We start from the raw sequence: 115,343 nt of genomic DNA, 5'->3' as shown, positions 1-115,343 counted from the left end.
CGACCAATGAAGTCCCCGGCGCCGGTAACGCCCGGCAAGGTGAAGAAGTAACCGCCGCCGGTAGGCTTGAGGTACTCCTCCAGAGGCTCGCCGTTGAGGCGGGTCTGGACCGCGATAAAGCCTTTTTCCAGGTCCGCCTGGTAGCAGATGAACAGCAGGCCCATGTCCAGCTGGCCGTTCTTGTTGACCCCGTTGGAGTAGTTGAACGGCCGGCGCAGGATCAGGTTCTGCCGGGTCTGTGGGGTGCGCGGGTTGGCCAGGCGGATGTGGGCATCAAGCTTGGTCAGCTTGCCGTGGGGGTCACGGGCGTAGTCGGGCACCTGGGTTTCCTTCTGGCCATCCATGGGCGCGCCCGTGGTCTTGATTCGGCCGATGATGCTTTCCTGCTCCTGCAGCGGGGTGCGGTCCCAGCGCTCGACAAAATTGCGGATGATCCGCACCGCCTGATAGCTGCCATGGGCCGCCCAGGCCGGTTCGTCGCTGCCGGGCTGGACCCAGACGATCTGCTGCATGGCCTGCTGGTCATTGGAATCGGGGTTGGCCGAGCCATCGCGAAAGCCCAGGAAGTTGCGCGCGCTTTGTGCCGGCTGCCCGGGCTTGGCCGGGGCCTGGGGCGGCACGCTGCCTTCCTGCTTCCAGCGCACCAGCAGCAGGTCGGGGAGGTTCTTCACGATGTCGCGCAGGGCGTGGATATTGGTGTCGGCGGTGTTGGAGCAGAACTGCAGGCTCAGGTCGCCATGGCAGCAGGCCGGCTCCAGGGCATCGTTGGGAAAACCCACCATGCGCATCAGGCGCTTGGGTTTGGCGGCTTCCAGGCCAAAGCGTTCGTCGAACAGCGATTCGCCCACCGACACGGTGATGGTCAGGTTGTCCGGGGTGACCACCGGGCCGAGGATGCCGGAATCCAGGGGCGGCAGTTTAGGGTCGACCTGGGCCACCGGGCCGCCGCTCATGAGAAAGGCGATGCGTTCGTTGAGGGTGCGGAACAGTCGCTCCAGGTCGTCGCGGTCGCTGGCCAGCACATCGAAGGACACCAGCATGCCCGAGGCCGGGCGCGGGGTGACGATGCCGCTCTGGTGCTGGCCATGGAAGTCATGGCGGTCCTGGGTCTTGTCGCTGCTGGGGGCCTCGGTGACCTGGGCCGCGGCGCCGGCGGCCATGGCCGGGCCACTCAGGCTGCTGCCGGCCAGGGCCACCCCGGCGGCGCCCATGCCCAGCAGCACGCGCCGGCGCTGGGCGGAAAAGGACGGGTTGGACTGATCTGAATCGTTCATTGGAAACTCGTCTGGTTACAGGCCGGAAAGGCCGAGTGCGGGATCGATGGCGTCGAGGGCGTCGGCCAGGGCCTTGGCCTTGTCGGCGATCTCTTTGCGTTGTTCGGCACTGACCTTGTCGTAGTCCAGGTAACCGAAGCCGTCGCGCAGGCTGGCGAGACGGGTGTCCAGGGCATTCGCGGCGTTGTCGACCTGGGGCAGCAACTGGGCGGCGGACTTGGCCAGCAAGGGGCGCAGCAGGTCGATGACCTTGCGAGTGGTCGCCAGGTTGGCGGCAAAACCGTTGAGGTCGCTGTGGCTGTAGCGTTCTTCCTCGCCGCTGCTGGCCCGCAGGTCGGCAAGGCTGCGGATGGAGCGTGCGACCACGCTGACCAGTTGTTCCGGCGGCAGGGTTTGGGCCAGCAACTGCTCCTTGAGGCGCGAGACGTCGCTGGACAGGCGCTGGGCTACCGGAGCCAGGCCGGCCAGGTCGCGTTTCTGGAACAGGCCGTATTCCAGGCGATGGAAGCCGCTGAAGCCCGGGTCCTGTTCCCGCTGTTCGAAATAGTCGGCGCGGGCGTTGATGGCGTTGTCCAGCTCGGCCAGGCGCTGGGCGGCCGGGGCCAGCTGCTGGTAGGCGGCGCGGGCCGGCAGGTACAGGGCCTGGGCCTGTTTCAGGTCACCGGCATCGATGGCCTGTTGCAGGGCGCTCACCGCCTTGATCAGGGCACTGCCCTGGGTGCTCAGGTAGACCCGGAACTCCGACAGCGGGCCGATGAAGGCCACCATCGACGGCCGCGCCTTGGCCTGGGCGTCGGACTCGGCGGTGGGGTTCACGTGCAGGGTGCCGCGAGGGTTGCTCAGCAGGCCGCAGGTGATGGCGTAGTCCCCGGGCGCCAGGTTGGCATTGATCACCTGGCTCAGGCCGGGGGCAATGTTCTCCCGTTCCTCGACCACCAGCACGCCATCGAGGATTTCCCATTCCACGGCGCGGTCCGAGCGGTTGACGATGCGAAAGCTGGCGTGGCCTGCCGGCACCGTCAGCGCGTTGGGCTCACAGCTGTGGGGATGGATGGTCACGGTGATTTCGCCCTGGTGGGCCTGGTGCTTGCTGGCGGCCAGTTGCGAGGCGTAATAGAACAGCCCGCCGGCGGCGATCATGACGATCACCGAGCCGGCAACCGCCCAGCGCAAGGCGCGGGGAGGCGAGGCCTGAGGAGAGGCTTGCTGGGTCATTGGGGAGCCTTACTGACTGGAAACGGAAGACGCTGAGCCGGGCGCCTTGGCCGGGGCGCCGCCGGGCAGGAAGAACAGCGCCAGGGTCACGGCCAGGTACAGCACATAGGCGCCGAGGGTGCTGAGGGTGGGTGCGTCCTGGTAACCGAACATGCCAGCCAGCACCGAGCCCAGTGGGCCATCCATGGGCAGGCTGGCGCTGAAGTCGAAGAGCACGGTCTGCAGATGGTTCCAGACCCCGGCTTCATGCAGGGCCTGCACCGAATTGGCGAGGATGCCGGCGGCCACCACCAGGATGAACAGCCCGGTCCAGCGAAAGAACGCGCCGAGGTTCAGGCGCATGCTGCCGGTATAGATCAGGAAACCGACGATGATCGCCACGATCAGCCCCAGCAGGGCGCCAATCGGCGCGCCGGGACCTTCGCTCTGCTGGAACACCGCCAGCAGGAAGAACACGGTTTCCAGGCCTTCCCGGGCCACGGCGAAGAACACCATGGCGATCAGCGCCGTGACCTGATGCCGGGAGCCGGCCAGGGCCTGGTCCAGGGACGCTTGCAGGGAGTGCTTGATCGAGCGCGCGACCTTGCGCATCCAGAACACCATGGAACTGAGAATGCCTACGGCCACCAGGCCGACGATGCCCTCGAAGAGTTCCTGCTGCTTTTGCGGGAATTCGGCGCTCATCAGTTCCAGGCCGCCGCCCACCAGCAGGGCCAGGGCCGCGGCGAGAAACACCCCGATCCACACCGCAGGCATCCACTGGCCACGGCCGGTCTGCTTCAGGTAGCTGGCAATGATGCCAACGATAAGCGCGGCTTCAATCCCTTCGCGCAGCATGATCAGAAATGGAACGAGCATTCAGCACCGGCGGGCAAATGAGACAAGGAATCAATTTGTAACATAATGATACTCATTGCCAAATGAAGATTATTGACAACTGCTGAACGTAAGCTGAACGAGATTTGTTTACCAATGTTCGCGCTATGTAGGAGCCGGCTTGCCGGCGAAGAGGCCCGCGAGCCCTGCCCAGGGCATTGGAACGCCTTCGCTGGCAAGCCAGCTCCTACGGGGCGGGGCGATCAGCCCAGGTTCTGTTCGGTCAGGCGTTGCACCGCCAGGCGGCGGTAGTGGGAAGGGGTCATGCCTTTGAGTTGCTGGAAGCGTCGATTGAAGTTGGAGATGTTGTTGAATCCCGACTCGAAGCACACGTCGGTCACCGGTTTGTCGCCATCGGCCAGCAGTTCGCAGGATTTGCTGATCCGCAGGCGATTGACGAACTCGATGAAGCAGCGCCCCGTGGCCTGTTTGAACACCCGGGAGAAGTAGGTGGGCTTCATCCCCAGGTACTCGGCCACTTCCTCCAGGGGCAGCTCTCGGGCGTAGTGGGCAAAGATGTAGTCCACGGCACGGTTGGTGCGGTCGACACTGTGTTCATCCGCCAGTTGCGCGCGGGTGGCGCCGGACAACAGTTGGTAGTCGTCGCAGGCCGCCAGCAGTTCCATGAGGATGAAAAAGTGGCCGAGGCGGGTGATGCCGCTGGAATCGGCAATGCGCTGCATCAAGGGCAGCGCCTGGGCGATGGTGTGCTTGCAGCGGAACTCGATGCCGTATTGCGCCCGCTCCAGCAGCGGGGCGAGGTTCTTCAACTCGGTGAACACCTGGCTGCCGCTGTCGAACAGTTCGTCGGTGAAGTTCACCAGCATGTCGCGCTTGGCCACGACCTCGTCCTCGGCCACCTGGCTGATCCAGTTGTGGGGCAGGTTGGGGCCGGTCAGGAACAGCGTCTGCGGATAGAAGTTGCCAATGTAGTCGCCGATGAACACCTTGCCGGAGCTGGCGACGATCAGGTGCAGTTCGTATTCCTTGTGGAAGTGCCAGCGCACCAGGGGGCAGGGGAAGCCGTGCTGGCGATAGATGATCGACAGACCGTTGTGGTCGTCCATCAACTCGTAGGAGGGGTCAGTGATCTTGCCGGTTCGACTCATGGCGCGGGTCTGTTCTTGTTGTTGGCCCCGCTGATAATGCCTCGTGCCCTGCTAACGCACCAGTAGGAGCTGGCTTGCCAGCGAAGGTGTCCTTGAGGGCGATGCAGGGCTTGTGGGTCTCTTCGCCGGCAAGCCGGCTCCTACATGGAATTCGTCTGTCTGCCTCGTAGGAGCTGGCTTGCCAGCGAAGGTGTCCTCGAGGGCGATGCAGGGCTTGTGGGCCTCTTCGCCGGCAAGCCGGCTCCTACATGGAATTCGTCTGTCTGCCCCGTTGGGGCGGGGGATTATGGGGCGGGGCGGTTTTTCGCTTCGATCCATTGCGCCATGTATTGGGTGCTCTTGTGATGGTGGTGTCGCAGCATGGCGCCAGTGAAGTTGTCCCGGCGCAACTGTTCCAGGTGCTGGCGGCAGTCTTGCAGGCGCTGGATCAGCGCCGGGCCGTGGACTTGCTGGCGGTAGCGCGCCTCAAGCAACCGCCGGCCATCCGTCTGGGCCTGTTCCCACAACTGTTGGTCCTGATACAGGCGCACTGCCGCGGCCGCCAGGTCGCCGGCCGACTCGGCCACCGCGCCCGGCCAGGGCAGCCCATCCTGGGACATGGATTCGCTGCCGATCGGCGTGGTGACGCTGGGCGTGCCGCAGAGCATGGCGTCCAGCAGCTTGCCCTTGATCCCGGCACCAAAACGCAGCGGCGCCAGGCAGAGGCGTGCGGCGCTCATCACCTGCAGCGCGTCTTCAGCCCAGTTCATGATGTGGAAACCCTGGGCCGGGTTGTGCAGCGCTGCCGCCTTGGGCGGGGTGTAGGCGCCATACAGGTGCAACTGGGCGCCGGGCAGTTGCTGGCGGATCAGCGGCCACACGCGGTTCTTCATCCAGAGCACCGCGTCCCAGTTCGGCGCGTGGCGGAAATTGCCGATGCTGAGAAAGTGCGCCCGCTGTTCGAAGGGCACGAAGTCCTGTGGCAGTTGTTCCAGCATCAGGGGGCACCAGTGCAGCAGGGCCGGGGGCAGGCGGAACTGCTGCACCAGCAGCTCGATCTCCACCTGGGAGATCATCAGGCTCAGGTCGCAGCGGTAGATGGCGGCGATCTCGCGCTTGGCCAGATCGGTGTCGGCCATGTGCTGGAACTCTTGCGCCGCGGCCTGGGTGAACAGGGCGCTGAAGTCATCTTCGTCGGCGCAGGCCTTGAGGTGGTCCTTGAGGCGCTGGTGGCGGGCATGGCGCAGGCATTGCAAGTCCGAGGTTTCCAGGACACGCAGGGCATTCGGGCAGTGTTGTTCGACCCGCCAGCCGAACTGTTCCTCCATCATGAACTGGTCGAACAGCACGATGTCCGGTGCCAGCTCGGCGACAAAGCGGTCAAAACTGCTGTTGTTGAGCTCGATCGGGCATTCGCGGATGCCCAGGGCCGCCAGGTCTTCCTTGTGTTCACCCTCGTTGGCCGGGCTGCTGAAGGTCAGCTCCCAGCCCTGGTCGAGGAAACTCTGGAGGATCTGCATCATGTGCCCGCCGGCGGCGGACGAACGGGGTTCGGGCCAGACGTAACCAATGATCAGGACTTTGGTTGCGGCGGTGGGACTCATGAGGGGTGGTTCCTGGCAGGCAAGGGCAAAAAAAGGCCGCCATTAAACCACAGCGCGCAAGCGGCGGATCAGGCCGCCGCCGGGCTCAACCGAGGATGCTGCGTACCTTGTCCCGCAACTGGTCGATGGAGAACGGCTTGCCGATCACTGACATGCCGGCGGGCACGTCGATGGACTCGGCATAACCACTGGCAAACAGCACCGGCAGTTGCGGGCGCAGTTGCCGCGCACGCTCCGCCAGTTCACGGCCGTTCATGCCGGGCAGGCCGACATCGGTCATCAACAGGTCGATGGTCTGTCCCGGGTTTTCCAGCAGGCTCAGCGCGGCGTCACTGCCATCAGCCTCCAGGACGCTGAATTCGAGCTCTTCGAGAACATCGACAATCAGCATGCGCACGATGGCATCGTCTTCGACGACTAGGATGGTGGAGGCGCTGGCGGGCATAGGGTCTCTCTCAAGAAATGGATAGTACGGGGCGCTGCGACAGGCGGCCCTGTGCATCAGTAAGTGGCGCCTGGCCACAAGTTCCCGAAGCTGTACAGAAAAATGCTGTTGTACAAGCGCCGGCAAGAATAACCGCTTCCTTTGTCCCAGGGCAGGTCAAATCGCAGTTGTGAACCCATGGGTTATAAAAAATAGCTGCGATGGCCGAATGTGGGGCAAACTTCGTTTTTTTTACCAGCGCCTAGGTCCATCAAATGATCCGTCCGTCCTCGGTTGATGAACAGAGTTTTCGCAAGCTGCTGACCCGCAACATCAGCCTGCCCCTTGGTGTAGGCGTGCTCAGCGCCGTTTTTTTCGTGTCCCTGATCACCTACTTGCTCTCGGTCATCCAGTGGGTGCAGCACACTGACCGGGTGATCAACAATCTCAACGAGGCAGCGCGCCTGACCATCGACCTGGAAACCGGCATGCGCGGCTTCCTGATCACCGGCGATGAGCATTTCCTCGACCCTTATGAGGTGGCCAAGCCACGCATCCTCAGCGAGCTCAATGGTTTGCGCGATCTGGTCGCCGACAACCCGCAGCAGGTGGACCGCCTCAAGCGCCTGGAAGCCCTGCAGGTGGAGTGGAACAACTTCGCCCAGAGCATGATCGAGCTGCGCCGGCAGAACGGCGACTACCGGGGTGCGGTGCAGGCCGGGCGGGGCAAGCGCCTGACCGACGAGATCCGCAAGGAGTACGAGGATGCGGTGGTCATGGAGCAGCAGTTGCGCCTGGAGCGTAATGAAAGCGTCAGCCGCACCACGATTTTCAGCGTGGCCCTGTATCTGCTGTTCGTGGTGGGCATCAGCGCGTTGCTGGCCTATGTCGGGCGTCGGGATCTGCTGGCACTGTCCAAAAGCTACAGCGACAACCTCGAGGCCCAGGAAAAAAGCGCCCGGCGCCTGGAGCAGCAGGCCTGGCTGCGCAACGGCCAGACTGAACTGGCCGAACAGATGCTCGGCCAACTGACCCTGAACCTGCTGGGGCGCAATATCCTCCAGTTCTGCGCCCACTACCTGGGGACGCCGGTGGCGGCCTTGTATGTCCGCGAAGACCACGGCGGCCTCAAGCGTGTGGCCTCTTATGGTTTTTCCCGGGAGCAGGAACAGCAAGAACAGGCGCTGTACGGCGATGAGGGCCTGGTGGGCCAGGCCGCGCAGCACAAGCGCCTGATCCGCCTGGACGATGTGCCGGCGGATTACTTCAAGGTCAGCTCCGGCCTGGGCGAAGGCGCGCCTCGCAGTGTGCTGGTGGTGCCGACCCGCGATGACGACCGGGTCAATGGCGTGATCGAACTGGGCTTCCTGCGGGCCTTGAGCGACCGCGATGTGGAGTTGCTGGAACTGATTGCCGGCAATATCGGTACGTCCATCGAAGCCGCGCGCTATCGCCAGCGCCTCCAGGAAGTGCTGGCCGAAACCCAGCAACTCAACGAAGAGTTGCAGGTGCAGCAGGAAGAACTGAAAACCGCCAACGAAGAGTTGGAGGAGCAGTCGCGGATTCTCAAGGAGTCCCAGGTGCACCTGGAGGCACAGCAGGTCGAACTGGAGCAGACCAACGAACAGTTGGCCGAGCAGGCGCAGATCCTGGCCGAGCAGCGCGACGCCATGGACCGCAAGAACAACGAGCTGAACGAGGCGCAGACCCAGCTCGAAGAGCGTGCCGAAGAACTGCAGCGCTCGAGCAAGTACAAGTCCGAATTCCTCGCCAACATGTCCCACGAACTGCGCACGCCGCTCAACAGTTCGTTGATCCTGGCCAAGTTGCTGGCGGAAAACCCCCAGGAGAACCTCAGTGCCGAGCAGGTCAAGTTCGCCGAGTCGATCTACTCCGCCGGCAACGACCTGCTGAACCTGATCAACGACATCCTGGATATCTCCAAGGTCGAGGCGGGCAAGCTCGAAGTGCGCCCGGAAAATGCCAGCGTGCCGCGTCTGGTGGACGGCCTGCGCAGCCTGTTCCAGCCGTTGACCACGGACAAGGGCCTGGAATTCAAGGTGGAGCTGCAGCCGGGGGCGCCACAGAGGCTGTTCACGGATCGCCAACGGGTCGAACAGATACTCAAGAACCTGCTGTCCAACGCGGTCAAGTTCACCGAAAAGGGCCAGGTCAGCCTGACCGTTTCCGCTCAGCCGGGGGCCGGTATCGCCTTCGCCGTGCAGGATTCGGGGATTGGCATCGCCCAGGACCAGCAGGACAGCATTTTCGAAGCCTTCCGCCAGGCCGACGGCACCACCAACCGGCGTTATGGCGGTACCGGCCTGGGGCTGTCGATTTCCCGGGATCTGGCGACCTTGCTGGGAGGCTCCATCAGCGTCAGCAGCGAACCGGGACGGGGCAGCATTTTCACCCTGGTGCTACCGGAGCAGTACAGCGAAGCGGCCCAGCCAGTGCTGGCGCCAGTGCCGGCGGTGATGCCAGTGGCGGCACCCCCTGCGCCCAGTGCACCGCTGCCGGTGGCCGAGGTGCCAGGCGTTGAGATCCCGCGCTTCGCCGATGACCGGGACAAGGCCCCGTTCAGCAGCCGCTGCATCCTGGTGGTGGAAGATGAGGCTAACTTTGCGCATATCCTCTTCGATCTGGCCCACGAACTGGGTTACCACTGCCTGGTAGCCCATGGCGCCGACGAGGGTTACAGCCTGGCCGCCCAGTACATGCCGGACGCCATCCTGCTGGACATGCGCCTGCCCGATCATTCCGGCCTGACCGTGCTGCAGCGCCTCAAGGAAAATGCCCAGACCCGGCACATCCCGGTGCACGTGATCTCGGTGGAAGACCGGGTGGAAGCGGCCATGCATATGGGCGCCGTGGGCTACGCGGTCAAACCCACCACCCGCGAGGAACTCAAGGACGTCTTCGCCCGCCTGGAAGCCAAGCTGACGCAGAAGGTCAAGCGCGTGCTGCTGGTGGAGGACGATGACCTGCAACGCGACAGCATTGCCCGGCTGATCGGCGACGACGATATCGAGATCACGGCCGTGGGCCTGGCCCAGGATGCCCTGGACCTGCTGCGCGAGAATGTCTACGACTGCATGGTCATCGACCTCAAGTTGCCGGACATGCTGGGCAACGACCTGCTCAAGCGCATGTCCACCGAAGACATCTGCTCCTTCCCGCCGGTGATCGTCTATACCGGGCGCAACCTGACCCGGGATGAAGAGGCCGAGCTGCGCAAGTATTCCCGCTCGATCATCATCAAGGGCGCCCGCTCGCCGGAGCGCCTGCTGGATGAAGTGACGCTTTTTCTGCACAAAGTCGAATCCCAGTTGTCCCATGAGCGGCAGAAGATGCTCAAGACCGCCCGCAGCCGCGACAAGGTCTTCGAGGGGCGCAAGATCCTCCTGGTGGATGATGACGTGCGCAACATCTTTGCCCTGACCAGTGCCCTGGAACACAAGGGTGCGGTGGTGGTGATCGGCCGTAACGGCCATGAGGCCATCGCCAGACTCAATGAAGTCGAGGATATCGACCTGGTGCTGATGGACGTGATGATGCCGGAGATGGACGGTTTCGAAGCCACGGTGCAGATCCGCAAGGACCCGCGCTGGCGCAAGCTGCCCATCATCGCCGTAACCGCCAAGGCCATGAAGGATGACCAGGAGCGCTGCCTCCAGGCCGGCTCCAATGACTACCTGGCCAAGCCCATTGACCTCGACCGCCTGTTTTCGCTTATCCGCGTGTGGCTACCCAAGATGGAAAGAATTTAGTGGAGCGTAATACCGAGATCGAACTGCGTTTGCTGATCGAAGCTATTTACCTCAAATACAGCTACGACTTCCGCGACTACTCCGGTGCTTCGATCAAGCGTCGGGTCAACCATGCCTTGCGTCAGTTCGAGTGCAAGACCATTTCCGCGCTGCAGGAGCGGGTGCTGCACGACCCGACGGCGTTCATGCAGTTGCTGCAGTTCCTGACCATTCCGGTGAGCGAGATGTTTCGCGATCCGTCGCACTTCCTGGCGATCCGCCAGGAAGTGGTGCCGTTGCTCAAGACCTACCCGTCGATCAAGATCTGGATCGCCGGCTGCAGCACCGGGGAAGAGGTCTATTCCATGGCCATCCTGTTGCGCGAAGAGGGGCTGCTGGAGCGCACCATCATCTATGCCACGGACATCAACCCCAGCTCCCTGGAGAAGGCCAAACAAGGCATCTTCTCCCTGGAGAACGTGCGGGCCTACACCCACAACTACCAGCAGGCCGGCGGCCAGCGTTCCTTTGCCGACTACTACACTGCGGCCTACGACTACGCGATTTTCGACAAGAGCCTGCGGGAGAACGTGACCTTCGCCGATCACAGCCTGGCGACCGACAGCGTATTCTCAGAAACTCAATTAATTTCATGTCGTAACGTATTGATTTATTTCAATAAAAAATTGCAGGATCGAGCCTTCGGACTGTTCCACGAGTCGCTTTGCCATCGGGGCTTCCTGGTGCTGGGCAGTAAGGAGACCCTGGATTTTTCCGCCTATGGCAAACACTTCGAACCCTTGGTCAAACAAGAACGGATCTACCGCAAGACATGAATCAGCAGATTGCCGGGCACAACCTCTGGCCACGGGTCGAGGCCGTTGTGGTGGGCGCATCCGCCGGTGGCGTGGAGGCCCTGTTGAGTCTGTTCAGTGACTTTCCCCAGGACTTTCGCCTGCCGGTGATCGTGGTCCTGCACCTGCCGGACGAACGCCGCAGCCAGTTGGCGGAGGTCTTCGACAGGCGCCTGGCGCTGCCGGTGAAGGAGGCTGACGACAAGGAGCAGATCGTCCCTGGCACCTTGTATTTCGCTGCCCCCGGTTATCACTTGTCGGTGGAGCAGGACCGTAGCCTGTCCCTGAGCCAGGAGGAGCGGCTGCACCATTCTCGGCCCGCCATCGACTACCTGTTCGAATCCGCAGCCGATGCCTACGGCGAGAACCTGGCCGCAGTGCTCCTGACCGGTGCCAATCGGGACGGCGCCCAGGGGTTGGCGGAGGTCAAGCGCCAGGGCGGCCTGACCATTGTCCAGGACCCCCGTGAAGCCCATGTCGCGACCATGCCGGAAGCGGCCCTGGCCCTGCAGCAACCGGATTACATTCTCACCTTGCGCGGCATCAGCCGTCTGCTTGCCGAGCTGGAACGACCCCCATGTTAAGTACTATTCAAGCCAAGCTGCTGATCGTCGACGATCTGCCGGAGAACCTGCTGGCCCTGGAAGCGCTGATCAAGCGCGAGGACCGCATGGTGTACAAGGCACTGTCGGCCGATGAAGCCTTGTCGCTGCTGCTCCAGCATGAGTTCGCCATGGCCATCCTTGATGTACAGATGCCGGGCATGAACGGCTTCGAGCTGGCCGAGCTGATGCGCGGCACCGAGAAGACCAAGAACATCCCCATCGTTTTCGTCAGTGCCGCCGGGCGCGAGCTCAACTACGCCTTCAAGGGCTACGAGAGCGGGGCGGTGGACTTCCTGCACAAGCCCCTGGACATCCACGCGGTGAAGAGCAAGGTCAATGTGTTCGTTGACCTGTATCGCCAGAGCAAGGCCATGAAACAGCAGGTCGAGGCCCTGGAGCAGAGCCGGCGTGAGCAGGAGGCGTTGCTCAATAAGCTTCAGGCCACCCAGAACGAGCTGGAGCAAGCGGTGCGCATGCGCGATGACTTCATGTCCATCGTCGCCCATGAAGTGCGCACGCCGCTCAATGGCCTGATCCTGGAAACCCAACTGCGCAAGATGCACCTGGCCCGGGAGAACGCCGCGGCCTTCAGCCTGGACAAGATGCACGCCATGGTCGATCGCGACGAGCGCCAGATCAAAAGCCTGATCCGCCTGATCGAGGACATGCTGGACATCTCGCGGATTCGCACCGGCAAGCTGTCGATCCGCCCGTCACAGTTTGACCTGGCGCAACTGGTACGCGGGTTGGTGGAGAACTTCGCGCCCCAGGTGGAAGCCGCGCAATCATCCCTGAGCCTGGAGGTCGAGCAGCCGTTGCAAGGCCACTGGGATGAATTCCGCATCGAACAGGTGATTTCCAACCTGCTGACCAATGCCTTGCGCTACGGCGCCAAGAGCCCCATCGAAGTCCGGGTCTATGCCCAGGACGGCGAGGCGCGGGTCGAGGTGCGGGATCACGGGATCGGCATCAGCGAAGACAACCAGAAGCGGATTTTCCAGCAGTTCGAGCGGGTCAGCGCCAGTCACGTAGCAGCGGGCCTCGGGCTTGGGCTGTTCATTTCCGAGCAGATCGTCACTGCCCACGGCGGCACCATCAGTGTCGAAAGTCGCATTGGCGAAGGCGCATTGTTTCGCGTCAGCCTGCCCCTGGCCTGACTGTAGGAGCCGGTTTGCCGGCGAATCGCGAAAAGCGTCACGCAGACGCAACCTCTGCGTGACCCAATGGTCGTAACAGCAGAAATTGATCGAGCAAAGGTTTTCCATGAGTGAAGATGCACAAGACGTCGTACTGATCGTCGAAGATGAACCCGTCATCCTGATGCTGCTGGCCGACTACCTGTCGGGCCTGGGCTACCGGGTACTCCAGGCCGAAAATGGCGAGCAGGCGTTCGAGATCCTGGCCAGCAAGCCGCACCTGGATGTGATGATCACCGACTACCGGCTGCCTGGCGGCATTACCGGGGTGATGATCGCCGAACCGGCCGTAAAGCTGCGCCCGGACCTCAAGGTGATTTTCATCAGCGGCTACCCCAACGAAATCCTCGAATGCGGCAGCCCCATCACCCGCAAGGCACCGATCCTGGCCAAGCCCTTCGACCTCAACAGCCTGCAGGAGCAGATCCAGCAACTGCTGGCCTGAGCCGGGCCTCAGTCGCGGATCATCTCCCGCACCTTGGCCGTCAGCAGGTCGAAGGTGAAGGGCTTGGTGATCAGTTGCATGCCGGGCTCGAGGAAGCCGCCACGGGCGGCGGCGTGCTCGGCGTAGCCGGTGATGAACAGGACTTTCAATTGCGGGCGGATCTGCCGCCCGATTTCCGCCAGTTGCCGGCCGTTCATGCCCGGCAACCCCACATCGCTGATCAATAGATCGATGCGTTGCCCCGAATCGAGGATCGGCATGGCGCTACGGGCGTCGCCGGCTTCAACAAAGGCATAGCCCAGCTCGCCGAGTACCGCGCTGACCAGCACCCGTACCGCGGGATCATCCTCGACGATCAGCACCGTCTCGCCGTTCTGCGCGGTTTCCGACTGTTGCTCCAGCGGCTGTTCATCCTGCTCCGCACTGCCCCGAAAGCGCGGCAGGTACAGGCTGACCTCGGTGCCCCGGCCCAGGGTGCTGTTGAGGGACACGTGGCCGTGGGACTGCTTGCTGAAGCCATAGATCATCGACAGACCGAGCCCGGTGCCCTGGCCGATGGGCTTGGTGGTGAAGAAGGGGTCGAACACCCGATGGATGATGGCGTCGGGCATGCCGCAACCATTGTCGCTGACTCGCAGCTGCACGTAGTCGCCGGGTTCGAGGTTGTCGTGGGCCTGGGTGAAGTCCGGGCCCAGGTGCTGATTGAGGGTTTCCACCAGCAGCCGGCCGCCATTGGGCATGGCGTCCCGGGCGTTGAGGACCAGATTGAGCAGGGCACTTTCCAGCTGGTTGGGGTCGGCCTCGGCGACCCACAGTTGCGGGCACAGGTGCATGTCCAGCTGGATGCTTTCGCTGAGGCTGCGTTGCAGCAGTTCGCCCATGGACGTCACCAGGGCATTCATTTCCACTGGCTTGGAGTCCAGCGACTGGCGTCGCGAGAAGGCCAGCAGGCGATGGGTCAGGCCGGCGGCGCGATTGGCCGAGGTGACCCCCAGATCGATCAGTCGGTCCAGGTCCTCGGTGCGACCCCGGGCCAGGCGCCGGCGCAGCAGCTCCAGGCTGCCGATGATGCCGGTGAGCATGTTGTTGAAGTCATGGGCGATGCCCCCGGTGAGCTGGCCCACGGCTTCCATCTTTTGCGACTGGCGCAGGGCTTCCTCGTTGTGTCGCAGTTGCGCGGTGCGTTCTTGCACCTGCTGCTCCAGGGTTTCCAGGGTGCGTTGCAGGCGCAGCTCGCTCTGGCTCAGGTCGATCAACCGGTCCCGGGCTTCGTATTGCCGGCGTCGGCCACGCAGGGCGGCGCTCACCAGGCTGATCAGGGTGGCCGGATGGAAAGGGCGTTCAAGGAAGCTGACGTTGCCCAGGGGGGCGCTGAAGCGTGAGGCCGGATTCTGCTCCGGACCGCCGTGCTGGGTCAGCAGCACGATGGGCAGGTCGGACCAGGCCGGTTGCTGCTCCAGATGACGCAACAGGGGTTCCAGGTCGGCCCCGCGCAAAGCCTCGGCGGCGATGATCACCAGCCCGGCGCCGTGCTCCAGCTCTGCGCACAGGGCCGGCAGGTGAGGGCTGATCAGGCTGCTGAATCCCGCCTCGTTGAGCATCATCTGCGCCAGCTGGCTGTCACGGCCGTGGGGCGTGAGCACCAGGGCGCGCTCGGAAAATGCCAGGCCCTGGGTCATCGTCCCTCTTCCCGAAGCAGCGGTGTGCTTTCGCCCAGGTAGGTGGGCACGCCCCGCAGTACGCCCTGGAAGGCTTCCAGGGGTTCGCCGATGGTCAAGCCGCGCGCGCTAATGCGGTACTCACGGATGGTGGATTCGTGGCTGCCGGTGCGTTTCTTGATGATGGAGATGGCTCGGCGCACCTTGCCCAGGGCCTCGAAGTAGCGCAGCAGGACCACGGTGTCCGCCAGATAGGTGATGTCCACCGGGGCCTGCATGTCGCCCACCAGGCCATGCTGGGCCACGGTCATGAAGGTCGCGGCGCCCTGGCGATTGAGGTACAGCAGCAGCTCGTGCATGTGCAGCACCAGGGCATTTTCCTCGGGCATGGCCGCCTGGTAGCCGTTGATGCTGTCGATCACCACGGTCTTGATCCGTTGCTGGTCGACACAGCGCCGGACCCGGTAGGACAGCTCCCCCGGGGACAGTTCTGCAGCGTCCACTTGTTCGATCACCAGGTTGCCGGTGGCTTGCAGGGCCTCCAGGTCGATACCCATGTTGCGCATGCGTTCCAACAGCAGCCCCAGTTCTTCGTCGAAGATGAACAGCGCGGCCTTCTCGCCCCGGGCCACGGCGGCCGCGGCGAAGATCATCGAAATAAGCGACTTGCCGGTACCGGCGGGGCCGAGGATCAGGGTGCTGGAGCCGCTTTCGATGCCGCCTCCCAGGAGCGCGTCCATCTCCTTGATGCCGCAGGTCAAGGTCAGGCGCTCGTAGCGGCCTCGGTGTTCGGCAGCCACCAGCCTGGGGAATACATGGACGCCGTCGCCCATGATGGTGAAGTCATGAAAGCCGCCGCGGTACTTCTGGCCCCGGTATTTCACCACCCGGATGCGCCGGCGTTCGGCGCCGTAGCTGGGGGTCAGCTCCTCCAGACGAATCACCCCATGGGCCACGCTGTGCACGGTCTTGTCCAGGGATTCGGTGGTCAGGTCGTCCAGTAACAGCACGGTGGCGTCATAACGCACGAAGTAGTGCTTGATCGCCAGGATCTGCCGCCGGTAGCGCAGGGAGCTCTGGGCCAGCAGGCGGATTTCCGAGAGGCTGTCGAGCACCACCCGCGTCGGCTTGAAGCGTTCCACCACTTCGAAGATCTGCCGGGTGGCTTCCCCCAGCTCCAGGTCCGAGGAATACAGCAGGCTTTGCTGGTGCTCGGCATTGAGCAGGCTTTCCGGCGGGGTCAGCTCGAAGATGTGGATGTTGTCGTCGAGCGTCCAGCCATGGGAGGTTGCGCCCTGACGCAGTTCGCGCTCGGTTTCCGAGAGCGTGATGTACAGGCAGCGCTCGCCGGCCAGGGCGCCGGCACGCAGGAAATGCAAGGCCACGGTGGTCTTGCCGGTTCCGGGTTCACCTTCCAGCAGGAACACATGGCTGCGTGACAATCCTCCGGAGAGGATGTTGTCCAGGCCTTCGATTCCGGTGGCGGCTTTTTCGTTGAGCAACGCAGTTGAGGTCGACAAACAATGCCCTCGCACAATGGGTCCAGGTAGCCGGCGATGGCGCGAACGCCTTGATATCGCAGCTTATTGTCTTGACCGTTCGGTGCGGGCGCGGTTCAACCTTTTGTCGCCAGGGGGATGGGGTGGGGGCCTTACAGGCCCTGCTGCAATGCCGGATCGTCGGGGTTCTGCTGTTCCAGCTGGGCCAGCAACACCTGGACGTTCTGCAACTGGCCGCTCTCTTTCCAGTAGTTGATCAGGAGCACCCGCGCCTTGCGGTTGTAGGGCTGGCGCTGGACGATTTCCTCCAGCTGCTTCTGCGCCGCTTCCTGCTCCTGTTCGCTGTGCAGGGTGGTGGCCAGGTCGTAGCGGTAGGCGGCGTTGTTGGGTTCCAGCTCCACGGCCCGGGACAGGCCGAGCAGGGCGAATTCGCCCTGGCCGTGGTGCAGCAGCCAGAGCCCCAGGGCATGTTGCAGGTAGGCGGAGTCTTGCTGGGCCTGCAGTTGCTTGGCCAGTAACTGGCGGGCGGCGTCGCTCTGGCCTTGCTTGTCCAGCACTTCGATCTGCAGCACCACCGCTTGCAGGTTGTCCGGTGCCAGGCGCAGGGCCTGCTCCAGGGTCTGCTGGGCCTTGCTCAGGTCGGCGTTGTGCAGGTACAGGCGGGCCAGCTGGTACTGGGCCTCGACGTCGTCACCCCGGGTCTTGAGCACCTGGGTGTATTCGTCGATCACCTGTTGCAGCGGGCCGAAGTACAGCCCCTGGTCATCCGGGCTCAGGCCCAGCAGGGCATCTACCGCGGCAAAGCGCACGCTTTGCTCGTGATCGTCGAGCAAGGGACCGAGCAGCAGGCTGCGCTGGCCACTGGGAACCAGGCCCAGCACGCTCTTGATCGCCGCTTTGCGCACCTCGGCCGAGGGGTGATAGAGGTCGGCATCCGCCAGCTTCAGGGCCTGGGGGCTGGGGTAGTTGGGCAACACTGCCAGCAGGCGGGTGCGCCGCTGATCATTGAGGTCGGGGCGCGCCAGTTGCTGGTACAGCACCCGTGCCGCGCCCGGCTGGCCGTTGCGGGCCTTCTCCAGGGCCTGGCCGTAGCCATGCTTGATCGCCTCCGGAACCGCTGGCGGGCTGCTGCGCAGAAAGGTCCAGGCCAGGGCCAGGGCGATAACGAGCAACAGGCTGATCAGCAGGTAGCGACGGGGCAGGGGCATGCAGGAATCCGGAAGCTGGCGACTTTTGGAAGGCGCAAGCTTCGGTCAGGAACCGGCCCGAGTCAAACCCGGGATCAGGTCAGTACGTATTCCTGGGGTTCCAGTGGCGGCGGCAGGTCCCGTTGCCCCAGCGCTGCCAGGACTTCACGCTCCAGGCCGCGCAACAGAGCGTTGCAGGGCAGATCGTTGTCGTCGTAGCCAAAGGGGTCTTCGAGGTCATTGCCGATCTCGTCGAGGCCCAGGAAGGTGTAGCTGACGATGGCGGTGAAGATCGGCGTCAGCCAGCCCAGGGGCTCGGCCATGGCAAACGGCAGGAGGATGCAGAACAGGTAGATGGTGCGGTGCAGCAGCAAGGTGTAGGGGAAGGGCAGCGGGGTGTTCTGGATGCGTTCGCAGGCGGCCTGGACCAGGCTCAGGCTGACCAGGCGGGTTTCCATCTGGGTGTAGCGCCACTCACTGACCAGCCCCTGTTGCGCCCACTGCGAGCAGCGGTGGCCGATGCGTTGCAGCTGGGCATCGGTGAGGTTGGGGTGTTGTGGGTCGATGTCGGCCTGGGCCCAAGGTTGCAGGGCGCAGGCTTCGTCCTCGTGGCGCAGGCGGGCAATCAGGCTGTGGGCGAAGCCGCAGAGATCGCGCAGCAGGCCCTCGCGTTCGGGGTGCGGGTCGATGATCAGGCTTTCGCGGATCAGCGAGCGGACCTCGATGATCAACTGCCCCAATTGTTTGCGGCCTTCCCACCAGCGGTCGTAGCAGGCGTTGTTGCGAAAGCTCATGAAGATCGACAGCGACAGGCCCAGCAGGGTGAAGGGCGTGGCGTTGACCTTGGAGAAATAGGTCGGTTGCAGGGTTTCCACCAGCACGATGACCGACGCCAGCAGGGTGATCAGCACGCAGCGCAAGGCAATGCGCTTGGCGATCGAGCCCTTGAGGGCAAAGAGGATGCTGATCAGGTTGGGCTTGGGGCGGACAATCATGTGCAAGCAGGCCAGGGCGATTACGCGGCGAGTGAAGATTAGGAGCGCGCCGGCGGGCTGTCCAATCGCAATGGCCAACCGCATGATCGACGCCCTCTATCATCGCGTCACCTTGTAGGAGCCGGCTGCCGGCGAATAGGGCCTTGGGCCGTGTAGCGTTCTGGCGGGCGCCTTCGCTGGCAAGCCAGCTCCTACGGTTGGCAGGGAATGCGTGGATATTTGCCGGCGAAGGCGTCCCTGAGACGAGCATAAAAAAAGCCCCGCGACCGAATGATCCACGGGGCCAAACATTGGTTGGTTGCGGCCAACCAAAGGAGCTCGTTGCAAATCCTTACTGGCTGGCGACCGTCTCTGGTTGCCAGCCACCACCCAGGGCCTTGTAGATGGCGACGATGCCACGGTACAGGTCGACTTCGGCCTGGGCCTGGGAATCTTCGGCCGCCAGGCGTTCACGCTGGGCGTCCAGCAGCACCAGGAAGTCCACGGTGCCTTCGCGGTAGCGGATCTCGGCCAGGTCCGCCGCGGCACGGCTGGACTCGCTCTGGCGGATCAGCGAGATCAGCCGTTGCTGGCGCTTGCCGTAGTCGCTGAAGGCATTTTCCGATTCCTCCAGGGCCAGCAGCACTTGCTGCTCGTAGCTGGCCAGGGCGCCATCGGCATTGGCGTCGGCACCCCGCAGGCGAGCCCGTACGCTGCCCAGATCAAAGGCCGCCCAGGTGATGCTCGGGCCCAGGGCCCAGGCACTGGCTGCCGATGAGCCGATCTGCGAACCGCGTCCGGCGGTGAAGCCGAGGAAGCCGCTGAGGCTGACCCGCGGGAACAGGTCGGCCTTGGCCACGCCAATCCGTGCGGTGGCCGCCGCCAGCTTGCGTTCGGCGCTGAGGATGTCGGGACGGCGCTGCAGCAGCTCGCCCGGATCACCAATCGGCAGGGCCTTGGCAATCGCCGGCAACTGCGCCGGCGACAGGTCGACGCTGAGTTTGTCCGGCCGTTCACCCAGCAGGGTGGCGATACGGTTGCGCTGGCGGGTCTGCTCCGCCTGCAGTTGCGGCACGCTGGCTTCCACCGAAGCCAGGCGGGCGTCGGCGCGGACCACGTCGAGCTGGTCGCCAACCCCGGCATCACGCAGGCTTTCGGTGATCTTGCGCGAGGCCTGCTGGTTGTTCAGGTTGGCCAGGGCGATCTTTTCCCGCAGTTGTGCGCCGCGCAGTTGGCCGTAGGCGTCCACCAGCTCGGCGATCATGGTCACCTGCAGCTGGTACAGGTCGGCCTCGGCCGCTTGCTGGTCGGCGTCGGTGGCTTCCAGGTTGCGCTGGATGCGGCCGAACAGGTCCAGCTCCCAGGCCATGTCCAGACCCAGGTCGTAGCGCTCGCTGTTGACCCGCTTGGTGGTCTGGCCCGGGATCTGCCCCTTGGCCAGGTCGCTGCTGGCGCGGCTGGTGATGGTGGGCATGGCGTCATTGCTGGCGTCATCACGAATCGCCCGGGCGGCCCGCAGGCGGGCGAAGGCCACCCGCAGTTCACGGTTGCCCTGCAACGACTGGCTCACCAGCTGGTTGAGGGTCGGGTCATCGAACTGCTGCCACCAGATGCCTTCGAAGCGTGCGCGGTCGAAGTTCTTCTGGCCCGCAGCGCCATCGGTGGCGGCGCTGATGTGCGCCGCCTCGGTGGTTGGCGTCTGGTAGTCCGGGCCGACGGCGCAGGCACTCAGGGCCAGCACCAGCAGGCTCGGCAGGAAGACTTTGGCACTCATTGTTGCGTCTCCAGTTGCAGGGCGCGGGCGGCCTTGCGGGCCTCGCTGCGCTCCACGTAATTGCGGATCAGGACATAGAACACTGGGGTCAGCAGCAAGCCGAAGAAGGTCACCCCGAGCATCCCGGCGAACACCGCGACCCCCATGGCATGACGCATTTCCGCACCGGCGCCGCTGGAGATCACCAGGGGGACCACGCCCATGATGAAGGCGAAGGAGGTCATCAGGATCGGCCGCAGACGCAGGCGGCAGGCTTCCAGTACCGCAGCCAGCGGATCGAGGCCTTCCTCTTGCTTGTCCTTGGCGAACTCGACGATCAGGATCGCGTTCTTGCAGGCCAGGCCCACCAGTACGATCAGGCCGATCTGGGTGAAGATGTTGTTGTCGCCACCGGAGATGATCACCCCGGTAATCGCCGACAGCAGGGTCATCGGCACGATCAGGATCACCGCCAGGGGCAGGCTCCAGCTCTCGTATTGCGCGGCCAGTACCAGGAAGGCCAGCAGTACGCAGAGCGGGAAGACGAACAGCGCAGTGTTACCGGCGAGGATCTGCTGGTAGGTCAGCTCGGTCCATTCGTAGGTCATGCCGTTGGGCAGTTCTTCCTTGAGCAGTTTCTCGATCGCCGCTTCCGCCTGCCCGGAGCTGTAGCCCGGAGCGGCCGCACCGTTGATTTCCGCGGTGACAAAGCCGTTGTAGTGCATCACGCGGTCGGGACCGGCGGTATCGCTGACCTTGATGAAGGTCGCCAGGGGAATCATCTCGCCCTTGTTGTTGCGCACTTTCAGCTGGCCAATCTGCTCGGGCTCGAGACGGAACTGCTGCTCGGCCTGGACGTTGACCTGATAGGTGCGGCCAAAGCGGTTGAAGTCGTTGGCATACAACGAACCCAGGTAGATCTGCAGGGTGTCGAAGATGTCGGAAATCGCCACGCCGTGGGTCTTGGCCTTTTCCCGGTCGATGGCCGCGTCCACCTGGGGCACGTTGACCTGATAGCTGGTGAACAGCCCGGCCAGTTCCGGCACGCTGCGGCTCTTGGTGATGACGTTCTGCACTTCTTTATACAACTCGTCGTAACCCAGGCCGCTACGGTCCTCTACCTGCAGGCGGAAGCCGCCAATGGTTCCCAGGCCCTGTACCGGCGGCGGTGGGAAGATCGCCATGTAGGCGTCCTGGATATCGGCGTACTTGCCGTTCAGGGCACCGGCGATGGCACCGGCGGACATGCTCGGGTCCTTGCGCTCATCAAAGGGCTTCAAGGTGACGAAGACGATGCCGTTGTTCGGGCTGTTGGTGAAGCCGTTGATCGACAGGCCAGGGAAGGCCACCGCGCTTTCCACGCCGGGCTGCTTGAGGGCGATGTCGGACATGCGCTTGATCACGTCTTCGGTGCGGTCCAGGCTCGCGGCGTCCGGCAGTTGGGCGAAGGCCACCAGGTATTGCTTGTCCTGGGCCGGAACGAAACCGGTCGGGGTGTGGGCGAAGCCGAACCAGGTCAGCACCATCAGGCCGGCATAGAGGAACAGGGCGATGCCGCTGCCGCGGATGACTCGGCGCACCGTGCCGACGTAACCATGGCTGGCGCGGTCGAAGAAGCGGTTGAACGGCTTGAACAGCCAGCCCCCCAGCAACTTGTCGAGGATCTTCGAGAAGCGGTCCTTGGGTGCATGGTGTTCCTTGAGCAATACCGCGGCCAGGGCCGGCGACAGGGTCAGGGAGTTGAAGGCCGAGATCACTGTGGAAATGGCGATGGTCAGGGCGAACTGCTTGTAGAACTGCCCGGTCAGGCCGCTGATAAAGGCCGCCGGTACGAACACCGCGCACAGCACCAGGGCGGTGGCGATGATCGGGCCGGTCACTTCACGCATGGCGCGCTTGGTGGCCTCCACCGGGTTCAGCCCCAGGCCGATGTTTCGTTCGACGTTCTCCACCACCACGATGGCGTCGTCCACCACGATACCGATGGCCAGCACCAGGCCGAACAGCGACAGGGCATTGAGCGAGAAACCGAACAGGTGCATCACCGCGAAGGTGCCGATCAGCGACACCGGTACGGCCACCAGCGGGATGATCGAGGCGCGCCAGGTCTGCAAGAACAGGATCACCACCAGCACCACCAGGATCAGGGCTTCGAACAGGGTGTGCACCACGGCCTCAATGGAGCCACGGACGAAGATGGTCGGGTCGTAGACGATGCTGAAGTCCATGCCTTGCGGGAAGCTCTGCTTGAGTTCGGCCATCTTGGCCCGCACTTCATTGGAGATCTCGATGGCGTTGGAACCCGGACGCTGGAAGATCGGGATCGCCACCGCCGGCTGGTTGTTGAGCAGGGAACGCAGGGCGTACTGGCTCGACCCCAGCTCGATGCGGGCGATGTCTTTCAGGCGGGTGATTTCACCGTCACTACCTGCACGGATGATGATGTTCTCGAACTCTTCCTCGGTCACCAGGCGGCCCTGGGTGTTGACCGACAGCTGGAAGCTGGTGGCGCTGGGTGCAGGCGGCGCGCCCAGGGCACCGGCGGCGACCTGGCGGTTCTGTTCACGGATGGCGGTGACCACATCGGTGGCGGTCAGGTTGCGCGAGGCGGTCTTGTTCGGATCGAGCCAGACCCGCAGCGAGTAGTCGCCCATGCCGAACAGCTGCACATCCCCGACGCCGCCCAGGCGCGCCAGCTCATCCTTGATGTTGAGCAGGGCGTAGTTGGACAGGTAGAGCATGTCGTAGCGTTTGTCCGGCGAAGTCAGGTGGACCACCATGGTCAGGTCCGGAGAGGCCTTGTCCACGGTGATACCAATGCGCGTCACTTCTTCGGGCAGCTTGGGCTGGGTGCGGGTCACGCGGTTCTGTACCTGCACCTGGGCGTTGTCCAGGTCGGTGCCCAGGGCGAAGGTGATGGTCAGGGTGATCTTGCCGTCAGCGGTGGATTGCGAGGACATGTAGAGCATGTTCTCGACCCCGGTAATCGCCTGTTCCAGGGGCGCGGCCACGGTTTCACCGATGACTTTCGGGTTGGCCCCGGGGAAGTTGGCGCGCACCACCACGGTGGGCGGCACCACTTCCGGGTATTCGCTGATGGGCAGCTGGAACAGCGAGATGGCGCCGGCGATCAGGATCAGCAGCGACAGCACCGCGGCGAAGATCGGCCTTGAAATGAAGAACTGGGAAAAATTCATCTTGAGAGTCGTCCCTTAACCGCGCGGTGTCGCAGCGGCGAGTTTCACAGCCGGAGCCGCCTTGGCAGGGGTGACCTGCGGCAGGTTGCTGGCTTCCAGTGCTTGGCGTTGTTGGGCCAGGGCGGCGAGGGTTTCCTTGCTGGCCATGGGGATCACTTCAGGCGCTACCGGGGCGCCGGGACGCGCCCGTTGCAAGCCCTTGACGATGATGGTGTCGTCCTTGCTCAGCCCGTTGCGCACGATGCGCAGGCCTTCGATCTTCGGCCCCAGTTCCACGGCGCGGTAGGCCGGCTTGTTGTCGGCGTCCATCACCAGCACGAACTTCTTGCCCAGGTCGGTGCCCACGGCTTCATCGCTGATCAGCATCGCCGAGTAGGTGCCGCTGCCCACCAGTTTCAGGCGTGCGTAGAGGCCCGGGGTGTAGCTGCCGTCGCTGTTGTCGAACACCGCGCGGCCACGGATGGTGCCGGTCTTGGGGTTGACCTGGTTGTCGACGAAGTTCATCTGCCCCAGGTGCGGGTGACCGTCTTCATTGGACAGGCCCAGGTACACCGGGGTGGCCTGGCCGCGCTGACCCTGGCGGGCGAGCTGGGTGTACTTGAGGTACACACGCTCGTCAGCGTCGAAGTAGGCGTAGACCTTGTCGGTGGAGACCAGGCTGGTGAGCGGGGTGACATCGGCGCTCACCAGGTTGCCGGCGGTGATCTGCGCGCGGCTGACCCGGCCGCTGATGGGCGCCACGACCCGGGTAAAGCTCAGGTTGAGCTTGGCCACATCCAGTTGTGCCTGGATCGCATCGACCCCGGCTCGGGCTTCCTGGGCGGCGCTGGTGCGGGTGTCGGCCAGCTCGGCGGAAATCGCGTTGCTGGTCAGCAGGCGCTGACCGCGCTGGGCTTCATTGGCACTGCGGGTGGCGGTAGCCCGGGCCTGTTGCAACTGGGCTTCGAGGCGGCGTACTTCAGCCTGGAAGGGGCGCGGGTCGATCTGGAACAGCAGGTCGCCTTTCTTTACCAGGGCGCCTTCGGTGAAGGCCACCTGATCGATCTGGCCCGAGACCCGTGGGCGAATCTCTACAGTTTCCGGGGCTTCCAGGCGCCCGGTGAACTCATCCCATTCGTTGACCGGCTGTTCCAGCACCTTGGCCACGCTGACTTTGGCAGCGGGCGGGGCGGAGGCGGTTTCCGGGGCCTTGCCGCAGGCACTCATGACCAGTACGGCGAGGGCGGCTAAGGGGTAACGCAAGAATTTGACTGACTGGTCCATGGTTCATCCGCCAAGGTAATTTGAGATGGGCGGATGATGCTCGGCAGGGTGGTATCTCACGAATCGAATGAAGCGAAGGTAACTATCATTCGGAATGATATAAGCCCCAGGCAAGCCCTCTAGCCTGCACCTTTCGTTAGGGGGCTATCAATCCCCTGGCGTGCAATTCAGTCTTGCCGTCGGTGCAACATTGCGGCGCGAGTCGAACTTGAGTCCTGACCTCCGGTCTGCCCGATATAACAGACCAAGAATGGTATCGAGGACAACCAAGGTAATGGCATTGGCTTCATCATTTGAATGGCGACAGTCTTTTATTAACTAACCACCTGAATAGTTAATCGTTTGAATAGTATGTTGATGTCAATTTAAGTTATTGAGTGGCCTTTTGCTGCTAGTTGCTCGTTTTCTGTGTTGTTCAGATATAAAATTTATATATTAAATTCTGTCCCTGCTTTTCAGGTCATTTTATTTTTGTTGCGCTATGGTTTTTCTATTTGGCTATATAAGCTATTGTTTTTGTTGATAAAAATATTTATGTTTCAGTGATGTTTCTAGATGATTTATTTTCTCTTCCAAGGTGAATGTCTTTCCTGAAATTTATTTCACACCTTTTCACAATAGCCTTTAAAAAACCTGTGCTAGGTTTCACCACCGATGCTTTTCGGTTGTTGTGTCTGCTGTGTCGGCTGCGCCTGAAAGCTCCTCTATAACCGCTTGGCGCTAATCAATCTTTCCTATATAGGCTACGGCAGTCTGCTGTAGGCCGAGTGTTCGGGAATGCCTGAATCAAATAGATCTTTGAGGCGCGACTGTACCTGCTAAAAGGTGAATTAATGCAGAAGATCTATGTTTTCCCCGGTCAAGGGGCGCAATTCAAGGGCATGGGCAATGAGGTGTTCGACAAGTTCAAAGCCTATACAAATCTGGCCAGCGACATTCTTGGTTACTCCATCGTCGACCTGTGTCTGGAAGATCGGGATCAGCGCCTGAACCAGACCCAGTACACCCAGCCAGCGCTTTATACGGTCAGTGTTCTGATGTACCTGGATCGCTTGCAGAGCGCCGCCGGTACAGGGCAGGTGGCCTATTTCGCCGGCCATTCGCTGGGTGAGTACTGCGCGCTTTTTGCTGCCGAAGGTTTTGATTTCGCCACCGGGCTGCAACTGGTCCAGCGCCGCGGCTACTTGATGAGCCAGGCTCCCAAGGGCGGCATGGCCGCCGTGCTCGGATTGAGCGAGGCGACCGTCCGTTCCATCCTGCGCGATAAAGGCTTGGACGCTATCGACCTGGCCAATATCAACTCGCCCGATCAGATCATCCTTTCCGGCCTGCACGACGATATTGCCAGTGAGCGTACCCGGGCTTTTTTCGAGCAGGCCGGGGCCAGCTATTTCCCGCTGAACGTCAGTGCCGCCTTTCACTCGCGTTACATGAAGGAGGTTGAGCACCAGTTCGCCGATTACCTGAAGGGGTTCGCGCTGCAACCCCTGAAGACCCCCGTCATCTCGAACATGACGGCGCGTCCTTATCCGCAGCGCGATTACGCTGCCATCCTCAGTGGGCAGATCAGTCACCCGGTGAAGTGGTACGAGAGTGTTTCATGGCTGCTGACCCAGGATGTCCACCCGATCGAGGAGATTGGGCCGGGCAATGTCCTGACCAAGCTGACCGACAAGATTCTCAAGTCTGCGATGCTCATCCCGCTGCCTGCTGTGACCTCCGTCCCGGTTACCCCAGTGCAGCAGGACACGATCTTCATGTATGGCGGGCAGGGCACCCAGTACTTTCAGATGGGGCGCGAGCTGTACCAGCACAACCCGGCCTTTCGCCAACAGATGGATGAGTGCAGTGCCCTGGTGGAAGCGCAGGCGGGGTTTTCCCTGGTCAAGGTGCTCTACGATGAGTCGCGCCGAGTGTACGAGCCGTTCGACAAGATTGTGCACACCCATCCGGCGCTGTTCGCCATCGGCTATAGCCTGACCGCCATGCTGCGGGCCGAAGGCGTAGCGCCCAAGGCCGTCCTGGGCTACAGCCTGGGCGAGTACATCGCCCTGGCGGTCAGTGGCTGCCTGTCCTGGCAGGACGGGCTGCGTCTGACCTTGCGCCAATCACAGGTGCTGGCCGATCACTGCCCCGAAGGGGGGATGCTCAGCGTCCTGGCGCCCGTGGAGCACCTGCAGCAACACCCTGAACTCTATCGTCAGGTGGAACTGGCGGGTGTCAACTTTGCTGACAACTTCTGTGTTTCCGGCGCCCAGGCGGAGTTGGCCCTGGTCAAGCGCAGCCTGGATGCCATGGGGGTCATTTCCATGGAACTCCCTGTCCGCTATCCGTTTCACTCCAGTCATATCGAGCCGATTCACACCCGGATGCTGTCGATCCTGGAAGGCATCGAGTTCCGGGCACCGAGCATTCCCTGCTACTCCTGCACGTTGGCCCGTGCCGTCCACGCCGGTGATCTGGCGAATGCCCCGGACTACCTGTGGCGCATCATCCGCCAGGCCGTCGATTTCCATGGCCTGCTCAAACACCTGTCGGGCAGTGACAGCCAGGCGTTGCTGGTGGATCTGAGTGCAACGGGCTCGCTGGCCAACTTCATCAAATACACCCGTCCCAACAGCCTCAAGTACAGCCATTCGATCAATCAGTTCGGCAAGGACCTGAGCAACGTTCAAATCCTTCTCAACGAAATCACCGGCCGTTCAGGGGAGTAACCCATGTCAGTCAATCCTGTTCCATTGGAATGGCGCGTCAACGTGCGCGCTTTCAACCACGAAGTGGGTTTCCATCAACTGTTTGATGCCAGGTCACAGGCGACTCCAGACGCGATTGCACTGGTGGATGCAGAGCACAGCCTGAGCTATCGCCAATTGGCGGAAAAGAGCACTCAACTGGCGGCTTATCTGGTCGGCCAGGGGGTGGAGGCCGGTTCGCGTGTCGCGATTTTCATGAACCGCTCCCTGGACCTGGTGGTGGCGATGCTCGCCATCGCCCGTGCCGGTGCGACCTATGTTCCGCTGGACCCGGCGTATCCCGAACAGCGCTTGCGCTACATGCTCGAGGACAGCGACAGCCGTTGGGTGCTGACCCAGGCCGCGGTTGAGCCGATGCTTGCGGCACTGTTGGGCGAACACTGCACCAGCCTCGCCCTGGACCGCCAATGGCCGCTGGTTGCCGGGTTCCAGGAACCCCTGCCGGCGTTGGCGACGGCTGCCGACAGCCTGGCCTACGTCATCTATACCTCCGGCAGCACGGGCCAACCCAAAGGGGTGATGATCAGTCATCGCGCCCTGAGCAACTTCCTCCTGTCGATGGCCGAAGAGCCCGGCATGTCTGCCGATGACACCTTGCTCGCCGTCACCACCCATTGTTTCGATATCTCCGGTCTGGAATTGCTCCTGCCGTTGATCGTCGGTGGCTGCTGTCACCTGTGTCCGGCTGAGGCTGTGAGCGATGCCGGGCAACTGAAGGCGCTGATGGCCCAGGTCCGGCCGACCCTCATGCAAGCAACCCCGGCGACCTGGATGATGCTGTTCCACTCCGGTTGGCAACCCTCGGCGCAGTTGCGCATTCTGTGTGGCGGCGAGCCGTTGTCGGAGGCCTTGAAAGGCTGTTTCGAACAGGCCGGGTGCGCCGTCTGGAACATGTTCGGACCAACCGAAACCACCATCTGGTCGACCCTGCAAAAGCTGCAGCCCGGCCAGCCGGTATCCATTGGCCGTCCCATCGCCAACACTCGGCTTTACCTGCTGCGCGACGATGACAGTCATTGCGCCATCGGTGAACCGGGGGAGTTGTGCATCGCGGGCCTCGGGTTGGCCGACGGCTATTTGAACCGTCCCGACCTGAGCGCCGAAAAATTCATCGACCATCCCCTCGAAACCACCGGCAAGCTCTACCGCACCGGCGACCTTGCCTGCTGGCGGGCCGATGGTCTGTTGCAGCACTTGGGGCGAATCGACAATCAGGTGAAAATTCGCGGCTACCGGGTTGAAGTGGGTGATATCGAAACTCACCTGGACAGTCACCCCGAGGTCCTGCAAGCGGTGGTCGTGGCTCGGCAACAGGCCGGTTCCAATCAACTGGTGGGCTACTTCGTCCCGCGTGATCCGAACGCGGCCGACGCCTCCCTGGCCGGGCGCTTGAAAACCTGGCTAAGCGGGCAGTTGCCCGGCTTCATGGTGCCGGGTTTTCTCCTGCCCCTGGACAGCATTCCGCTGACGCCCAATGGCAAGGTCGACCGCAAGCTGCTGGCACAGCGGCCCATTTCCGTGAGCGCGGCCACCCGCACCGCAGGGCAGGGGGAGGTGGAACGCTACATCATCGATCAATGGCAAACCTTGCTCGGGGTGGAGGACATCCAGCCTGACAGCCTGTTTGCCGAGATGGGCGGCAATTCCATTTCGGCCAATGCCTTTCTGGTCCACCTCAACCAGCGTTTCGGCAGGCAATTGACCTTGGTCGACCTGGCCAGTCACGCCAGCCCGACGGCCATCGCCCAACTGATTCTTTCCGGTCCAGAAACATCGCCGCAGGTGATTGCCCCCGCACCTGGACGCCGCGAGCCGCGGGTCAATCACCGCGACGATTCGCACCAGGACATCGCCATTGTCGGCCTGGCTTGCAGCTTCGCGCAGGCGCCGTGCGCGCAGGCCTTTTGGGACAACGTCCTGGCCGGGCGCAACTGCATCACTTCCTCGGCCCAGGAACGCCCGCACCTGGGCCCGGCCGATGCGCCGTTGTGGGGTGGGTTCATCCCGGGTGCGTTCGATTTCGACCCGGGCTTTTTCCGTGTGGCGCCCAAGGAGGCGCAACTGATCGACCCTCAGCAGCGACTGATGCTCACCTGCACCTGGCGGGCACTGGAAGACGCCGGCATCAGTGCCCAGGCGTTCAGCCAGCGGCGCACCGGGGTGTTCATCGCCGCTTCACAGAACGATTACGCCGTGGTGGCGTCGCAAGATGAAGAAAACCAGGGCTATCTGGTCACAGGGCATCTGGCGTCCATGGTCGCCAATCGGCTGTCCTACACCCTGGACCTCGTCGGTCCCAGCGAGTGCATCGAGACCACCTGTTCGTCTTCGCTGGTGGCCCTGCATCGGGCGATTCGGGCGATCCGGCATCACGAGTGCGAGCAAGCGGTGGTCGGTGGGGTCAACCTGTTGCTGTCCCCCGAACACTTCCACAGTTACCAGGCCATGGGCTTGCTCAGCCCCGACCAGAGCACCCGTTCCTTCCAGGCCGGGGCCAATGGCTACGTGCGTTCCGAAGGCGTCGCGGTGGTGATTCTCAAGCCGCTGGCCCAGGCGTTGGCCGACAATGACCGGATCGCCGCCGTCATCAAGGGCAGCAGCGTGAGTCACGGTGGGCGTTCTTCTTCGCTGACGGCTCCGAACCGGGAAGGCATCAGCGGCGCCATGCTCGATGCACTGGCGGATGCCCAGGTAACGCCGCAGTCGCTGGGCTACATCGAAACCCATGGCACCGGCTCCTTGTTGGGCGACAGCGTTGAAGTGAGCGCCCTGACAGCAGCGTTCGCCGAACATGACGCCGATGGATCGGTCGCCCAGGGCTGCACCTTGGGCAGCTTGAAACCGTGCATCGGCCATAGCGAAGTGGCCTCTGGAATGGCGGCGCTGATCAAGGTGGTGTTCGCCTTGCAGCAGGGGATCAAGCCGGGCGTGCCGGGCGTGACCCAAGAGGACATCGCCCGGTTGTGGGCTGACAGCGCGTTCCGGATCAGTGCGCAGAACCAGCCCTGGATCGCCAGCCCCCAGGCCGGCTCGCCCCGGCGCGCGGCCATCAACAGCTATGGCTTTGGGGTCAACGCCCACCTGATCGTCGAGCAATATTGCCCGCCGGACACCGTTCGCCCCGAGGATGACGCCGCACAATGGCTGGTGTTTTCCGCCAGAACCCCGGCGCAACTGGCGAGCGTCCTGGAGCAGCAATTGAATCACCTGCAGGGCCAGCCACAGGTGCGGCTGCGGGATCTGGCCTACACCCTGCAAGTGGGCCGCGAAGCGCTCAAGGTGCGCCTGGCGTTTGCCGCGGCCTCTATCGCCGAGGTGTGCGAGCAGTTGACCCTGGCCTTGCAAGCCCTGGCCGAAGACTCAGCGGATACAGCGTGGCCAAGTCGCATTTTTTACAGCGGCCAGCCGCATGCAGCTGATCGCGAACCGGACGCCGTGGGCGCGCAATGGGTCGCCGGCGCGGTGATCGACTGGCAGGCCGTGCATCCCCGGGGCAGCGCGAAGAAACTGGCGCTGCCCGGTTATCCGTTCCAGTTCAAGACCTACAACGCCCTGAACCCGGAGCAACCGACGGTGGCGGCCAGCCCCGGCGGGCGGCGGATTTGCGTGATCGGTGCCGGCCCCGGCGGTCTGGTGATGGCCAAATCGCTGCTCGAAGAAGGGCATCAGCCGGTGGTGTACGAGGCCCAGGAGACTCTGGGCGGGGTGTGGAATCTCAAGCGCGACAAGCAGGTGGGCACCTACACCACCACCCGGTTCCAGAACTCCAGGGACACCAGTTTCTTTTCCGACTTCTATCCCGAAGACGTCAGCGACACCTTTCCCAATGTCCACGATGTGCGGCGCTACCTCGATGCCTATGCCGCGCGTTTTGACCTGGCGCGCCACATTCACTGCCGCTCCCGGGTGGTTTCGGTCCAGTCCCGGGACGGCGGCTGGGAGGTGGAAATCGAATCCTCAGGAACCCGTCGCCGGGAAATGTTCGATGGGGTCGCACTGTGCCACGGGCGCTATCAGATTCCTCAGCATGCGCGCATTCCCGGTCTGGATACCTTCACCGGCCAAGTGCTGCATTCGGGACAGTATTTCGACAATGCACCACTGGCGGGCAAGCGCGTCCTGGTGATCGGCAACGGCGTCAGCGGCATGGACATCGCCGGGGAAGCCAGCAAGGTCGCCGCCAAAGTCTATTGGAGTCAGCGTTCGCGCAAGTTCATCCTGCCGCGCATGGTCGGCTTTGTGCCCAATGACTTTGTGTCGCCTGCCAACCTGTTGATCCCCGACATTCTGCGGGCACAACGCAATATCGATCGTCTGCAGCTGGCGCTGCCGGCCTTCAGCGAGGCCCTGCAGCGCAGTGGGTTGCAGCCGAGCCTGACTGAGTTCCGTCAGCACCCGTTCATTCATATCAATGATGAAGTCGTGGATCTGGTCAACGCCGGGAAGATCGAAACGATCTTCGGCCAGGTGGAGAAGTTTGCCGGCGCCCGATGCTTCCACGTCGGCCATGAGCAGGTCCTTGAAGACATCGATGTGGTGGTGCTGTGCACCGGCTACCGCACCGGAGCGCTGTATGACTATGTGCAAGGTCTGGAGCCGGTTCGGGACTTGGCCATGGGCCTGTTCTACCGGGACGACCCGCGCTTGTTCAACCAGTACGGGCTGCAGGAAATCGGTGTGATCGGCACCTTCCCGTACCTGGAAATGGCGTCGCGCTGGTACGCCCAGGTGGTCTCCGGCAACTACCGTCTGAGCCAGCAGGAGCTGGCGCAAACCGCCGACACCGACAAGATCATCATGGCGCCCCTGGCCAGTGTGGTGATCGGCATGAAGCTGGGCCTGGTGCCGGACCCGGCGCGGGAATTCAAGGCCTTCTGGAGCCTGCTCAATACCCCGTGTTTCCCCGCCCAGTACCGCCTGCGAGGCCCCCACGCCAATGCCGGGGCGGCGGCCATCGTCGCCCGGAGCCGCAAGCGGGCCTTCATCCAGGACGAGAGCGGCGACCCTGAAATCAGCAAGGTCAAGGCCCGTCTGCTGGCCGGCTTGGGCAGCGAGGTGCTGGCCAGCCTGGCGACCGAGCAACAGATCAGCGCCCAGGAGCATCAGGCGGCCTTGGCTGAGCTCGACGATCCGTTGCACATCGATTGGGACAGCCAGTTCCTGATCCCCCTCAGTGACCGCGCGCGGGTGCTCGACCAGGCCACTGAAGTCCTGGATCAGGTGACCGCCGAGCACGATGGCGTGTACCTGAGCCTGATTCGCAAGATCCAGAACAAAGAAATCAACGCAGACAATTTTCTGTCGGAACTGCAGAAAATCTCGAGGGCCTCGTGATGCCGTACCTGAACGCTTTTATCGACAAGGTTTCCAGCCAGAGCATTTCCGAAGCCCAGGCGCTGGATGTGATCCGGCAACTCCATGGGGCTGTGCATCAGCCCGTAGCGGCCCAGGCACCGGGTTCAGTTTCCGAGGCACAGGTGCTGGCCGAGCTGATCGGGTTTCTGGCCACCACCCTGCACCTGGATCGCAGCGATATCGACCCGCAGCGTGACCTGGCCGACTACGGCTTCAGTTCCATTTCCCTGATGGAGTTCTCCCAGCGCATCGCCAGCCACTTTCGCGGTTTGCACCTGGCACCGTCGACCTTCATGGAGCATGCCTCGCTGGCGGCCCTGGCGCTTCACATCGCGCCCAGGGTCAGCCTTGAAGCAGTCCCCGCGGTGGCGCCCGGGCACCTCGAACATCTGGTCGCCGATCGCTTGCAGCGCTACTTTGACGAGCACGGCCATATGGCCGGGGCCACGGTCCAGCCGATTACCCGGGCCGTGCGCGCAGCGAGCGGGCAGGGGCCTCGGCCAGTTGCCGCCACAGGGACGGACAGGCACGGCGATACCTCGGCCCTGACCGACGATATTGCGATTATCGGCATGTCCGCTCGCCTGCCAAAGTCCACTGGCCTGGATGACTTCTGGCAGCGTCTGGTGGCCGATGAAACCTTCATTTCCGAGGTGCCGGCCGACCGCTGGGATTGGCGGGCGATCTTTGGCGGCATTGACAGCCCGGACAAGACCGACTGCTACCACGGCGCCTTTATCGACGGCGTGGGTGATTTCGATCCGCTGCATTTCAATATTTCCCCTCGCGAAGCCCTGTTGATCGACCCGCAGCATCGACTGATGCTGCAAGCCGTCTGGGAAACCCTGGAAACCGCCGGCTATCAGCGTGATCAATTGCGCCAACAGAAAGTCGGGGTGTTCCTGGGCATCGAACGCAAGGACTATGCCGACCTGATCCGTGCCAGCCAGGTGGAGATCGACGGCCACCTGAACACCGGCAACGCCCATGCCATGCTGGTCAACCGCATCGCTCATTACTTTGACTGGAAGGGCCCGGTGTCGACGGTTGACGCGGCCTGCACCAGCTCCTTTGTCGCCATCGACAGGGCCATCACGGCGCTGCGTCTCGGTCAGGCCCAGGTGGCTATCGCCGGGGGCGTCAACCTGGTGTTGAGCCCGGAAGTGAATGTCTACAACCGCAAGCTGGGCCTGTTTACCGGCGACGGAGTCGTCCGTCCCTTCGACAAGCAGGCCAACGGGCACTTTTTCAGTGATGGCCTGGGCGTGGTCATGCTCAAGCGGCTGTCGGTGGCCGAGCGCGACAACGATACGATCCTCGGTGTCATCAAGGGCATGTCGGTGCGTCATGGCGGCAAGAGTCTCTACCTCACCGCGCCCAATGCCGAAATCCATTGCGAAACCATCATCGAGGCACTGCAGCAGGCGGGCCTGCAAGCCCAGGACATCGACTACATCGAAGCCCAGGGCACTGCCAACCCGATGGCCGACGATGTGGAGCTCAACGCCTTCGACAAGGTCTTCAAAGGCTGCGCCAGCAAGCCGGCCCTGGGTACGCTCAAAGGCCAGTTGGGGCATTTCTCCGGGGCTTCCGGGGTGATCTCGCTGATCAAGAGCCTGTTGGCGTTCAAGCACGACACCTTGATAAAGATCGCCAACCTGCAGCACTTCAACTGGGACCCGCAACGGGGCGACTTTGCCTGCGAACCGGTGCGCCAGACCGCTCCCTGGGCGCACAAGGCGCTGGAGAACCAGCGCCAGGCCCGGCATATCGGCATCCACAACTACGGCTTCGGCGGTGTCACGGGCCATATGGTGCTCGGCGAGTACCTCGACCCTCAGGCCAACCGCGTGCCGCCACAGGTCGCGGGCGAACAGGCGATCCTGCTGTCCGCGCGCACCGCGGATCAGCTTGAGCAGATAGCCAAACGTTTGCTTGCCCATCTGCAATCCCCCGAGGCCGGGCAGTTGACCCTGCAGGGCGTTGCCAACACCTTGCAGACCGGCCGCGAACACTTCGATTATCGCGCCGTGGTATTTGCCGATTCGCTGGCGGTATTGGCCGAGCGCCTGGCGCTGCTGTTGTCCGGCAAGGAAGAGGCGGGCGCCTTTCTCAAGTGCGATCTGGAAACCGGCAAGGACGTGCGTCAACTGTTTGCCAGCAGCGAGATGCACGCCATCGTCAGCCAGTGGCTCGATGAGGGTAACCAGCGTGGCCTGGGCCGCGTCTGGGTGGCTGGGGTCACGGTGGATTGGCCGCGTTTGTATGCCGGCCAGCCAGCGCTGAAAAAGGTCCAGCTGCCCACCTATCCCTTTGCCCGGCATTGGTTGTGGGTGCCCCAGGCAGGTGCCGGCCGTCCGGCTGCCGGCTCGGGCGCCGCGCCGCTCTCGGCGATCCTGCAGCGCAACGTTTCAACCTTCATGGCGCAAAAGTACCGTTCGGACTTCACCGGGCAGGAGCCCTGGTTTGTCGAGCGCAGTGCTGACCAGTCCCGGCGTTTTGTCGAGCTGGCGCATTTGCACATGCTGATCCAGGCCGCGCAGCAGGCCGCCGAAGTGGCGGCCGACGAGCCGCTGGATCTGTTGCTGCACGACCTCATTTTTCCCCACCCGCTGTGGGTGAATCAGCAGCCGGTGACGGTGGAGTTGACCCTGGTGCCTGGTGCCAACGACGTGATCGATTACCGCATCAGTACTCTGGGCGAGGTCGACGCCGTGCTCAATATCTGCGGTCAGGCGCTGTTCGAGCGGCGTCAGGCCCCGACCGCGCGGCGCCTCGTCATTCACTCGGGCGAGCCCGGCTGGTACCCGGTGCTGCAGCCTGAGACGGTGCTGGTGCAACTGACTCGATTGCTGGCCCAGGCCCAGGCCTGCGAGGTCGCGGCCCTCACGCTGCTGTCGGTGGATGAGGTGATCGTGCAGGGCGCCCTGGAAGGGGCCGCCTGGCTATGGCTGCGCGCCTCCGAAAATGACTTTGCCCAAGTGGAGATGCCCTCCACGGTTTCTCGCCTGGACATCGATATCTGTGACGCCCAGGGTGCAGTCCTGATGCAGCTGCGGGACCTGGTGTGCAGTCATGCCGAACCTCTGATTGCGCAGGCTGTGCCCGCCGTGGTGAGCATGCCCGAGCAGATCAAGGGCATGATCCCGACGCTCAATGGCACCGGCGCCATGACCACGGTGCTACCGGCTTGCTCGCAAATGTTTGTCGACTGTGCTGCCACCGCGACCGGCGAGGTGATGGACATGGGCTGCGCCTATGGCGTGGCGACGGTTGCGGCCCTGGAGCAGGGGGCGCGGGTGTTGGCCGTGGATATTGAAGAGCAGCACCTGACGATTCTCGCCAACAGCGTGGCGCCACGCTTGCGGGGCCGCCTGAGTACCCAGGCCGGTGCATTGCCGGACCTGGATTTTGCAGCGAATCGATTCCAGGCCATCCATGCCGCCCGGGTCCTGCATTTCCTGGCGCCCGAGGCTTTTCGCCAATCGATCCGCAAGATGGCCCAGTGGCTGGCGCCGGGCGGTCGCTTGTTCCTGATCTGCGACACCCCGTACTTCCCGCACTGGGCGGCCCGGGTCGAGGAATACGAACGGCTGAACGCCGCGGGTGAGGAGTGGCCGGGTTACATCGCCGACATCGCCGGCTACTTCCGCAGCCGGGCCCAGGCCAGTGCCTCCAACGCCATCGACAGCGCCAGCCACGCCAGCGATGCCCTCAACGGCACCCCGCTGATCAATCTGGTGGACCCCGAGATCCTGATCCGTGAATGCCAACTCGCCGGGTTGCAGGTGGAAGAGGCCGGGTATGAAGGATTGGCCATCGACTATGCCGGCCAGGCCGCCAGCGGCGGTGTCGAGCATGCCAGCGTGATCGCGATCAAACCTCTCGCTTGAGCCCTTGCGCCTGAACCCTGCGCAGCCCGCGCCCCACTTTCTGGATGGAACTCAGATGTCTGTCAACGACTTGCAATCGGTCAAGAAAACCATTCGTCGCCTGTTAGCCGATGCCCTGGGCGTCAGTGCCAAGGACATCAGCGAAAGTCGAACCTTTTTCGAGCTGGGCCTGACGTCGCGTATCGGTGTGATGTGGATGGCCGAGGTCAATCAGACCTATCGGCTGAGCATTCCGGCGGTGCGCGCCTACAACTACCCGACGCTGGCCCGAATGGCCGAACTGGTGCATCAGGAGCTGGCCGCCCAGGGCGTCGAGGGCGATGTCCAGCGCCCGGCGCGCACGATGTTCGGACGCCGCCTGGTGCCCGCCGCCGTGACGCCGCCAGCCACCGACACCGCATCGCCGGTTGTCCTGGAGCAGGCCGCTGCCGCCCCGGCCCCACGAAAGAAGCTGAGGTCATTTCGCGAGGCCTCGCCAAGCCATTCTCAGCCTGCCCAGGCAGTCCCGCTGAGTGCCTCCCCAGCGCCTGTGGGCCGGCCTGCATCGTCCAAGGCCGACGCTGGCGCCATCGCCGTTATCGGCATGTCCGGGCGCTTTCCCCAGGCGCGCAACGTGGAGGCGTTCTGGGCCGCCGTGGCCGAAGGCCGCGACTGCATCAGCCGCGTTTCCCGGGACTACTGGCGCATGGACCAGGCCTATAGCCCGACGCGCCAGGCCGGCAAGAGCTACTCCGACGCCATTGGCGCGGTCGACGATATCGACCGCTTCGATCCGCTGTTCTTCAATATTTCCCCGGCCGATGCCGACGCCATGGACCCCCAGCAGCGGCTGTTTCTGCAAGAAGCGTGGAGTTGCCTGGAAGATGCCGGCCTGCATCCGCAGCAACTGGCTGGCAGCCAATGCGGGGTGTTCGTCGGTTGCGGCAACTATGGCCAGAGCCAGAATGGCAATGCCCTGAGCGCTGCCGGTTTCCTCGGTTCCAGCACCTCGATCCTGGCGGCGCGCATCGCCTACCTGCTGGACCTGCGCGGCCCCTGCCTGACCATCGACACCGCCTGTTCCGCCTCCCTGGTGGCCATCGCCCAGGCTTGTGACAGCCTGGTCATGGGCAACAGCGACCTGGCACTGGCCGGTGGCGTGTCGATCCTCAGCGATCCATCGATTCACATCATGGCCAGCCAGGCCGGCATGTTGTCTGCCGATGGCCGTTGCTACAGCTTCGACCAGCGGGCCAATGGTTTTGTCCCGGCCGAAGGGGTAGGGGTGGTGGCCCTCAAGCGCCTGGCGGATGCGCAGCGCGACAACGATCCGATCTACGCCACGCTGATCGGTTGGGGGGTCAACCAGGACGGCAAGACCAACGGCATCACCGCGCCGAGCCAGACCTCCCAGGCCGAGTTGCAGCAGGCGGTGTTCAAGCAGTTCAACATCGATCCGCGCACCCTGGGGCTGATGGAAGCCCACGGCTCGGGCACGTCCCTGGGGGACCCGATCGAAGTGGAGGCCCTGGTCAATGCGTTCAAGCCGTTCTCCAGCGATAGCGGTTTCTGCGCCCTGGGCTCGGTGAAAAGCAACATGGGGCACATGTTGGCGGCGGCGGGGGTGGCGGGGTTGTTCAAGGCGCTCCTGGCGATCCGCCATCGACGACTGCCGCCTTCGGCGCAGTTCCAGACCCTGAACCCACTGATCCAGCTCGAACAAACGCCTTTCTACATCCATACCGACAACCGCGACTGGAGCGTGCCCGCCGGCACTCGGCGCCGGGCAGGGGTCAGTTCGTTCGGCTTCAGCGGAACCAACGCCTACGTCGTGCTGGAGGAATACCTGCAGCCAACGCCAGAGCCTGCCACCGCGCCAAGCCCACAGATCATTGTGCTGAGCGCCCGCAATGAGGAAGGTTTGCGGGCTTATGCCGACGCGCTGCTGAGCTTTTTGCGCGCCGCGGCAGCGCCGCTGCGTCTTGAGGACCTGGCTTACACCCTGCAAGTCGGGCGCCTGGCCATGGAGGAGCGCCTGGCCCTGGTGGCCGACTCCGTGGAAGCGCTGGCAGAGGCCTTGGCCGCTTACCTGGCGGGGGCGACGGGCGATGAACAGGACGCCACAACGTTTCATGGTCAGCCGGCGGTCGAGCAGGACGCTGTGCTCGATGCCGACGAGGTCTCGGCCATGGCCTTGCGCTGGGCGCGGGAGGGCCAGTGGACGGCGCTGGCCCGGTTGTGGGTACGCCGCGGCGGTTTCGACTGGCAGCCCCTGTGGGCCCAGCGTGGAGAACCACGGCCGCAACGCCTGAGCCTGCCGACCTATCCGTTTGCCCAGCGCCTGTGCCAGATGCCGGTGTTTCAGGCCGACCGAGCCTCGCAGGCAGCGCAAGGGCTTTCGCAACTGCTGCAGCGCAACGTTTCCACGTTCGAGCACGTGGCGTTTCGTTCGGTGTTCAACGGCGACGAATTCTACTTTGCCGACCATGTGATTGCCGGGCGCAAAACCCTGCCCGGTGTCGCCTATCTGGAAATGGCCTGCATCGCCGGCTACCTGGCCTCGGGCCAGACGATTTCCCAGCTGCGCAATATTGTCTGGCTGCAACCTTTCCTGGTGGACCGCGAGCCGGCCACCCTGGAGCTGCGCCTGAAGCACAAAAACACCAAGACCCGCTTTGAAATCCATGACTTGCGCCAGGCTGGCGAACACCTTTGCGCTCAGGGCGAGATAGTCATGGACCCCCAGCTTCCCGCCATGCCGGCGCTGCCGGACCTTGCCGGGTTGCTGGCCAATGCCCAGGTGCTGGACGAGCAGGCCGGGTGTTATGCGCGTTTCGATGCCCAGGGTTTCGCCTATGGCGCGACCTTTCGCGGGATCAAGACCCTGTCTCGCAGTGGGTCCTACCTGATCGCCGATATCCAGCGCCAGCCGGCCGGCCGCCGGGGTGAACCGGCGGTGCCCGAGGGGCTGGGCGAGCTGTACCCGCTGGTGGATGGTTTTATCCTCAACCCGGCGCTGCTCGACAGTGCATTCCAGCCGTGCATTCGTTTTTGCGAGAGTGAAAACCCCAGCAGCACCTACATCCCCTATGCCCTGGACCAGATCACCGTGTTCAAGGCCTTGCCCGAGCGCTTCTACAGCATTGCGCAACTGCGTGAAATCGACGCTGAAAGCGCCCAATGCTCGGTGTACATCCTCAGCGACAGCGGCGAACTGCTGGTGCATATCGACAACCTGACGTTGCGCCCCATCAAGCAGCAGGCATCGGCGCCGAGCCTGCGCTATCGCATGGAGTGGCTGCCCGCTGCGCCGGCGCCAAGCATGGCTGGTGCAGCGTTACAGGCCCCGCGCCTGTTGTTTGTCGCCGACGCGCAAATGGCCGCCCATCTGGCACGGCCCCAGGACACCCTGGTGTATCCCGGCGCCGAATTTCGCTGCGTGGCGGCCCGGCACTACGAAGTGGCGCCCGGCAACCCGGAGCATTACGCGAGGCTGTGGGACGCCTGTGGCACCCAGGAGATGACCATTGTCCATGCCTGGGCACTGGGCGCGCCTTCGGCGTTGCAGCAGGCCCTGACGGTGAATCTGTACTCGCTGCTGTTCATCAGCCAGCAGCTGCTGCACCACGGCGCCGCCAAGGGCACGACGCTGCTGCATTTCTATCCCCATGAGGTGCCGGCGGGTGTCGCCGTGGGCGGGTTGATGCGCAGTCTGGCGGCTGAACAGCCGTTGTGGGTGGCGCGTTCCGTCGGTTTGCCCGGCTATCCGGTCCAGCGTCTGGCCGAACAGATGGAACGGGAAATCGCTGTCCAGCAGGCCCCCGGCCAAGGTGTCGAAGTGCGGCTTGAGCAGGACCAGCGCCTGCTGTTGACGGCCGCGCTCGACACGCAAGTCGCCACGGGAACGACGGGATTGCGCGAGGGCGGGGTGTACCTGATCAGCGGTGGGGCGGGTGGCTTGGGGCTGATTCTGGCCCAGGCGCTGGTACAGGGTTATCAGGCGCGGGTGATCCTGACCGGGCGGACGCCGCAGGCGCAATTGTCGGCGGTGACCCGCGAGCGTCTTCAAGCGCTGAATCACAACCCCCAGGGCGGGCAGGTGGAATACCAGGCCGTGGACATCACCGACGGGCCCGGCATTACCCAACTGGTGGCCTCGATCAGGCAGCGAGCCGGGCGTATCCACGGCGTGTTCCATTGCGCCGGAACCCTGGAAAACGGAGTCCTGGCGAGCAAAAGCGCCGAACAGATCGCCGCCATCGTCAACCCCAAGGTCATGGGTGTGACCCTGCTGGATCAGGCCCTGGAACACGAAGCGCTGGACCTGTTCGTGGTCTATTCGTCGATTTCGGCGGTCATGGGTTTTGTCGGTCAGACCGACTACGCCTATGCCAATCGTTTCCTCGATGGCTTTGTGGCCCAACGGCAACGCCGGGTCCAGCAAGGCATGCGCCAGGGCCGTAGCCTGTCGATCAACTGGACCTTGTGGCGCGACGGCGGCATGCAGCTCGATGAGCAGAGTACGGTGTTCCTGGAGCGCAGTCGTGGCTTGGTGGCCCTCGACACTGACGCCGGCGTGGCTGCCCTCAAGGGCTGCCTGGGCGCTGAAGGGGGCACGCAACGGGTAGTGGTTCAGGGGCAGGCCAGTGCCATCCAGGCGGCCTGGAATGAATTTCCCAAGACGTCGGGCCGCGCCGCGCCGGCGCCCCGTCCGCCAGCCGCCAGCCCGATGGGACAAGACCTGTCGGCGGTGGGGGAACGCACCCTGACTGAACTGGCGGACCTGCTCAAGCTGGCGCCCGGCGATATCGACCCCGACCAGGACCTGATGAAGTACGGCCTGGACTCCATTGGCGCGATGATGCTGATCAACAAGATCAACGACGCCTTTGACATCAACGTGCAACCGGCGGCGTTGCTGCGCCATACCAGTCTCAGGGCCTTCACCGCCCATATCTGCGGGGAGCATCTGCCCGAGGCCGTCAGCGCCGTGCCGGCGCAACCACAACTGCAACCTGAACCGAAAGCGCCAGCGGCGCCTGTCGCCGAACCCGCGATTGCGCTGAGCTATCCCGATCCGTACCTGGCTCCTGTGCCCAAGGTCGACTGGATCGATAGCATCGCGCCGCAGAGCAATGCCCAGGTGTGGCCCATGAGCCACGGCCAGCAATCGTTGTGGTTTATCCATAAGCTCAACGAGCACAGCGCGGCGTATCACATCGCCATGACCTTGCGCTTGCGCTCGCCCCTGGATCGCTCTGCCCTGGAGCGCAGCTACAGCCTGCTGGTGCAGCGCCATCCGGCATTGCGTACGCGGTTCAGCGAACGCCAAGGGCAACCGGTTCAGGAAATTGCGCCCTCGATGGTTCCCGACATCGGCGTGAGCAACCTGATCGGCCAGTCGCCGGAGCAGGTTCAAGCCGCGCTGCAAGCGGCCCATCGCCAGCCGTTCGACCTGCAACACGGCGCGCTCAGCCGGTTGCGTCTGTTCATCTGCGGTGAGCACGACACCCTGGTGCTGTGGACCGTCCACCATCTGGTCTCGGACGCCTGGAGCCAGTGGCTGTTGCTCGATGAACTGCTCAGCGGCTACCAGGCCCTGCGCCGTGGCGAGGAGCCGGCACTGACCCCGTTGACCGCCACGTTCGCCGATTTCGTGCGTGAGGAAGAGGCTTTTCTGCTCAGCAGCGCCGGACAACAGCAGCGCGACTTCTGGAAGCAGCGGCTGGCCGACCGCGACGTGCGGTTGAACCTGCCGCTGGACTTTCCGCGGCCCACTGCCCAGACCTTCAATGGTGCCTCTGTGGCGATCCAGTGCAGCCGCGAACTGAGCGACGGCATCAAGGCCCTGGCGCAGCGTGAAGGCGTCACGGTGTTCACCGTGCTCTTGGCCGCCTATCAATGCCTGCTCGGGCGCTACTCCTCGGACCGTCAGGTATGGATAGGTTCGCCGGTTTCGGGACGCATCAATCAGCGTTTCAATCCGTTGGTGGGCTATTTCGTCAACTCGGTGGTGCTGACCGCCGATCTGCGAGCCAATCCGTCCTTCAGCGAGTTGCTGCAACAGCAGAAACAGGTGGTGCTGGAGGCCCTGGAAAACCAGCGCGTGCCGTTCGCCAAACTGGTGCAAGAACTCAACCCCAGCCGCGAAGCCGGGCGTACGCCGCTGTTCCAGGCCGAGTTCGTTTATCAGAAACCGCACCAGAGCAGCGAACTGATCCGCATCCTGTCGCCCCGTGAAGGGGTACCGATCCAGCACCAGGGACTGCACCTGGAGTCCGTGCCTTTTGCCCAGCAAGAGGGCCAGTTCGAGATTGGCCTGGAAATGATGGATATCGATGGGCAACTGGCCGGCGCCCTGAAGTTCAATGCCGACCTGTTTGCCGCGCCGACCATGGCGCGCATGCGGGACAGTTTGCTGATCCTGTTGCAGCACTGCGTCAGCCAACCGGGGACTCCGGTCTGGTCGCTGCCGGTGGTTGCCCAGCAGGACCTCGCGCGTTCGTCCACCTACTTGCAGGGCCGGCAGATCACCGTGGCGCCCTTGACCACGGCCCAGCTGTTCGAGCAGCAAGTGGCGCGACACGCCACGCAGGCTGCGTTGATCGACGCCCAGCGGACCTGGACCTACGAGGCCTTGAATCAGCGGGCCAATCGCATGGCCCAGCAGTTGCGAGCCAGCGGTCTGCGACCCGGGCAGGGTGTGGCCTTGTGCATGCAGCGCTCGGGGGACTTGGTCGCCGCGTTGCTCGCGGTATTCAAAGCCGGTGGCTTCTATATTCCGATGGACCCGGGCTTTCCCGCCCAGCGCCTGCAACACATGCTCGATGACGCCCGGCCGGCCTTCATGCTGGTCGACAGCCTGAGTCAATTGCCCCAGGGCTTGACCCTGGGCACTACGCAGTTGCTCGATCTGGCTGCGCAAGCCGCCGCCATCGAAGCGCGCCCGGCGGACAACCTGCCTGGCCCATCGGGCATGGAAGACTGCGCCTACGTGATTTACACCTCGGGCTCCACCGGGCGCCCCAAGGGCGTGCAGATCGGCCATCAGGCCTTGAGCAACTTCCTCCAGTCCATGGCCCGGGAACCGGGGATTTCGGCGCAGGACCGTTTGCTGGCGGTGACCACCATTTCTTTCGACATCGCCGCGCTCGAACTGTATCTGCCGCTGGTCAACGGCGCCTGCGTAGTTCTGGCCTCCCGCGAGGCGGCCATGGACGGCCTGCACTTGCAGCGCCTGCTTGAGGAACAGCGCATCACGCTGATGCAAGCCACCCCGACCACCTGGCAGATGCTGGTGAGCACTGGCTGGGCCGGCAAGCCGGACTTGCGCATTCTGTGCGGTGGCGAACCCTTGCCCCGCAGCCTGGCGCGTGAGCTGCGTTCGCGCAGCCGTGAACTGTGGAACCTCTACGGACCCACGGAAACCACGATCTGGTCCTGTGTCGAGCAGGTCGATGACCAGGGCGATTCAGCCATCGTGCCGATCGGCAAACCGATCGACAACACCCGCCTCTACATCCTCGATGGGGCCCAGTCGCCAGTGCCGCCCGGGGTGGCCGGTGAGCTGTGCATTGGCGGCGAAGGTGTGGCCATCGGCTACCTCAATCGCCCGGACTTGAATGCCGAAAAATTCCTCCAGACCCCCACCGGCCGGGTGTACCGCACCGGTGATCAGGCGCGCCTCACGCTCCAGGGACAGCTGGAGTTCCTGGGCCGCGAGGACGGCCAATTGAAAGTCCGGGGCTTTCGCATCGAGGCGGGGGAAATCGAAAACATCCTGCGCGGCCATCCCCAGGTGCGCGATTGCGTGGTCACCCTGCGCCAGCGCGGCGCTGGCGGCGATAGCGAAGGGGTGTTGACCGCCTATGTGGTCATCAGCGTCCCGGCGGTCCTGGACGAAGCCTTCAAGTCAGACCTGCGCCAACGCGTGGCGCGGGACTTGCCGGGGTACATGGTGCCGTCGTTGTTCGTGCGCCTCGACACGCTGCCGCTGACCCCCAACAACAAGATCGACCGCAAGGCGCTGCCCGAGCCGCAGAGCGAAGGCGCGCACTCGTCGGCGCCAGTGCCGGGCGGGGCAGAGCAGGTGGCGCGGATCTGGGCGGCCACTCTGGGCCTGTCAGAGGCGCGTGACGACAGCCACTTTTTCAACGCCGGGGGGACCTCGTTCACCGCGACCCGCTTGATCTACCAGATCCAGCAGGAGCTGGGCGTCACCCTGCCGGTCAGCCTGTTGTTCGAGCATCCGACCCTGGGTGGCTTTGCCGGCGCGCTGGCGCAGCGCACCCGCAACAGCGCTCCGGCAACCCCCGTCACGCCACAGCAGCCGGCCGAGCGTGCGAGCCACGACTCGGACCAGGCCTTGCTCGACATCCTTGCGCAATTGCAGAGCGGTCGACTCAGCGTCGATCAGGCCAATCGTTTAATGAGTGATTTCCAATGACTGCGTGCATTACCACCACCGACATCCTCAATCTGGTCAAGGACGGTCATATCTCCCTGATCCAGGGCCGTGATCTGCTGCGCCTGGTAACCGGCGTCAGCCAGCCCGCCAAGGATCAGCCTGCGGGCGCGATGGACATCGCGATCATCGGCATGTCCGGGCGCTTTCCCGGTGCCGACAGCACCGCCCGTTTCTGGGACAACCTCAAGGCCGGGCACAACAGCGTGACCGAGATCCCCCTCAGTCGCTGGGGCAGCCACGACTACTTCGACCCCGAGCGCAGCGCCAGCAACAAGAGTTACAGCAAGTGGGCCGGCCTGGTGGACGACATCAAGGGCTTCGATGCCGACTTCTTCAACATCAGCCCCCGTGAAGCCCTGCTGATGGACCCCCAGCAGCGGCTGTTTTTCCAGGAAGCCTGGGGCGCCATCGAAGACGCCGGTTACGCGCCGGGCAGTTGGTCCGACAGCAAGTGCGGGGTGTTTGTCGGCTGTGTTTCCGGTGACTATCTGCAACACCTGCGCGAGCAGCAGATGCCGGCCGATGCCTACAGCCTGACCGGCAACGCCTCATCGATACTCGCGGCGCGGCTGTCGTACTTCCTCAACCTGAAGGGCCCGGCGGTGGCGGTGGACACCGCCTGTTCATCGTCCCTGGTGTCGGTGCACATGGCCTGTGAAAGCCTGATCAGCGGCACCTGCGAGGTTGCCCTGGCCGGCGGCGTGATGCTGTACAACACCCCGGAAATGTTCGTCCTGGCCTCGCAGTTGGGCATGTTGTCGCCGGACGGGGTGTGCAAGACCTTTGACGAGCGGGCCAACGGCATCGTGATTTCCGAAGCGGTCGGCGCGGTGGTGCTCAAGCCACTGGCCGCCGCCGAACGCGATGGCGACACGGTGCACGCGGTGATTCGCGCCTCGGGCATCAATCAGGATGGCAAGACCCCAGGCATTACCGTGCCCAGTGCCTATGCCCAGACCCAGTTGCTCAGCGATGTCTATGCCCGCGCCGGGATCGACCCGCGCACCATCGGTTATGTCGAAGCTCATGGCACCGGCACCCGCCTGGGCGACCCCATCGAGTTTGAAGCCCTGACCGCAGCGTTTCGCCAGCACACGGACCACAACCAGTTCTGCGCCATCGGCTCGGTCAAGACCAACATTGGCCACGCCCAGGTCGGCGCGGGCATTACCAGCCTGATCAAGACCGTGTTGTGCCTGCGTCATCAGGCGTTGCCGCCGTCCTTGCACCTGGAACAGCCCAACCAGCACATCGACTTTGCCAACAGCCCGTTCTTCACCCTCGAGCGCCTGCAACCCTGGGCGTCCCAGGCCGAGCATCCACGGCGCGCGTGTGTCAGCTCCCTGGGCTTTAGCGGCACCAATGCCCATATCGTGCTGGAAGAGTACGTACCCGCTGCGCCATTGCCTGCCGCGCCATTGCCGGTCGACCAGACCGGTTTCCCCGGCGCCGCTGTCGCGGTGCTGTCGGCGCGCACCCCCGAGCGCTTGCGGGTCATGGCCGGGCGTCTGCTGCATTGGCTGGACAGCGAGGCGTCGCTGCCGGCTTTTCGCGATGTGCTGCACACCTTGCAGAACGGACGCGACCCGATGCCGGCGCGGCTGGCCCTGGTGTGTGAATCCCTTCAAACCCTGGCCCAGGGGTTGCGCGGCTTCCTGGCGGACAACCTCGATCCGCAGCGAGTGTTTGTCGGCGACGAACCCAGCGAACAGCAGCAACAGCGGGCCCAGGCCGAGCTTGCCGCGCTGCCACGGCCCCTGGCTGGCGACCTGGCCCGGCTGTGGGCGGCCGGTGCGCTGCTGCAATGGCCGCTGTTCTCGCCCCAGGACGGTGTCCGGCGCGTTTCGCTGCCGACCTATGCCTTTGCCTCGACGCCCTACTGGGCTGCGGGTACGCCCGAAGCCTGCGGTGCCGTGCCGGCCTTGCACCCGATCCTCTCCCGTCGGCTGAGCGGTACTGCCCAGCCCAGCTTCAGCCACCGTTTCGACGGCGACGAGGTGTACCTCAAGGACCACCTGGTGTCCGGGGCGCCGACTCTGCTCGGCGTCTCCCATCTGGAAATGGCCATCACCGCGCAGCGCCTGGCCGGGGAAGGGGGGCTGGACGGCCAGTTGCAGCAAGTGCAGAACGTGGCCTGGATCAAGCCGGTGATCGTCACCGATCAGCCTCGGCAGGTGCAGGTCGACCTGCAGGAAACCGAGCGTGGCACCGCCTACCGGGTCAGTGACGGGGCCGGGCAGCTGTATTCCCAGGGCCGGGTACGTCGGCTGCCGGCGCCGGCGCAGACGCCGCGCATGGACCTGGCCGCGATCAAGGCGCGCTGCGCCGAGGTCTGGCCTGCGCTGGAGTGCTATCGGATCTTCGATCGCAACGATCTGGTCTACGGGCCGGGTTTGCGCACCCTGGAAACCTTGTATTTCAACGCCAGCGAATCCCTGGCCCGCCTGGTCCTGCCCCAGTCCCTGCGCCACGACCTGACGGCCTACACCTTGCACCCGTCGTTGATGGACGGTGCCTTGCAAAGCCTGTTGGGCCTGCTCGGTGATCCCAGCCAAGACAACACCTTGTACATCCCCTATGCCCTCAGCGAGATCACGGTTTATGCACCGCTCACGGCGACCTGCTACGCCTATGCCCGGGTGGCCGGCAACCACGGTTCGGCGCAGTTCGCCGAAAAACGTTTCGACATCGACCTGCTGAGCGACGACGGACAGGTACTGGCGGCCATGCGCAGCCTGTCCTACCGGCCTTACTCGTTGCGCAAGCAGGACGACCTGCAACTCTTTACCCCCCACTGGCAGGTGCAAGACTTCAACCTGCCGCTGGCGGCTCAGCCGTCGACCGCCCACAGCGTGCTGTTCACGGCGGCTCCAGGCGGCTGGCCGGCGCTGGAACAGGCCCTGGGTTTCAAACCCTGGTGCGTGTCGCCAACCCTGGCCGGCGAGGCTGCAGTGCAGGTCAGCGACGGCGGCAAGACCCTGGGCATCGACCCGCGCACGACCGGGCATTGGCAGCAATTGCTGGACGCACTGCCTGCCACCGGCGACCTCGATTGGCTGTTCCGGCTGGAAGAGGGGCTGCAAGGCGAGGCGCTGTTGCAACTGTTGTATCAATTGCTGCCGGTACTGGTGGCGCGCCAGCGTACTCAGGGGCGGTTGCTGTTTGTCAGTCGCTCGGGGCACTTCGCGCATCGCGCCCTGGCCGGGTTTGCCCGGGTCCTGGGTCATGAACATCCCGGGTTGCAGGCCTGTGTCCTGGAGGTGGCCGAGGGCTCCGAAGCCGAGGCCGTGCACCACGTGGCGCAAGAACTGCGGCATGCGCCGGGGGCCGCTCAGGTGTTGCTGCGCTACCGGCAACAGGCGCGTCAGGTGCAACGACTCAAGGGCCTGGAGCGCTCGGCGGCGCTCGCATCCCAGGGCCTGTTTCGCCAGGGCGGTGTCTACCTGATCAGCGGCGGTGCCGGGGCCCTGGGCCTGCAGATTGCCCGCCAGCTGCGTCAGCGCTTCGCTGCCCGGGTGATTGTCTGCGGTCGTTCCGCGCCGGACAGCGTGGCGCACGCCCTGGCCCAGGCCGAAGCACCCGGCTTGCCGGGCGTGACCCGTTATCTGCAGGCCGATGTCAGCCATCAGGCGGACGTCGCCGCGCTGCACCGGGCGATCAAGGCCGAGTTCGGTGCCCTCAATGGCGTCCTGCATGCCGCCGGGGCCATTCGCGACAGCCTGATCGTCAAGCAGGACCTGGCCAACCTGGGGCCGGTGATCGCGCCCAAGGTCGCGGGCGTCCAGCACCTGGATGAGGTGACTCGCGGGGATGGGCTGGACCTGTTCCTGGTGTTTTCGTCCATCTCGTCCCTGGCGGGCACTGTCGGCCAGTCGGCTTACGCCTATGCCAATGAATACCTCGATCATTTCGTCCAGTGGCGCGACGAGCAGGTGCAGGCCGGGCAGCGCCAGGGCAAATCCCTGTCGGTCAACTGGCCGTACTGGCGCGATGGCGGAATGCGCATCAGCGAGCAGAGCGAAACCCTGATGCGCAACGTGATGGGGGTACTGCCTCTGTCGCTGGATCAGGGCCTGGAGGTCGTGCTGGGGCTGTCACCGACGAGCCCCACCACGCTCTGCGTCGCGGTGGGGGATCGGGCGAAGATCGAAAAGGTCCTTGGCATGACCTCCGCACAGCCCGTACCGAGCATGGCGGTGCGGCCAAACCCGGTGGCCGCGCAGGAGGGGCTGATCCAGGCGTTGGGCCGGCTGGCCGCCGACATTCTGCGCCGCGAGGCCAACAGTTTGCGTCCTCAGGTTGCCCTGACCGATTACGGTTTTGACTCCATCACCTATGTCGAGCTGGCCAACCGGATCAACCGCGACTACGCCCTGGACATTACCCCGGCGCTGTTCTTCGAGCACAAGACCTTGAGTGCCGTGGCCCAGTGCCTGGCCAGTGAATATGCGCTGGCCAGCGCTGATGCGCCGCTGATGGCCACGGCGCCGACGGCCACCACTCAGGGCGCTGACTTGATGGCCACCCTCAAGGACCTGGCGGGTCAGGTGCTGCACAAGAGCGCAACCGGGTTCAACCTCGACACCGAACTGGGCAGCTACGGATTCGACTCCATCACCTATGTCGAACTGGCCAACAAGCTCAACGGTCATTACGCCATCGACATCACCCCGGCGCTGTTCTTCGAACACAAGACCCTGGCCACGGTGGGGGCCTTCCTCTCGGCCCAGTACCCGCAGATCGTTGCGCCGCCAGCGTCCATGCCGGAGCCTGCGACCGCTGCAGCCGTTGCCTCACCCGTTGCCACAACCACGCCACAGCCCGAGACCGGCGCGATGCCGATCGCCATCATCGGCATGGCCGGGGTGCTGCCTGGGTCGAAGGACCTGGACAGCTTCTGGGAGCACTTGCAGGCGGGCGACGACATGATCACCACGGTTCCGCCGCAGCGCTGGAGCTGGGAGGCGATCTACGGCGACCCGGCCGAAGGTGGCAAGACCCGCGCCAAATGGGGTGGTTTCATCGACGATGTCGACAAGTTCGACAGCCTGTACTTCAACATCTCGCCCCATGAAGCGAAGCTGATGGACCCGTCTCAGCGCTTGATCCTGGAGACGGTGTTCAGCGCCATTGGCAACGCCGGCTATGCCAGCGCCGATTTCGCCGGCAGCCAGACCTCGGTGTTTATCGGCGTCGGCGCCATTGACTACCTCAACCTGCTGGTGGAATCCGGGCAGCCGATCAGCGCCTATTCCTCCACCGGGTTGTCCCACTCGGTGTTGGCCAACCGCATTTCCTATCTACTGGGCAGCCATGGCCCGAGCCAGCCGGTGGACACCGCCTGCTCCAGTTCGCTGGTGGCCCTGCACCGAGCGGTGGAATCGATTCGCAATGGCTGCGAAATGGCGATTGCCGGTGGCGTGAACCTGATCCTCAGTCCGTACCTCACCTTGTCGTTCAGTGACGCCGGGATGTTGAGCGAGGATGGCCGTTGCATGACCTTCAGCGACCAGGCCAATGGCTATGTACGCAGCGAAGGGGCCGGCGCGGTGTTGCTCAAGCCACTGCACCGGGCCATCGCCGATGGCGACACCATCCACGCGGTGATCCGCGCCACGGCGGAGAACCATGGCGGGCGGGCGAGCTCCCTGACGGCGCCGAACCCGGTGGCGCAATCGATGCTGCTGGTGGACGCCTACACCCGCGCCGGGGTCGATCCCTCGACCATCACCTACATCGAAACCCACGGCACCGGCACGCCCTTGGGCGACCCGATCGAAATCAATGGCCTGAAAGATGCCTTCGCCACGCTGTCTCGCCACTACGGGGTCACTATTCCCGAGGGCCGCTGCGGCCTGGGGGCGGTCAAGACCCATATCGGCCATCTGGAAGCCGCCGCCGGCATGGCCGGGCTGTTCAAGATCATTCTGTCGATGCAGCACGGCACCTTGCCGGGCAACCTGCATTTTTCTCGGCAGAACCCTTACATCAAACTCGCCGACAGCCCGTTCTATGTGGTTGATCAGCGCCAGCCTTGGACGGTCTTGAGCGATCCGCAAGGTCAGCCGATTCCACGCCGGGCCGGGGTCAGCAGCCTGAGTTTTTCCGGGGCCAATGCCCACGTGGTGCTGGAAGAGTACGTGGCGCCGGCCGCGGTGCCTCGCGAGGACGGCGAGCAACTGGTGGTGCTCTCGGCCAAGACCCGCGAACGCTTGCTGGAAAGTGCCCGACGCCTGGCGCGCCATCTTGAGCAACACCCGGATGTTTCCTTGGCCAACCTGGCCTACACCCTGCAGGTGGGCCGCGATCCGCTGGCCGAGCGCCTGGCGCTGGTGGTGGCCAGCGTGGCTGAACTGCAGCAACGCTTGCGTGAGCTGGACGAACCGTCTACGGCCGCCGATTGGCTGTACTGGAGTTCGACGGACGCCGCCAGCGAGGAGTGGCACGAACCCGCTTGGCAACAGGCTCTGGCAGCCGGCGACCTGAAAGCGCTGGCGCGCCTGTGGACCGCCCAGCGCGACGGCGCCGCGGATTGGCGCGGGCTGCCGCGTCCGGCCGGTGTAGCACGGGTGACCCTGCCGAGCTATCCGTTTGCCCGAATTCGCCATTGGGCCATCGACGAACGCCCCACGCCGCCCGAACCGTCCAACCGCCATTCGCTGCTGACCTTTGCCGAACACTGGCAACCGGCGCTCGGTGAGGTCGCCAGTGCGGCGCCGGAGCAGCCACGGCTGGTGCTGTGCTGCCTGTCCGAGCCGATTCATCAGGCCCAGTTGCGTGAGCTGGCAGCCCAGCAACTGCCGGGCAGCCGCCTGGTGTTTCTGTCCCGTCAGGGCCAGGCGGGCGCCGACAGTTTCGCGCTCAATCCGCAGCGCGCCCATGAGGTCAGCGAGGTGCTGGGGGCGATGGTTCAAGGTTACGGCGCCATCGACGGCCTGCTGTACCTGTGGCCGGTGGAAGCGCCGGAACTGAGCCTGCAGCCGGAGCTGCTGGTGAACCTGCTCCAGGCCTTGTCGCGGTTGCAGCAGCCGCTGCAGCGGGTGTTGCTGGCCGGGCTCTGCCGCGACGGGCTGGACCGTTGTCAGCTGGAATCCTGGATCGGCCTGGAGCGCTCCATGCCGCGCATCCTGGCGCACACCGCCTGGCAGACGGTGCTGCTGGAAAGCACCGAGTCCTGCGACTTTGCCCTGGCAGGTTCAGGGCAGGCGAGCGCCTGTTTCACGCCGCTGTTGCGGCAATGGCGCGGCGGCGAAGGTGGCAGCACCCTGTATGTGGGGCCGCAGCGTTATCATCTGTCGAGCCGACCTCTGGCACTGGAAATCGGCGCGGCGCCAGCGTTGCAGAGCTTGCCGTCGGCCCGGGCCAACACTTGGCTGATCACCGGTGGCAGCGGCCATCTGGCGCTGCTGTTCGCCGATTACCTGGCCCGCACCCAGGGCGCCGCATTGCGTCTGGCGCTGGTGGGACGCTCAGCGCCGACTCAGGCCCTGGAGCAGCGCGTGCAAGCCTTGGCAGCTCTGGGGGCTCAGGTGCGTTACTTCCAGGCCGATGTAACGGACTTCGGCTCCATGGAGCAGGCGCTGATCCAGGTCCGCACGGCCTTTGGCCCGCTGCAAGGCTTCATTCACGCGGCGGGGGTCGAGGAGGGCGCGGGGCTGTTGCAGGCCTCGGCCAATGGGTTCCAGACGGTGTTGGCGCCCAAGGTGTCCGGCACCGAGGTACTCGATGCCCTGACCGCCGGCGACCCGCTGGTCCATGCCTGCTATTTCTCCTCCACCGCCGCCTTGCTCGGCGACATGGGCGCGGGCAGTTACGCCATGGGCAATCGCTTCCTGATGGCCCACGCCACCTATCGCAACCAGCGGGTCACCCGTGGCGAACGGCACGGGCAAACCATCGCCATCAACTGGCCGCTGTGGAAGGACGGCGGCATGGGCCCGGTGCGGGCTGCGGCGGACTCGGAGCCGGGGCGCGCCCTGGCGTCGTACCTGCACGGCAGCGGGCAGGCCTTGCTCCTCGCGGACCAGGGCCTGGCGGCTTTCGAAGCGATTCTGCACAGCGGTCTGGAGCACGTGGCCGTGGCCTATGGCGACACCTCACGCTTGGCGCAACTGTTCGACCTGGAGACCCAGGCTCAGGTGGCACCGGCACCGGCACCCGTGAGCGAAGCGCTGGCGCCTGAAGAGGTCATGGATTTGCCCGCCTGGGTCCTGTCGCAGCTGCAGGACCTGTGCAGCGACGTGGCGCAGATTCCGGCCACCGAGTTGCCCGGCGATGCCACCTTGAGCAGTTTCGGTTTTGATTCGATCAATCTGGCGCGGCTGGCAAAAAAGATCCAGCAACGGTTCGGCTTCGCCGTGAGCCCGGCGCTGTTTTTCTCCTATCCGACCCTGGCGCGCCTGGCCGAACATTTGGCGCAACAACAGGCAACGGCATTGACCCGGCACTATCGTGCGCAGGCCACGCCCAAGGCGGCCTTGGCCCAAGCGTCACAGCCCTCGGTGGCGCCGCTGGGAGTGGTTGCCGGGCCCGAGTCGGCCCCGGGCCATGAGGTCACGCGCCCGCTGCTGGCTGAACCCATCGCGATCATTGGCGCCAGCGGTCGTTTCCCGCAATGCGATTCGGTCGATGAAATGTGGCAGCTCTTGCTGGACGGGCGCAGTGCAGTGAGTTCGGCGCAAGCCCCTGAGGGCTACAGCTGCGGGTCGTTGCGGGGTGTGGACGAGTTCGACCCGCTGTTCTTCGGCATTTCTCCGCGTGCGGCGCAAGAGATGGACCCGCGCCAGCGGCTGTTGCTCGAAGAATCCTGGCGTGCCCTGGAAACGGCCGGTATCGGCCCCCGTCACTTGGCCAGCCAACGGGTCGGTGTGTTTGTCGGCCTGGAGGAGGGCGAGTACTTCCTACTGGGCGGCGGCGGTTCCATCACCGCCAACCACAGTGCTATTGCCGCCTCGCACCTGGCGTATTTCCTCGACCTCGATGGCCCGGTGATGACACTCAACACCGCCTGCTCCTCGGGCTTGGTGGCGTTGCACCAGGCCTGTCAGAGCCTGCGTCTGGGGGAGTGCGAGATGGCCCTGGTCAGCAGCGCCAACCTGATGCTCACGCCGCAGTCGTTCAGCCGCATGGACGAGGCCGGCATGCTTTCGCCGGACGGCCGCTGCCACACCTTCGATCAGCGGGCCAACGGCATGGTCCCGGGCGAGGCGGTGGTGGCGCTGGTGATCAAGCCGTTGTCGGCGGCCCTGGCGGATGGCGATCCGATTGTCTCGGTGATCGCCGCCAGCAAGATCAACTATGACGGCAAGACCAACGGCATCACCGCCCCCAACGGAGCGGCGCAGGCCCGCTTGCTGACCTCGACCTACGAGGCTTGCAACCTGGCGCCACGGCAGATCGATTACGTGGTGACCCACGGCACCGGCACGGCCCTGGGCGATGCGGTGGAAGTCAACGCACTGGCGCAAGTCTTCGGCCAGTCGCAGGAGGGCGCCCATTGCGCGCTGACCTCCACCAAGACCAACTTCGGCCATTGCCTGGCCGCGTCGGGCCTGGTCAGCACCTTGTGCCTGGCCTCGGCGCTGCGCCACGAAACGATCCCGCCGAGCCTGAACTTCACCACTCACAATGACTTTGTCGACTGGCAGGAGAGTGCGTTTTTCGTCAACACCCGGCCGCGCCCCTGGCCGGTCAAGGCTGATGGCGCGCGTCACGGTGCGGTCAGTGCCTTTGGCATGAGCGGCACCAACGCCCATGTGGTGCTGCGGGATCTCGCGGCGGATGAGCGACGCCAGCCACAACGCTTCAAGGTTTCTCCGGCCTACCTGCTGGTGCTGTCGGCGCGTTCGATCCTCTCGCTATGCGACCGGATCGAGCAACTGATCGACCTCCTGGCCGGCGATCCACAACTGGACCTGGCCGCTGTCAGCCACACCCTGCTGGAGGGCCGTCATCACTTTGCATACCGCTGTGCGCTGGTGGTGCAGGACCAGGCTTCGGCGCAGAGTCTGCTGCAACGACTGGCCAGTGAACACCTGCCACAGCTCAGGCGCCGGGCGAGCAGCGAGGACGCCTTGCCGGCGCAAGTGTTCGCGGAGCGGGTGTTGCTTGGCAAGGGCGACCAACACCAGGCGCCGCAAGCGTCGATTGTGCGCACCATCGAGCAATGGACACGGCAACTGGGGGATGACCTGGGCAGCGAAGTCCAGGTTGAGGGCTACGAGGAAACCCTGCGCGGGTTGGCCGAGTTCTACTGCCAGGGGTACACGCTGCCCTGGCACCTGCGTTACCCACGACAGGCTCCAGTGCGCCTGCAACTGCCGACCTATCCCTTTGAGCACGGGCGCTACTGGGTCGATCCCCAGGGGCCCGGTGGTCACCAGCAGCCGTCGGTGCCGCCGTTGCAAACGCTGGCGCAACCCTTGGTCCAGCACCAGGCTTCGCTGGCCAGTGGCGAGCGTTTCGTGTCGGCGTTTACCGGGCAAGAGTTCTTCCTGGCCGACCATGTGGTGCAGGGGCATCACGTATTGCCAGGGGTGGCCTACCTGGAAATGGCCCTGCAGGCTGCCACGACACTGCGACCCGACTGGCGCCATGCGCACTTGGCCAAGGTCGGCTGGATGGCGCCGCTGATCTGGGACCGCCGCGAGCAGCGGCAGGTGGAGACCTGGCTGACAGCGCTGGCCGGGGCCGACAGCTTTGCCTACCGCATCGTCAGCCGCCTGGCCGACCAGCCAGCGGCCGAGCCGACCGTGCATGGCCAAGGCGTGGTGTCGCTGTTCGATACGGTTCAGGCCGGGGACCCGGCGGCCAGCGCGGTGCTGGATATCCGGGCGCTGCAGGCCGGCAGCACGCATGTCTTGTCGGGCGCCGACTGCTACGCCGCGTTTCACGCCGCAGGGCTGGCTTACGGGCCGACCTGTCGGGTGATCGAGGCGATCTACTGTGATGCGCGCCAGTGCCTGGTGCGCCTGGTACTGCCCCAGGTGCCAGGCAGCCAGGCCAGCACCGGCTGGACCTTGCATGCGGCCTTGCTGGACGGCGCGTTGCAAGGGGTGGCGGGGTTCTTCCTGGGCGCAGACGGCAGTGGCAGCCTGCCGCAGAAGGTGCCATTCGCCCTGGATCAGGTGGATGTCCACGGTCCTCTGGATACAACGATGTGGGCACTCTTGACCCTCGATAGCCACGGCACGCTGAGCAAACTCAACGCTCGGCTGTATGACGACCTGGGCCAGTTGCGGGTCAGCCTGCGCGGGCTGGCGGCCCGGGAAATCACCCTGGCCGAGGACGCCGCGGTCACGCCGATCCGCCTGCAGCGCCAGTGGCAAGCCGTGCCGGCGGCGCACGCAACGTCGGCGCCCCAGGGCCAGCATCAAGTGCTGTTGCTGGCGGCAGGTGATCCGCTGCCGGCGTTGAATCGCCTGGGCCGGTTGTTTCCTCAGGCCCAGGTGCAGGCCCTGGCGGTGGGCTCCAGTGGCCAGGACAACCCGGCCCTGGCTCGGGATTATCAGGCGGCGGCCGAGGCCCTGTTCAGCCACCTCAAGACCTGCCTGGGGGCCGGTGCCGGTCAGCAGTCGTTGTTTATCCAGGTGCTGCTGCTCGGCTGGCCGGTGGCCCCGGTCATGCTCGGCCTTGAAGGCCTGCTGAAAACCGCGAGCCTGGAAAACCCGAGGCTGCGTGGGCAACTGCTGGCCATGCAGTCCCTGGACGCGCTCGAACAAGGGCCGGTCAGCGCCGAACATCACGCGGTCTGGCTCGACGCTGGCGAGCAGCGGGTGCCGGTCTGGAGCCACCTGGCGGCGACAGCCGCGCAACCCCCGGTCTGGAAAGACGCCGGTTGCTACCTGATCACCGGTGGCGCGGGCGGGCTGGGACGTCTCTTTGCCCGCGACATCATCGAGCACACCCATGGCGCGCGCATTGTGCTGGTGGGCCGCTCGCTGCTGAACCCGGCTGAACAACAGCAATTGGCCGCCCTTGAACGGCGCGGGGCCCGGGTCGAGTACTGCCAGGCGGACATCGGCCAACCGGCGGAAATCGAAGCCCTGCTGGCCTCGGTGCAACAGACCCATGGCCCCCTCAGCGGGGTGATCCATAACGCCGGCATCAACGCCGACGAGTTCATCGTCAACAAGACCCTGGCGCAGTTCGCCGCTGTGCTGGAGCCCAAGGTGCGGGGCACCGCCAACCTCGATCACGCGACCCGTCACCTGGACCTGGAGTGCTTTGTGCTCTGCGCCTCGGCCAGCGGCGTGACCGGCAATGTCGGTCAGGCCGACTACGCAGCGGCCAATGCCTTTCTCGATGGCTTTGCCCATGAGCGTAACCGGCAGGTGGCGCGGGGCGAACGCCGTGGGCAGACCCTGTCGCTGGACTGGTCGCTGTGGGCCGAAGGGCGCATGCGCCCCGACGCCTCCACCGAGCAGCGCCTGTGGACCCAGTCTGGCATTCGCCCGCTGAGCACGGCGGTGGCGCTGTCGGCGTTGCACGGCGCACTGGCCGCAGGCGCGACCCAGGTGCTGGTGGCCGAGGGTGATGCGTCCCGGGCCTTGCAGCCTTTTGGCTTGAGCCCAGCGGGACGCGCGCCGCTCGAGCCACCCCAGGCCGCGCCGGCCTCATCTCTGGGTTCGCTTGCGAGCCAAGCGCTGAGCGCGGCGCAGGTCCAGCACTACTTCAAGCAGTTGCTCGCCGATGTGTTCGCGTTGCCCGCCCATCGGATCGATGTCCAGGCGCCCCTGGAAGACTATGGCATCGACTCGATCATGGTCGGCCGCTTGAACGCCCGGCTCGAAGAGGTCTTCGGGCCATTGTCGAAAACCCTGTTCTTCGAATTCCAGACCCTGGAGAAACTCTGCGGCTATTTCCTTGAGCAGCATGGGCCAAAACTGAGCCAACTGATCACGCCGGCCGCGACCGCGAACGTTGCCGCAGCGGTCGGATTGCCGGTCACCGCGAGCGTCGCCCCTGAACCGGCGTTGCAGCCAGCGCCCGCCGTAGCCGGGCCGATGGAGTTCGCCATCGTCGGGCTCAGCGGCCAATACCCGTTGGCGGCGGATCTGCAGCAGTTCTGGGACAACCTGCAACAGGGGCGCGACTGCATCACGCCGATCCCGGCACAGCGCTGGAACCACCAACGCTTTTATGCCGAGCAGAAAAACCTGCCGGGCACCACTTATGGTCAATGGGGCGGTTTCATCGACGACGTGGACTGCTTCGACACCCTGTTTTTCAACATCTCGGCCCGTGAAGCGCAAATACTCGATCCCCAGGAGCGGCTGTTCCTGCAGTGTGCGTATCACCTGTTGGAAGACGCCGGCTATACCCGTGCGACCCTGGCCGCCACGGCTCGCCAATACAGCCCTGAACACAGCGCTGCCCATAGCCTGGACAGCGCCGCCGTCGGGGTGTTTGTCGGCGCCATGTACAACGAGTACCAGCTCTACGGTCCTGAGGAGACGGCCCTGGGCCATCCGCTGGCGATTCCCGGCAATGTTGCCTCGATTGCCAACCGGGTCTCGTACTTCTGCAACTTGCATGGCCCCAGCGTGACCCTGGACACCATGTGTTCCTCTTCGCTGACGGCCATCCATATGGCTTGCCAGAGCCTGTTGGCCGGCGAGTGCGCGGTGGCGATCGCCGGCGGCGTGAACGTCACCGTGCACCCCAACAAATACCTGGTGCTGGGGCAGGGGCGCTTTCTCTCCGACGACGGTCGTTGCCGCAGTTTCGGTGAAGGGGGCACGGGCTACGTGCCGGGCGAAGGGGTCGGCGCAGTGTTGATCCGTCCGCTGGCGGATGCCCTGGCCCAGGGCGATCGCATCTATGGGGTGATCCAGGCTTCGGCCATCAACCACGGTGGCAAGACCAACGGGTATTCGGTGCCCAACCCCAATGCCCAGGCGGCGCTGATTCAGGCCGCCCTGCACCAGGGCCGGGTGGAGCCCCGCGCCATCAGTTACATCGAGGCTCACGGCACCGGCACCGCCCTGGGCGATCCGATCGAGATCGCCGGGCTGAACAAGGCCCTGGGCACGGCTGGCGAACAGGACCGGCACTGCGCCATCGGCTCGGTCAAATCCAATATCGGCCACTGTGAAAGCGCCGCCGGTATCGCTGGGGTGACCAAGATCCTGTTGCAATTCCAGCACCGGCAATTGGTGCCTTCGCTGCATTCGGCCGTGCTCAACGGCAACATCGACTTTGCCGACGGTGGGTTGCGGGTGCAGCAAACCCTGACGGACTGGACGGTGGCCGCGGGTGAAACCCGGGTGGCGGCGGTGTCGTCGTTTGGCGCCGGTGGCGCCAATGCCCACCTGATTCTGCGTGAACCCACTGAGCGTGAATCCGCCCGCGGGGCGCCAGGGCATGACGGCCAGGCCTGGGCGATCCCGCTGTCGGCTCGCACGGCGGGGCAACTGCGCGACAAGGTTGAACAATTGCGCCAGGCCCTGGCCGATGGCCAACCACGGACCTTGGCGGACATTGCCCATACCTTGCAGGTCGGGCGTGAAGCCATGCGCGAGCGCTTGGTGTTCATGGCCGACTCGCTGGACACCCTCGCTCGGCACTTGCAGACCTTGAGCCTGAACTGGACCCAGGTCGAGGCAGCGTCCGGGGCGGGTCTGTGGCGGGAGCCGAGCGGGGCAGGGCTGTTCTACCGTGCCAAGGCCGGCGCTGCATCCGCTGCCGTGGCTGCCGAGGCTAGCCTGGAGGCACACCTGCAGAGCTGGGTGGCGGGGGGCTCGCTGGACTGGGCCCACCTGCAGCCTCGCACTACGGCTCGGCGCATCAGCCTGCCGCTGTACCCGTTCGCCAAGGAGCGCTACTGGGCGCCACTGGGCCGGGATGCTATTGCCCCCGCGTTGCCCCAGGTGGCGGACCAGCCGATTCTGACTCGCAGCTGGCACGCCGCGCCCCTCCCATCCGTGGCATCACCTGCGGCCCAGGGGGCGCTGCTGATCCTGTGCACCGAGCCGACCCTCGGGCTCGCCCAGGGCTTGTTTGCGTCCGGCGCTCAAAGCCTGGATCGGCATTACCTGGTGCACCAAGGCCCGGGCGCGGTTGATTTGCATGATCCCGACAGCACCCTGGCCGCCTATCGGCGCTGCCCGGGCGCGTTGACGGGGCTGATCGACCTGACCGCCCTGGACCCGGTCTATGAAGCCAGCACCGCCCTTGAACGAGGCAAGCTGGCGCTGCTCCAGGCCTTTGTCGCCGAGCAGCGCCAACAAGCGCCGCGGCTGTTGCTGGTGACCCGGGGCCTGCAGCCCTGGAAGCTTCAGCCGACCCTGCAAGGGGCGCGCAGCGTGGGCCTGTATCGGATGCTCAATGCCGAATATCGCAGCGTGCAGGCGGGGGTACTGGACAGCGATTTGGACCTGTCGCAACCGACCGCGCTGATGGCGCAGATCGAAGCCGAGTTTAACGCCGGGCCCCAGGCTGAGTGCTGCTATCGCCAGGGTGAGCGCTTCGTCGCGACCTTCACGCCGCTGGCCACGAGCAACACCGCCGCCGCGACGTACCGGGCGGACGATGTGCTGCTGGTGACCGGCGGCACTGGTGGTATCGGTGCGGCCCTGGTGGATCATTTGATTCAGGCGGGGGTGCGGTCCCTGGCGATCATGGGCCGTGAAACCTTGCCCGACGCCGAGCAGTGGCCAGGGATACTGGCCGATGGCGCCGGCCTGGACGGCCGGGTCCTGGGCAGGATTCGCCGGCTGCAAGCTTGGTTGGAGCAGGGTGTACGGCTTGCCTATCAGTCGTGCGACCTGCAGACGCCAAGCGCCATCGACCAGGCCATCGAGCGCTTCGAGGGGGCGTTGGGCCCGATCACCGGGGTGTTCCACTGCGCCGGATCGGTGAGCACCGCGCCGGCCTTCATCAAGAAGTCCCTGGATGAAATGGCCGCGGTATGCACCCCGAAAATCAACGGTCTGGTGGCGCTGTACCAGCGTCTGAACAGTCAGCGGCTACGCTTTTTCCTGATGTTCTCCTCGGTCTCGGCGAGCGTGCCGGCTCTGGCAGCAGGGCAGAGCGACTACGCCATGGCCAATGCCTATATGGATCAATTCGCGCTGGCCCACGGGCGGGTGGGATTGTGTTCGGTGCAATGGCCGGCCTGGGCCGAGGTGGGCATGGCGGTGGACAACACCGGGCCGTTGGCTCTGCAGTTGGGGCTCAAGCCGCTGAGCACGGCGATTGGCCTGGGGTTGCTGGATCGGGTGCTCGCCCTGACGCTGTCGCCGGACAATCCGCGGCTGTGCCTGCCGTGTCATGTCGACCTCGAACGCTTCAACCCGGCGCAACTGACCCAGCGTCCCGCCGCTGTTGCTGCGCCGGCACCGGCACCAGCCCCGGTCGCGCCCGCAACGCTTGCTCCCGCGCCTTTGCTGGCGGCGGTGGAGGAAGCGTTGCGCCTACTGTTGATGGAGGAACTGAAGTTCTCCGCCGAGCAACTGACGGATCGGGACATGGCGTTTGCCGACTACGGCATTGAGTCGATCATGGTCCTGCAACTGATGGAGAGCCTCAGCGCCTGGGTGGGCAGCCGCCTGGACCCGTCGCTGATGTTCGAGTTCACCACCCTGGGCAGCCTCTGTGAGCATCTGGTCAGCACCTATCCCGAGGCCCTGAGGCAGCACCTGGGCACCCCCGATCAAAGCTCGGCGCCGGTCCTGCCGGCGCCACCGATAGGGCCGAATCCGGCCCCTGCCGTGGCGCCGAATCCGGCTCCTGCCGTGGTGCCGGCGACGACGTCCCGGCCAGCGGAGGAGATCGCCATTATCGGTCTGGCCGTGCGCCTGCCCGGCGCGGCCGATGCCGAGGCCTTCTGGACCCTGCAAAGCAGCGGTCAATCGGCCATCGGGCCGATGCGCGATCAACGCTGGCCGGGTGGACAGGGCCAGGCCCATGGCGGTTGGCTGGACGGTATCGATCAGTTCGATCCTGTGTTCTTCGGCCTCAACCCCAAGGATGCAGCGGTGATGGATCCCCAGGCCCGGCTGATGCTGGAACAAAGTGTCACGGCGCTGTTCGATGCCGGTTATTCGCTGCGCGAGCTGTCGGCCCGGCCGGTGGGGGTGTATGTCGGTGGCCGCCTGCGGGTGACTGCCGATGCCCAGTCACTGGCTCAGGCCAGCAACCCGATTCTGGGGGTGGGGCAGAATTACCTGGCGAGCAACCTGTCGCGCTTCCTCAACCTGACCGGCCCCAGCATGGTGGTGGATACCGCCTGCTCCTCGGGCCTGACCGCGATGTCCCTGGCGTTCGATGCCCTGCGCAACGGCAGCATCGACATGGCCCTGGTGGGCGCTACCAGTCTGTTGACCTCATCGGAGGCCCATGACCTGTTTTCGGCGCGCAATATCCTCAGCCCGGACGGCGCGTTCAACATCTTCGACGACCGCGCCGCCGGCGATGTGCTGGGCGAGGGCGTGGTGGCCCTGGTCTGCAAGACCCTGAGCGCAGCGCAGGCTGACGGCGACCGCATCTACTGCGTGGTCAAGGGCCTGGCGTTGAACAATGACGGTCGCACCCTGGGGCCGGGCTCGCCCAACCTCAAGGCGCAGCAAGAGGTGATGCACAAAGCCTTGCAGCAGGCCGGCAAGAGCCCGCGGGATGTGGGTTACATCGAGGTCAATGGCGGTGGTTCGGCAGTGGTCGATGCGGTGGAGATCAAGGCCCTGGCCCAGGTCTATGAACTGGATGACAGCACCCTGGACGCCTGTTGCCTGGGTTCGGTCAAACCCAGTGTCGGTCATCTGTTGCTGACTTCGGGGCTGGCCGGTTTCGTGCGCTGTGCCCTGAGCCTGCACCATCGGCAGATCGTTCCCAGCGCCTGTGGCCTGGAGCCGTTCGAGCATTTTGATTTCGACAGCTCACGGGTGCATTTCAACCGTCGGACCCTGGACTGGAAAGCCACCGATGGCCGTCCTCGGGTGGCCGCCCAGAGTTGCTTCCCGGACGGTGGCACCAACTGCCATGTGATTCTCGAAGAGTTCGTCGCCGCCGCTGATTACGTGCCTGTGCGCCAGCCGTTGCCCGCCCCGGTGTTCGACCGCCGGCGCTTTTCTCTCAATCGCGATAACACGCCGGCCCCCGTTGCCCAGGTTGCAGCTGCACCCCTGGCAGCGGCTGTTGCGCCTTCTTCTATCCCGTCAAGCTGGGGTGTGATTCATGAACAAGTACTTTGATTTGACGATTGGCGCCGACCATCCACTGGTGGCTCATCATCGCGTCCAGGGCCAGGCCATTCTGCCGGGCCTGGCGTATATCGATCTGCTCCTGCGAGTGGCCCGCGACGGCCTGGGGCTCGATTGCCTGCGCACCGAAGTGCGCGATCTGGTGATCTATCAGCCGTTGATTGTCCAGGCCGCTTCGGCGCTGCGCCTGACCCTGACGATGCAGCCTCGGGACGGTGTCTGGCTGATCGATGTCGATGGCGTGGAACTGCAAGACGCTGTGGCCGTGGGGGCCAAGGTGAAGTACTGCACGGCGCAGTTGCACCCGGCGGTCGAGGGGGCAGGGGCCAAGCCTGATCTGGACTTGGCCGCCCTCAGGGCCGAGGCCGACAGCCTGGTGCCGTTGCAGGCGTTGTATGCCCAGGCGCGGGAGCGGGCGTTGGTGCATGACGGGTTGTTGATGGCCGAAGGCAACATCCAGCGTTTTGCCTGGGGCTGTCTGATCGAGCTCAGCGTGGCGCCGCAGTGGCGGCAGTTGATGCCCGATGCGCTGTTCCACCCGACCCTGATCGATGGCGCGGCGGTGGCCAGCGCGGTACTCGAAGACTCTTTGCCCCCCGGCGATGACGGCCTGTACCTGCCTTTGCACTACGGCCGCTTCCACGCCAGGGCGCTGTTGCAGGAGGCTTGCGTGGCCCGCGTCGAGCTGGCGCGGATCGTCACCGCCAATGACATCCGCAAGCTGGACATCGATTTCTATGACGGCGCCGGTCGCTGGGTGGCCAGCCTGGGCGAGTTGACCGGCAAGCGCGTCAGGGAACCGCTGCAGGCGACTGCGCCCCAGGCGCCGCAGAGCCCTCGGCCGGTCCAGGCGGCGCATGCCCAAGACGTGGCTCCCGAGGTGCTGGCGGTGTTCGCCCGGCATCTGCAGGTTCGCGTCGATCAGCTCGATCCGCAACGCGGCTTTTTCGATATGGGCCTGAGTTCGGCGCAGATGCTCACCATCCTCAAGGATATCGAGCAACTGCTGTCCCGGCGCTTGAACCCGACCTTGCTGTTTGAATACAACACCGTCGAGGAGCTGCTGGGGCATCTGCGCCAGTGGACCCCCAAGGCCGCTCCCTTGGCGCTGGCGCCAACCCCCGTGCGCCAGCCTGCTTCGGCGTCTTACCGTTTCGCGGCCGATGAGGCCTACCTGCTGGATCATCGGGTGGATGGCCAGCCGGCCCTGATGGGCATCACCTATCCGAGCCTGGTGCTGCAAACCGCGCTGGCAGGCGCGGCGGGCAGGCCGGTCAGCCTACAGGACATTCGCTTTCACGGCGGCCCGCTGAAGCTCCAGACGGGGCAGGTTGCCGAGATCGAGGTGCGCCTGGAAGCCGAGGACAGCGCAGGCTTCAGCGTGTATCAACGCTTGGTTGGGGAGGGCGCGAGCCTGTGCTGCGAAGGCCGACTGCAAACGCTGGAGCAGCGCGAACCGGCCGCGCTCGATCTTCCGGCGTTGATCAGCGCAGCGCGCCCGTGCAGCGCGCAGCAGATCGACAGTTGGTACCGTGCCGTGCCGGCCTTTGCCCTGGGCCCGATGCTCAAGACCCTCGTTGCTGCCTATGAAGGCGCCGATGGCAGCTTGATCTGTGAGGTGCAGTTGAGCGACACCGAGCGTTCCTTTACCCACGGCCTGGCCCTGGACCCGCTGTTGCTCAACAGTTGCTACCTGTTTCCAGCGCCGTCCCGCTCTGCAGAGACCTTTGTGCCACTGTTGATCGAACGCCTGACGCTGTGGCGCAACGCGGGCAGCAAGGCCTTTGTGGTGACCGGACCGAAGCGGGTCAAGGACGGTTTCATTGCCTTTGATGCCCAGATCGTCGATGCCCAGGGGCGGCCCCTGGCGTCACTGTTGAATGCCTCGTTGCGCCGGTTGGAGCCCGGCGTTGCGGCGCAACCCGCTGCTGCCACGCTTCAGTCCCAGTCCCAGTCCCAGTCCCAGTCCCAGTCCCAGTCCCAGCCCGGTCACCGGGTGGCGGTGATCGGCATGGCCGGGCGTTTCCCCCAGGCCTATGACCTGAATGGGTTCTGGGAGAACTTGCAGGCGGGCAAGGATTGCATCAGCGAGATCCCGGCCAACCGCTGGGATTGGCGCGACTATTACAGCGACAGCGGCGAGCCGGGGACCATTTCCAGCAAATGGGGCGGCTTTATCGACGATGCCGACACCTTCGACCCGCTGTTCTTTCAGATTTCTCCTCGAGAAGCCGAAGTGATGGACCCTCTGGAGCGGCTGTTCCTGCAGCACGCCTGGATGGCCATGGAGGACGCCGGTTACACCCGCGAGGCCTTGCAGCGCAGCGCCGCCGGAGACAGCACGGCGAATGTCGGTATTTACGCCGGGGTCATGGGCCAGGAGTACCCGCTGTTCGCCGCGCAATCCGCGGCCCCCATGGGGCTGGGTGGCGGCACCTCTTCGGTGGCCACGCGCATGGCCTATGTCGGCAACTTCAATGGCCCGGCCATGGCCATCGATACCATGTGTTCAAGCTCCCTCGTGGCCCTCGACATGGCATGCCAGGCCCTGCGTTCGGGGGCGGTCAACGCGGCCTTCGCCGGCGGCGTCAACTTGAGCCTGCACCCGAGCAAATACCTGATGCTGTCCCAGGGGCAGTTCATTTCCTCCAAGGGCCATTGCGAGAGTTTCGGTGAGGGGGGCGACGGTTACATTCCCGGCGAAGGCGTGGGGGTGCTGTTGCTCAAGCGCCTGGAGGATGCCGAGCGTGACGGCGACTTCATCTACGGGGTGATTCGTGGCACCGCGGTCAATCATGGTGGCCGTGCCAGTGGCTACACCGTGCCCAACCCCGCGGCGCAGACCCAGGTGATCGCTCAGGCCTTGCGCCGGGCGGCGGTTGATCCGGGCGATATCAGCTACATCGAGGCCCATGGCACCGGCACCCGATTGGGCGACCCTATCGAAATCAGCGGCCTGACCAAGGCGTTCGGCCATGATCCCGAGCAGCCCCGCGATACGCCGTGCCTGATGGGGTCGGTGAAATCCAACATCGGCCATTGCGAAGGCGCCGCCGGGGTCGCGGGAGTGATCAAGGTACTGCTGCAAATGCAGCATCAGGTCATAGTGCCGTCGCTGCATTCCCGGACCTTGAATCCCAACATCGACTTTTCCCTGACCCCGTTCCAGGTCAATCAGCAGTTGGTGCCGTGGCCGGGCAAGGGCGCGCGGGATCGGCGCATTGCCGGGATCAGCAGCTTTGGTGCCGGAGGGGTCAATGCCCATGCCGTCGTCGAGGACTATCCGGCGGCTGTGACCCAGGCTCGACCTTTGGCCGCCGCGCTGATTCTGCTGTCGGCCCGCGAGGTTTCCCGACTGCCGCTGATGGCCGGCAACCTGCTGGCGGCCATCGAGCGTCTGCACCTGACGGACGACGCGCTACCCAGCCTGGCCTACACCCTGCAAGTGGGGCGTGAAGCCATGGAGCATCGCGCCGCCACCGTGGTCGCGTCCCTGGATGAACTCAAAGAACGCCTGCACAGCCTGGCCACCTCGGCGGACGCTGCGCACTGGCTGCGGGGCGCGGCCAGCCAGGGCAAGGACACTCAGGCGCTGTACCGGGATCAAGACGCCCAAGCGCTACTCCATACCTGGCTGGACAAGGCCAACCTGCCGGCATTGGCGCGGGTCTGGGTGATGGGCGTGGCGGCGCCCTGGCTGCGCCTGTACGGGGCTCACCAGGGTTTTGCCCAGCCGCCCCGACGCCTGCCGTTGCCGAGCTATCCGTTCAAGACTGAGCGCTATTGGCTGGCTGAACTGGCGGCGAAGGTGGCGCGCCCGGCAGCGCTTGAGCAGATGCCGCCCGCGGCGCAAAGCGCGCTGTTTGCCCAGCACTGGCTGCCGCGCCCCGCAGCGGCAACCCCGGCGGCCCCGGGGCATGAACAGGGTTTCGTGCTGATTATCTGCACCGCCGCTACCCAGGCGCTGGCGCAACGTCTGGCGGCGCGTCTGGAGGCCGCACGCATCGTGCCGATCAATGAATTGGCGCAACGCGCCGAGCTGTTGTGCAAGCCCAACGGGCATGTGTTGCACGGGGTGCTGGACATCACCGGCTACGACAGCGCCTTTGTCGAGGGCTGCGCCAGCGAGGTGAGTGGCTGGTTCGAGGGCCTGCAACGGCTGGTGGAGCAGACGCGCTTGCGCGATATCTGTCTGCTGTACGTCTCCCAGTACCTGGAGGCGTTCCAGCGTCCGGCGTCCCTGGCGCCCGCGCCCCAGGCAGCGGTCCCGGCCTGCTTGTACCGTTGCCTGGGGGCCGAGTATCAGCGCTTGCGCAGTGGCCACATGGACACTGACCTGGCGGCCGACGATCCGCAGCTGGTGCCGCAGATCATCGAGCAGCTGTATCGCCTGCCGCACGAACGGCATGTCTGCTACCGCGCCGGGCGGGCGTATTGGCCCGCGCTGCAGGCTGTGGCCCCCGATTGCGCAGGGTCAAGGTTCAGCCTGCCCGCGGAACAGGTGCTGTGGATCACCGGTGGCACCCGGGGCTTGGGGCTGTTGTGCGCGCAGCACCTGGTCAGTGGCCATGGCGTGCGCAAGCTGGTGCTCAGCGGGCGCGAAGCCTTGCCGCCCGCGGCTCAGTGGCCGGCGTTGCTGGCGGGCCCGGCCAGCCCGCTGCAGGCGAAGGTGCGCGCCTTGTCGGCACTGCAGCAGCAGGGTGTCGAGGTGTTGACCCTGGCGGTGGACATGAACGATGCCCGGGCGCTGCAACAGGCCGTGGCGCAGATCGGCCGCGAGTTGGGTCCGGTGGGCGGGGTGATTCACTGCGCGGGCCTGGGGGATTACAACAACCCGGCGTTGATCCGCAAACAGATCGCCGATGTGCACAACGTCCTGGCGCCCAAGACCCGCGGACTGGACAACCTCTACCGCGCGCTGAAGGGCTCGCCGCTGTCGTTGTTTGTCCTTTACTCCTCGGTCAGCGCGCAATTGCCCGAGTTGGCGGCGGGGCAGATCGACTACGCCATGGCCAACGCCTATATGGATGCCTTTGCCGCGCAGCATCAGGCCGACAAGGTGCTCAGCCTGCAATGGCCGAGCTGGTCCGACACCGGCATGGGGGCCATGGACAGCGAACTGTATCGCGGCACCGGGCTGCTGGGGCTGAGCGATGAGGACGGTCTGGCGCTGCTGGACCAGGCGCTGGCCAGCGGACGTTCGGGGGTGTTGTTGCCGGCGCGCTTCAACCCTCAACTGTGGTTGCAGGGTCCGGCGCACAAGGCGCTCAACCCTGTGTTCAGTGCGGTGCCCAGTGCGGCGCCCGTGGCAGCGCGTCCTGCGGCAGAGCTTTGTGCCGCAGTACTTCCCGCCATGGCGGGGAGCGCCCTCAAGGATCAGGTACAGCAATGGTTGAGCGGCTTGTTTACCGGCGAGCTGCGCATCGCCCCGGCGGATTTCGATCCACGGCTGGATTTTGCCCACTACGGTCTGGACTCGATTCTGATGGCGCAGATCCTGCGGACCATCAATCGGCGACTGAAGGTCGACCTGGCGCCGTCGTTGATTCTCGAACACCCGAACCTCACGGACTTGAGCCAATGGTTGCTGGCCCAGCAGGGACCGGCCCTGGCCCAGGCATTTGCCCTCAACGCCGAGACAGAGACTGCGGTGCCAGCAGCGCCAGCGGTGCAGCCCCTCCCATTATTGGCGACCGCACCCGCGCTTGAGGTGCCAGCGGCAACGGTCGGCGAGCCGGGCGTCGAGGTCGATGAAATTGTCGTGGTCGGCCTGTCGGCGCGTTTTCCCGGGGCCTCGAATCTCGACGACTACTGGCGCCTGCTCAAGGAGGGACGCAGCGCCCTGGCGCCGGTGCCTGCCGAGCGCTGGCAGGGTGGCGCGCATTACCAGGCCGGCCTGCTGGATAACCCCCATCACTTTGATCGCCAGACCTTTCATATTCCAGAGGAAGACTTCCATGCCATGGACCCCCAGGCCCTGATAGTGCTGGAAGAGTGCCTGAACCTATGGGCCCACGCGGGTTATCGGGTCGAGGAAACCAAGGGCAGTGCGATTGGCGTCTATCTGGGCGGTCGCGCCCGCAGCAGCCTGGACCCCGAAGCCCTGGGCAAGGCGCGGAATCCGATTGTGGTGGCCGGGCAGAATTACCTGGCGGCCAACCTTTCGCACTTTTTCGACTTCAGTGGCCCGAGCATGGTGATCGATACCGCCTGCTCTTCAGCGCTGGTGGGCATGAGCCTGGCCGCCCAGGCCCTGCGCAGCGGCGAGATCAGCGCGGCGGTGGTCGGCGGGGTCAGCCTGCTGGACGGCGAGCGTACCCACGGGGTGTTCCAGCAGCGCGGTCTGCTCAGTGCGGGGGGGCATTTCCACCTGTTCGATGAACGGGCCGACGGCATCGTGCTGGCCGAAGGTGTTGGCCTGGTGCTGCTCAAGACCGCCGCCCAGGCTCGCCGCGACGGCGACACCGTGTACGCGCGCATCAGTGCCCTGGCCAGCAACAACGACGGGCGCACCGCTGGCCCGGCCACGCCCAATGTGCAGCGCCAGAAGGCGGTGATGGGCAAGGCCTTGGAGCAGTCGGGGCTGACGCCCGGGCAGATCGACTACATCGAGGTCAATGGTTCCGGCTCCCAGGTCACCGACCTGCTGGAACTCAAGGCCATCGACGCGGTGTATGGCCATGGCGAGGGGGCCGGGCGTGCGCCCGAGAACCCCTGCGGGCTGGGCTCGATCAAGCCCAACATCGGCCATCCACTGTGCGCCGAAGGCATCGCCAGCTTTATCAAGGCGGTGCTGATGATCCAGCACCACAGCCTGGTGCCGTTCCTGTCGGGACAGCAGCCCCTGCGCCATTTCGACCTTGAACAGTCGGCGTTCTACTTTCCACGCAACGCGGTGGCGTTGCCCGAGGGGCGGCCACTGCGGATCGCCCTCAACTGCTTTGCCGACGGTGGCAATAACGTCCACGTCATTGTGCAAAGCCCGCACGCGTCCACCCCCCCTGCAAGGCGCCAGCCTCTGGCGGCACCTGCCTTGCACCGTCAACGCCAGGGGCATGCCCCGGTCGCGACGATGGAACCGACATTGCCGGCCCGCGATTACGCGCACGCCACCTCCATGATTTGGGAGCAACTCTGATGCGCACTCTATTGGCCGAGAGCAAGATTTCGCTGTCTTGCACCAACCCTGTCATCGGCGCCCATTGGGTGCACGGGCGCCCGGTGTTTCCGGGACTGGCCTATATCGATCTGATTTATCAGGTCTGCCAACAGCAGGGCCTGGGATGGGCCGAACACCGTTTGCAGACCTTGCGTATCCACCGGCCCCTGGCCCTCGAAGGGGCCGACAGCAGCCTGGTGGTGCGGGTTGCGCTGTTTCGCGAGCACCCGGGGCATTACACCCTGGTGGTCGAAGACCTGAACACTGGCGACCCGGCCCGGCCGTACGCTACGGCGGAGCTCGAGCAGACCGAGCCTGCGGCGTTTGCCCCGGGCGAGCGGTTGCAGCCCTGGGCCGCCGGCAGTGCTCGGCAGGTGACCCTGGAGGCGCTGTATGGGCAGTGCCGCGACCAGCAGTTGGTGCATGACGATTACATGCAGGTACGCGGACAGATCAGCACCGGGCCCGATGGGTTGCAGGCCAGTCTGAGCGTGGGGCCACAGGCGTTGCCCGAGGTCGGACGGTTTTTGTTTCACCCGGCGCTTCTCGACGGTGCGGCCATCAGTTCCCAGGCGTTGGAACTGCGCAGCGGCGAGCAGGGCGCACCGGCCGAAGGTCTGTACCTGCCGCTGCTGTTCCAGGGGTTCAGCGCGGTGGCGCCCATCACCGGGCAATGTCGGGTACGGATCAAGGCTGACTCGGTCAGTGTCCATCAAGAGTTGGTGGTCTTTACCCTGGAGCTGTTTGCCGACAGCGGTGAAAAAGTCGCGCAGATCGAGCGCTTCACCGCCAAGCGGGTGCGGGCCGAACGCGGCCTGCACCAACCGACGCTGGCGTCCCCGCGGCCCGCCCGGGTGGCCTGCGATCCGGCGCCGATTGACGCCAGCGAACACCCGGTGATGCTGGGGTTGCGGCGCCTGATTGCGGACAAACTGGGCACCAGCGCGGCCCAGGTGGCCCTGGATAAAGGCTATTACGAGCTGGGGCTGGATTCGGCGGATTTGCTCGACCTGGTGGCCAATGCCAGTCAGGCCCTGGGGCTGGAGCTGTCGCCGACCCTGTTGTTCGAGCACACCACGCTGCGCGAGCTGGGGCTGTTCTTTCAGCAGCACCATGGCGTGGAGCAAGGGGCCACGAAGGCGTCCACGCATGCGCAGCAGGAGGGCGCGGCCTGGACCCAGCGCTTCGAGGCCCACGAGGCCTATCTGCAAGACCACCGGGTTCTGGGCACGCCGGCCTTGATGGGGGTGACCCATCCGTGCCTGGCCATTGAGGCCTGCGTGCAGCAGTGGGGCGCCGAGAGCTTTCCGCTGAGCCTGAGCCATGTACGTTTCCTGGGCGGTCCGATCACCTTGCAAACCGGCGAGTCGGTGGACGTGACGGTGACCCTGGAGCCACAGCGTGAGGCGTTCAGTGTCGGCTTTCGCCGCGACCCTGCGAGCGCTATCGAGCCGTGCTGTGTAGGGCAGTTGCGCCTCAAGGAGCGCTTTGCAGCCCAGCCTCAAGCGCTGGACAGCCTGTTGGCCGGTTTGACGCGGCTGTCCGCTGCGGACATCGGCCAGTCCTACCGGCGTATTGCGCAGTTCAGCGTGGGGCCGCTGTTGCAGAACATCCAGGAGGCTTACACCGACGGTGACCGACTGCTGGTGAGCAAGGTCAGCCTTGATCCTGCCCAGGCCAAGGGCGGTCACCTGCAATACGGGTTCGATCCGCTGTTGCTCAATGGCTGTTTTTTCTTCCGCGATCCGGACTTCGGCCAGCCCCAGTCGCGCATGTACGTGCCGCTGCTGATCGAACGGATCGTCCAGGTCAGGCCTTTGCCGTCCACGGTCTATCTGGTCAATCGCCTGCGCACGGCCAAGGCCGGGTATGCCGCGTTCGACGTCGATGTGCTGTCGCTTGAGGGCGAACACCTGGCCAGCGTCATCAATGCTTCGGTCAGGGAAGTGAGCGAGCCGGCGCGCTTGAGCAATGCTGATTTCTCCGCCCCGGTGGCCGCTACCACGCCCACGCCGGCGACCGATGAGATCGCCATTATCGGCCTGGCCGGACGCTATCCGGGGGCCGACAACCTGGAGCAGTTCTGGCACAACCTGAGTCAGGGCGTGGACAGCATCACCACGATTCCCGCCGCGCGCTGGGATCATGACCTGTACTTCGACGCGGACAAGGATCGCCCCGGCAAGACCTATGGCCGTTGGGGCGGTTTTCTCGACAACATTGATCAGTTCGACCCGTTCTACTTCGCCATCACCCCCCGCGAAGCGGGTTTCCTCGACCCTCAGGAACGCTTGTTCCTGCAATGCGCCGCGCATGCCCTGGAAGACGCCGGCTACACCCGCCAGGGCCTGCCCCGGGAGGTGGGGGTCTATGTGGGGGTGATGTATCAGGAATATCAGCTGTACGGTGCGCAGCAGACGGTACTGGGCAATCCGATGGCCTTGGGCGCCAGCGCCGCGAGCATCGCCAACCGGGTGTCCTATGTGTGCAATTTCACCGGGCCGAGCATGGCCGTCGATACCATGTGCTCGTCGTCGCTGACCGCCTTGTATCTGGCCTGCCGCGCGCTGGAGCGGGGCGATTGCAGCAGTGCCCTGGTGGGGGGCGTGAACCTGTCGCTGCACCCCAATAAATACTTGATGCTGGGCCAGGGGCGCTTCGTGTCCAGCGAAGGCCGCTGCCAGGCCTTCGGTGACGGCGGGGATGGTTATGTGCCGGGTGAGGGGGTCGGCGCCATGCTGCTCAAGCCCCGTGCCCAGGCCGAGGCCGATGGCGATCATATCTATGGGGTGATCAGGGCTTGTGAGATCAACCATGGTGGCAAGTCCGCCGGCTATTCGGTGCCGGGGGTCAAGGCCCAGGCGCAGGTCATCGCCCGCACCTACGCACGGGCCGCTATCGACCCGCGGCATATCGGCTACCTGGAGGCCCACGGCACAGGCACCGCGTTGGGCGACCCGATTGAAATCGCCGCCCTCAGAGCGGCGTTCCGGCCTCACACCGAGGACCGGCAGTTCTGCGCCATCGGTTCGGTGAAATCCAATATCGGCCACTGCGAAAGCGCTGCCGGGATTGCCGGGATCACCAAGGTGCTGTTGCAGATCAAGCATCGGCAAAGGGTGCCGTCGCTGCACAGCACGACCCTCAACCCACGGATCGACTTTGCCGCATCGCCCTTTGTGGTCCAGCAGCAATTGGCCGATTGGCCGGCGATGCACCTCAACGGAGTGGCCTTGCCGCGCCTGGCCGGTCTGTCTTCATTCGGTGCCGGCGGCTCCAATGCCCATGTGGTGTTGCAGGAGTATCTTCAGGTCGAGGACCTGGGCGAGGTTGCGCCACAGTCGTTTTTGATTCCGCTGTCCGCCGCCAGCCTGCCGCAGCTGCAGCGCCTGGCCCAGGCGTTGCGCGTCCGGGTCGCCGGCTTGCTGGAGCAGGTGACCGCCGCGGACGTCGGTCAACGCCGGTTGGCGGACATCGCCTTCACCCTGCAGACCGGACGCGAGGTCCATCAGCATCGCCTTGGCCTGCGGGTGGATTCCCTGGCCCAGCTGGCGGAGAAACTCCAGACTTTTCTGGCGCACGAGCTGCTCGATGCACCGGCGTTGGCACGTTTGCGCGAGCATCAGGTGTACCTGGGTGTGCGGCCATCGGCAGGCGAAGCAGCGCAGGGCCAATTGGCCGAGGCTGATGTCCAGCTGTTGGTGAATGCCTGGCTCGATCAGCAACGCCTGGATGAAGTGCTGCGGTTCTGGTCCCAGGGCGCCGCATTGGACTGGCGCGCTCTGCAGCGACCCGCCGGTAAGCACCAGTATCGGCCACGACGCATCAGCCTGCCGGGCTATCCCTTTGCCCAGGAGCGCTACTGGTTCGAGGACCGGGCGCAGCCAAGCGCGGAGGTTTTACCGGCCCATGTCCAGGCACCTGAATCGGCTCCGGCAGTCTCGGCCACGGCCCCGGCAATTGACGAAAGCACAATGTTCGAGCGCCTGGCGCAGGCGCTGTTTGAAATCACCGGCATCAGCCCCGCACGCCTCGATCCCCATGGGGATTTTGAAAGCCTGGGCCTGGATTCGGTGATGATCATGAAGCTCAACCAGCGGGTCAGCGCCTGGACCGGCGAAACCGACGCTACCTTGTTCTACAAGTACAAAACCTTGCACGAACTGGCCGGTTATCTGCAGACACGCCCAAGCCTGATCTTGCCGACGCCGACGCCGACGCCGACGCCGACGCAGGTCCGGGCCGAGGCGCTCGAACCGGGCGGCGCCAGCGCGCCTGTGGGCCGGGCCGAGGGCACGCTGGCGAGCGACGACCACAGCATCGCGATCATCGGCATGAGTGGCCGTTATCCGCAGTCCGAGACCCTGGAAGCCTTCTGGCAGAACCTGCGGGACGGCGTCGATTGCGTGACGGAAATTCCCCTGGAGCGGTTTGACTACCGCTCGATCTTTACCCCGGGGGTAAAAGGCCGTGCGGATTCGATCTACTGCAAGTGGGGCGGCTTCCTGGGAGACGTCAGCCAATTTGACGCGCCATTTTTCAATGTCTCGGCAGCGGACGCCGCGTTCATGGACCCCCAGGAGCGGCTGTTCCTGGAAATGGCCTGGACCTGCCTGGAAAGCGCCGGCTACCTGTCACCGCGCTGGCAGGCCACGCCCCGGGACTTCGGGGTGTTCGCCGGGGTCAGCGTCAACAACTACCAGCTGGTGGGGGCCGATGCGCTCAAGGGCCGCGCGCCCTTTTACCCGGCGGGGTCACAAACCTTTTCCGTGGCCAACCGGGTGTCGTTCTTCTTCAACCTCACCGGTCCCAGTCTGACCGTGGACACGGCCTGTTCTTCATCGCTGTACGCCTTGCACCTGGCCTGTGAAAGCCTGCGCAACGGCGAAACCCGTGCGGCGTTGGCCGGCGGGGTGAACCTGACCTTGCACCCCAGCAAATACCTGACGTTGTGCGCCTCAGGCTTCGCCGCCAGCGATGGCCGCTGCCGGGCATTCGCCGCGGGCGGTGACGGTTATGTGCCCAGTGAAGGGGTGGGGGTGGTGCTGCTCAAGCGCTACGCCGATGCCGTGAAGGATGGCGACCGGGTACTGGCGCTGATCAAGGGCACCGGGGTCAGCCACGACGGCAAGACTCAGGGTTTTACCGTGCCCAACCCGGTCAGCCAGACCTTGGCGATCAATGCGGCGCTGGCCCGTGCCGGCGTGCCCAGAGACACTATCAACTACATCGAGGCCCATGGCACCGGTACGGCCTTGGGTGATCCCATCGAGATCCAGGGGCTGATCGATGCCTATGTGAGCGGCAGCGATGCGCCGGTCTCGCGGGCCCTGGGATCGGTCAAGGCGTCCATCGGCCATGGCGAGGCCAGTGCCGGGATCGCTCAACTGACCAAGACCGTCCTGCAATTGCAGCACGCCACCCTGGCGCCGAGCCTGTTGCATGGTCCGCTTAACAGCGATATTCCCTTCGCCAAGGCCGGGTTCCATATCCCCGACCGGGCGATGCCGTGGCCGGTGATCGAGCGTGAGGGCAAGGCCGTGCCGCGGCGTGCGGCGATCAGTTCCTTTGGCGCCGGCGGGGTCAATGTCCATCTGATCCTGGAGCAGGCGCCCGAGGTTGACAGCCCGCCAGCCACCCCGGACAGCCCGTGCGTGCTGGTCCTCAGTGCCCAGGCGACGTCGCCGCTGAAAGAGCAGGCTCGACGCTTGCTGGCATTTCTCGACAACCCGGTCAATGACCGGCATGCCTTGAGCGATATTGCCTTCACCCTCGCTCATCATCGGGCGGCGTTGCGTTTTCGGTTGGCCGTGCGGGTCAGCGATCGCCAGGACGCCCGCGGGCGTCTGCGGGCCTGGCTGGAGGCCGATGGCGCCGCGCTGCCGGGTGTGCATCAGGCCGATAGCCTGGACCGGGCCGCCAGTGTGGCGCTGACTTGCACCACCGATCTGGATGACCAGGCCCGGGCCTGGGTGACCGGCGCACCGATGCCCGGGTTGGGGATCATCGCCAGCGGGCGTTGCGTGCCGCTGCCGGTGTATCCGTTCCAGACCAAGCGCCACTGGATCGCCGACCAACTGGCGGGGCTGGACGCGCCTGCGCTCCAGGCCGCAAGCGTTGCGCCTGCGGGCAACCTCGACCACTGGTTGATGCAGACGCGCTGGGTCGAGGCGCCGGTCAACCCTGAATCCAAGGCCCCGCGCCAGCTGCTGGTGCTCGGCGAGGATCAGGCGGCGCTGCGGCTGTGGTCGTCACGGCCGGGTGTCACCACCGCGGCGGATGTGTTCGATGAGCGCCGCATGGCGCAACTGCTCCAGGACAGCCAGGCCGATACGGTGGTGCTGCTGCAGCCGTATTCGGCGCTCTCGGGCTTGTCGGGGGCCGCCCTGGATCAACGCTTCACCCAGCAGGCCGGGGTCCTGACACAAAGGGTGCAGGCGCTGGTCAGCCTGGCCGCGAGCCACAAGGGCCTGAAGCTGGTGCTGCTGAACATCACCCATGACGGTCAGACTGATGGGGTTCAGGAAAGTCTGGCGAAGTACTTTAGTTTCCTGCGCTACGAAATCCCGGAAATCGGCAGCCTGGTGCTGGACACCGACAGTCTGGAGGGCGCCCGCCTGGAGCAGATCAGCCAACACTTGCATTGCCGGCAGGCACAGGTGCGGGTGCGCTTGCAGGGGGGCCATTGCTTGACCCCGACCTTGCAACCGCTGGCCATTGCCCGGGCTCCGGAATCGGTCCCGGCGCTGCAGCTGTCGGGCAGCATGATCGTCACCGGCGGTTTTGGCGGGATCGGCCTGACGCTGCTGCGCTGGCTGGTGAGCAAGGGCGTGAAATCGCTGATTGTCATCGGTCGCAAACCCTTGTCGGCGCCGCTGCAACACCCCAGCCTGAACCAAGGCACCACCGTACAGGGGCTGATCGACAGCTGGGCACGGGAGCAGGGCGTGCGGCTGCACTACCTGCAAGCGGACCTGAGCGACGAGGGCGCCTTGGCCGGGCAATTGGACGGACTGCGGCCGATCCTCGGCGGGCCGATCACCGGTGTGTTCCATCTGGCGGGCGTGACCACCGAGGCCGTGGCCATCCAGGCAACCTCGGCGACCCTGTTGGCCGACGTGGTCCGGCCGAAACTGCTGGGCGCGCACCTGCTGGAGCGGCTCACTCAGGGTGATCCGTTGCGCTTTTTCTGCCTGTTCTCGTCGATCTCGGCGGTGGAAGGGATGCAAGGCAACGGGCTCAGTGCCTACAGCGCCGCCAACGCCGGCCTGGTGGCTCTGGCCGCCGAGCGGCGGCAGCGGCGGTTGCCGGCGCAGCTGATCCAGTGGACCGACTGGGATGGCGCCGGCATGGCCGTGGCGCACAATCACCGGGCCTTTTTCAACGCCCTGGGCATGCACATGCTGACCCCCGAGCAAGGGGTGGCATTGTTGGAACGCATCCTCGCCACTGGCATCGACGAATGCATTGTGTTCGATGCCGATTGGCAGCGTTTCGCCGCGATCAACCCGGCCATACAGACCGCACCGGTGTTTGCCCATTACCGCGAGCGCCTGCAGCAGTCGTCTGCGCTGCAGCCGGCGCCGGGGCAGGGCAGAACGGGTCAGGCCGCAACGAGCCAGGCCACAACGGGCGAACCCCTGGACATTACCGCGTTGCTGCGCGACGACCTGCAACGACTGCTGGGCCTGGAGGACATCCATCCGGACCAGACATTCGCCGAAATCGGCCTGGATTCGGTCAACTCGTTGGCGTTCTTTTCAACCTTGTCCCAGCGCCTGGCTTATCAGGTGCTGCCGTCGGCGATCTTCCGTTACCCGACCATTCGTGGCCTGGCGGACTACATCGCTGCCCACCGTGAGCAAGGCCCGCTGAGCGACAACCTCACTCCGGCTGCGCTGCCTGGCCCGCAGTCGTCCATGACCCCCCGGGTCGCAGACAACGCCGCCATCGCGATTGTCGGCATGTCCGGGCAGTTCCCCAAAGCGCCCGACTTGCCACGGTTCTGGGAGCAGTTATGCGCAGGCTTTGACGGCGTCGATCACTACCCTGGGGCCCGACGCGACCTGTTGGGGCTCAATGACAGCTTCAGCGATCAGGACTTGCAGGGCATCCATGGCGGCTACCTGGACGACATCGAGCTGTTCGATCCGGGGCTGTTCAATATCTCGCCTCGGGAAGCGCGCTTCATGGACCCCCAGCAGCGGCTGCTGCTGCTCAATGCCCATCGGGCCATCGAGGATGCGGGGATCAAGGACCATCCGGGCTTTGCCCGCACCGGGGTGTTCGTTGCGCAATACGCCAGCGAGTACATGCAGTTTGCCAATGACTACGACAAGGACAATGCGCTGTTTATCGCCACCGGCAACGCGGGCTCCATCGCCGCCAACCGGCTGTCCTACCACTACGGTTTCCGTGGCCCCAGCCTGGTGCTGGACACCGCGTGTTCCTCGACCCTGGTGGCCATCGACATTGCCTGCCAGTACCTGCGCAGCGGGCAGATCGACTTTGCCCTGGTGGGCGGTATCAGCCTCAACCTGAGCCCGGCCCTGACCCGTCTGTTGCAGGATTCGGGCATGTTGTCGCCCACGGGCCGTTGCCAGACATTCGATGCCAAGGCCGACGGCTATGTCCCGGGCGAGGGTGTGGGCATGATCGTCCTGCAGCGCGAGGCCGATGCGCGTCAGCACCAGAAGCAGCACCCCGATGCGCGTCTGTACGCCCTGATTGCCGGTTCTGCGGTCAACCAGGATGGCAAGAGCAATGGCATGACCGCGCCCAACGGCCTGGCGCAGGAAGAAGTGATCCGCCAGGCCTTTGAGCGTGCTGGCCTGGCGCCGTCCCAGGCGGGATACGTCGAAACCCATGGCACCGGGACCTATCTGGGCGACCCGGTGGAAATCGAAGCCCTGGGCAATGTGCTCAATGAAGGGCGCGGCGCCGGTGAGGGATGCATTCTCGGTTGCCTGAAAACCAATATCGGCCACCTGGAGCCCGCCGCCGGCATTGCCAGCGTGATCAAGGCCGCGTTGTGCCTGTACCTGGGCAAAGTCCCCGGCAACAAGCACCTGGCGACCCTCAATCCGTTACTGGCGCCGACCCGGCCGGCGTTTCGCCTGCCGGACCACCCGCTGGGCTGGGAGGGGCCGGGCCGAGTGGCCGGGGTCAGTTCCTTCGGCTTTGGCGGGGTCAACGCCCACGTTGTGCTCACCGGTGTCGACACCCCCGGGCTGCCGCCCGTGCCCGCCGGTGAACGCGAGCGCTTGTTCCTCGCCCAGTACCCACGACCCAAACTGGCCCTCAAAGCCTATTGGGCCCGGCGTCCGCTGAGCGCTGTCACGCCTGTGGCGCCCGTCGTGGCGCAGACCCAGAGTGGATTCCTCAGCGTGGCGTACCTGGGGCAGGGCAGTGCCACCCGTGAGGCAGTGTTCACCTTGCCTGCGGACACCCCAGGCTTGCTGGACACCGGCAATTTTCATGTCGGTTTCTATCTGGAGGCCATTTACCAGGTGTTCCGCGAGCGCTTCGGGCGCAGCAACCTGCATGTCAGCCGTTTCGACTTCCAGTCGCCGTTGCTGATCTCCCACAACCTGACCACCCAGGTGCGGATGAGCATCGAGCCACTGGCATCCGAGCAATATCGCTTGCAGTTCGATTACCGGGCTGTGGCTGCGCAACCGGCTGAGTGGATGCAGACGGCGCAAGCCTGGGTGGATTTCGCCTCGCTGGCCCAAGCCGACACCGCTGTGCAGGCCCGTCTGGCGGCGGTGTTGCAGACTCCGGGCAACCCGTCGCGGACCCTGGACGAGACGGCGTTTTACGCCCGCTACACGCAAATGGGCTTTCCCGCCGCGGGCTTCGTGCGGGCCATCGACGAATGCCGGCTGCACGAGCGTTTCAGTCTTTCGACCCTGACCGCGCAAGTCGAGCCCGAGCGCTATGCCTTCGGCGCTCACCCAGGGGTCATTGACGCGGCCTTGCAGCCTTCGATTCTGTTGGCCGATGGCGATCAGAACCTGCCGTACATGACCACCCGGATGGAGGATATCTACCTCAATGGGCCATGGCGCCGGGATGAGGTCTACCGCTTGGTCAATCTTCTCCACGCGCCGACCGCGGACGCGGCGAGCGGTGGCGTGCGTCGTTTCCAGACTGCCTGGGCGGTGCTCAATAGCCGTGGGGACAGCCTGATCACGTGCCGCAGCGCCAGTTTGCAGCAGTTGGCGGTGAGCAATCGGGAACTGTCCGACGCCGCACAGACACGTTTGGCAGAGGAAGGCGGGCTGTCCAGTGATGGCTTGTTGTTCATCATTGCCGACCTGCTGGACTGCACCCCCGAGGAGATCGACCAGGACAAGGCGCTGCTGGAACTGGGCATGGATTCGCTGATGCTGATCAAGCTGCAAAAACGCCTGGATCATCAGCAGATTGCCATCAGCGGCCTGTTCAAGATGACCCTGCAGCAATTGCTGGATCAGGTGCGGCCGGGCACACCCAAGAGCCCCGAGGCCAGCCCTGCGCAGCCCGTGGTGGACAGCGCCTATCCACCCTTTACCCAGTTCAAGCCCTGGTCGCGGGACAAGAGCCGCTGGTTGCGCGGGCAGGAGCGGCCGCAGAGCCGGATTCGCTTGTACTGCTTCCCCTACGCGCATCTGTCCAGCACGGTGTTCAAGGAGTGGCAGGCGTTGCTGCCCGACTGCGTGGAAGTGCGCCCGATTGAGCTGCCCAACCGTGGCGACCGCCTGCGGGAAAGGCCGCTGCAGGATATGTGGACCCTGGCGGCGACCCTGACCGAGGTGCTGGGCGATGAGTTGGACCAGCCCTTTGCCCTGTACGGCCACAGTGCCGGGGCGTTGATGGCGTATGTGTGGTGCCAGCACCTGCGGGCGGTCGGCAAGCCAATGCCTCGGCATCTGTTCGCGGCGGCCTATTCCGCGCCGGGTCAGGAGGTCAATCCGGTGATCCGCGACATGCTCACGGTGTATCGCCAGCACGGCCTGGAGCGGATGCCGTCGCTGGACGATATCTGCCAGCCCGGTGCCGAACCGTTGATTGGCCAGTTGATCGATGCCCTGGAGTCCTCGATGAAACAGGCCGGGCTGTTCAATTTCAGCCGCGAGCTGATCCATGCGCAATTGCCCTCGCTGGTGGCGACGTTCGAGATGGTCGACCGCTTCCAGCCAGGCGCACCTTCGCCCTTGGCGTTGCCGATTTCCGGCTTGCATGGCTTGGGGGACATTCAGGTGCCGGAGGCCGATGTGCGTGGCTGGCAGCACCTGGGCAACGCAGGATTCACCTTCAAGGCGTTCGAGGGCAACCACTTGTTTATCGAGCCGGGACAGAGCGTCGAGCAGGTTACGGCCTATGTCGGTCAGGTCCTGCAAGACATTGTGCTGAATGATCTTGAGTGCCCGCGTGCTCCTGAAACCGATCTTGCGTCCCTGGGCATGGCCGCTGCGATGTACGGCAGCGGAGAGGCTGGGGCCTGAGGGGCCCCGTCTTGGCTTTATGTGTTGATCAACTCATTACAAGGTAAATGGATATGAAAACGCTCAAGGATCTACCCCAACGCCGCGGCCTGCCCTTGCTGGGCAACCTGCACCAGTTGGATAAAACCGCGTTGCACCTGTCACTGGAGCAGTGGTCGCGGGACTTTGATCACCAGCCGTTCCGCCTGCAGTTGGCCCATATGCACTTCGTGGTGTTCAGCAAGCCCGAGCAGGTTCGCCATATTCTCAAGCACCGACCTTCGCAGTTCCGGCGCATGAAAGAGATGGCCAGGTTGTTCGATGAAGTGGGTTTCAGCAGCCTGTTCACCGATGAAGGGGAGGCCTGGAAACGCCAGCGGCGGCTGATCATGCCGGCGTTTTCCAAGCGCAGCCTGGTGGCGTTCACCCCACAGATCGCCAGTACCGCGCTCAAGTTGCGCGATCGCCTGCGCACCCGTTCGGGGCAAGCGCTGGATCTGCGCGACGACCTGCGGCGCTTTTCGGTGGATGTCAGTTGCCTGCTGGTGTTCGGCTTCGACCTCAAGAGCCTGGATAACGACGACAGCCAGTCGCTGCAAACCTTCCATGACGTGGTCAACACCATCAATAGACGCATGCAGACGGTGGTGCCTTACTGGCGCGTGCTCAAGCTGCCGTCGGACCATCGCTTCGACCGTTCCATGCATGAGCTCAAGAGCATGGTGATTGGAATCGCCCGGGACACTCAGGAGCGCATGCGGCGCCAGGAGGACATGGGTGCCCATTGCGTCCTGCACAGCATGCTCGAAGCCGTGGACAGCGAAGACAGCGCGCTCACCGATGATGAGCTGTTCGCCAACATGATGATCCTGATTCTAGGCAGTGAGGGCACCACCGCGGCGATGCTCAGCTGGTTGTGCTTTTTCCTGGGCCAGGACCCGGACTTGCAGGACCGGCTGCGCCGCGAAGTCGCGCGCCTGGACCTGCATCAGCTTGACTATCATGCGCTGGCCGACTTGCCGCTGACCGAGGCGGTGATCGAGGAAACCTTCAGGATCAAGTCCACGGTGCCCGCACTGTTGGTGGAGACTCTGGAAGACACGGTCATCGACGATATCCAGCTGGAGAAGGGCACCCGGATCTTTGCCCTGACCCGTATCGACGGCCTGAAGAACCTGGAGCAGGACTCGCTGTTCAACCCTTATCGCTGGCTGGATGAACAGCACGCCTTGATCGATATGAAAGAGGCGCGGCAAAAGCAGTTTCCATTCGGTTATGGCCCACGTTCCTGTCCCGGCGCGCCGCTGGCCAACGTCGAGTTGAAAGTGGCGGTGGCGATGCTGGTCAAGTACTTCGACCTGGAACTGATCGACAAGGATCAAGTGAAAGACGTGTTCACCACCTCGGCGGTTCCGGACAATCTGAAGATCCGCCTCAGCCCCCGTGTGGAGCAAGAGGTGCCTGCTGCCAGCGAAGTTGATCTTGTCTGACGCCGCGGCTTGCGCCGGCGAGTGGTTTCCAGTGCTTATGTCTACTCAGGTATCTCAATGCGGCTATTTACCGTTTCAGATCTTCATACCGACCATCCGGAGAACTGGAAATGGCTTGAACAGCTGTCTTGTGAGGATTATCTCGACGATACCTTGATTGTGGCGGGGGACGTGGCCGATGAAATAGGCCTGCTCAGGGCCAGCCTTGAGCGGTTGAGCAGGCGTTTCCGGCATGTGTGTTTCGTGCCGGGCAATCATGATCTGTGGGTGATCCGCTCGGACCTGAGCTCATCCTTCGAAAAGTACCGCACGGTCAGCCAGGCGTGCCGCGACGCGGGTGTCCACACCCAGGCCTGTCGCGTGGGCAGCACCCTGATCGTGCCGTTGCTGGGCTGGTATGACTATTCCTTCGGGCCGCTCAACGAGACGTTGCGGGCCAACTGGATGGACTTCAAGGCCTGCCACTGGGAGGGGCATGACGACGAGACGGTGAGCCGAACCTTCGATGAGCTCAACCGTTTGCCCGATACGCGTGGGGCAGGGCGCATCGTGTCGTTTTCCCATTTTCTGCCCAGGATCGACCTGATGCCCAACGGCGTGCCGGCCCAGTACCGCTACCTGTACCCGGTGCTGGGCTCGGCGCGCCTGGAGCGGCAAGTGCGCCGGCTCGGGGCCCAGACCCACATTTACGGACACAGCCACCTCAATCGCAGCGTCACCCTGGAGGGGGTGACCTACATCAACAATGCCTTTGGCTATCCATCGGAGCGACATATCGCCAACAAGGCCTTGTTGTACCTGGGGGCACTGTGAACGCGTTTGATGATCGAGGGTTGCGGCTGGGGGCGGGTGAAATTCACGTGTGCAGCACCCGTGATCAGCACATCGGCGACGAGGCCTTGCTGGCGTTGTATCGCTCCTGGTTGAGCGCCGAGGAAACCGAGCGCATGGCGCGCTTCAGGTTCGAGCGTCATCGCCATCAGTACCTGATTACCCGGGCGCTGCTGCGCTCCACCTTGTCGCGCTACGCACCCTGGGTGGCCCCGCAGCAGTGGAGGTTTGCCAACAATGCCTGGGGCAAGCCGGCGATTGTCGCACCTGCTGTGCCGATGGCCTTCAACCTGTCTCATACCGAGGGCTTGGTGGTGTTGGCGCTGACCCTGGAAAACAGCGTCGGGATCGATGTGGAGTCGAGCCAGCGGCCGGTTGATCCCGACCTGGCCGAGCGTTTTTTTTCGGCCGCCGAAGTCCGCTACCTAGCCAGCCTGTCAGCCACCGACCAGACCTCGGCCTTCCTGACCTTATGGACCTTGAAGGAGGCCTATATCAAGGCCTGTGGCCAAGGCTTGTCCATCCCGCTGGAAAGCTTTTGCTTCGACTTGGCGACACCGGGGCAGATTGGTTTTTCCTGTCAGGCACTGGCGCTGTTTCAAGCCAGACGCTGGCGTTTCTGGCAATGGGAAAGCGGGCCGTTTGTCCTGTCCCTGGGCTGCTGCCCGCCATCGCAACACCTGCCCGCGATGGCCGTCAGGGTCTACGAGGTCATACCCGGGCTAAGCCATGAACCAAGGGAGGCGGTCATGTGTCGGACGTCCGCTGATTGTTCTGCGCTGTGCTGATTAAAAAAATACTGGATGGTGGTGGTATTCGATCAAATCCTGTTGGCATCCGGGGCGAGCGGGCTGTTGAGCTTTCGCAACAGCCTATGGCGCAATGCGTCATACGAACGTCCCTTGCACAGCATCGGTTGCCGATGCTGTGGCCGTGGAGATCGTTTGCAGCAAAGTGACTAGCGTATGAAATAACCCGGATCGATCACGCAGTTAACACTCTGGCGATCCAATCTCCGCCATGAATTCTTTTACAAAGTGCTCAAGGCTTTCATGCCTTTTAGCCGCAATGCGCGCGCCTTCCTGTGTCTGGAAACCGTAGGCCAGCTTGAGCAGCTTGGTGTGGAAGTGCTCGATAGCGAAGCGCTTATCCTGGTACTCCCTATCCAATGCCAGGGGGTTGGTGAAGTCGTACAAGGCCGATCCCATCCGCCCGGCGATATAGAAACACCTCGCTACCCCGACCATGCCTATGGCATCCAGCCGGTCACTGTCCTGGAGTATTTTGGCTTCGAGGGTGGTCGGTTCGAATCCTGCGGAAAAACTGTGAGTTTTTACGGCGTGAGCTACAGCCAGCACCTTTGATTCCGACCATCCCAGGCCCGCTAAAATACTGGCGGCTTTATCTGCCGAGAGCGTTGAGGCTTTGGCCCGCAGTGGTGAGTTTTTTTCGACAGCGACGCAGTCATGCAAGAGGGTGGCCGCCAAAAGCGTTTCCAGATCCCCACCTTCGATTTTCTGAATGGCTCTGGCGTTAATCCACACACGATGGATGTGGGAAAGATCGTGGGAACCATCGCCGTTGTCTTCGGGAAGATGCTGTAACAGATCCCTGGCCAGGCTTTGAAAGGGAAAAAATGGGGCATCAATCATGTTTAGTCGTCTTTGTGAGGAGAATGAAACCTGAAGGCGATTATTAGGCTCTGTACGAAAAATTTCGAAATATTATTTCATAGCGACGGCTTCCGGTTCACTGTAAACCGGTCTGCGTATTCACCTTGTATCCACCGTTCCGAGTACATGTCATTGCGGACTCCTTTCGAGTTACCCGTCGCCATTGCCCAATTTATTGGTAGTAATCAACTCGTAGCCGACGAGGTGGGCGAGTCTCCCGCCAGCGTTTACGGCTTCACCCGAGGCAATGAACGTTTTTTCCTTAAAACCTGCGCAGCGGTCTATACGCCCACGACCTACAGCGTCTTACGTGAAGCTCGCGTGCTGCAATGGCTGGATGGCCGGCTGAGTGTTCCCGAGGTTGCAGTCGTTGCCGAAAGCGATGCAGGGGAGTTCATGATCACGCGTTGTGTGCCTGGAGAACCGATACAAGCACGCTGCGACGATCAGGGCGCAATGTTGGCGCTGTTGCGCGAAGCACTGCGGCAACTGCAGGCTGTGCCGATCACTAATTGCCCGTTTGACTCAAGTGTTTCGGTGCGCCTGAATGAACTGGGGTATCTCATCGCTCGCGAACTGTGTGCTGATGATGTCGACCTGGAGCAATGGCCGAGCCTCGGCACACCCAGGAAATTGCTGGCCCACCTGCACGCCACACGACCGGTCGAGGAGAAGGCGTTCAGTCATGGCGACCTATGTGACACCAATGTTTTCGTCGACGCCCATGACCAGTTGCATTTCATCGATCTGGGGCGTGGCGGTATCGCGGATCGCTGGCTGGACATTGCGTTTGCTCATCGAAACCTGCGCGAAGATGTTTCGGACAATGCAGCAAACGACCTTCTTCGGGGGCTTGGCGAGCCCGACCAGTCTGCGAAGCGTATATTTTTCGAGCAGTTGGATGAGTTGTTCTAGGTTTTGAACGAAAATCCTTGAAACACCAAAATGGGTAAAATCGCCGCCATCAACAGCAGGAGCCCCTGATAACCAAGCGATACAAACTCAGCGATTCATTTTGGGAAATGATCGAAGATCTCATCACCCAGGATAACGGGACGTCCACGACACGATGACCGACTGATGCTCAACGGCATCTTGTGGGTGCTCTGCTCAGGTGCCGCATGGCGCGATATGCCCGAACGTTTTGGCCCTTGGTCGACGGTTTATCAGCGCTTTCGCGACTGGCGAAATCGAGGCACGTTTGACCAAATGCTCAAGCGCCTGCATATCAGGCTCAACGAGCAAGGTCTGATAGCGCCAGAGCCGCTGACGGAAGCTACGACGGCCATATTGGCTACCTTGCTCGCGGTGAAACAGGACGCCCCGTGGAGGTTATGGCTGTACGGGAAGACCCGGTTGGACGCAGACGTATTGGCGAGATTAGCTATGGGCACCCGAGCCTCTAAAACCATGTTTCCATCTGTACACCTAGTTGCCAGTCGCCACCGGACTTGAAGCCCTTCTGACCGAAATCGTCTGTTGCACTGAAGTTGTCCAGGTCTCTGGACCAGTTCATGTAGGTGGCGAACAAACGCAGCTCCGGGCGAATGAAGAAATCACCGGTCTGGGCCTTGAAGGTCGGGGCGAGGGTGAGTTTCCAATAATCGCCCTTGGCCGCCTGGCGGCCATCGTAGCCCCGGGCGTCGAGGTCCATGGTCTGCCAGCTCAGTTCATATTGCATCTCGAAGTTGCTGCTCAGTTCGTTGGCCAGGCGCACGTTGAATGTCATGTAGCGATAGTCGTCGCCGGGAACATAACGATCCTTGCTCTGCTCGGCGATCAAGGCCGGGGCGATGCGCCAGTCCTGATTGAGGCGCGTATGGCCATAGAACGCCAGGCGCAATGTCCTGGCCTGGTCCAGCAAGTCGCCATCGGCACCGATGTTGTTGACCTCCGCCCCCAGGCCCTGGCCATACAGCAGCACCGCCTTGGCGTAGCCCTCATGGCCGAAGAAATCGGGCCTATGGTAGGCGAGCAGGCCATGGCCCCCACCCGTGGCGGGGCTGAAGCCGGACTTGTTCACTCGGCTCTTGCGCTCGGGTTCTGCTCTGTTCCCGGAGTCCAGGTTGGCATCGTTCTGGCCTGATGAGATGCCATTGAGCATGACCTGCCAGCGGCCCTGGTCGAAGAATTGATTCAGGGTCGCGACATAGCTGCGGATATCCTTGTTTTCCTCGGTGCCGAAGTCTCCGTAGGAGCGGCTCATCACTGATGCGTTGAGGCGCCAGTCTGGGGTCAGTTGCAGGTCGTAGATGCCGCCGCCAGTACCGGCCAGGAACACGATCCCTCTGTCGAGCCAATGCAGGTCGTAATTGTCCCGATCAAAGCGCTTGCCTGCCCATAGTGTGGTATTGCGCAGCAGCGGGCTGTCCTGGAACGAGGCCAGGTGGCTCAGTTCGGTGTAGGCCTGGCGCACATTGAGCTGGCTTTGCGCCGCGGTCCAGTCATTGGGCGTCTCCAGGCCGTCGGCGAGCATCAGCAGGTACTTGGCGCGTGTGCCGTTGTCGGCCTGGCTTTCCTTGGCGAACTTGGCCTCCATGTAGGTATCGACTTCATTGCCCAAACGGCCGACCGCACCCCCCACCGAGCCGGCAGGGGTCACATAGGGGCCGCCACGACCGGCGCCTGATCCATTGCTCATGATGCCGGAGCGGGCGTAGGCGCCAAAGGTGAAGCCATCGCTCAACCGTTCGCTCGCCTTGGCTGGAGGCGCGGTCGCCGGGGCCGCGCTTGCCAAGGCCTGCTGAGTGGCCTCTATTCGCGCTACGCGTTGGTCGAGGGCATTTTCTGCAGGCGCGGGCAGCCGGCCGACGACTTGCTGGTTGAGCAGTTGGACTTCCCGGCGCAACCGCGCCGCGTCGGCTTCGGCCGCTGAGGCACGCGCTTCGGCGGAGGAGGTCCGGGCTTCGAGCCTGGCCAGACGCTCCTCGATGCTTTGCGCGGGTGCGGCGAACAGTTGAGTGGACAGCACGAACAGAGAAAAGCCAGCCCAGGGCCGGCACACCGCAGAACGCATAGTTAACCCTCTTGTTTTTGTATTCGGGCATTGCAGACATCTTTCGAACGGCTCGCGGGCTTCAGTCGGGCAGGGACCTTCTGCGGGTCATGCAGGGCGCGTTGAGCGCCTTTTTGCAGCGGACTCCACTTGACAGCGAGGCGTTTGAAGACGCGTAATGTGTTGCGATGTTAACGTTAACCTAAATAAAAACAAGAGGGTCGTCACATGCAGATTGCCGCCAAACGCGAGTACTGGCTTATCAGTGGTTTGTTGTTTTTCTTCTTCTTCTCGTGGTCATCGAGCTATTCGCTGTTCTCTATCTGGCTGCATCGAGTCATCGGCTTGAATGGCACGGAAACCGGCTTCATTTTCGCCGCCAACGCCATTGCGGCACTGCTGGTTCAGCCCTTCTACGGCGCTCTTCAAGACCGCCTCGGGTTGTCCAAAAAACTTCTGGTATGGATCGGCATCCTGCTGTGTGCCGCAGCCCCGTTTGCAATTTATGTCTACGCCGGCCTGTTGGCGCAGAACGTGGTGCTCGGCGCGTTGGTCGGTGCGGCATTCCTGGCGCTGGCGATGCTGGCAGGCGTGGGGGTGATCGAGTCCTACACGGAGCGCTTGTCACGTCATGCAGGATTCGAGTTTGGCACCACCAGAATGTGGGGGTCGTTGGGCTGGGCCAGTGCGACAGGCGCGGTCGGCGTGGTGTTCAACATTGATCCTGACATTGCGTTTTACATGAGCAGCGTCGCCGGCGTCGTGTTCCTGGTGATCCTGTTCCGTCTGGACCTTGACCGGTTGAGCCAGCCGGCGGCCCAAGCTGACACAGCTGCCCAACCCGTGCGCCTGAACGATCTCTGGAAGTTGCTGGCCCTCCCGCGATTCTGGGCGTTCAGCCTTTACCTGACGGGGGTGTGCGGGATCTACATGATCTACGAGCAACAGTTTCCGGTGTATTTCTCCTCGTTTTTCCCGACCCCGGAGGAGGGGACCCGCGCCTATGGCTACCTGAACTCGTCTCAGGTGCTTGTCGAGGCGGTCCTGATGCTGTTTGCACCCTGGGTGGTCAGCCGCACAGGCGCCAAATACGGGCTGATCCTGGCCGGCAGCATCATGTTCGTACGCATCCTTGGCTCCGGGCTGGCAACGGAGGCCTGGGCGATCGCCGCCTGCAAGATGTTGCACGCCTTGGAGGTGCCGATCTTGCTGGTCTCGATATTCAAATACATTTCGCTCAACTTCGACTCTCGACTGTCCGCCTCGATCTACCTGGTGGGATTCCAGTTCGCCCAGCAATTGACCGCCATGCTGCTATCACCGCTGGTGGGCTACGGCTACGACCATTTCGGTTTCTCCAGCGTCTACGTGCTGATGGCCGGCCTGGTCGGCGCCTGCCTGCTGCTTTCATGGAGCTTGTTGCGCAAGGACCCTGTGCGTGACGCCTCTCAAGTCGGGGCTGGCGATTCGCGGGAACTCCCCGCCATCGCGCAATCTGCCCCTCGTTATGAACCCTAGACAGGAACCAGCCATGCACGCTGCACTGTTAGAGCAAGCGCATCGCGCTATCGAAAAAAAGCTGCCTGGGCGGGGTAATGACTATCGCCTTGCCTATCATCTCGCGCCGCCGGCAGGGTGGATGAATGACCCCAACGGTCTGGTTTATTTTCGCGGCGAGTACCATGTGTTCTACCAGCATCATCCCTATTCGGCGCAGTGGGGACCGATGCACTGGGGGCATGCCAAGAGCCGCGATCTGGTGCACTGGGAGCATCTGCCCATCGCGTTGGCGCCTGGCGAGGACTATGACCGCGACGGCTGCTTTTCAGGGTCTGCGGTGGTCGCGGACGACAGGCTGTATCTGATCTACACCGGGCATACCTGGCTGGGTGCGCCGGGTGACGAGCGGAGCATTCGTCAGGTCCAGTGCCTGGCCAGCAGCACCGATGGGGTTGCGTTCAATAAGCACGGGCCGGTGATCGATGCGGCGCCGGAGCCGGGCATCATGCATTTTCGCGACCCCAAGGTATGGCGGCGAGCAGAGCAGTGGTGGATGGCCCTTGGCGCTCGTCAAGGCGACGACCCCCAGCTCCTGCTCTATCGCTCCGACGACCTGTATCACTGGACGTACCTCAGGTGCGCACTGCAGGGGCGACGCGAGTCGGACGGCTATATGTGGGAATGTCCTGACCTGTTCGAACTGGATGGCAACGATGTGTTTCTCTATTCGCCTCAAGGCCTGAAGCCCAGCGGTTATGACAACTGGAACAAATTCCAGAACAGCTATCGGATGGGCCTGCTGGACGATCGCGGGTACTTCAGCGAGTGCGGTGAGCTGCGTGAACTGGATCATGGTCACGATTTCTATGCGGCGCAGACCTTGCTGGCGCCGGACGGGCGCCGCCTGTTGTGGGCCTGGATGGACATGTGGGAGAGCCCGATGCCGAGTCAGGCGCAACACTGGTGTGGTGCGCTGACGCTGCCTCGTGAACTGAGCCGCAATGGCGAACGGCTACGCATGCGGCCGGCCCGCGAACTGACGGCGCTACGCCAGTCACACCGGACACTGGCGATCGGCGTGGTCGAATCCGGCAGTTGCCTACTCGATGAGCGAGGTACGCTGTTGGAATTGGAACTGACCCTGGATCTGGCTGGCAGCACGGCTGAGCGTTTTGGGCTGGCGCTGCGTTGCAGTGAGGATCAGCAAGAGCGGACCCTGGTGTACTTCGATGCAATGGCGCGCCGTCTGGTGCTGGACAGGCAACACTCGGGAGCGGGTGTCAGCGGTGCGCGCAGCGTGCCGATAGCCAAGGGCCAAACCCGGATAGACTTGCGGATTTTTCTGGATCGCTCCTCCATCGAGGTGTTTGTCGATGACGGCGCCTATAGCTTGAGCAGTCGGATCTATCCTCGCTCCGACAGTCAGGCGGTCAGGGCGTTTGCGGTCAATGGCTGCGGTGGGTTTGGTGACGCGTCGGTCTGGCACCTGGCCGATCTGCGCCTCTGACCCCGGTGATTGGCTACGGTTGGCGCGGCGTCCGGTGGCGTGTTGTCATGCTTTTGCCAAGCATGACATGATGCCCGGCCATACAAGCATTGGCACCTGCGAATGGCCTCAGTTAAAGATGTCGCGCGCCTCGCAGGGGTTTCCTTCATGACCGTGTCCAGGGCGCTCAATACCCCGGAAAAGGTCAATCAGGAAACCCTGGCGAAAGTTCTGCAAGCGGTTGAGACCCTGGGTTATGTCCCCAGCCTTTCTGCCCGAAAGATCCGCGGCGGCGCCTCCCGTGGCAAGACCATTGGCGTCTTCGCGTTGGATACCGCCACTACGCCCTTCGCTGTGGAAATGCTCCTGTCCATGGAGCGCACCGCCCGGGAACACGGCTGGAATGTCTTCATCCTCAACGTGTTCGAAGTGCCGCCGAGCCAGCAGACCATCGACCTGATGCTGTCCCACCAGCCTGACGGAATCATCTTCAGCGCCATGCAGTTGCGCACCGTGGAGATCCCCACGGTGTTGCGCAGCCTGCCGCTGGTGCTGAGCAACTGCATGAGCCTGGACCCCGGGGTGGCCTGTTATGTGCCTGACGATGCAGACGGCCAGTATCAAGCGGTGCAACACGCGCTCAAACGCGGCTACCGGAGTCCGCTGTGTATCAACCTGCCGCAAACCAGTCTGGCCTGGGAGCAGCGCCAGCTGGGCTTGTGTCGCGCCCTTGTCGAGGCCGGAATATCCGTGGCCGATGTTCCTCAATACAGCCTGTCGCAGGATGACGCCTATCAGGAAACGATTGCTGTGCTGGAGGGGCAATTGCGAGAGTCGCAAGGAACGCCAGCGTTCGATCTTCTTATCTGTGGTAACGACCGTATCGCTTTGGTGGCTTACCAGTACTTGCTAAGTCGTGGTCTGCGTATTCCAAACCAAGTGGCGGTTCTGGGGTATGACAACATGATCGGTGTTGCAGAGCTGTTCTACCCGCCGCTCAGTACTGTGCAGTTGCCATATTACGAAATGGGACGACGCTCTGCCCAATACATCATTGAACGCAGGAGCGAACCCGGGATTCAGCGGGTTGAATGCCCCTTGGTTGAACGTGAGTCCTGTTAGCAAACTATGCAGGTAGATTGGCAAGTCACTAGATGGTGCTTGGTTAAGTTGCTGGTGGCGAGTCGTTGCCAGGCTCTTGATAAGACGTCTGTGAGCCAGTTTTTACATTTTTAGACCATACATTTACTGATTAATACACCTGCAGTTTGACTAAAGCTTGATACTGCGCGCCCTACCGCCCTGACAGTTTATCCCTTAAGGGCATCGCTCTCATCGTACGAAAGGAATCATGTAGATGTATCTCCCCCATACTCTCGCGGGCATTGGTCTGTGCGCGTCGCTGTTTGGCCTGATGGGGTGCGCGCCCACCTCCGTTGCCGGACCGGGCGCCAACAACGTGCGCATCACCCACAATGAACCGGGGCGAGAGTGCCAGTTCCTGGGTGATGTCACGGGTAGTCAGGGCAACTTTTTATTGGGCAGTATCACTGGTAATGCCGATCTGGAGACCGGGGCGCGCAATGACCTCAAAAACAAAGCAGCGGCAATGGGGGGTAACAGGGTTTATCTTCTCACTCAGCGTGCCGGGCAAACCGGCTCGGATAATCGATTGGAGCAAACCAACGTGACTCTTTCAGGCAATGTCTATCACTGTCCAGAGCGTTGAGTCGCTCCGGACTCTCTCTGAAAGTTCAGTTGGAAGAGTTGTTCAGTTGCTGAAGCTCTAGTTGTCTGGCGGCACTGGCTTCGAGGTTTGCACGCTCTTGATCCAGATACCGATAAATGCTTTGAAGGTTGGCGATTTTCTGTTTGATCTGCGCCATCTTCTTTTCAATTAGCTTGGCGCCGTCAGCACAATCGATCAGCTTGTTGCGCTGCGCATCCAGAATCTCGCCTATTTCTCCCAGGGAAAACCCCATGCTTTGGGCGCGCTGGATAAAGTCCAGATCCTGCAGCGTCTGTGGCGTGTAAACGCGATAGTTGTTACTTCGCCGCTGCGGTGAGATCAGGCCGATTTGCTCGTAGTAACGCAGTGTATGGCGGCTGGCGCCGCTGCGGGCCTCGAGTTCGCCGATTTTCATGAAAACACCCCTTGACTGTAGAGTTGGGTCGATAGTTTACGCTTGATTTCTTACCTTAACTAGGAGCGGAGAAATGAGCGTGGAGTGCTTTGTCACAGGGGGAACCGGCTTCATCGGTCAACATTTGGTGGCGTACCTGAGTGCAAAAGGTCACACCGTTCGGGTGTTGATGCGTCGCCCAGAGCGACTAACTGCGTTGCGGGAGCAAGTTGAAAATTTGGGAGGGAGCGCAAGCCGGGTATTTGCCGTAGCTGGCGATCTTGAACGGGACAGCCTCGGGCTGAGTCCTGCTGACCGAGAAGTGCTAAGGCACGCCAGCGTCGTATTCCACCTAGGCGCCCACTTCGCCTGGGGGCTTTCCTTGGAGCAGTCTCGTGCGGTGAACGTAGAAGGGGCAAAGCGGGTGGCGCTGTTGGCGGCTGAGCAAAACAGCCGCTTGGTGATGATCGGCGGCTACATGCTGAAAAATCATCAACATCTGCAACGCATCGGAATTGATCCTCGTTATCCGGAGCGGACAGATTGGCCAGCCGTCTACCGGCGTGTCGGTGGTTACGAGGCGAGCAAGCTGGAGGCGCATTTTGCGACCCTGGAGCTCATGTCCGCCAAGGGCGGGGAGATTACCGTTGTCCACCCCTCGACAGTGTGTGGCCACAGCCGCACGGGGCATATCCTTGACGGCCAGCCGCTGGTGGAGCTGATACGCAACCTGGTGCAGGGAAAGCTGACTGCAGTGCCCGGTACCGCCAAGCACTGGCTGCCACTGGTCACTGTGGATTACCTGGTTGAGCTGACGGCGGTGTGTGCTTTTGATCCTGCCATGGCGGGCCAGGAACTGCTGGCGCTGGATGAGCAAACGCCCAACTTGCGAGAACTCCTGGTACAGGTGGCACAGCCTTTGGGCTTAAAGCCTCCCAGGCATCACATTTCGCTTCGATTGCTGAAGTTGCTACTGAGCATTCCTCTCGTCGCGCGCTTTATGAATACCAAACCCGAAGCCTTGGACTTTATCCAGACCACTCGTTTTGACACGGCGGCGGTTGAGCAATTTGCCAACAGGCATGGATTAGCCAAGCCGGATATACGTCAGTCCGTGCAACACACGGCAAAGTTCGTCAACTCATATTACATAGCCAAGGGCTAGGTCCGCTGACTTCTCCTTTGGGGGCATCCCTTCCAAGAAGCTAGAGTTTGCCCCCACTCATGCTCCAAACATCTCTCAAACCAGCGGAATTTGACGGACGGTCAGGGAGTAAAATTATTCGGTAGGTTATTGTTTTTAAAATAATTTATTGAATTTTTTTGAGGGTCGATCAAAGACTGTCCGGATCGCCGAAGAACATCTGAATCCGCGAGCGCAACCAGCGTTCCCCCGGGTCGTTATCCTGTGAACCACGCCAGGCCATGTGCAGTTCAAAACTGCGCACCGGCAGCGGCGGGTCTTCGGCGCGTACGCCACCGGCGGCGGTCAGGGCCTCGGCGGTGTAGTCGGGCACGGTGGCGAGGATGTCGGTGCCGGCCAGCAGGGTGCTCAGGCCGTTGAACTGCGGTACGGCGAGCACTACGTGGCGTTTGCGTCCGAGCTTCTCCAGTTCTTCATCGATGAAACCGCTCAGGTCCCCGGCGAACGACACCAGGGCGTGGGGGCGGGCGCAGAAGTCGTCCAGGCTGAGGGCGCCGGGCACGGTGTCGGCACGCAGCAGTTTGGGCAGGCTGCGGCGCAGTACCTTGCGCTTGGCGTTGGCCGGCAGGTCGGCGGTGTAGCTGACGCCGATGGAAATCTCGCCGGAGGCTAGCAGCGACGGCATCAACAGGTAGTTGGCCCGACGCACCACCAGCACGATGCCTGGGGCTTCGGCCCGCAGGCGCTTGAGCAGCATCGGCAGCAGGGCGAACTCCACGTCGTCGGACAGGCCAATGCGGAACACTGTGGTGCTGGTAGCAGGGTCGAACTCGGCGGCGCGGCTGACGGCGGTGGAGATCGAGTCCAGGGCCGGTGAGAGCAGGGCGAAGATTTCCACTGCCCGGGCCGACGGCTCCATGCTGCGGCCGGTGCGTACGAAGAGCGGGTCGTCGAACAAGTTGCGCAGTCGTGACAGGGCGGCACTGATGGCCGGTTGGCCGAGAAACAGCTTCTCAGCGGCGCGAGTCACACTGCGTTCGTGCATCAGTGTTTCGAACACGATCAACAGATTCAGGTCGACACGACGCAGGTCATTACGATTCATCTGGAGTCCTGGCAGAGTCAGCGAACTTGACGGGAGCGGCCATATCGGAACAATGGCCGGCGTGAATCTTACGGGTAAAGGCTGGTACTCTGCATCGGCTAAATGTTGTTTGTTTGTAGTCAGGCTGGGGCCTGGCACGCTGTCCGCCCTGATTTTCAAGGGCACGGAATCAATGACAGACATGTCGACTATTAATAGGCACTGATAGTCTTGCTTTCAAAGCCCGGATAAAGTTCGTGGCATTAGAGGTTAATTTGACGAGGTTTGCGATGTCCCGCACGATTCGTTTTCACAAGTTTGGACCGGCCGAGGTGCTCAAATGCGAAGAGCATGCGGCCTCGTTGCCTGCGCCAGGCGAAGTGCAGGTACGAGTCGAAGCCATCGGTATCAGTTGGTACGACGTGCTCTGGCGGCAGAACCTGGCGTCGTCCCATGCGCGTCTGCCATCCGGCCTCGGGCATGAAATGGCCGGCGTGGTCACGGCTGTAGGCGAGGGCGTCGACGACCTTGCGGTCGGTGACAAGGTCGCCAGCTTTCCCGCGCAAAGCCCCAATGACTATCCGGTGTATGGCGAGCAGATCGTCCTGCCACGCTCGGCGCTGACCCGTTATCCGGATGTGCTCAGCCCTATCGAAGCCGCGGTGCACTACACGCCGCTGTTGATCGCCTATTTCGCCTACGCCGACCTGGCACGGGTCAAGCCCGGGCAATTCGCCTTGGTCACCGATGCCAGCCACTGTGCCGGCCCGTCTTTTGTGCAGTTGGGCAAGGCCCTGGGTGTGCGGGTGATTGCCGCTACCAAGACCGCTGAAGAGCGTGAGTACCTGCTGTCCCTCGGTGCCGAGAAGGTGATTGTCACCGAAGAGCAGGACCTGCTGATGCAGATCAACAAGCTCACCGACAATCGCGGGGTCGATGTGGTGTTCGACGGCCTGGGCGGTCCACAGATGTCGATGCTCGGTGATGTCCTGGCACCTCGCGGCAGCCTGGTGCTGTACGGCCTGCAAGGCGGCAACCAGACTCCGTTCCCGGCCTGCGCGGCGTTCCAGAAGAACATCCAGTTCTTTGTTCACTGCATCGGCAACTTCACCGGTAAGCCGGAGCTGGGGATCATTCAGGATCAGGTGGCGTTGCAGCGTGCGCTGCGCGACATCAACCAGTTGACTGCGGATCGAGTGCTGATGCCCTTGAAGACCCGGGTCTTCCCCTTCAGCGAGTTTGTCGAGGCGCACCGTTACATGGACGAGTGTCCATGTCGCGAACGGGTTGCGCTGCAGGTCGAACCGGCCTGATTCCCCAACGCCAGGCCAAGCCTGGCGTTTTTGCATCTGGCCAGTAGGAACCGGCTTGTCGGCGAAGAGGTCGCCAAGCCATGCGCTGCTCATGCAGACGCCTTCGCTGGCAAGCCAGCTCCTACACCAGCCAACTCCTGCATGAGTCAGCTCGAAAAGGCGCTGTTGTGCCGGGATAGATTTCATCGCGCCGTGGTCAAACTGCCAGTAAACTGCGCTCCATTCCCGAACCATCCTTTTTCAGAGGTTTTGCATGACTCTCAGTCCTTTTGCGGGCAAGCCGGCACCCGTTGAGTTGCTGGTCGATATCCCGCGACTGGTTACGGCGTATTACACCGGTCAACCCGATGCATCGGTGTCCACCCAGCGAGTGGCTTTTGGTACCTCCGGGCACCGCGGCAGCTCGTTCGATCTGAGTTTCAATGAGTGGCATGTCCTGGCCATCAGCCAGGCAATCTGCCTGTACCGCGAAGCCCAGGGCATCACTGGCCCGCTGTTCGTTGGCATCGATACCCACGCCCTGTCGACCCCAGCCGGGGCCAGTGCCCTGGAAGTCCTGGCGGCCAACGGCGTGACCGTGATGATTGCTGCCGGTGACGAGTACACCCCGACCCCGGCGGTGTCCCATGCCATCCTCTGCTACAACCGCGGCCGCACCTCGGGCCTGGCGGACGGGATCGTCATCACCCCGTCCCACAACCCGCCACAAAGCGGCGGCTACAAGTACAACCCCACCAATGGCGGCCCGGCCGACACCCACATCACCAAGTGGATCGAAGCCAAGGCCAACGAACTGCTGGCGGCCAAGCTCGCCGGGGTCAAGCGCATCAGCTACGAGCAAGCGCTGAAGGCCGACACCACCCATCACCACGACTACCTCAACACCTATGTCGCCGACCTGATCAACGTCATCGACCTGGATGCGATCCGCAACGCCAAGCTGCGCCTGGGCGTGGACCCACTGGGTGGAGCAGGGGTGCGCTACTGGTCGGCGATCGCCGAGCACTACCGCCTCGACCTGGAAGTGGTGAACAAGCAGGTGGACGCCACCTTCCGTTTCATGTCGGTGGACTGGGACGGGCAGATTCGCATGGACCCATCCTCCAGCTACGCCATGCAAGGGCTGATCGGCCTGAAAGAGCGCTTTGACGTGGCCTTCGCCTGCGACCCCGATCACGATCGTCACGGCATCGTGACCCCAAGCGGCGGCCTGCTGGCACCTAACAACTACCTGGCGGTGTCCATCGACTATCTGTTCCAGAACCGTCCGCAATGGCGGGCCGATGCCGCCGTGGGCAAGACCGTGGTCAGCAGTGGCTTGATCGATCGGGTGGCGGCGCGCCTGGGCCGACGCCTGTACGAAGTGCCGGTGGGCTTCAAATGGTTTGCCGATGGCCTGTTTGACGGTTCCCTGGGCTTTGGCGGCGAAGAAAGTGCCGGTGCTTCCTTCCTGCGCAAGGACGGCGGCGTCTGGTGCACCGACAAGGACGGCCTGATCCCGGCGCTGTTGGCTGCTGAAATGACTGCCCGCACCGGCCGCGATCCGAGCCAGGCTTACCGCGCGCTGTGCGACGAGCTGGGCGAACCGTTCTCGGTACGGGTCGACGCCAAGGCCAATCCGCAGCAGAAGGCCTTGCTCAGCAAGCTTTCGCCGCAACAAGTGACCTCGACCCAATTGGCCGGCGAGCCGATCCAGCAGATCCTCAGCCAGGCCCCGGGTAACGACCAGGCCATCGGCGGCCTGAAAGTCATGACTGAGAACGGCTGGTTCGCCGCACGTCCGTCCGGCACCGAGGACATCTACAAGATCTACGCTGAAAGCTTCATCGGTGACGACCACCTCAAGCAACTGGTGCAGGAAGCCCAGACCCTGGTGGACGCCGCCATCAGCGGCAACTGATCCGCGTAGCCGGCGGGCCGGCGAAAAGGTCCTTGAGACGGATACAGGTCTTGCGGACGCTTTCGCTGGCAAGCCAGCTCCTACGGTCGTTGTTCATTGCGCGGTCTTTGTAGCCGGCACGCCGGCGAAAAAAGGGGCGACCATCACGGTCGCCCCTTTTTATTTGCCCCTGCGTTTCAAGCCAGATCCACCAACACGATTTCGCTGTCTTGCACGGCGCTCACCCGCAGTACTCGCTCATCCTGGACCGCAACACCGTCTCGAGCTTCGGCACGCAAGCCGTTGATCTCGATCACCCCGGTTGCCGGCACCAGATAGGCCCGGCGTCCCGGGTCCAGGTGGTACTCGGCGGTTTCCCCGGCCTTCAGGTTGGCGGCCACCAGCCGTGCATCGGCGCGAATACGCAAGCTTTCCTCATCGCCTTCCTTGCCGCTGGCCAGGGTCACGAACCCCTCGCGCAGCCCCTTGGGAAAAGGCTTGGCGCCCCAGGATGGCGCGGAGCCGGCCTGATTGGGAATGATCCAGATCTGGAAGATCTTGGTCGGCGTGGCTTCCAGGTTGTATTCACTGTGGGCGATCCCGGTCCCCGCACTCATTACCTGCACGTCACCGGCTTCGGTGCGCCCCTTGTTGCCCAGGTTGTCCTGGTGGCTGATGGCGCCTTCGCGAACGTAGGTGATGATTTCCATGTCCCGGTGCGGATGCTGGGGGAAGCCGGTGCCGGGGGCGATCACGTCATCGTTCCACACCCGCAGGTTGCCCCAGTGCATGCGTTTGGGGTCATGGTACTCGGCGAAGGAAAAGTGATGATGGGCATCCAGCCAGCCGTGGTGAGCGCCGCCCAGGGAGCTGAAAGGTCTGAGTTCAAGCATGATCGTCTCCTCATAAAGGGCTCGTAATGGCTCGTTGGACCCGGGCCAAAAAACGATAACCGTTGGTTGATGGCGTGCATCATCCATCAGCTATTGATCGATAAAAAGCGCAAAAAATGCCGTAATCCAATCGTAAAATTAGATAATTATTTTGTCGAAAAGCTGGTGTTAAACCTTCGGTTCATCGCTTAAGTTAATGACCCGCAAGCAATTCGCTGGATACCGTGAAAAAATCCGGCGACCATTACCGCTCAGCCTCATCCCCTGGAGTCCGCGTGCCGCAACACAGCCCCGATCTGCCCCCCGATCTTTTGCCCCTAGCCCAGATGCCGCTGTTGAAGCGCCTGGCGGCGCGGTTCTTCGGCCATGGCCTGAACCGTCTGCGGGCCCAGCACCGTGCGTCCTGGCTGCATGGTCAGGCCGACGGCTTTCGCAGCGGGCACACGGCTGGAGTGGAGTACGGCTACCAGGAGGGGCGGCTCGAAGGGCTGGAGGAAGGTCGGCAGGTGCTGCTGATTCGCGACAGTCGCAACACTGAGCACCGGCCGCCGGGGGTGGATGATCGGCTGTTCGACGACTGGCGCCTGCCGCTGACCGCCGAATTGAAAAAGCGCTTCAAGGCCGATGTCGCCCGGCTGCTGGCACCGCAGGCCCAGCCCAGCGCGGCCCAATGGAAGATGATTTTCAGCGACGCGCCTGCCACAGCGGTGATTGCCGGAGCCGGGGCCGGCAAGTCGACTTCTTTGGTGTTGCGTCTGCTTTTGCTCAATCACTACCTGGGGTTCGAGTTGGATTCCATGACCGTAGTGACTTTTACCCGGGAGTCGCGCAAGGATTTCATCAATAAGCTGGTGCAGGTCTTTGCCCTGTGGAACCGGGCGCTCAGCCCTCGGGAAGCCCGGGATCTGGTGCGTACCTTCCACTCGCGGATCTTGCCCATGGTGCGCAGTCTGCCGGGGTTCGAGCGCCTTCAAGCCTTCGAGAACCTCAGTGAGCGTATGCAGGGTGCCGAAGACGAGGTGGACAGCAACCCCTTCGACCTGCGTATCAACGACGCCCAGCGCAAGCACCTCAATGCCTGCTACCAGGCGTTGTACCGCAGCGATGAGCGCTTCCGCCTGGCACTCAAGCCCTTGCTGCGCCATGCCTTGCAGCTCAAGGAGCTGGAGCGCGATCACCCCGATGTACAGAAGCGCGTGGCGGTCACCGAGCTGGCGGCCAAGCGTGATGAGGAACTCTGCGACACGGTGGAAGACCTGTGGTTTCGTGCCGGGGCCTGGCCGATCAAGGGCATCGAGCCTCAGCGTCAGAGCTTTGAAATCAATGGATCGACCTTCCATTGCCATGGCTATGCCGCTGAGCTGGATGCCTGGGTGGTACTGGGCTTCGACCCTCGGGAGAATCCGCAGATCAGCCGGCCCGGAGCCAAGCTGACGGTGCGGGCGGAGTGGGCGGTAAAGCGCACCCTGTTTCAAGCTTTCTGTCGTAAGCCATTGATTTGGCTAGATAGTTACGAGTCGTCCAAGCGTGCTTTGGGCGCCTTTTCTGCCGAGGTGAGTGCCGGCCCGGGGTTCGACTACAAGGTCAAGGGCGAGCTGGCTTCGGCGCCGTTGCTGGATTGCTTTGTCGCGGCTGCCGGTTTTATCGAGAACCTGGGGCTGGATGTGGGCGACGCGGTCGGCAACATGAGCTTTGCCCAGGATGATCCGGACCGATTCTTCTTCGAGGCCTTGAGCCTGTTCTGGCGAGCCCTTGAAGACCACTTGCTTGACCAGTCACCGCCGATCATGAGCTACAACCGGATGTTCGCCCTGTTCAGCGAGCGCTCGCCGGAAAACTTCAAGCTGCTCAGCGACAGTTGCCTGAGGCCGATGTCGCACTTGATGATCGACGAGTTTCAAGACGTTTCGCCGCAGATCGTTTCCTGGATCAAGGCCAGTCTCCGGGAGATTCGCAGCCGCGGCGCGGCCCTGCACGTGGGGCGGGGAGCTCAGCATTCCTCCCTGCTCTGTGTGGGCGATGACTGGCAATCGATCTACGGCTGGCGTGGCAGTTCGCCGAAATACTTTATCGAGTTCAACAAGGAGTTCCCGTCCCCGGGCACCACTCGAGTCATGCTCAGCGAGAACTACCGCAGTCACCAGCACGTGATCGATGCGGCGGAGCATATTGTTCGCGCAGCCCCGGCGATTGCCGGGAAGAAGGCCAAGGCCAGTGGCGAAGCCAAGGACGCATGGCCGGTGCAGGTACTGGATCGTGACGATCAGGGCCTGGCCCTGCGCCTGGCAGAGCACTATCGACAGGGTGACTCAATCTTGATGTTGTTTCGAAAAACTAGCGATAAGTTATTGATAGAAGAGCATATTTCACAAATAGTTAATGTTGATTCTAGCTTGCCACCGGCGGCTCGTCGGCTCAAGCAACTCACCTATCACAGTGCCAAGGGCCTGCAAGCGGACGCGGTGTTCCTGCTGGGGGATTGTCAGCACCTGAGCAGCTCGCCCTACAAGAATCAGGTGTATCGCATGGCCGGCCTGGGCAAGGATGGCGACGCCGAACCCTACGACAGCGCACAAAAGGACGAGATCCTGCGCCTGGCTTATGTAGGGATCACTCGGGCGGCCAAGCACTGCTACTGGTACGTCGATCGTCAGGAGGCGGCGGCCGGCAATGCGCCCAAGGCTTCGGATCGGGTGCCCCGTGACAAGCCTTATTTCCGCGACCTGCGGCAGTGAGAACGAAAAAAGCCCGCCGCTCAGGCGGGCTGCGGTTGATGGGGCCTGGCGTCAGGCCTTGAGTGTCAGGGACGGAGCAAAGGCTTCCAGCTCATCTTCCACCGCCTCGATTATTCGTTCGACATCCGCGGCGCTCATCACTGTGGCGCAGGGAATGCCGGCGATGGCGATCATGGTTTCGCCGCTGGCACGATCGAAGAGCCGGGCGATCATGCTGCCTGGCGCATCCATGCTGGCCTCGAAGCCCAGGGGATGAAAATGCCAGCGCATCAGCTGGCAGGCGTTAGGAAAGGTGACTTTACTGGCCCAGACTCTGTTCATCGGTGGCCCACCTTGATTCATTGAGCGCTTCCTTGTGCTCGCGGTAGGAACGATCGGGTCGTCAATGGCCCGATCAGTCAAGGGTTTAAAAATAGCACTGGCTTGTGACCGATCGCGGTTTTTTTGCCCACCGTCCGGCGGTTCAATCGCAGATTTTTGATGCAGGTCATGTATTGGCCCTGGCGGGGCTGCAGAACCTGGGGCCTTGGCTGAAGGACGGTCATTGATGCCTCTGCCGAAGTTCGGCAAGCTGCGTTTTTTTCGCTGTTCGAGACCCTTATGACTGTCCCTGACGACGGGCCTCTGCAAACCCAGGCCACCGGTGAAACCGTGATGCGCTATCACCTGTGCTGGAAGCACCGCGACCTCGATGGCGTGATGGCGCTTTACCATCCTGAAATCCAGTACAACGACTTTTTCCAGAATCGCACCCTAGGCCTCGCCGAACTGCGGGAATACGTGCGAGTGAGCATGCCCCGGGCCCCCGACGAGGCCCTGGAGCACAGCGATCGCATTCGTCTGGATGGCAATACGGCCTTTATCCAGTATCAGGTGACCCTGCGAGGTGGCCAGGGCCTGGTGTCGTTCCGCTCCAGCGAAGCGATTACCGTGCGCGACGGTCTGATCTGGCGGGTCAATGAATATGCGTCCCTGGTGCGTGAGTCGGCGACGGACACCTCCTCGGGCAGTCTGCGTCCGGCGGCCAGTCGCCTGGGGCTGTCGCCGCGCCAGTTGAGTTTCATGGCCGAGGACTTGCAACAGTACTTCCAGCGCCAGCAGCCTTATCTTGATCCGCAGCTGGACTTGCAGCGGGTAGCCCGTGAGTGCGGCTACAGCCGCAATCAGATTTCTTACCTGCTCAATCAGGTGCTGGGTCAGAGCTTCTACCGCTATGTGAACCAGGCGCGCCTGCAGCATGTGCTGACTGCCCTGGACAATGCCGCGCCACCGCTGCGGGTCGACGAACTGGCCTTTGCGGCCGGGTTCAATTCCCTGTCGGCGTTCTACAGCTGTTTTCGCCAGCATACCGGGCAGTCGCCCAAGGCTTATGCCAAGCAAATTTCTTTGCGTGCACGCGCGCAAGACAGCCCCTGAAGACAGGGACTAGGATCGCCGCATTCGAAGTTCGGGTTGCGGAGTGCTTGCATGCCAGCGTGGCGCAGTATCAGTTTGTGGATGGACCAGTTGGACGAGCCGCTATTGCCGCGGCCGTCCCTTGAACAAGACCTGGACCTGGACGTGGCGATCATCGGCGCCGGTTACACCGGGCTGTGGACCGCCTATTACCTCAAGCGCCAAGCGCCGCAGCTCAAGGTGGCGGTGATCGAGGCCCAGACTGCAGGGTTCGGTGCCTCAGGCCGCAATGGCGGCTGGCTGATGGGCAATCTGCTGGGGGAAGACCGCCTGCTGGCAGGGCTGTCGCCGGAACAGCGTCGAGCCTCTTTCGATCTGCTGCATGGCATTCCGGATGAAGTGGCCAGGGTCCTCGAACGTGAAGGCATCGACTGCGATTACCGCAAAGGCGGGGTGCTGTATTGCGCGGCCCGCTATCCCGAGCAGGAAACCAGCCTGCGCCAGTACCTGGACAAGCTCTACGCCCAGGGTCTGAACCAGGACGATTACCGCTGGCTGAACCCCGAGCAACTGGCCCGGCAGATCCGCGTGGCCAAACCCTATGGCGCTATCTATGCCCCCCATTGCGCCACTATCCAGCCGGCCAAGCTGGTACGCGGCCTGGCTCGTGCGGTGGAGCGCCTGGGGGTGAGCATTTACGAGAACAGCCCGGTAACCCACTGGCAGGCCGGTAGCCTGCAGACCCGCCACGCCGAGGTGCGCAGCCGTTGGATAGTGCCAGCGGTGGAGGGGTACTCGGTGACCTTGCCGCCCCTGGGCCGCTATCAGTTGCCGGTGCAAAGCCTGCTGGTGGCCACCGAGCCCTTGCCGGAATCGACCTGGGACGAAATCGGTCTGAACCAGGGCCAGGCCTTCAGCGAGAGCAGCCGTCAGGTTACTTACGGTCAGCGCTCCATGGATAACCGCCTGGTCTTTGGTGCCCGGGGCGGATATCAGTTTGCCAGCAAGCTGCGCCACGATTTCGACTTGAGTCGGGACGAGGTTGAGCTGCGTCGCTACCTGTTCGGCGAACTGTTCCCGCAACTGAAGAACGTGCGCATCACCCATTCCTGGGGCGGCAACCTGGGCATGTCCCGGCACTTCAAGCCGCACATGCTGTGTGACCGACGCAAGGGCATCGCCTTGTCCGGCGGCTACGGCGGCGAGGGCGTTGGCGCCAGCAATCTGGGTGGCCGGACCCTGGCCGACCTGATTCTCCAGCACGACAGCCTGCTGGTCCGCCAACCCTGGGTGCTGGCGGATAGCCGCCTTGACGCCCTGCGGACCTGGGAGCCCGAACCCTGCCGCTGGCTGGGCTACAACGCGATCATTCGCAGCTTTGTCCATGAGGACCAGACCCTGGCCAACCCGGCGTCGCCTCCGTGGCGCAGACGCATGGCCAGCCGGGTCGCCGAGTTCATGGAAGGTTTCATGCACTGAGTCGGGTTTCTTGCACCGAACGATGTCCGTTCGGGTTTTCCAGCGAAAGGTAGAGCCATGAGCATCACGCAATTCAAGCACACCGCAACGGTCACCCTGGACGAGTCGGCGCCGGTCGCCGTACCCCTGGGGACGCCCGTGGCCGTGACATCGGTGACCGCCGTCGAACGCAGCGACGGGGTCGAAACCGGGATCTGGGAATGCACCCCGGGACGCTGGCGGCGGCAGATCGTCGCCCAGGAGTTCTGTCATTTCATCCAGGGCCGCTGCACCTTCACTCCCGACCATGGCGAGCCCCTGCACATAGAAGCCGGCGATGCACTGATGTTGCCGGCCAACAGCACCGGAATCTGGGATATCCAGGAAACGGTGCGCAAGACCTACGTCTTGATTTTCTGATCCCTTGATTGCCTGCCAATAACAAAACCAGCCACAGGTATCGACTCATGATCCGCAAGACTTGCACTTTGCTGTTACTCAGCCCGTTGTTCCTGGGCGCTTCCCTGGCCCAGGCCGCCGACACGGTAAAGATCTACAACTGGTCGGACTACATTGCCCCGGACACCACCAAACAGTTCCAGAAGGAAACCGGGACAGGGTTCACCTACGACGTCTACGACAGCAACGAGACCCTGGACGGCAAGCTGATGACCGGTAAATCCGGTTACGACGTGGTGTTCCCCTCCAACCATTTCATGGCGCGGCAGATCCAGGGCGGGGCGTTGAAGAAGCTCGACAAGAGCCAGTTGCCCAACTGGAAAAACCTCAACCCGGTGCTGCTCAAGGCGCTGGAGGTCAACGATCCGGGCAACCAGCACGGTTTTCCGTACCTGTGGGGCAGCACCGGGATTGGCTACAACGTGGCCAAGGTCAAGGAAGTGCTGGGGGATGACGCACCGCTGGACTCCTGGGACCTGATCTTCAAGCCCGAGTACATGCAGAAGCTGCAGAAGTGCGGGGTAGCGATTCTCGACAACGGCCCCGAACTGATTCCCACGGCCTTGAATTACCTGGGGCTGCCACACCACAGCAAGAACCCGGCGGACTACAAGAAAGCCGAGGCGCTGCTGATGAAGGTCCGGCCTTATGTCAGCTACTTCCACTCGTCGAAGTACACCAGTGACCTGGCCAACGGCAATATCTGCGTGGCGGTAGGTTTCTCCGGGGACATCCTGCAAGCGGAGAGCCGGGCCAAGGAAGCGAAGAACGGGGTGGAGATCGGCTATTCGATTCCCAAGGAAGGCACGCCGATCTGGTTCGACATGGTGGCCATGCCGGTGGACGCACCGGATGAGAAGGCCGGTTACGCCTTCATGAACTACCTGCTGCGTCCGGACGTGATGGCCAGCATCAGCAATTACGTGCATTACGCCAATGGCAACCAGCAAGCCGATGGTCTTGTCGACCCGGCGATCAAGAACGATACCAAGGTCTATCCGAGCCCGGCCATGATGGACAAGTTGTTTGCCCTGGAAGCTATGCCGCTGGACATCGACCGTATCCGCACCCGCTTGTGGAACAAGATCCGCAGCGGCAGCTGATCCCCACCTACGAATCAGCCCCGCCGATTTTTGTAGGAGCCGGCTTGCCGGCGAAGAGGCCTCAGAGGCGAGCACTGCCCTTGAGGATGCCTTCGCTGGCAAGCCAGCGCCTACAATTGGCTGTTTTCCGGGAGCAGGGCGCCGCCGTCCACTATCAGGGTCTGGCCGGTGATGTAGCCGGCCTGTTGCGAGGCCAGGAACAACATGGCGTAGGCAATGTCTTCAGGCGTTCCCAGGCGCCCAAGGGGAATGCCCCTGGACAAGGTCGCGGCGTCGCCGAGGTTGTCCATGGCTTGGGTGGCGATAAGCCCGGGCTCGACGCCGTTGACGGTGATTCCGTACTCCGCCAGTTCCAGTGCCGCTGCGCGAATGAAGCCATTGACCCCGGCCTTGGACGCCGCGTAGTGGGCCAGTCCGGGAATCGCCGTGCGTGGACCGGTCACCGATGAGGTGACGACGATCCGTGGTGCTCGGGCCCGACGTAGCGCCGGCAAGGCTGCCTGGGTCAGCCAGAAGCAGCTTTTCAGATTCACCGCCAAGGTGCTGTCGAGGGTCTGGTCCTCAAGCTCGGCCAGCTTCTGCATGGGAAAGATCCCGGCGTTGTGCAGCAGCAGGTCCAGGCCGCCAAAGGCCTCCAGGGTCGCCGTTACCGCCTGTTCGGCGGCGGCCCGGGTGCTGAGGTCCAGGGTCAGCAGTTCCGCCGTTCCGCCGGCCTGACGAATCAGGCGTTGGGTTTCGGCGCCTGACGCAGCGCTGCGGGTGGCCAGCATGACTTTGGCGCCCCTGGCAGCGAACACCTGGGCGATCGCCCGGCCAATACCCTGGCCCGAGCCGGTGATCAGGGCGATACGCCCGTGAGCATCCTGGCTCATGACCGGACTCCTGGCAGGACCTGGGCCAGGCACTGGTCCAGCAACCGATTGTGCAGATCGACCTGCTCCTCGCGGGTGGCCGGACACATCAGGGCCATGTTGTGGAATGGGGTCAACAGCACCCCGCGATTGAGCAGGTACAGGTGCAGGTACGCCTCGATCAGACCATGGCGGGCGTAGTGGGCTTCGCCACCGTTGCGCGGAGGCTGCTGCATGAACAGGTATTCGACCCGGGCACCGATACGGGTCACATGCCAGGGCAAGCGGTGCTTGCCAATGATGCTGTCGACGCCGGCTCGCAGGCGTTCTGCGAGGAGGAACATGCGTGCGTAGTTTTCATCGTTCATCACTTCGCTGAAGGTGGCGCGCATGGCGGCCATTTGCAGAGCGTTGCCGGCCAGGGTTCCACCGAAGCCGAAGTGATTGATCGCCTGGCCCGGCTGGAAATGTGGCAGTACCCGCCAGATCCGCTCGGCCATGGCCTGGCTGGTGCCCCAGACGGCGGTGGGAATGCCCCCGGCGATGGATTTTCCCAGGACGAAGAAGTCCGGCTGCAAGCCATGCTCGCCGCAATAGCCCCCCGGTCCACAGGACAGGGTATGGGTTTCGTCAATGATCAGCGGCACGTCATAACGCTGGGTCAACTGCCGCAAGCCGTCATGGAAGCCCGGGGCCGGTGGCACCATGCCCACGTTGGTCATGAAGGGCTCGCTCAGCACGGCGGCCACGTCGCCGTGGGCCAGGGCCGCTTCCAGGGCCGACAGGTCGTTGAATTCCACCAGTCGGGTGGTGGAGTCGTGCTGCAAGCCGTTGGGGTGCACGCCGTCCCGGGGAATCATCTGTCCCTGGGCGTCGAACTCCACCTGGGATTCGTCGACGCTGCCGTGGTAGTTGCAGTTGAACACCAGGACCTTCTGCCGTCCGGTGATCATTCGGCACAGGCGCAGGACAAAGCGGTTGGCATCGGTGGCTGAAGTGGTGACCTGCCAGTAGGGCAGGCCAAAGCGTCGGGTCAGCTCCTTGCCGACCCACAAGCTGTCGGCGGTGGGCAGCATCAACGTCGAGCCATGCAGTGCCTGTTCGGCAATGGCTGCGGCTACCGCCGGCTGGGCATGGCCGAACATGGCGCCCGTATCGCCCAGGGCAAAGTCCACGTACTCGCGGCCGTCGCAATCGGTGAGGGTCGCACCACGGGCATCCGCCACCATGATCGGGTAGGCGCCGGGCCATTGCTGCATCCAGTGCAGCGGTGCGCCGTATAGCCAGTGCTTGAGGTTTTCCTGATAGAAGGCGCCGGAGCGCGGGTGTTGCTCGGCAAACAGCTGCAGTTCGGACTGGTAGCAGCTGGCGACGCGTTGCAGATCAAGGCCCAGAGTCATGGGAGTGTCCTATGAAAAGCGTTGCAGGCTGGCGCTAGGACAAGCCTGCAGCGGTACGGAATCAGGGGTGCAGGGTTCGGTTGAGTACTTGGGCCAGGGCGCCCACCGGGAAGTTGGCGGCATGACTGAAGTCTGCACCCTGGTAACCGAAGATCTTGCCGTCGGTACGCCCGGCCTTGAGGTCGATGAGCACCAGTCCCAGGGTCGGGACGATCTTCTCGCGCCAGACAAACAGGTACAGCTGCTCGTCGATCTTGTAGTAGTGACAGCGGTCGGTGTCCGCCAGGCCTTGCTCGACACCCCTGAGGCACTGCCAGCTATAGAAGTTGGCATTCAGGTAGATGTGCTCGTAAGCCTCGCTGGCGCTGTAGACATACTGGTTGCGCAGGCCGATCAGTTCGGCGGTGGGCGTATGTCGCGCAGTCTCGGTCGTGGGCACGGCATCGATTGCGCCGTGGAGGAACTGCGCCTTGACCGAGGTCAGCTCACCGCCGGCCAGGGCCCGGCTGAACAGGTCGACGCTGCACTCGGCCTGGCTCGGCATCTGGCCGACCACGGCGGTGAAACACCGGCGCTCAAGATCGAGAATCAGGCTCACCGAGTGGGGCTGGCCATGCTCCAGCTTGAGAAAGTCCACCAGGTAGATACCGGGGCGCACCGAGGTTGCGCGATAGGGCAGATCGTCACTGGCAGGCTGGCCGACGCTGTTCCAGCGCAGGGTGTCGGCAGCGAAGTGGTGTTCGATCTGCCAGCCATTGTCGAAGTGCAGGGTCAGGGTGCGACCGGACAGATCATCCACCCTCGCAAGGATGTGATTGTCGTCTGCAAAACCGTCCGCCAGGGCGCCGACGGTGATCCATTCAGGTTGCTGATTCATGGCAAGGCTCTTGTCCGGGAAAGGAGAACCCCATGTTCTGCCTGGGAGCCGGTGCTGCCCATCAACCGGATGGTTGAGCCTGTGGCCCTTTACAAGAACAGCGCGCTCACCAGCTCCGTACGATTGCCGACCCCGACCTTGCGAAACAGGTTGATCAAGTGGGTCTTGACCGTGGGCAGCCCCAGGTCCAGGCGCCTGGCGATGCTCTTGTTGTCGGCGCCATCGCGCAGCAGCCAGGCGATCTCCCGTTCCCTGGGGGTGAGGTTGGCCAGACGTTCGTCGACCTGGGAGTAGGGTGCCAGGGCAGCGATTTCCAACAGGCCCTGCAAGGCATGCAGGGTACCCAGTTCGTCGACACTGAAATGCCCCAGGGCGTTGTCCCGCAACAACGACAGGCCGGCGACGGGCCGTTCACCATCACAGGCGAGAATCTCCACTACATCCAGTACCCCGTGGCGTTGCAGGAATCCCTGGTAGACCTCGGTTGCATGACGGCCCTGCTGGGCCATGCCCATGTGCAGCGAAAGCACTGGGCGCCCGGCGGCGGCGCAGTTGCGTGGCTGCAGCGGGTCGTAGTGGCGGTAGCGTTGCAAGTAGGCCTGGTGCATTTGTTCGGGCATGCGGTACAGCGAGAAGTCCCGCGCCTGCAGGTTCGGATCGATGCGGTAGAAGGCGCAGAGGGTGGCGGGGACCACCCGGGTGAAGGCGGCGATGCAGCGTTGCCCCAGTTCATGGGCCCCGGGCAAGGAAGTGGGCGCAATCATTGGATAGCTCCTGGCTGCCGGCTGGGCAGTGGCTCGGGTGGTTGGAGGCTGCGACGGGGGGCGGTGTCCGTGTCAGGGCGAGTGAATACCAGAGGTGAAGCGCCTGGCAAGTAGGGATGTAGCGCAGGCTGCGGTCGCTGTTGCATCGACCGCAGCCTGTTGCAACGATTAGCGGCGGGCCTTGCTCAAACCCTCGGCCAGGGCATCGACTATGGCATCCACCTGTGGCTGCTGGATTACCAAGGGCGGCGAAAGAATGATCTTGGTGCCCACTGGACGCACCATGACGCCATTGTCCCGGGCAATTTGCGCCACCTGATTGGCATAGCCGCTCATGGGGTCAATGGGTTCGCGAGTGGTCTTGTCCGCCACCAGATCCAGGGCCAGCATCAGGCCCTGGCCCCGCACCTCGCCGACGCTGTCGAAGCGATCGACGAAGGGCCGCAGCTTGTCCAGCATGTAGTCGCCCATCTTCGCCGCGTTGGCCGGCAGGTCCTCCTTGACCACGATATCCAGGCACGCCAGGGCTGCAGCACAGGCTACCGGGTGTCCGGAGTAGGTGTAGCCGTGCATGATGGCGCCGGTAAAGTTGGCGTTTTTCTCGAAGGCGGCCTCGATCCGCCGGTTGACCACGGTCGCGCCCAGGGGGATGTAGCCCGAGGTGATGCCCTTGGCCAGGCACATGATGTCGGGTTTGACGCCCCACAGGCGGCTGCCGAACATCGATCCGCTGCGGCCGAAGCCGGTGACCACCTCGTCGGCGATCAGCAGGACGCCGTACTTGTCGCAGACCTCGCGGATCAGCGGCCAGTAGTTGGCGGGGGGCACTATCACGCCGCCGGCGCCCTGGATCGGCTCGGCAATGAAGGCGGCCACGGTGTCCGGGCTCTGGAACTGGATCTCCCGCTCCAGCAGGTCGGCGCAGATCTTGCCCAGCTCTTGCGGGTCCTGGCTGTAGGGGTTGCGGTACAGCCAGGGTGTGTCGATGTGGTAGCAACCGGGCAGCAATGGTTCGTAGTTGCGGCGGAACACGGTGTTGCCGTTGACCGAGGCACCACCGAAGTGAGTGCCGTGGTAGCCCTGGCGCAGGGAAATGAACTTGGTGCGGTCGGCCTGGCCTTCGAGCTTCCAGTACTGGCGGGCCAGCTTCAGGGCACTTTCGATGGCATCCGAACCGCCGGAACTGAAGGACACCCGGGACATGTCCTCGGGCTCCAGCAGGTTCATCAGCACCCGGGACAGTTCTTCGGCACGAGGGTGGCTGACCCCGTCGAACAGCTGGAAATACTCCAGCTCATCGAGCTGTGCGGTGATGGCCGCTTTCACTTCCTTGCGGTTGTGGCCGACGTTGACGTTCCACAGCCCGGCGACGCCATCCACCAGCTGGTGGCCTTTGTCGTCATAGACATAGCAACCATCGCCACGGACGATGCGGATCGGTTCGCGTTGCTTCATTTCGTTGGGGTGCAGCATGGGGTGCCAGAAACGGCTTGCTTCGCTCACGTTGAGTCTCCTGAAAACGCACGGACAGCGTGGAGCTATTAGTGCGTCATTTGTGGGCTCCTGGCTTGCCTCTGTGTGCCAGGACATTTGACCCAGGCTGCCAGTGGCGGCTTGGCGGGTGTCGCTGCCGCCCATTCGCAGGGTCTGGCTTGCCAGCGAAAGCGTTCGTGCAGGCTGTGCAAGACTTTCGGGCCTCTTCGCCGGCAAGCCGGCTCCTACGGGAAACTGCACGGTGTATCTGACTGCTGTAGGAGCTGGCTTGCCAGCGAAGGCGTCGGCCTGGGCGCTGCAAGACTTTCGGGCCTGTTCGCCGGCAAGCCGGCTCCTACGGTCTGCGTAGGTGCCGATGGCGCTGGCAGCCAGGGCCAAGTTTTGCGGCAGCCAGAATCAAGACGGCATCCGACTTTGGGCTCAAAGTCCACCTCGAACAAGGTCTACCTGCGAGGAATCAAGATGAGCGTTGCCATCGACCCACGTGTCGCTGCATTCATAGACAGTCAGCACGGTCTGCTGATTGACGGTCTCAGCCAGCCAGCACTCTCCGGAGCGCGGATGCCGGTGTACAACCCCGCCAGTGGTGAGCAGTTGACCCAGGTTGCCGCCGCCGCCCAGGCTGATGTGGATCTGGCGGTGGGGGCCGCGCGCCGGGCCTTCGAAGGCAGTTGGAAGGCGTTGCGTCCCGCCGATCGTGAGCGTCTGCTGTTGAAGCTGGCGGATCTGCTGGAAGCCAATGGCGAGGAGCTGGCTCAACTGGAGACCCTCAACAACGGCCAGTCGATCCATCTGGCCCGGGCCCTGGAGGTGGGTGCGGCGGCGGAGTTCACCCGCTACATGGCCGGCTGGGCCACCAAGATCGAAGGCAAGAGCCTGGATGTGTCCATCGCTGCGGTGCCGGGGGCACAGTACCGGGCCTATACGGTGCCGGAGCCGGTGGGCGTGGTGGGGGCCATTGTGCCGTGGAATTTTCCGTTGCTGATGGCCATCTGGAAAATCGTCCCGGCCCTGGCTTGTGGCTGCACCGTGGTACTCAAGCCGGCCGACGAGACCCCGCTGACCGCGCTGCGCCTCGGCCAGCTTTGCCTGGAAGCGGGGATCGCCCCCGGCGTGGTCAACGTGGTGACCGGCAGTGGTGCCCAGGCCGGTGCCGCGCTGGCTGCCCATCCGGGGATCGACAAGCTGGCGTTCACCGGTTCGACCCAGGTCGGCAAGCTGATCGGCCACGCTGCAGTGGACAATATGACGCGCTTTTCCCTGGAATTGGGCGGCAAGTCGCCGGTGATCGTTCTCGACGACTGCGATCCGCAGACTGCGGCCGCTGGGGCTGCCGGGGCCATCTTCTTCAATCAGGGGCAGGTCTGCACGGCGGGCTCGCGGTTGTATATCCAGCGCGGGATCTACACCGAAGTGCTGGAGCGTCTGGTCGCCATCGCCGAATCCTTGAGCATTGGCCCGGGGTTGGACGAGCAGGCACAGATCAATCCGCTGATTTCTGCCAAACAGCAGAAGCGCGTGCTGCAGATGGTCCAGCGCGGGGTCGAGGAGGGCGCCAAGGTGCTCTGTGGTGGAGTCGCCCATGGCGAACGGGGCTTTTATGTCCGTCCCACGGTGGTGGCCAACGTCAACGCCAACCTGCAGTTGGTGCGCGAGGAGATCTTCGGCCCGGTGGTGGTCGCGACGCCTTTCGACTCACTGGAGGAAGTGGTGGCCCTGGCCAATGACAACCAGTACGGGCTGGGGGCGAGTATCTGGTCCAACGATCTGAGTCAGGTCATGCAGCTTATTCCACAGATCAAGGCCGGCACCGTTTGGGTCAACACCCACAACATGCTGGACCCGTCGATGCCCTTCGGTGGTTACAAGCAATCGGGCATGGGGCGCGAGATGGGCCATGCGGCCATCGAGGCCTATACCGAGAACAAATCGGTGTGCATCGCTTATTGAGCGCGCCCCACGCAGACGCCTTCGCCGGCCAGCCGGTTGGCTGTAGGGGCCGGCTGGCCGGCGAAGAGGCCCCCGAGACAGGTGTCACTCTCATGGGCGCCTTCGCTGGCAAGCCAGCGCCTACGGGGCGTGAACATGATTTCAGCTGCGTCAGACAGCCAAGCTCTGCGCCCTTGCCGGGCGTGCCCTTGAAATGCCTAGAACAACAATCATCAACCCATGCTTTCGAGGTTTACCATCATGTCGCTCAACGACAGACTCAACCACCACCTGGATCAGGGCGTGGTCGGCTTTCCCACCGCGCTGGCCAG

At 63.6% G+C, this 115,343-nt stretch carries 54 protein-coding genes and 1 pseudogene (2 of these 55 running past the window's edge); 31 read left to right on the top strand and 24 right to left on the bottom strand.

Going from position 1 to position 115,343, the window contains the following annotated elements:
* From efeB to FW796_RS20885, 6 genes are all read right to left on the bottom strand, one after another.
* Positions 1-1,274: the 5' portion of an iron uptake transporter deferrochelatase/peroxidase subunit gene (efeB, locus tag FW796_RS20910; RefSeq protein WP_346632806.1), read on the bottom strand. Its footprint begins 40 nt before the window's first position; the window shows 1,274 of its 1,314 coding nt (coding positions 1-1,274); it begins with the start codon at positions 1,272-1,274; the stop codon falls past the left edge of the window.
* 15 nt (positions 1,275-1,289) lie between these two features.
* Positions 1,290-2,489 carry an iron uptake system protein EfeO gene (gene efeO, locus FW796_RS20905; RefSeq protein ID WP_446439938.1) on the bottom strand — a complete coding sequence of 400 codons (1,200 nt, stop codon included), beginning with the start codon at positions 2,487-2,489 and terminating at the stop codon, positions 1,290-1,292.
* 9 nt (positions 2,490-2,498) lie between these two features.
* Positions 2,499-3,347 carry an iron uptake transporter permease EfeU gene (efeU, locus tag FW796_RS20900; RefSeq protein WP_346632808.1) on the bottom strand — a complete coding sequence of 283 codons (849 nt, stop codon included), beginning with the start codon at positions 3,345-3,347 and terminating at the stop codon, positions 2,499-2,501.
* A gap of 221 nt (positions 3,348-3,568) precedes the next feature.
* The gene (locus FW796_RS20895; RefSeq protein WP_346632809.1) at positions 3,569-4,474 is read right to left on the bottom strand and encodes an AraC family transcriptional regulator; all 906 of its coding nucleotides are present in this window, start codon (positions 4,472-4,474) and stop codon (positions 3,569-3,571) included.
* A 284-nt stretch (positions 4,475-4,758) separates the two neighbouring features.
* Positions 4,759-6,057, bottom strand: coding sequence for a glycosyltransferase (locus FW796_RS20890; RefSeq protein ID WP_404939721.1), 1,299 nt, complete (start codon positions 6,055-6,057; stop codon positions 4,759-4,761).
* Positions 6,058-6,142: 85 nt separating this feature from the next.
* On the bottom strand, positions 6,143-6,502 hold the full coding sequence (locus FW796_RS20885; protein ID WP_346632811.1) for a response regulator: 360 nt from the start codon (positions 6,500-6,502) through the stop codon (positions 6,143-6,145).
* A gap of 254 nt (positions 6,503-6,756) precedes the next feature.
* On the opposite strand from FW796_RS20885, the gene FW796_RS20880 reads away from it, so the two are divergent.
* The 5 genes from FW796_RS20880 (at position 6,757) to FW796_RS20860 (ending at position 13,330) form a co-directional block, all read left to right on the top strand.
* Complete coding sequence (locus FW796_RS20880) at positions 6,757-10,251, top strand: response regulator (RefSeq protein ID WP_346632812.1); 3,495 nt, start codon at positions 6,757-6,759, stop codon at positions 10,249-10,251.
* Complete coding sequence (locus FW796_RS20875; protein ID WP_011061533.1) at positions 10,251-11,066, top strand: CheR family methyltransferase; 816 nt, start codon at positions 10,251-10,253, stop codon at positions 11,064-11,066. The genes FW796_RS20880 and FW796_RS20875 overlap by 1 nt, the downstream gene beginning before the upstream one ends.
* Positions 11,063-11,668, top strand: coding sequence for a chemotaxis protein CheB (locus FW796_RS20870; protein WP_404939723.1), 606 nt, complete (start codon positions 11,063-11,065; stop codon positions 11,666-11,668). The genes FW796_RS20875 and FW796_RS20870 overlap by 4 nt, the downstream gene beginning before the upstream one ends.
* Positions 11,662-12,846, top strand: a complete 1,185-nt coding sequence (locus tag FW796_RS20865; RefSeq protein ID WP_346632814.1) for a hybrid sensor histidine kinase/response regulator — start codon at positions 11,662-11,664, stop codon at positions 12,844-12,846. Before FW796_RS20870 ends, FW796_RS20865 begins: the two co-directional genes overlap by 7 nt.
* A 106-nt stretch (positions 12,847-12,952) precedes the next feature.
* Positions 12,953-13,330 carry a response regulator gene (locus tag FW796_RS20860; RefSeq protein ID WP_011061530.1) on the top strand — a complete coding sequence of 126 codons (378 nt, stop codon included), beginning with the start codon at positions 12,953-12,955 and terminating at the stop codon, positions 13,328-13,330.
* An 8-nt stretch (positions 13,331-13,338) separates the two neighbouring features.
* On the opposite strand, the gene FW796_RS20855 is transcribed toward FW796_RS20860, so the two are convergent.
* From FW796_RS20855 to mexE, 7 genes are all read right to left on the bottom strand, one after another.
* Positions 13,339-15,009, bottom strand: a complete 1,671-nt coding sequence (locus tag FW796_RS20855) for an ATP-binding protein (protein ID WP_404939725.1) — start codon at positions 15,007-15,009, stop codon at positions 13,339-13,341.
* Entirely contained in the window at positions 15,006-16,508 is a 1,503-nt protein-coding gene (locus tag FW796_RS20850; protein ID WP_346632816.1) for an ATPase domain-containing protein, read from the bottom strand. The genes FW796_RS20855 and FW796_RS20850 overlap by 4 nt, the downstream gene beginning before the upstream one ends.
* 131 nt (positions 16,509-16,639) lie before the next feature.
* Positions 16,640-17,695: a tetratricopeptide repeat protein gene (locus FW796_RS20845; RefSeq protein WP_346632817.1), complete on the bottom strand. Its 1,056-nt coding sequence runs from the start codon at positions 17,693-17,695 to the stop codon at positions 16,640-16,642.
* Between the two features lie 74 nt (positions 17,696-17,769).
* Complete coding sequence (locus tag FW796_RS20840) at positions 17,770-18,669, bottom strand: bestrophin family protein (protein WP_346632818.1); 900 nt, start codon at positions 18,667-18,669, stop codon at positions 17,770-17,772.
* A gap of 331 nt (positions 18,670-19,000) precedes the next feature.
* Complete coding sequence (locus tag FW796_RS20835; RefSeq protein ID WP_346632819.1) at positions 19,001-20,422, bottom strand: TolC family protein; 1,422 nt, start codon at positions 20,420-20,422, stop codon at positions 19,001-19,003.
* Positions 20,419-23,598, bottom strand: coding sequence for an efflux RND transporter permease subunit (locus FW796_RS20830; protein ID WP_346632820.1), 3,180 nt, complete (start codon positions 23,596-23,598; stop codon positions 20,419-20,421). Before FW796_RS20830 ends, FW796_RS20835 begins: the two co-directional genes overlap by 4 nt.
* Positions 23,599-23,613: 15 nt before the next feature.
* Positions 23,614-24,861, bottom strand: a complete 1,248-nt coding sequence (mexE, locus tag FW796_RS20825; RefSeq protein ID WP_346632821.1) for a multidrug efflux RND transporter periplasmic adaptor subunit MexE — start codon at positions 24,859-24,861, stop codon at positions 23,614-23,616.
* 833 nt (positions 24,862-25,694) lie between these two features.
* On the opposite strand from mexE, the gene fabD reads away from it, so the two are divergent.
* From fabD to FW796_RS20775, 10 genes are read left to right on the top strand one after another with little or no spacing between them, the layout of a single operon-like run.
* A complete protein-coding gene (gene fabD / locus FW796_RS20820) occupies positions 25,695-27,575 on the top strand; it encodes an ACP S-malonyltransferase (RefSeq protein WP_446439937.1) in 1,881 nt (626 codons plus the stop codon).
* Between the two features lie 3 nt (positions 27,576-27,578).
* The gene (locus FW796_RS20815) at positions 27,579-32,948 is read left to right on the top strand and encodes an amino acid adenylation domain-containing protein (RefSeq protein WP_446439936.1); all 5,370 of its coding nucleotides are present in this window, start codon (positions 27,579-27,581) and stop codon (positions 32,946-32,948) included.
* Positions 32,948-36,862 (top strand): beta-ketoacyl synthase N-terminal-like domain-containing protein, encoded by a 3,915-nt coding sequence (locus tag FW796_RS20810; RefSeq protein ID WP_446439935.1) that lies wholly within the window; start codon positions 32,948-32,950, stop codon positions 36,860-36,862. The genes FW796_RS20815 and FW796_RS20810 overlap by 1 nt, the downstream gene beginning before the upstream one ends.
* Positions 36,863-36,917: 55 nt before the next feature.
* Positions 36,918-45,287 carry an amino acid adenylation domain-containing protein gene (locus FW796_RS20805; RefSeq protein WP_446439934.1) on the top strand — a complete coding sequence of 2,790 codons (8,370 nt, stop codon included), beginning with the start codon at positions 36,918-36,920 and terminating at the stop codon, positions 45,285-45,287.
* A complete protein-coding gene (locus tag FW796_RS20800; RefSeq protein ID WP_446439933.1) occupies positions 45,284-63,499 on the top strand; it encodes an SDR family NAD(P)-dependent oxidoreductase in 18,216 nt (6,071 codons plus the stop codon). Before FW796_RS20805 ends, FW796_RS20800 begins: the two co-directional genes overlap by 4 nt.
* Complete coding sequence (locus FW796_RS20795; protein WP_446439932.1) at positions 63,483-70,646, top strand: beta-ketoacyl synthase N-terminal-like domain-containing protein; 7,164 nt, start codon at positions 63,483-63,485, stop codon at positions 70,644-70,646. Before FW796_RS20800 ends, FW796_RS20795 begins: the two co-directional genes overlap by 17 nt.
* Entirely contained in the window at positions 70,646-82,156 is an 11,511-nt protein-coding gene (locus tag FW796_RS20790) for a beta-ketoacyl synthase N-terminal-like domain-containing protein (RefSeq protein ID WP_446439931.1), read from the top strand. The genes FW796_RS20795 and FW796_RS20790 overlap by 1 nt, the downstream gene beginning before the upstream one ends.
* 53 nt (positions 82,157-82,209) lie before the next feature.
* Complete coding sequence (locus tag FW796_RS20785) at positions 82,210-83,625, top strand: cytochrome P450 (protein WP_346632829.1); 1,416 nt, start codon at positions 82,210-82,212, stop codon at positions 83,623-83,625.
* Positions 83,626-83,682: 57 nt separating this feature from the next.
* Positions 83,683-84,438 carry a metallophosphoesterase gene (locus tag FW796_RS20780; protein WP_346632830.1) on the top strand — a complete coding sequence of 252 codons (756 nt, stop codon included), beginning with the start codon at positions 83,683-83,685 and terminating at the stop codon, positions 84,436-84,438.
* Positions 84,435-85,244: a 4'-phosphopantetheinyl transferase family protein gene (locus tag FW796_RS20775; RefSeq protein ID WP_346632831.1), complete on the top strand. Its 810-nt coding sequence runs from the start codon at positions 84,435-84,437 to the stop codon at positions 85,242-85,244. The genes FW796_RS20780 and FW796_RS20775 overlap by 4 nt, the downstream gene beginning before the upstream one ends.
* Positions 85,245-85,448: 204 nt before the next feature.
* On the opposite strand, the gene FW796_RS20770 is transcribed toward FW796_RS20775, so the two are convergent.
* Complete coding sequence (locus FW796_RS20770; RefSeq protein WP_346632832.1) at positions 85,449-86,108, bottom strand: HD domain-containing protein; 660 nt, start codon at positions 86,106-86,108, stop codon at positions 85,449-85,451.
* A 147-nt stretch (positions 86,109-86,255) separates the two neighbouring features.
* Between FW796_RS20770 and FW796_RS20765 the strand changes: the two genes are divergently transcribed.
* Together FW796_RS20765 and FW796_RS20760 are read left to right on the top strand one after the other, a co-directional pair.
* Positions 86,256-87,044 (top strand): APH(3') family aminoglycoside O-phosphotransferase, encoded by a 789-nt coding sequence (locus tag FW796_RS20765; RefSeq protein ID WP_346632833.1) that lies wholly within the window; start codon positions 86,256-86,258, stop codon positions 87,042-87,044.
* 68 nt (positions 87,045-87,112) lie between these two features.
* A pseudogene (locus FW796_RS20760) lies at positions 87,113-87,428 on the top strand (transposase); the annotation flags it as partial.
* Positions 87,429-87,531: 103 nt separating this feature from the next.
* Here the strand turns inward: FW796_RS20760 and FW796_RS20755 are convergent.
* Complete coding sequence (locus FW796_RS20755) at positions 87,532-89,145, bottom strand: carbohydrate porin (protein ID WP_446439930.1); 1,614 nt, start codon at positions 89,143-89,145, stop codon at positions 87,532-87,534.
* Between the two features lie 207 nt (positions 89,146-89,352).
* Between FW796_RS20755 and FW796_RS20750 the strand changes: the two genes are divergently transcribed.
* From FW796_RS20750 to FW796_RS20735, 4 genes are all read left to right on the top strand, one after another.
* Positions 89,353-90,642, top strand: coding sequence for an MFS transporter (locus FW796_RS20750; protein ID WP_346632835.1), 1,290 nt, complete (start codon positions 89,353-89,355; stop codon positions 90,640-90,642).
* 13 nt (positions 90,643-90,655) lie between these two features.
* Positions 90,656-92,131: a glycoside hydrolase family 32 protein gene (locus FW796_RS20745; RefSeq protein WP_446439929.1), complete on the top strand. Its 1,476-nt coding sequence runs from the start codon at positions 90,656-90,658 to the stop codon at positions 92,129-92,131.
* Between the two features lie 102 nt (positions 92,132-92,233).
* On the top strand, positions 92,234-93,232 hold the full coding sequence (locus tag FW796_RS20740; RefSeq protein WP_346632837.1) for a LacI family DNA-binding transcriptional regulator: 999 nt from the start codon (positions 92,234-92,236) through the stop codon (positions 93,230-93,232).
* 235 nt (positions 93,233-93,467) lie between these two features.
* A complete protein-coding gene (locus tag FW796_RS20735; protein ID WP_346632838.1) occupies positions 93,468-93,839 on the top strand; it encodes a DUF4156 domain-containing protein in 372 nt (123 codons plus the stop codon).
* 25 nt (positions 93,840-93,864) lie between these two features.
* Here the strand turns inward: FW796_RS20735 and FW796_RS20730 are convergent, their stop codons facing one another.
* On the bottom strand, positions 93,865-94,254 hold the full coding sequence (locus FW796_RS20730; RefSeq protein WP_346632839.1) for a MerR family transcriptional regulator: 390 nt from the start codon (positions 94,252-94,254) through the stop codon (positions 93,865-93,867).
* Between the two features lie 73 nt (positions 94,255-94,327).
* Here FW796_RS20730 and FW796_RS20725 point away from each other — a divergent pair, with 73 nt between their 5' ends.
* Entirely contained in the window at positions 94,328-95,398 is a 1,071-nt protein-coding gene (locus FW796_RS20725; protein WP_346632840.1) for an SDR family oxidoreductase, read from the top strand.
* Between the two features lie 169 nt (positions 95,399-95,567).
* On the opposite strand, the gene FW796_RS20720 is transcribed toward FW796_RS20725, so the two are convergent.
* Positions 95,568-96,482: a LysR family transcriptional regulator gene (locus tag FW796_RS20720; RefSeq protein ID WP_060839124.1), complete on the bottom strand. Its 915-nt coding sequence runs from the start codon at positions 96,480-96,482 to the stop codon at positions 95,568-95,570.
* 269 nt (positions 96,483-96,751) lie between these two features.
* On the opposite strand from FW796_RS20720, the gene FW796_RS20715 reads away from it, so the two are divergent.
* Both FW796_RS20715 and pgm read left to right on the top strand, forming a co-directional pair.
* Positions 96,752-97,774: a zinc-dependent alcohol dehydrogenase family protein gene (locus tag FW796_RS20715; protein ID WP_346632841.1), complete on the top strand. Its 1,023-nt coding sequence runs from the start codon at positions 96,752-96,754 to the stop codon at positions 97,772-97,774.
* A gap of 253 nt (positions 97,775-98,027) precedes the next feature.
* A complete protein-coding gene (gene pgm, locus FW796_RS20710; protein ID WP_446439928.1) occupies positions 98,028-99,674 on the top strand; it encodes a phosphoglucomutase (alpha-D-glucose-1,6-bisphosphate-dependent) in 1,647 nt (548 codons plus the stop codon).
* A 176-nt stretch (positions 99,675-99,850) separates the two neighbouring features.
* Here the strand turns inward: pgm and FW796_RS20705 are convergent, their stop codons facing one another.
* The gene (locus tag FW796_RS20705) at positions 99,851-100,546 is read right to left on the bottom strand and encodes a pirin family protein (protein ID WP_346632843.1); all 696 of its coding nucleotides are present in this window, start codon (positions 100,544-100,546) and stop codon (positions 99,851-99,853) included.
* A 275-nt stretch (positions 100,547-100,821) separates the two neighbouring features.
* Here FW796_RS20705 and FW796_RS20700 point away from each other — a divergent pair, with 275 nt between their 5' ends.
* A complete protein-coding gene (locus FW796_RS20700) occupies positions 100,822-103,281 on the top strand; it encodes a UvrD-helicase domain-containing protein (RefSeq protein ID WP_446439927.1) in 2,460 nt (819 codons plus the stop codon).
* Positions 103,282-103,332: 51 nt separating this feature from the next.
* On the opposite strand, the gene FW796_RS20695 is transcribed toward FW796_RS20700, so the two are convergent.
* Positions 103,333-103,602: a DUF1652 domain-containing protein gene (locus FW796_RS20695; RefSeq protein ID WP_102865161.1), complete on the bottom strand. Its 270-nt coding sequence runs from the start codon at positions 103,600-103,602 to the stop codon at positions 103,333-103,335.
* A 279-nt stretch (positions 103,603-103,881) separates the two neighbouring features.
* Between FW796_RS20695 and FW796_RS20690 the strand changes: the two genes are divergently transcribed.
* The 4 genes from FW796_RS20690 to FW796_RS20675 are packed head-to-tail and all read left to right on the top strand — an operon-like array spanning position 103,882 to position 107,696.
* On the top strand, positions 103,882-104,697 hold the full coding sequence (locus tag FW796_RS20690; RefSeq protein WP_346632845.1) for a helix-turn-helix domain-containing protein: 816 nt from the start codon (positions 103,882-103,884) through the stop codon (positions 104,695-104,697).
* Positions 104,698-104,748: 51 nt separating this feature from the next.
* Positions 104,749-106,155 carry an NAD(P)/FAD-dependent oxidoreductase gene (locus FW796_RS20685; RefSeq protein ID WP_446439926.1) on the top strand — a complete coding sequence of 469 codons (1,407 nt, stop codon included), beginning with the start codon at positions 104,749-104,751 and terminating at the stop codon, positions 106,153-106,155.
* Positions 106,156-106,212: 57 nt separating this feature from the next.
* Positions 106,213-106,554: a cupin domain-containing protein gene (locus tag FW796_RS20680; protein ID WP_123727295.1), complete on the top strand. Its 342-nt coding sequence runs from the start codon at positions 106,213-106,215 to the stop codon at positions 106,552-106,554.
* A 47-nt stretch (positions 106,555-106,601) separates the two neighbouring features.
* A complete protein-coding gene (locus FW796_RS20675; RefSeq protein ID WP_404939783.1) occupies positions 106,602-107,696 on the top strand; it encodes a polyamine ABC transporter substrate-binding protein in 1,095 nt (364 codons plus the stop codon).
* 110 nt (positions 107,697-107,806) lie between these two features.
* Here the strand turns inward: FW796_RS20675 and FW796_RS20670 are convergent, their stop codons facing one another.
* From FW796_RS20670 to FW796_RS20650, 5 genes are all read right to left on the bottom strand, one after another.
* Positions 107,807-108,568 (bottom strand): SDR family oxidoreductase, encoded by a 762-nt coding sequence (locus FW796_RS20670; RefSeq protein WP_446439925.1) that lies wholly within the window; start codon positions 108,566-108,568, stop codon positions 107,807-107,809.
* A complete protein-coding gene (locus FW796_RS20665; protein ID WP_446439924.1) occupies positions 108,565-109,947 on the bottom strand; it encodes an aspartate aminotransferase family protein in 1,383 nt (460 codons plus the stop codon). Before FW796_RS20665 ends, FW796_RS20670 begins: the two co-directional genes overlap by 4 nt.
* A gap of 61 nt (positions 109,948-110,008) precedes the next feature.
* Positions 110,009-110,824, bottom strand: a complete 816-nt coding sequence (locus FW796_RS20660; RefSeq protein ID WP_446439923.1) for a molybdenum cofactor biosynthesis F family protein — start codon at positions 110,822-110,824, stop codon at positions 110,009-110,011.
* Positions 110,825-110,913: 89 nt separating this feature from the next.
* Positions 110,914-111,588 carry a helix-turn-helix transcriptional regulator gene (locus FW796_RS20655; protein WP_110651595.1) on the bottom strand — a complete coding sequence of 225 codons (675 nt, stop codon included), beginning with the start codon at positions 111,586-111,588 and terminating at the stop codon, positions 110,914-110,916.
* A gap of 168 nt (positions 111,589-111,756) precedes the next feature.
* Positions 111,757-113,091 carry an aspartate aminotransferase family protein gene (locus tag FW796_RS20650; protein WP_346632858.1) on the bottom strand — a complete coding sequence of 445 codons (1,335 nt, stop codon included), beginning with the start codon at positions 113,089-113,091 and terminating at the stop codon, positions 111,757-111,759.
* Positions 113,092-113,544: 453 nt separating this feature from the next.
* On the opposite strand from FW796_RS20650, the gene FW796_RS20645 reads away from it, so the two are divergent.
* Both FW796_RS20645 and FW796_RS20640 read left to right on the top strand, forming a co-directional pair.
* Positions 113,545-115,032, top strand: coding sequence for an aldehyde dehydrogenase family protein (locus FW796_RS20645; RefSeq protein ID WP_446439922.1), 1,488 nt, complete (start codon positions 113,545-113,547; stop codon positions 115,030-115,032).
* A 240-nt stretch (positions 115,033-115,272) separates the two neighbouring features.
* Positions 115,273-115,343 carry the 5' portion of an APC family permease gene (locus FW796_RS20640; protein WP_346632860.1) on the top strand. The gene runs 1,450 nt beyond the window's last position, so 71 of the gene's 1,521 nt are visible here — the first part of the coding sequence; its start codon is at positions 115,273-115,275; its stop codon lies off the right edge, out of view.

It is taken from the genome of Pseudomonas sp. 910_21 (genome assembly GCF_052850735.1).
This window is presented reverse-complemented; position numbering and strand designations above follow the sequence as displayed.

Coding starts and splice junctions, on each gene's coding strand:
- FW796_RS20750 (WP_346632835.1), top strand. CDS start 89,353: ATGCAGATTGCCGCCAAACGCGAGTACTGGCTTATCAGTGGTTTGTTG.
- FW796_RS20740 (WP_346632837.1), top strand. CDS start 92,234: ATGGCCTCAGTTAAAGATGTCGCGCGCCTCGCAGGGGTTTCCTTCATG.
- FW796_RS20880 (WP_346632812.1), top strand. CDS start 6,757: ATGATCCGTCCGTCCTCGGTTGATGAACAGAGTTTTCGCAAGCTGCTG.
- FW796_RS20815 (WP_446439936.1), top strand. CDS start 27,579: ATGTCAGTCAATCCTGTTCCATTGGAATGGCGCGTCAACGTGCGCGCT.
- FW796_RS20755 (WP_446439930.1), bottom strand. CDS start 89,145: ATGCGTTCTGCGGTGTGCCGGCCCTGGGCTGGCTTTTCTCTGTTCGTG.
- FW796_RS20725 (WP_346632840.1), top strand. CDS start 94,328: ATGAGCGTGGAGTGCTTTGTCACAGGGGGAACCGGCTTCATCGGTCAA.
- FW796_RS20890 (WP_404939721.1), bottom strand. CDS start 6,057: ATGAGTCCCACCGCCGCAACCAAAGTCCTGATCATTGGTTACGTCTGG.
- FW796_RS20720 (WP_060839124.1), bottom strand. CDS start 96,482: ATGAATCGTAATGACCTGCGTCGTGTCGACCTGAATCTGTTGATCGTG.
- pgm (WP_446439928.1), top strand. CDS start 98,028: ATGACTCTCAGTCCTTTTGCGGGCAAGCCGGCACCCGTTGAGTTGCTG.
- FW796_RS20870 (WP_404939723.1), top strand. CDS start 11,063: ATGAATCAGCAGATTGCCGGGCACAACCTCTGGCCACGGGTCGAGGCC.
- FW796_RS20860 (WP_011061530.1), top strand. CDS start 12,953: ATGAGTGAAGATGCACAAGACGTCGTACTGATCGTCGAAGATGAACCC.
- FW796_RS20845 (WP_346632817.1), bottom strand. CDS start 17,695: ATGCCCCTGCCCCGTCGCTACCTGCTGATCAGCCTGTTGCTCGTTATC.
- FW796_RS20830 (WP_346632820.1), bottom strand. CDS start 23,598: ATGAATTTTTCCCAGTTCTTCATTTCAAGGCCGATCTTCGCCGCGGTG.
- FW796_RS20695 (WP_102865161.1), bottom strand. CDS start 103,602: ATGAACAGAGTCTGGGCCAGTAAAGTCACCTTTCCTAACGCCTGCCAG.
- FW796_RS20645 (WP_446439922.1), top strand. CDS start 113,545: ATGAGCGTTGCCATCGACCCACGTGTCGCTGCATTCATAGACAGTCAG.
- FW796_RS20840 (WP_346632818.1), bottom strand. CDS start 18,669: ATGATTGTCCGCCCCAAGCCCAACCTGATCAGCATCCTCTTTGCCCTC.
- FW796_RS20865 (WP_346632814.1), top strand. CDS start 11,662: ATGTTAAGTACTATTCAAGCCAAGCTGCTGATCGTCGACGATCTGCCG.
- FW796_RS20665 (WP_446439924.1), bottom strand. CDS start 109,947: ATGACTCTGGGCCTTGATCTGCAACGCGTCGCCAGCTGCTACCAGTCC.
- FW796_RS20670 (WP_446439925.1), bottom strand. CDS start 108,568: ATGAGCCAGGATGCTCACGGGCGTATCGCCCTGATCACCGGCTCGGGC.
- FW796_RS20895 (WP_346632809.1), bottom strand. CDS start 4,474: ATGAGTCGAACCGGCAAGATCACTGACCCCTCCTACGAGTTGATGGAC.
- FW796_RS20800 (WP_446439933.1), top strand. CDS start 45,284: ATGACTGCGTGCATTACCACCACCGACATCCTCAATCTGGTCAAGGAC.
- FW796_RS20730 (WP_346632839.1), bottom strand. CDS start 94,254: ATGAAAATCGGCGAACTCGAGGCCCGCAGCGGCGCCAGCCGCCATACA.
- FW796_RS20680 (WP_123727295.1), top strand. CDS start 106,213: ATGAGCATCACGCAATTCAAGCACACCGCAACGGTCACCCTGGACGAG.
- FW796_RS20690 (WP_346632845.1), top strand. CDS start 103,882: ATGACTGTCCCTGACGACGGGCCTCTGCAAACCCAGGCCACCGGTGAA.
- FW796_RS20810 (WP_446439935.1), top strand. CDS start 32,948: ATGCCGTACCTGAACGCTTTTATCGACAAGGTTTCCAGCCAGAGCATT.
- FW796_RS20705 (WP_346632843.1), bottom strand. CDS start 100,546: ATGCTTGAACTCAGACCTTTCAGCTCCCTGGGCGGCGCTCACCACGGC.
- FW796_RS20780 (WP_346632830.1), top strand. CDS start 83,683: ATGCGGCTATTTACCGTTTCAGATCTTCATACCGACCATCCGGAGAAC.
- FW796_RS20685 (WP_446439926.1), top strand. CDS start 104,749: ATGCCAGCGTGGCGCAGTATCAGTTTGTGGATGGACCAGTTGGACGAG.
- FW796_RS20765 (WP_346632833.1), top strand. CDS start 86,256: ATGTCATTGCGGACTCCTTTCGAGTTACCCGTCGCCATTGCCCAATTT.
- fabD (WP_446439937.1), top strand. CDS start 25,695: ATGCAGAAGATCTATGTTTTCCCCGGTCAAGGGGCGCAATTCAAGGGC.
- efeO (WP_446439938.1), bottom strand. CDS start 2,489: ATGACCCAGCAAGCCTCTCCTCAGGCCTCGCCTCCCCGCGCCTTGCGC.
- FW796_RS20675 (WP_404939783.1), top strand. CDS start 106,602: ATGATCCGCAAGACTTGCACTTTGCTGTTACTCAGCCCGTTGTTCCTG.
- FW796_RS20835 (WP_346632819.1), bottom strand. CDS start 20,422: ATGAGTGCCAAAGTCTTCCTGCCGAGCCTGCTGGTGCTGGCCCTGAGT.
- FW796_RS20790 (WP_446439931.1), top strand. CDS start 70,646: ATGCGCACTCTATTGGCCGAGAGCAAGATTTCGCTGTCTTGCACCAAC.
- FW796_RS20785 (WP_346632829.1), top strand. CDS start 82,210: ATGAAAACGCTCAAGGATCTACCCCAACGCCGCGGCCTGCCCTTGCTG.
- mexE (WP_346632821.1), bottom strand. CDS start 24,861: ATGGACCAGTCAGTCAAATTCTTGCGTTACCCCTTAGCCGCCCTCGCC.
- FW796_RS20655 (WP_110651595.1), bottom strand. CDS start 111,588: ATGATTGCGCCCACTTCCTTGCCCGGGGCCCATGAACTGGGGCAACGC.
- FW796_RS20770 (WP_346632832.1), bottom strand. CDS start 86,108: ATGATTGATGCCCCATTTTTTCCCTTTCAAAGCCTGGCCAGGGATCTG.
- efeU (WP_346632808.1), bottom strand. CDS start 3,347: ATGCTCGTTCCATTTCTGATCATGCTGCGCGAAGGGATTGAAGCCGCG.
- FW796_RS20885 (WP_346632811.1), bottom strand. CDS start 6,502: ATGCCCGCCAGCGCCTCCACCATCCTAGTCGTCGAAGACGATGCCATC.
- FW796_RS20660 (WP_446439923.1), bottom strand. CDS start 110,824: ATGAATCAGCAACCTGAATGGATCACCGTCGGCGCCCTGGCGGACGGT.
- FW796_RS20735 (WP_346632838.1), top strand. CDS start 93,468: ATGTATCTCCCCCATACTCTCGCGGGCATTGGTCTGTGCGCGTCGCTG.
- FW796_RS20855 (WP_404939725.1), bottom strand. CDS start 15,009: ATGACCCAGGGCCTGGCATTTTCCGAGCGCGCCCTGGTGCTCACGCCC.
- FW796_RS20805 (WP_446439934.1), top strand. CDS start 36,918: ATGTCTGTCAACGACTTGCAATCGGTCAAGAAAACCATTCGTCGCCTG.
- FW796_RS20715 (WP_346632841.1), top strand. CDS start 96,752: ATGTCCCGCACGATTCGTTTTCACAAGTTTGGACCGGCCGAGGTGCTC.
- FW796_RS20745 (WP_446439929.1), top strand. CDS start 90,656: ATGCACGCTGCACTGTTAGAGCAAGCGCATCGCGCTATCGAAAAAAAG.
- FW796_RS20795 (WP_446439932.1), top strand. CDS start 63,483: ATGAACAAGTACTTTGATTTGACGATTGGCGCCGACCATCCACTGGTG.